Origin of the sequence: Saezia sanguinis, from assembly GCF_003991585.1 — a bacterium.
In the GTDB taxonomy this organism is placed as follows: domain Bacteria; phylum Pseudomonadota; class Gammaproteobacteria; order Burkholderiales; family Burkholderiaceae_C; genus Saezia; species Saezia sanguinis.
In genome coordinates this window covers 1-103,294 of the sequence record NZ_PQSP01000011.1, presented here as the reverse complement: position 1 = coordinate 103,294, position 103,294 = coordinate 1, and the positions used below count along the sequence as shown (strand labels likewise).

88 protein-coding genes, 3 tRNA genes, 2 pseudogenes and 2 riboswitches are annotated in these 103,294 nt (G+C 51.4%); of the genes and pseudogenes, 49 read left to right on the top strand and 44 right to left on the bottom strand.

Annotation, left to right across the window (positions count from 1 at the left end; translation table 11 throughout):
* Window positions 1-501 precede the first annotated feature (501 nt).
* Window positions 502-1,779, top strand: coding sequence for a bifunctional O-acetylhomoserine aminocarboxypropyltransferase/cysteine synthase (locus CUZ56_RS14125; RefSeq protein ID WP_126981055.1), 1,278 nt, complete (start codon window positions 502-504; stop codon window positions 1,777-1,779).
* Between the two features lie 50 nt (window positions 1,780-1,829).
* Here the strand turns inward: CUZ56_RS14125 and gltS are convergent, their stop codons facing one another.
* The 6 genes from gltS to tkt form a co-directional block, all read right to left on the bottom strand.
* Window positions 1,830-3,056: a sodium/glutamate symporter gene (gltS, locus tag CUZ56_RS14120; protein WP_126981054.1), complete on the bottom strand. Its 1,227-nt coding sequence runs from the start codon at window positions 3,054-3,056 to the stop codon at window positions 1,830-1,832.
* 275 nt (window positions 3,057-3,331) lie between these two features.
* Window positions 3,332-4,090 carry an aspartate dehydrogenase domain-containing protein gene (locus CUZ56_RS14115; protein ID WP_126981053.1) on the bottom strand — a complete coding sequence of 253 codons (759 nt, stop codon included), beginning with the start codon at window positions 4,088-4,090 and terminating at the stop codon, window positions 3,332-3,334.
* A gap of 102 nt (window positions 4,091-4,192) precedes the next feature.
* Complete coding sequence (locus CUZ56_RS14110; RefSeq protein ID WP_126981052.1) at window positions 4,193-8,452, bottom strand: DUF2339 domain-containing protein; 4,260 nt, start codon at window positions 8,450-8,452, stop codon at window positions 4,193-4,195.
* Window positions 8,453-8,756: 304 nt separating this feature from the next.
* The gene (locus CUZ56_RS14105; protein WP_126981051.1) at window positions 8,757-9,956 is read right to left on the bottom strand and encodes a hypothetical protein; all 1,200 of its coding nucleotides are present in this window, start codon (window positions 9,954-9,956) and stop codon (window positions 8,757-8,759) included.
* Window positions 9,957-10,073: 117 nt separating this feature from the next.
* Window positions 10,074-11,075, bottom strand: coding sequence for a type I glyceraldehyde-3-phosphate dehydrogenase (gap, locus tag CUZ56_RS14100; protein ID WP_126981050.1), 1,002 nt, complete (start codon window positions 11,073-11,075; stop codon window positions 10,074-10,076).
* A 378-nt stretch (window positions 11,076-11,453) separates the two neighbouring features.
* Complete coding sequence (gene tkt / locus CUZ56_RS14095) at window positions 11,454-13,499, bottom strand: transketolase (protein ID WP_126981049.1); 2,046 nt, start codon at window positions 13,497-13,499, stop codon at window positions 11,454-11,456.
* 110 nt (window positions 13,500-13,609) lie between these two features.
* On the opposite strand from tkt, the gene CUZ56_RS14090 reads away from it, so the two are divergent.
* From CUZ56_RS14090 to CUZ56_RS14070, 5 genes are all read left to right on the top strand, one after another.
* Window positions 13,610-14,332 (top strand): nucleotidyltransferase family protein, encoded by a 723-nt coding sequence (locus CUZ56_RS14090; RefSeq protein WP_126981048.1) that lies wholly within the window; start codon window positions 13,610-13,612, stop codon window positions 14,330-14,332.
* Between the two features lie 93 nt (window positions 14,333-14,425).
* Window positions 14,426-15,124, top strand: a complete 699-nt coding sequence (locus tag CUZ56_RS14085) for a hypothetical protein (RefSeq protein ID WP_126981047.1) — start codon at window positions 14,426-14,428, stop codon at window positions 15,122-15,124.
* 55 nt (window positions 15,125-15,179) lie between these two features.
* Window positions 15,180-15,938: a DUF7716 domain-containing protein gene (locus tag CUZ56_RS14080; protein ID WP_126981046.1), complete on the top strand. Its 759-nt coding sequence runs from the start codon at window positions 15,180-15,182 to the stop codon at window positions 15,936-15,938.
* Window positions 15,939-15,953: 15 nt separating this feature from the next.
* A complete protein-coding gene (locus CUZ56_RS14075; RefSeq protein ID WP_126981045.1) occupies window positions 15,954-17,351 on the top strand; it encodes an aminopeptidase P N-terminal domain-containing protein in 1,398 nt (465 codons plus the stop codon).
* 11 nt (window positions 17,352-17,362) lie between these two features.
* Window positions 17,363-17,560: a hypothetical protein gene (locus CUZ56_RS14070; protein ID WP_126981044.1), complete on the top strand. Its 198-nt coding sequence runs from the start codon at window positions 17,363-17,365 to the stop codon at window positions 17,558-17,560.
* Between the two features lie 54 nt (window positions 17,561-17,614).
* On the opposite strand, the gene ubiT is transcribed toward CUZ56_RS14070, so the two are convergent.
* From ubiT to CUZ56_RS14015, 11 genes are all read right to left on the bottom strand, one after another.
* A complete protein-coding gene (gene ubiT / locus CUZ56_RS14065) occupies window positions 17,615-18,049 on the bottom strand; it encodes a ubiquinone anaerobic biosynthesis accessory factor UbiT (RefSeq protein ID WP_126981043.1) in 435 nt (144 codons plus the stop codon).
* Entirely contained in the window at window positions 18,036-18,980 is a 945-nt protein-coding gene (locus tag CUZ56_RS14060) for a U32 family peptidase (RefSeq protein WP_239442548.1), read from the bottom strand. The genes ubiT and CUZ56_RS14060 overlap by 14 nt, the downstream gene beginning before the upstream one ends.
* A 23-nt stretch (window positions 18,981-19,003) precedes the next feature.
* Window positions 19,004-20,578: a substrate-binding domain-containing protein gene (locus tag CUZ56_RS14055; protein ID WP_126981042.1), complete on the bottom strand. Its 1,575-nt coding sequence runs from the start codon at window positions 20,576-20,578 to the stop codon at window positions 19,004-19,006.
* A 59-nt stretch (window positions 20,579-20,637) separates the two neighbouring features.
* On the bottom strand, window positions 20,638-21,654 hold the full coding sequence (gene ubiU, locus CUZ56_RS14050; RefSeq protein ID WP_126981041.1) for a ubiquinone anaerobic biosynthesis protein UbiU: 1,017 nt from the start codon (window positions 21,652-21,654) through the stop codon (window positions 20,638-20,640).
* 303 nt (window positions 21,655-21,957) lie between these two features.
* Window positions 21,958-22,530, bottom strand: a complete 573-nt coding sequence (locus tag CUZ56_RS14045) for a barstar family protein (RefSeq protein WP_126981040.1) — start codon at window positions 22,528-22,530, stop codon at window positions 21,958-21,960.
* A gap of 10 nt (window positions 22,531-22,540) precedes the next feature.
* Window positions 22,541-22,996, bottom strand: coding sequence for a ribonuclease domain-containing protein (locus CUZ56_RS14040; protein ID WP_404948046.1), 456 nt, complete (start codon window positions 22,994-22,996; stop codon window positions 22,541-22,543).
* A 301-nt stretch (window positions 22,997-23,297) separates the two neighbouring features.
* Window positions 23,298-25,604 carry an NADP-dependent malic enzyme gene (locus CUZ56_RS14035; protein WP_126981039.1) on the bottom strand — a complete coding sequence of 769 codons (2,307 nt, stop codon included), beginning with the start codon at window positions 25,602-25,604 and terminating at the stop codon, window positions 23,298-23,300.
* Between the two features lie 371 nt (window positions 25,605-25,975).
* Window positions 25,976-27,160 (bottom strand): FAD-dependent monooxygenase, encoded by a 1,185-nt coding sequence (locus CUZ56_RS14030; RefSeq protein WP_126981038.1) that lies wholly within the window; start codon window positions 27,158-27,160, stop codon window positions 25,976-25,978.
* A 4-nt stretch (window positions 27,161-27,164) separates the two neighbouring features.
* Window positions 27,165-27,989: a 16S rRNA (adenine(1518)-N(6)/adenine(1519)-N(6))-dimethyltransferase RsmA gene (gene rsmA, locus CUZ56_RS14025; protein WP_126981037.1), complete on the bottom strand. Its 825-nt coding sequence runs from the start codon at window positions 27,987-27,989 to the stop codon at window positions 27,165-27,167.
* Between the two features lie 15 nt (window positions 27,990-28,004).
* Window positions 28,005-29,342 carry a peptidylprolyl isomerase gene (locus CUZ56_RS14020; RefSeq protein ID WP_162615368.1) on the bottom strand — a complete coding sequence of 446 codons (1,338 nt, stop codon included), beginning with the start codon at window positions 29,340-29,342 and terminating at the stop codon, window positions 28,005-28,007.
* Entirely contained in the window at window positions 29,335-32,130 is a 2,796-nt protein-coding gene (locus CUZ56_RS14015; protein ID WP_126981035.1) for an LPS-assembly protein LptD, read from the bottom strand. The genes CUZ56_RS14020 and CUZ56_RS14015 overlap by 8 nt, the downstream gene beginning before the upstream one ends.
* Window positions 32,131-32,281: 151 nt before the next feature.
* On the opposite strand from CUZ56_RS14015, the gene CUZ56_RS14010 reads away from it, so the two are divergent.
* From CUZ56_RS14010 to CUZ56_RS14000, 3 genes are all read left to right on the top strand, one after another.
* A complete protein-coding gene (locus CUZ56_RS14010; protein WP_126981034.1) occupies window positions 32,282-33,391 on the top strand; it encodes an aminoglycoside phosphotransferase family protein in 1,110 nt (369 codons plus the stop codon).
* Window positions 33,392-33,414: 23 nt separating this feature from the next.
* The gene (locus tag CUZ56_RS14005; protein WP_126981033.1) at window positions 33,415-34,152 is read left to right on the top strand and encodes a 16S rRNA (uracil(1498)-N(3))-methyltransferase; all 738 of its coding nucleotides are present in this window, start codon (window positions 33,415-33,417) and stop codon (window positions 34,150-34,152) included.
* Between the two features lie 130 nt (window positions 34,153-34,282).
* Window positions 34,283-34,858, top strand: coding sequence for a hypothetical protein (locus CUZ56_RS14000; protein WP_126981032.1), 576 nt, complete (start codon window positions 34,283-34,285; stop codon window positions 34,856-34,858).
* Window positions 34,859-34,897: 39 nt separating this feature from the next.
* Here CUZ56_RS14000 and CUZ56_RS13995 read toward each other — a convergent pair whose 3' ends face one another.
* A complete protein-coding gene (locus CUZ56_RS13995; protein WP_239442546.1) occupies window positions 34,898-36,469 on the bottom strand; it encodes a multicopper oxidase family protein in 1,572 nt (523 codons plus the stop codon).
* A gap of 127 nt (window positions 36,470-36,596) precedes the next feature.
* Window positions 36,597-36,992 carry a hypothetical protein gene (locus CUZ56_RS13990; RefSeq protein WP_126981031.1) on the bottom strand — a complete coding sequence of 132 codons (396 nt, stop codon included), beginning with the start codon at window positions 36,990-36,992 and terminating at the stop codon, window positions 36,597-36,599.
* A gap of 202 nt (window positions 36,993-37,194) precedes the next feature.
* Here CUZ56_RS13990 and CUZ56_RS13985 point away from each other — a divergent pair, with 202 nt between their 5' ends.
* Window positions 37,195-37,530, top strand: a complete 336-nt coding sequence (locus CUZ56_RS13985) for a YegP family protein (RefSeq protein WP_126981030.1) — start codon at window positions 37,195-37,197, stop codon at window positions 37,528-37,530.
* A 64-nt stretch (window positions 37,531-37,594) separates the two neighbouring features.
* Here CUZ56_RS13985 and hldE read toward each other — a convergent pair whose 3' ends face one another.
* Window positions 37,595-39,058, bottom strand: a complete 1,464-nt coding sequence (gene hldE, locus CUZ56_RS13980; protein ID WP_126981029.1) for a bifunctional D-glycero-beta-D-manno-heptose-7-phosphate kinase/D-glycero-beta-D-manno-heptose 1-phosphate adenylyltransferase HldE — start codon at window positions 39,056-39,058, stop codon at window positions 37,595-37,597.
* Window positions 39,059-39,260: 202 nt separating this feature from the next.
* On the opposite strand from hldE, the gene CUZ56_RS13975 reads away from it, so the two are divergent.
* The 6 genes from CUZ56_RS13975 to CUZ56_RS13950 all read left to right on the top strand — a co-directional run bounded on the left by CUZ56_RS13975 (window position 39,261) and on the right by CUZ56_RS13950 (window position 45,312).
* Window positions 39,261-40,298: a glycosyltransferase family 9 protein gene (locus tag CUZ56_RS13975; protein WP_126981028.1), complete on the top strand. Its 1,038-nt coding sequence runs from the start codon at window positions 39,261-39,263 to the stop codon at window positions 40,296-40,298.
* 25 nt (window positions 40,299-40,323) lie between these two features.
* Window positions 40,324-41,307 (top strand): ADP-glyceromanno-heptose 6-epimerase, encoded by a 984-nt coding sequence (gene rfaD, locus CUZ56_RS13970; RefSeq protein ID WP_126981027.1) that lies wholly within the window; start codon window positions 40,324-40,326, stop codon window positions 41,305-41,307.
* A 345-nt stretch (window positions 41,308-41,652) separates the two neighbouring features.
* The gene (locus CUZ56_RS13965) at window positions 41,653-43,809 is read left to right on the top strand and encodes a type IV pili methyl-accepting chemotaxis transducer N-terminal domain-containing protein (RefSeq protein WP_126981026.1); all 2,157 of its coding nucleotides are present in this window, start codon (window positions 41,653-41,655) and stop codon (window positions 43,807-43,809) included.
* An 8-nt stretch (window positions 43,810-43,817) separates the two neighbouring features.
* Window positions 43,818-44,189, top strand: a complete 372-nt coding sequence (locus tag CUZ56_RS13960) for a response regulator transcription factor (RefSeq protein ID WP_126981025.1) — start codon at window positions 43,818-43,820, stop codon at window positions 44,187-44,189.
* Between the two features lie 13 nt (window positions 44,190-44,202).
* Window positions 44,203-44,673, top strand: coding sequence for a chemotaxis protein CheX (locus CUZ56_RS13955; RefSeq protein ID WP_126981024.1), 471 nt, complete (start codon window positions 44,203-44,205; stop codon window positions 44,671-44,673).
* A 273-nt stretch (window positions 44,674-44,946) separates the two neighbouring features.
* Window positions 44,947-45,312: a monooxygenase gene (locus CUZ56_RS13950; protein ID WP_239442544.1), complete on the top strand. Its 366-nt coding sequence runs from the start codon at window positions 44,947-44,949 to the stop codon at window positions 45,310-45,312.
* A gap of 69 nt (window positions 45,313-45,381) precedes the next feature.
* Here the strand turns inward: CUZ56_RS13950 and fabA are convergent, their stop codons facing one another.
* From fabA to dnaA, 4 genes are all read right to left on the bottom strand, one after another.
* Window positions 45,382-45,897: a 3-hydroxyacyl-[acyl-carrier-protein] dehydratase FabA gene (fabA, locus tag CUZ56_RS13945; protein ID WP_126981023.1), complete on the bottom strand. Its 516-nt coding sequence runs from the start codon at window positions 45,895-45,897 to the stop codon at window positions 45,382-45,384.
* Window positions 45,898-45,997: 100 nt separating this feature from the next.
* Window positions 45,998-48,526: a DNA topoisomerase (ATP-hydrolyzing) subunit B gene (gene gyrB, locus CUZ56_RS13940; RefSeq protein WP_126981022.1), complete on the bottom strand. Its 2,529-nt coding sequence runs from the start codon at window positions 48,524-48,526 to the stop codon at window positions 45,998-46,000.
* A gap of 119 nt (window positions 48,527-48,645) precedes the next feature.
* Window positions 48,646-49,755: a DNA polymerase III subunit beta gene (gene dnaN / locus CUZ56_RS13935; protein WP_126981021.1), complete on the bottom strand. Its 1,110-nt coding sequence runs from the start codon at window positions 49,753-49,755 to the stop codon at window positions 48,646-48,648.
* A gap of 343 nt (window positions 49,756-50,098) precedes the next feature.
* The gene (gene dnaA / locus CUZ56_RS13930) at window positions 50,099-51,535 is read right to left on the bottom strand and encodes a chromosomal replication initiator protein DnaA (RefSeq protein WP_126981020.1); all 1,437 of its coding nucleotides are present in this window, start codon (window positions 51,533-51,535) and stop codon (window positions 50,099-50,101) included.
* A gap of 408 nt (window positions 51,536-51,943) precedes the next feature.
* Between dnaA and rpmH the strand changes: the two genes are divergently transcribed.
* The 9 genes from rpmH (at window position 51,944) to CUZ56_RS13885 (ending at window position 59,290) form a co-directional block, all read left to right on the top strand.
* Window positions 51,944-52,078, top strand: a complete 135-nt coding sequence (gene rpmH / locus CUZ56_RS13925; RefSeq protein ID WP_126981019.1) for a 50S ribosomal protein L34 — start codon at window positions 51,944-51,946, stop codon at window positions 52,076-52,078.
* A gap of 43 nt (window positions 52,079-52,121) precedes the next feature.
* A complete protein-coding gene (gene rnpA, locus CUZ56_RS13920) occupies window positions 52,122-52,610 on the top strand; it encodes a ribonuclease P protein component (protein ID WP_126981018.1) in 489 nt (162 codons plus the stop codon).
* Window positions 52,607-52,948 carry a membrane protein insertion efficiency factor YidD gene (gene yidD, locus CUZ56_RS13915; RefSeq protein WP_126981059.1) on the top strand — a complete coding sequence of 114 codons (342 nt, stop codon included), beginning with the start codon at window positions 52,607-52,609 and terminating at the stop codon, window positions 52,946-52,948. Before rnpA ends, yidD begins: the two co-directional genes overlap by 4 nt.
* Window positions 52,941-54,620, top strand: a complete 1,680-nt coding sequence (gene yidC, locus CUZ56_RS13910) for a membrane protein insertase YidC (RefSeq protein ID WP_126981017.1) — start codon at window positions 52,941-52,943, stop codon at window positions 54,618-54,620. The genes yidD and yidC overlap by 8 nt, the downstream gene beginning before the upstream one ends.
* A gap of 140 nt (window positions 54,621-54,760) precedes the next feature.
* The gene (gene mnmE / locus CUZ56_RS13905; protein ID WP_126981016.1) at window positions 54,761-56,179 is read left to right on the top strand and encodes a tRNA uridine-5-carboxymethylaminomethyl(34) synthesis GTPase MnmE; all 1,419 of its coding nucleotides are present in this window, start codon (window positions 54,761-54,763) and stop codon (window positions 56,177-56,179) included.
* Between the two features lie 52 nt (window positions 56,180-56,231).
* Window positions 56,232-57,221 carry a KpsF/GutQ family sugar-phosphate isomerase gene (locus tag CUZ56_RS13900; RefSeq protein ID WP_126981015.1) on the top strand — a complete coding sequence of 330 codons (990 nt, stop codon included), beginning with the start codon at window positions 56,232-56,234 and terminating at the stop codon, window positions 57,219-57,221.
* Between the two features lie 36 nt (window positions 57,222-57,257).
* Window positions 57,258-57,839 carry a KdsC family phosphatase gene (locus tag CUZ56_RS13895; RefSeq protein WP_126981014.1) on the top strand — a complete coding sequence of 194 codons (582 nt, stop codon included), beginning with the start codon at window positions 57,258-57,260 and terminating at the stop codon, window positions 57,837-57,839.
* Window positions 57,840-57,848: 9 nt separating this feature from the next.
* Window positions 57,849-58,502, top strand: a complete 654-nt coding sequence (gene lptC / locus CUZ56_RS13890) for an LPS export ABC transporter periplasmic protein LptC (RefSeq protein WP_126981013.1) — start codon at window positions 57,849-57,851, stop codon at window positions 58,500-58,502.
* Window positions 58,499-59,290 (top strand): SDR family oxidoreductase, encoded by a 792-nt coding sequence (locus CUZ56_RS13885; RefSeq protein ID WP_126981012.1) that lies wholly within the window; start codon window positions 58,499-58,501, stop codon window positions 59,288-59,290. Before lptC ends, CUZ56_RS13885 begins: the two co-directional genes overlap by 4 nt.
* A gap of 68 nt (window positions 59,291-59,358) precedes the next feature.
* On the opposite strand, the pseudogene CUZ56_RS13880 reads toward CUZ56_RS13885, so the two are convergent.
* A pseudogene (locus CUZ56_RS13880) lies at window positions 59,359-59,709 on the bottom strand (RNA recognition motif domain-containing protein); the annotation flags it as partial.
* Window positions 59,710-59,971: 262 nt separating this feature from the next.
* Window positions 59,972-60,047: riboswitch (SAM riboswitch) on the top strand.
* 53 nt (window positions 60,048-60,100) lie between these two features.
* Here CUZ56_RS13880 and metX point away from each other — a divergent pair.
* The 6 genes from metX (at window position 60,101) to CUZ56_RS13850 (ending at window position 66,756) form a co-directional block, all read left to right on the top strand.
* Entirely contained in the window at window positions 60,101-61,237 is a 1,137-nt protein-coding gene (metX, locus tag CUZ56_RS13875) for a homoserine O-succinyltransferase MetX (RefSeq protein ID WP_126981010.1), read from the top strand.
* Entirely contained in the window at window positions 61,234-61,815 is a 582-nt protein-coding gene (gene metW / locus CUZ56_RS13870; protein ID WP_126981009.1) for a methionine biosynthesis protein MetW, read from the top strand. The genes metX and metW overlap by 4 nt, the downstream gene beginning before the upstream one ends.
* Before the next feature lie 394 nt (window positions 61,816-62,209).
* A complete protein-coding gene (gene mnmG, locus CUZ56_RS13865; protein WP_126981008.1) occupies window positions 62,210-64,198 on the top strand; it encodes a tRNA uridine-5-carboxymethylaminomethyl(34) synthesis enzyme MnmG in 1,989 nt (662 codons plus the stop codon).
* 17 nt (window positions 64,199-64,215) lie between these two features.
* Window positions 64,216-64,890, top strand: coding sequence for a 16S rRNA (guanine(527)-N(7))-methyltransferase RsmG (gene rsmG, locus CUZ56_RS13860; RefSeq protein WP_126981007.1), 675 nt, complete (start codon window positions 64,216-64,218; stop codon window positions 64,888-64,890).
* Window positions 64,891-65,010: 120 nt separating this feature from the next.
* Window positions 65,011-65,799 carry a ParA family protein gene (locus CUZ56_RS13855; protein WP_126981006.1) on the top strand — a complete coding sequence of 263 codons (789 nt, stop codon included), beginning with the start codon at window positions 65,011-65,013 and terminating at the stop codon, window positions 65,797-65,799.
* 63 nt (window positions 65,800-65,862) lie between these two features.
* Complete coding sequence (locus CUZ56_RS13850; protein ID WP_126981005.1) at window positions 65,863-66,756, top strand: ParB/RepB/Spo0J family partition protein; 894 nt, start codon at window positions 65,863-65,865, stop codon at window positions 66,754-66,756.
* Between the two features lie 40 nt (window positions 66,757-66,796).
* Here CUZ56_RS13850 and crcB read toward each other — a convergent pair whose 3' ends face one another.
* From crcB to gatC, 11 genes are all read right to left on the bottom strand, one after another.
* A complete protein-coding gene (gene crcB / locus CUZ56_RS13845; protein WP_126981004.1) occupies window positions 66,797-67,180 on the bottom strand; it encodes a fluoride efflux transporter CrcB in 384 nt (127 codons plus the stop codon).
* Between the two features lie 207 nt (window positions 67,181-67,387).
* A riboswitch (Fluoride riboswitch) is annotated at window positions 67,388-67,457 on the bottom strand.
* Between the two features lie 25 nt (window positions 67,458-67,482).
* A complete protein-coding gene (locus CUZ56_RS13840; protein WP_126981003.1) occupies window positions 67,483-68,079 on the bottom strand; it encodes a UbiX family flavin prenyltransferase in 597 nt (198 codons plus the stop codon).
* 67 nt (window positions 68,080-68,146) lie between these two features.
* Window positions 68,147-68,374, bottom strand: coding sequence for a YgdI/YgdR family lipoprotein (locus CUZ56_RS13835; protein ID WP_204250915.1), 228 nt, complete (start codon window positions 68,372-68,374; stop codon window positions 68,147-68,149).
* Window positions 68,375-68,424: 50 nt separating this feature from the next.
* Complete coding sequence (locus CUZ56_RS13830; protein ID WP_126981002.1) at window positions 68,425-68,655, bottom strand: YgdI/YgdR family lipoprotein; 231 nt, start codon at window positions 68,653-68,655, stop codon at window positions 68,425-68,427.
* 115 nt (window positions 68,656-68,770) lie between these two features.
* Window positions 68,771-70,129, bottom strand: a complete 1,359-nt coding sequence (locus tag CUZ56_RS13825; protein WP_404948045.1) for an FAD-binding oxidoreductase — start codon at window positions 70,127-70,129, stop codon at window positions 68,771-68,773.
* A gap of 210 nt (window positions 70,130-70,339) precedes the next feature.
* Complete coding sequence (locus CUZ56_RS13820; protein ID WP_162615367.1) at window positions 70,340-70,816, bottom strand: GyrI-like domain-containing protein; 477 nt, start codon at window positions 70,814-70,816, stop codon at window positions 70,340-70,342.
* Between the two features lie 199 nt (window positions 70,817-71,015).
* Complete coding sequence (locus CUZ56_RS13815) at window positions 71,016-72,179, bottom strand: 3-deoxy-7-phosphoheptulonate synthase (protein WP_126980999.1); 1,164 nt, start codon at window positions 72,177-72,179, stop codon at window positions 71,016-71,018.
* A 344-nt stretch (window positions 72,180-72,523) separates the two neighbouring features.
* Complete coding sequence (locus CUZ56_RS13810; RefSeq protein WP_126980998.1) at window positions 72,524-74,461, bottom strand: ATP-binding cassette domain-containing protein; 1,938 nt, start codon at window positions 74,459-74,461, stop codon at window positions 72,524-72,526.
* Between the two features lie 148 nt (window positions 74,462-74,609).
* The gene (gene gatB, locus CUZ56_RS13805) at window positions 74,610-76,061 is read right to left on the bottom strand and encodes an Asp-tRNA(Asn)/Glu-tRNA(Gln) amidotransferase subunit GatB (RefSeq protein ID WP_126980997.1); all 1,452 of its coding nucleotides are present in this window, start codon (window positions 76,059-76,061) and stop codon (window positions 74,610-74,612) included.
* Window positions 76,062-76,111: 50 nt separating this feature from the next.
* Window positions 76,112-77,608 (bottom strand): Asp-tRNA(Asn)/Glu-tRNA(Gln) amidotransferase subunit GatA, encoded by a 1,497-nt coding sequence (gene gatA / locus CUZ56_RS13800; RefSeq protein WP_126980996.1) that lies wholly within the window; start codon window positions 77,606-77,608, stop codon window positions 76,112-76,114.
* Between the two features lie 59 nt (window positions 77,609-77,667).
* Window positions 77,668-77,979, bottom strand: a complete 312-nt coding sequence (gatC, locus tag CUZ56_RS13795) for an Asp-tRNA(Asn)/Glu-tRNA(Gln) amidotransferase subunit GatC (RefSeq protein ID WP_126980995.1) — start codon at window positions 77,977-77,979, stop codon at window positions 77,668-77,670.
* A gap of 221 nt (window positions 77,980-78,200) precedes the next feature.
* On the opposite strand from gatC, the gene CUZ56_RS13790 reads away from it, so the two are divergent.
* From CUZ56_RS13790 to rodA, 5 genes are all read left to right on the top strand, one after another.
* Entirely contained in the window at window positions 78,201-79,235 is a 1,035-nt protein-coding gene (locus CUZ56_RS13790; protein ID WP_126980994.1) for a rod shape-determining protein, read from the top strand.
* A gap of 162 nt (window positions 79,236-79,397) precedes the next feature.
* Window positions 79,398-80,369 (top strand): rod shape-determining protein MreC, encoded by a 972-nt coding sequence (gene mreC, locus CUZ56_RS13785; RefSeq protein ID WP_126980993.1) that lies wholly within the window; start codon window positions 79,398-79,400, stop codon window positions 80,367-80,369.
* A complete protein-coding gene (mreD, locus tag CUZ56_RS13780) occupies window positions 80,359-80,871 on the top strand; it encodes a rod shape-determining protein MreD (protein WP_126980992.1) in 513 nt (170 codons plus the stop codon). The genes mreC and mreD overlap by 11 nt, the downstream gene beginning before the upstream one ends.
* A 53-nt stretch (window positions 80,872-80,924) precedes the next feature.
* The gene (gene mrdA, locus CUZ56_RS13775; RefSeq protein WP_204250914.1) at window positions 80,925-83,018 is read left to right on the top strand and encodes a penicillin-binding protein 2; all 2,094 of its coding nucleotides are present in this window, start codon (window positions 80,925-80,927) and stop codon (window positions 83,016-83,018) included.
* The gene (gene rodA, locus CUZ56_RS13770; protein WP_126980991.1) at window positions 83,015-84,184 is read left to right on the top strand and encodes a rod shape-determining protein RodA; all 1,170 of its coding nucleotides are present in this window, start codon (window positions 83,015-83,017) and stop codon (window positions 84,182-84,184) included. The genes mrdA and rodA overlap by 4 nt, the downstream gene beginning before the upstream one ends.
* 12 nt (window positions 84,185-84,196) lie before the next feature.
* On the opposite strand, the gene pip is transcribed toward rodA, so the two are convergent.
* Window positions 84,197-85,156: a prolyl aminopeptidase gene (gene pip / locus CUZ56_RS13765; protein WP_126980990.1), complete on the bottom strand. Its 960-nt coding sequence runs from the start codon at window positions 85,154-85,156 to the stop codon at window positions 84,197-84,199.
* Between the two features lie 133 nt (window positions 85,157-85,289).
* Between pip and CUZ56_RS13760 the strand changes: the two genes are divergently transcribed.
* The 3 genes from CUZ56_RS13760 (at window position 85,290) to gph (ending at window position 87,591) form a co-directional block, all read left to right on the top strand.
* Window positions 85,290-85,883, top strand: coding sequence for a hypothetical protein (locus CUZ56_RS13760; RefSeq protein WP_126980989.1), 594 nt, complete (start codon window positions 85,290-85,292; stop codon window positions 85,881-85,883).
* 190 nt (window positions 85,884-86,073) lie between these two features.
* Window positions 86,074-86,766 carry a ribulose-phosphate 3-epimerase gene (rpe, locus tag CUZ56_RS13755; protein WP_126980988.1) on the top strand — a complete coding sequence of 231 codons (693 nt, stop codon included), beginning with the start codon at window positions 86,074-86,076 and terminating at the stop codon, window positions 86,764-86,766.
* Window positions 86,767-86,886: 120 nt separating this feature from the next.
* On the top strand, window positions 86,887-87,591 hold the full coding sequence (gph, locus tag CUZ56_RS13750) for a phosphoglycolate phosphatase (protein WP_126980987.1): 705 nt from the start codon (window positions 86,887-86,889) through the stop codon (window positions 87,589-87,591).
* A gap of 52 nt (window positions 87,592-87,643) precedes the next feature.
* On the opposite strand, the gene CUZ56_RS13745 is transcribed toward gph, so the two are convergent.
* From CUZ56_RS13745 to CUZ56_RS13735, 3 genes are all read right to left on the bottom strand, one after another.
* A complete protein-coding gene (locus CUZ56_RS13745) occupies window positions 87,644-88,681 on the bottom strand; it encodes a phospholipase A (protein ID WP_162615365.1) in 1,038 nt (345 codons plus the stop codon).
* Window positions 88,682-88,839: 158 nt separating this feature from the next.
* The gene (locus tag CUZ56_RS13740; protein WP_126980985.1) at window positions 88,840-89,334 is read right to left on the bottom strand and encodes a hypothetical protein; all 495 of its coding nucleotides are present in this window, start codon (window positions 89,332-89,334) and stop codon (window positions 88,840-88,842) included.
* Window positions 89,331-91,373 carry an ATP-dependent helicase gene (locus CUZ56_RS13735; protein WP_126980984.1) on the bottom strand — a complete coding sequence of 681 codons (2,043 nt, stop codon included), beginning with the start codon at window positions 91,371-91,373 and terminating at the stop codon, window positions 89,331-89,333. Before CUZ56_RS13735 ends, CUZ56_RS13740 begins: the two co-directional genes overlap by 4 nt.
* Before the next feature lie 256 nt (window positions 91,374-91,629).
* On the opposite strand from CUZ56_RS13735, the gene trpE reads away from it, so the two are divergent.
* From trpE to CUZ56_RS13705, 6 genes are all read left to right on the top strand, one after another.
* Window positions 91,630-93,132, top strand: coding sequence for an anthranilate synthase component I (gene trpE, locus CUZ56_RS13730; protein ID WP_126980983.1), 1,503 nt, complete (start codon window positions 91,630-91,632; stop codon window positions 93,130-93,132).
* A gap of 485 nt (window positions 93,133-93,617) precedes the next feature.
* Complete coding sequence (locus CUZ56_RS13725; RefSeq protein WP_162615364.1) at window positions 93,618-95,324, top strand: FecR domain-containing protein; 1,707 nt, start codon at window positions 93,618-93,620, stop codon at window positions 95,322-95,324.
* 567 nt (window positions 95,325-95,891) lie between these two features.
* A complete protein-coding gene (locus CUZ56_RS13720) occupies window positions 95,892-96,494 on the top strand; it encodes an anthranilate synthase component II (RefSeq protein WP_126980981.1) in 603 nt (200 codons plus the stop codon).
* Window positions 96,495-96,496: 2 nt separating this feature from the next.
* Window positions 96,497-97,540, top strand: coding sequence for an anthranilate phosphoribosyltransferase (gene trpD / locus CUZ56_RS13715; RefSeq protein ID WP_126980980.1), 1,044 nt, complete (start codon window positions 96,497-96,499; stop codon window positions 97,538-97,540).
* A 24-nt stretch (window positions 97,541-97,564) separates the two neighbouring features.
* Window positions 97,565-98,389, top strand: coding sequence for an indole-3-glycerol phosphate synthase TrpC (trpC, locus tag CUZ56_RS13710; RefSeq protein ID WP_126980979.1), 825 nt, complete (start codon window positions 97,565-97,567; stop codon window positions 98,387-98,389).
* Between the two features lie 81 nt (window positions 98,390-98,470).
* A complete protein-coding gene (locus CUZ56_RS13705; RefSeq protein WP_126981056.1) occupies window positions 98,471-99,196 on the top strand; it encodes a uracil-DNA glycosylase in 726 nt (241 codons plus the stop codon).
* Window positions 99,197-99,285: 89 nt separating this feature from the next.
* On the opposite strand, the gene lpoB is transcribed toward CUZ56_RS13705, so the two are convergent.
* From lpoB to CUZ56_RS13685, 4 genes are all read right to left on the bottom strand, one after another.
* A complete protein-coding gene (gene lpoB, locus CUZ56_RS13700; RefSeq protein WP_126980978.1) occupies window positions 99,286-99,906 on the bottom strand; it encodes a penicillin-binding protein activator LpoB in 621 nt (206 codons plus the stop codon).
* 25 nt (window positions 99,907-99,931) lie between these two features.
* On the bottom strand, window positions 99,932-100,303 hold the full coding sequence (locus tag CUZ56_RS13695) for a YcfL family protein (RefSeq protein WP_162615363.1): 372 nt from the start codon (window positions 100,301-100,303) through the stop codon (window positions 99,932-99,934).
* Window positions 100,304-100,344: 41 nt separating this feature from the next.
* Window positions 100,345-101,664 carry a COG3014 family protein gene (locus CUZ56_RS13690; RefSeq protein ID WP_126980976.1) on the bottom strand — a complete coding sequence of 440 codons (1,320 nt, stop codon included), beginning with the start codon at window positions 101,662-101,664 and terminating at the stop codon, window positions 100,345-100,347.
* Between the two features lie 493 nt (window positions 101,665-102,157).
* Window positions 102,158-102,544, bottom strand: a complete 387-nt coding sequence (locus CUZ56_RS13685; RefSeq protein WP_162615361.1) for a YcfL family protein — start codon at window positions 102,542-102,544, stop codon at window positions 102,158-102,160.
* Between the two features lie 203 nt (window positions 102,545-102,747).
* Here CUZ56_RS13685 and CUZ56_RS13680 point away from each other — a divergent pair.
* The 4 genes and pseudogenes from CUZ56_RS13680 to CUZ56_RS13665 all read left to right on the top strand — a co-directional run.
* Window positions 102,748-102,831: transfer RNA gene (locus tag CUZ56_RS13680), tRNA-Tyr, on the top strand.
* 68 nt (window positions 102,832-102,899) lie between these two features.
* A tRNA-Gly gene (locus CUZ56_RS13675) sits at window positions 102,900-102,973 on the top strand.
* A gap of 116 nt (window positions 102,974-103,089) precedes the next feature.
* Window positions 103,090-103,164: transfer RNA gene (locus CUZ56_RS13670), tRNA-Thr, on the top strand.
* A 53-nt stretch (window positions 103,165-103,217) separates the two neighbouring features.
* A pseudogene (locus tag CUZ56_RS13665) lies at window positions 103,218-103,294 on the top strand (GTP-binding protein); the annotation flags it as partial.

Genomic DNA, 103,294 nt, shown 5'->3' with positions numbered 1-103,294 from the left:
CTTTTCATCAGGGAGCCTTCCTCTCATCATGCTTTGCAGCTGCGCTGTAATTCAGCGAAGACATGAACTATAGCACCCTTCATTCATCATTGTCAAGCGAGTCATAAATTCACACTAAATAATTTAGCCGCATAGATCCCATCGTTCGATTTTGTAGATGCCCGCATCACATCCACCGCCTCTATGCTCACGCAATGCTTTCAACCTGTTGCGCCTCGCCATGCCACTCTTTAATCTGCCATGTCCATATAAAATACGGCACTTTGATAGCTTTCGTTTAAGGGCGCTTATAAACGGACAACTTTTTGTACCGTTGCTTTTATCTTCAAGGTCATCTTTTTGTTCCAGACTATTTCTTTTTGTGCTATTTTCTCTCTGTTGATATGGATACCCTCCGTTGTAGCGCTTTTTGAATCCGCGTAATGACCGTACTTATGACCCTCAATACACGTTGATCTCTTTAGAACGACTTTCCTTTACAGAAAAAATCAAAGGCAACCAATGAAACCAGAAACTCTCGCCGTCCACGCCGGCTATAAACCTGAGCCAACAACACATGCTGTTGCAGTTCCTATCTACCAGACCACATCTTATGCATTTGACAGCACGCAGCATGGTGCAGATCTGTTTGATCTGAAAGTCCCTGGCAATATTTACACGCGCATTACCAACCCGACAAACGCTGTTCTGGAAGAACGCGTCGCGGCGCTGGAAGGCGGCATCGCCGGGCTTGCCGTTGCATCCGGCATGGCAGCAATTACCTATGCCATTCAAACCATTGCCCGCGCTGGCGACAACATTGTCTCTATTGCCCGTTTGTATGGGGGCACATACAACCTGCTGGCTCACAACCTGCCTCAGTTTGGCGTTACAACGCATTTTGCCCCTCATGATGATCTGGCTGCGTTGGAAAAAATGATTGATGCACGCACCAAAGCCATTTTTTGTGAAAGTGTGGGCAATCCGGCGGGAAATCTGGTCGATATTGCTGCATTGGCAGATATCGCCCACAGACATGGTATTCCGCTGATCGTAGATAACACGGTTCCATCGCCTACTTTGTGCAGACCTTTTGAACACGGTGCCGACATCGTGATCCATGCTTTAACCAAATATATCGGCGGCCATGGTTCAAGCCTGGGGGGTATGGTGATTGACTCAGGAAAATTCCCGTGGTCAAAATACCCCGACCGGTATCCGATGCTGAATGAACCTGATCCTTCTTACCATGGCGTCATTTATACCAAAGAATTTGGTGCTGCCGCATTTGTTGCACGTTGCCGTGTGATTCCGTTGCGCAACATGGGCGCGGCTTTATCGCCTTTTAATGCTTTCCTGATTTTGCAGGGCGTTGAAACGCTTGCTTTGCGTATGCAAAAGCACTGTGAAAATGCTTTGAAAGTTGCACAATATCTGGAAAAACATCCGCAGGTCAGCTGGGTTAATTTTGCCGGCTTACCAAACCATCCCGAATACGCCCTTGCGCAAAAGTATATGGATGGCGGCATTCCTTCTTCCATCCTGTCTTTTGGCATCAAGGGCGGCAAAGAAGCCGGTGCAAAATTCATCGATGCACTCAAGCTGCTGATCCGTCTGGTCAATATCGGCGATACCCGTTCACTGGCCTGCCATCCGGCAACAACCACACACCGCCAGTTAAATGAACAGGAGCTGAAAAAGGCAGGGGTCAGCCAGGATCTGATCCGCTTGTCTATCGGCATTGAACATATTGACGACATTCTGGCCGACTTGGAGCAGGCGCTGGCGGCTGCAAAATAAAGATAAAAAGAGCCTGATTCCTCAGGCTCTTTTTTATTTCACTGCAGCAATCAGGCCCCGAATATGGGCAGCATCAAATACAGTTTGATGACAATGGCATTCACAATATCAATGAAAAACGCCCCCACCAGTGGCACCACAATAAAAGCAATATGGGACGGGCCAAACCGTTCTGTCACGGCCTGCATATTGGCAATTGCCGTAGGCGTTGCCCCCAGCCCAAAGCCGCAATGCCCGGCAGCTAAAACAGCAGCATCGTAGTTGCGGCCCATGACCCGGAACGTCACAAAACCCGCATAAAGCGCCATGATCAACGTCTGCACCGACAGAATAACGACCATGGGAATTGCCAGTGATGCCAGTTCCCAAAGCTTCAGACTCATCAACGCCATCGCCAGAAAGAGTGATAAGCAGACATTGCCCAAAATAGATACCGATCGCTCCACAATCTGAAAATTGCTGACGCGCGGCAAAATATTGCAAATAACAACACCGACAAACAGCACACAGACGAAAGTCGGTAATTCAAAAGCCGTTCCTTTCAATGCCAGAGCAATATACTGACCTGCGCTCAAGCAAATGGCCAGCATGGCAATGGTTTCAATCAACGCAGCCGAATTGATGGAGCGTTTGATCTGGGGCTTTTCAAAACCTGTGGTGTTTTCCGGGTTGTCTTTTTCGTTGTCAGGGTTCTCTGGATGCTCTGCAATTTTATTTCTCTTAATCAAAAATCGCGCTACCGGTCCGCCAATAATGCCGCCCAACACCAACCCGAACGTGGCGCAGGCCATCGCAACTTCCAGCGCATTTTGAAAGCCGTATTTTGTTGCAAATGTTTCGCTCCATGCCGCCCCCGTGCCATGCCCACCGGACAGCGTGATCGAGCCAGCAAGCAGCCCCATGAGCGGGTCAATTCCTAACACTGTGGCCAGCCCAACGCCTACCGCATTCTGAATCAGCAACAGTCCGACCACCACCACCAGAAAAACCGCGATCATTCTGCCGCCGGCTTTCAGTTGAATGATATTTGCATTCAGACCAACGCTGGCAAAAAACAATAACATCAGCGGATCTTTGAGAGACATATCAAACGTGACCTGCCAGTCAAATGCCTGCTTGATAATTAAAAGCAAAACCGCAACCAGCAACCCTCCGGCAACCGGCCCGGGAATGGTATAGCGGTTCAGCACCGGTACCTTGTTCACCATATACTGCCCGATCAGCAGCACCAGGCTCGTAATGACAAGTGTGTTGTAAATATCAATAGAAAAAACCAAACTTTTCCCCTTCTTATAGTTATACAGCCGCTCCCGCAGATCACGGCTTCAGTCCATTGCATCACCGCATCTCAATACAGCAGCATCTTTTAACTGAAACACAAACGGCTACAGATCATTCAAAAAGGGCATATTATAAATTTCGTATGCCGATCTACCCATGTCTTTGTCACAATCCATGAAAATGAAAAGCAAAATATCAAATGCAGCCATTGTTTGCACAAGAAAAAAGCAAACGCCATGGGTTTGCTTTCTGGATTTTCTGAAACGCCATCTCAGATCAGCGTGATTCCCTGACTGAATAGAATGCGCTTCACCGAAGAATAAGCAGATACCGGCGTATACGCGCCGGTAACGCCTCCGGTGGAAACGCTGAGTACCTCTATTTTAAACTGGCAGCCATCCGCTTTGATCTCTATCGTATGCATATTCCCCGGCGCCTGAGGGTCTGAAACAATGCGGGAGGTTGTCCTGTCAAACCCAAGGCCAGCCAATGCCGCCCCGGCGTGTACATTGACATTGCGCGGGTACAGCTTGCAGGCCTCACGCGTTGCACCTTCAAACACGACGGTTCTACTGGTGTCTGTACGCCCCAGGCTTTTAGGTGATTTTGTGGTGGTAATCGTTACTTCCTGCAACACTTTTTGACCATCCACAATGCCGTCATAACCCAGAACCGCCCCATGCGGAACATAAAGCTTGCGACCGGTTTTCTGGCAAAGCTCCTGAATACTTTTTAGAAAACTTTCATCTGCAAATGCAGTAGAAGAAAATACCGCCATGTCGGCATACTTCAAAACAACCGGCGCCAGCGCTGTCACGGCCTGTGATGTTGCAGCCTCAATCACCAGATCCACGCCCTGTTTGCACTTCTCTTCAACCTCTTTTTCAGAAGTGACGACCAGCCCGGCACAGTCGCCCTCCTTTATTTTTGTCTTCTTATATATGAAGACAAATTCCACACCATCTTTTTTCAGGTTGTCATAAATATACTTGCCAATGGTGCCAAAACCAATGAGGCCTACTTTTTTCATCCAGATCTCTTTCTGCAGATTATTAAAAACCCATGCAGAATTTTATAGAGATTCGCACTGCTCCTAAATGCTTAGACAGGGATACCATCGCTGCAATTCTGGCTATTGCTCCTTATCGTTTTGCAAAACCTCGCGTGGTGGTGCAGGTGCCAAATACCCCACCACAACGCACAGCAGGCCATATGCAATGAATGAGGTAATGCCCAATACATTGCCCAGGTTCTGTCGGTCAACCAGAATAAGTTTGGCCAGCACCACCCCCATCAGTATGGCGCCAACCCACCACAACTCACGCAGGCCACGGCGCGAGCCACGTATCCACGCCAACACACCCAAAACACTCCACACCACACTCAAACCCGTTTGTGCCAGGGTGCTGTGCATCAGCGCGCCATCCCACGGTATGCCGCCCCAGTGGTGCACACCACGCAGCACCATGGTGCTGGCAAGCGCAAAAAGCATGGCAGAATACATCAAAACCTGGGTTGTACCTGAAAACCGTTGTGCCGATTTGTCCGTACGCAGCCAGAAGATCAGCATCCCTGCAAAACACAACTGCATAGCATCCAGCGGATTGAGCACCGGCAACCATATAAACGGTTCGGTTTGTGCAGGCAGGAACAAAGCATACAGCCACCACAACACCCCGACATAAAACAACGCGCCCTGTAAAACCCGGCGACTCGCATCAAACGCCACCCCTAAAGGTAGCCGTACATGTTCCCATAACCATAAAGTTGCACCAGCCAGCAGCAACCAAGGCAAGACAATGGCTGCATGCTGCCACCCTGCCCCCAGCCCTAAAGAAACGCTCCACCACTGCATGACCAGCCCCAGAACCAGCATCCAAACCGGCCACCAAATCAACTGTGCTGCTTTTGCCGGCCATTGGATACTTTCTTGACGCAAACACAATAAAGCACGCCAGCCGAAAATGCCGTAACACAGCCAGCCCAGCCAACCACCATCTGCAAACGGATAGCCGCCTCCACTGCTTTGCAACAGTGCCAATGGCACGGCCAGCCCGATGCCTGCCATCGTGGTAACCCCCAGCAACAGTGCCGGGCGGACACGGTGCACCTCTGCCGCCAACCACCCTGTCAAAGCAACCAGCACCAGCACAAAGCTGAGCACATAGGGTCCAGGAACCAGGCGATCTATCTGATACAGCCCGGCAACCATCCAGCACAGCATACCCCACACATAAAACATGATGCCGGCCTGCCGCTCACGCACATCCTTATTTTCTGCACAAGTGTGATAACACCATGCGCTGCCCAGCCCAGCGAATGCCAGTAACAGCATATTGATAAATACCGGCGTCAAAATGGCGTCGCTGGGCTCAATCGGTTTCAACAGGCTCAAACCAAATGCAATTGCCGCCAGCAGTTGCAAGCCAATACCTGCATTCTGCAATAGCATCTGTTTTTTATACACGCCCCGCCAGACCATCACGCCACCCAGCACGCTCCACACCATGCTCAAGTAAATTTGAGCCTGCTGGTAGGCAAAAATCTCCTCACTCCAAGGAACTCCGGCCCAATGATGCACTGCGCGCAACGTCATCACGCTAGTCAGCAGAAAACCGGCCACAGCAAAAAGCATATTCTGCTGTAGCGGCAACAGCCACGTTTGGGTATTCTGTTTTTTCAGCCAATACCATAACAACCCAACAAACAGCAGTTGCAACAATTCGATTGGATTAAGAACAGGCAGCCAGATGAACGGCGTGCTGTCGGCAGGTTGCATCAGAACAAACAGCCACCATAAACCCGCTGCAGCAAACAGCAAGCCCTGCAATTGATCCCGGCACGCATCAAACCGCACGCCCAGAGGCTGCCTGACAATGCCCCAGAACCACAATGTCAGCACAATCAGCGTCACCCATGGCAGAATCTGAACCGCCCAGACCCAGTCTGCGGCAACGGCAGACTGAACGCCCCACCATTTCAATGCAAGCGTCAGCATCAATGCCCAGGTAGGCCACCAAAGCAACTGCACTTTCTCTACCAGTTGAGTTTCATCCTGGCGCAAACAATAAATACTGCGCCCGGCCAATACAGCATAAACGGCCCATGCCAGCCAGCCGTAACCGGTTAAAGGCGTTCCATATGTGTGCGTTTGCATCAGGCAGAACACCACCACCAGAACAAACCCGGCCATTGTCGTTACCGGCAGCAACAGCATTTTGCATTTTCGCCTTGCTTCTGCCGCCAGCCACGCGGTCAACACCGCAAACATCAAACCAGCGTGTAACGACTGCGTAACATCGACAACATACTTAATCTGCCACCAGCCAGCGATACACCACCATAACAGCCCCCAGAGATATAACAGTAAAGTTTTATCACGGCTGTACTTATCTTTCTCACCCAAACGGCCGCATGCATTGGCCCAATAAACCCAGGTGCAAAACAGCCCGGCAGCCGCAAGCATCAGCAAGGTCACAAAAGTCGGGTTTATGACCGCCAGCCCGGCGGCATTCTGCATGAAATAACTTTCCATGCTGTAAACCAAAGTTCCCGCAGCCAGCACCTGCAACGCCAGCCCGCTGTATTGTGTTATCTGGCGTGCCTGCCGTATGCCCCACCATACCAAAGCTGCGCCTTCCAGTGCATAAATGCAACTGGTCTGCTGCGCGGAAAACGCCAGCGGCACAGCCAAAGTCATGAACCCTGCGGCCAGTGCGATATAAGCCGGAACCAGTTCTTTAAATGCTTTGCCAGAAGCAAGAAACCTTGCCAGCACCGCATACAACACACCCAGCCCAAAAGCATTTGCCGCCAGCACATAGCGGGGAAAATCCTGCAGCAGTACAGACTGCAAAGAAAATGCCACCAAGGGTGTACCAAACACCAGCGCAGCATCGACCATATCGCGTTTATTGCCCACAAAACTGCGCGCATAAAGTATCGGTATCACCAAATAGAATGCAAAGAACAGCAGCAAAAACGGCTCTGTTGAGGCAAATTTTTCTGGTGCATATTGCAATGCTCCCCAGAAAGTACCGATACCAAAAGTAAACGCAAACCCGAGCAGATTCAGCATACGCCAGGAACGCCACCAGGCCATGCCGAAAATACCTGCATTCAAAATGGCATAGTACGAAAACAAGGCCACATGGTTATTGCTGCCGGTAGATAACCAGATAGGAGACAGGAAGCCTGCCAGTATGGCAAACACGGCCAGAATGCGGGCATCCTGCATGACTGCCAGCAAGCCGGTACCGACAACCAATGCCGTAGTCAGACCAAAGGCCAGCGAGGCCGGTAAAAACCCATAGAGCTTAAATGCCGCAAACACCGTCAACAGCAAAATACCAATCGCGCCGCCCTGCAGACTGAGCGAGAAAGTCCGCTGCCGTTCGCGCTGGCGCCATGCAAACCCAAGCGCGCCCAGCGCCAAGCCGGCAATACCCAGCAGCCGGAACTCCATCGGGAAGCTGAGCCAGCCCTGATCCGTCACATACTTCAGTAAAGCCGCCACACCGGCAAACAATACCAGCACACCAATTTTGACCGGCACATTGCCGGTTGTGAACCATTCCACCAGTTTGTTAACCGCTTTTGCTCCTAAAGAAGGCTTTTCTTTTGCCCTATCACGGGCAACAGGTGGCTGTGGATAGGGTCTTTCCTCCTGATTTTCAGGCAGATCTTGCATCCAGATACCTGCAGGAGCCTCCTGCACAACCTGTTCAGGCAACGCTTGTTTTTCTCCAGCCAGGTCTGGGCTTTCACCCACATCGGATCGCCCGGTATCCATTTGCGCGGCAGAAACCGGGGCAGCAAACGCCGGGGACAAAGGCAGGTCATTGCCTGTAGCCATATCCTCTGGAGACACGGCCACATTTTCGGACTCTGTGTTTATCGGTTGAATGACAAATGACGCTGTCTCCGGTTTGAGCTCAGCCATGCTGGCTGGCGACAATGCTTCTTTCGCCGTGTCTTGGGCAGCATTTTCAGCAGGTACGGTCCAGTGTATGCCCTCTGGCCACTCAACAGAACCTGCAAAAGGCTCTGCCCGCAGGGGCGTTAACGTCTGGTCTTGGCGCTCTTCTGGTGTTATTGCATCTGTAAGTGGCGATGCAGCATGCACCACATCAACAGAAACACCTGTCGTATCGAACCGCTCCACCGCATCCTGCTCTTTTTGCTCTTTCTGTTTTTCCTGTGCCGTTTGCGCTTCTTCAGTCCACCGTGCCCGCTCATGCACCAAGGATGCTATCGCCGTCTGCAAAGACTCAATATCTGCCTCCAGCTTCTGTACACGGTATTTCAAATTGGAGACACTGACAATACTGATAATGGCCAGAACAGGGGGCACCAGCACAACCAGTACGGCAATAAAAATCAGTGTTTCCATAATTTGGATGCTCCTTGAACAACGCTGTCTGTGCTTTTTCTATTTTTCCGTTTTTATCCCAATGCAATCAGTTCTGCGTCGCTTTTTTGCAGTTGCTTATAAAACAATACTTTCAGTACCGGCAGATCATACCATTGACAAACCGGTTTTCTGTTTTTTCTTTTCATGTATGCTTTGACAATACCCCCAATAAAAACGCCTGCAATCAGCAGGCGCTATATGCATGACATTCAATGTCATTTTCCATGATCATCTGACAACACATTGTGCGCTGCCAGAATACGCTGGGTTTGATCTTTTACAGTCATTCCTCAAAATCCTGTGGCGCGCCATAAACAATACGTAAACCCCACTTGATGGCCTGCGATATGAGGAAAAGAATAAAAACGGTGATAGAAGATACCAACAACAGGATCAGAAAAAAGTCCCATACATGCCTTGCCTTGCTGATAGCCACTCCCAATGACATAAGAAAAATAAGCACCACAACAAAAATACGCATCCACATGATACGAATAGTGTCTACCAGTAATTTTTTACACATCCACCCCACAGCCACCAGAAAAATAGCCAGCAGAAGCCATCTCACCGCGTCATTCGCGGGCATCAAATATTTGAACAAATCCGAAAGCGCATTAAACGCAAAGCCGACCAGAGAAAGAATGATAAAAATTAATGCATAACTCAAAAACAGTTTATCCGGCCTTACCCGCTGCATATTTTTTGGCAAGCAGTTATCTGTAAATGCATAAATAAGAACCGCCATGACAAGCAGTGTAATTACATACCCGCCGAAAAATATCAAAAACAGCATTCCTGGTGCTATGGGATTTCTGCTGTACATACCTATAAATACAATCAGTGCAAGCGTATAGATTGCAACAACAAGCGCTGTTCCAGCACTATAAAACAACACAAAAGACCATTTGGTCACTTGGCTGGCACGCCTTCTCTCATCCTCAGAAGGATAAAGGTTAGCAACGCTGCCACGCAATTTTGTCATGAGCGAAAACGAACACCACCAGACGCCATATGCAACAGCCAGAAAAAGCAAAGGATAAACCACCCCGATCAATCCCGCCCCAGTCATTGATCCGCTTCTCTCTGCAGACGCCACCCAATATACAGGATTAAAAAACGGTATGTACATCAGAACGTAGTTCACTGCGAACATCAATATATAAGAAACAAACGCCACAAATAAAGTCCAGCCCCAATCAGCAGCGCGGGAAAGCCGATTTAAGCCATAACTTTCCATCCAAGGCAAAAACTGACAGAAGAGAAACAATATTAAAATCAGTATTACAAATATGATGAAAACCCAGCCCGACCCAACCCCGGGTACCGAGAAAAAACCCCCACCTTGTCCCGAAAGAAATATATGTACTCCCGCAAAAAACAAGTAGAAAAAAGCAGCAACACCTGTTAATTTGATGAGGTCCCTAATAGGAGGGATTTGATCCGTTTGTTCTGTTTGATAATGATCTTGTATATTGGTATTCATTTTGTCTCGGCTATTCAACATTATTAAAATTAGTGAGCATTGTAAGTGACATTTTGATAATCAAAAAAATAAAAAGCGCCTGCTTACCGCAGGCGCTTTGCATGGTAAAACCAAGAATTATTTTTTCATCATGACACGGGCCATTTCCAGGCATTTGCATGAATAACCCCATTCATTGTCATACCAGGCAACCACCTTGATAAAGGTATCGTCCAGCGCAATACCGGCTCCGGCATCAAATACCGAGGTATTCTCTTCACCGCGAAAATCAGTGGACACCACTTTTTCTTCGGTATAGCCGAGAACTCCCTTGAGCTTGCCTTCGCTTTGCGCTTTCATTTCTGCGCAGATTTCTGCATAAGTTGCAGGCTTTTCAAGCTCTACGGTCAGGTCAACTGCCGACACATCCGATGTCGGCACCCGCATGGACATACCCGTGAGTTTTTTATTCAAGGCCGGAATCACCTTACCCACTGCTTTGGCTGCACCTGTACTGGAAGGAATGATATTTTCCAGAATACCGCGTCCGCCGCGCCAGTCCTTTTTCGATGCGCCGTCCACGGTGTTTTGTGTGGCGGTGGCCGCATGTATGGTCGTCATCAGCCCGCGCTTGATACCCCATTTGTCATTCAGCACCTTGGCAACAGGTGCCAGACAGTTGGTGGTGCAACTGGCATTGGAAATAATCGTTTCGCCGTTATAGACACCATCATTGACGCCATATACAAACATGGGCGTATCATCTTTGGAGGGGCCGGTCATCAATACCTTCTTGGCGCCCACATCCAGATGTTTCTGCGCGCCTTCCTTGGTCAGGAAAACACCGGTGGCTTCAATCACCACATCCACGCCATATTTACCCCAGTCCAGTTTGGACGGGTCGCGCTCCATGCTCAAATGGATGCGTTTTCCATCCACCAGAAGCGTATTGCCATCTACCTGCACATCGTGATTAAAACGCCCATGCACTGAATCACGCTGCAGCAGATACGCCGTGTAGTCAGGGTCTGTTGTTCCATTGATGGCGACAACCTCCATATCCGGAAATTGTTCAATTGCTGCGCGTACAACCAGTTTACCAATGCGTCCAAAACCATTAATGCCAAGTTTGATTGTCATGTCCGTTCCTCAAAACTCAAAATAATCTGACTCTGTCAAAGAGAACCTACCCTCTGAAACCGGCGTCCGCACGGCCCATGGCGATGTTTCGCGTTGGTGCCTGCTGTCTGCGGATGCTCCCGGCCACTGGCTGGCCGCATATTCGTTGGCCCCTATTATATGAAAGATATGAAAGCCGATTCAGCCAGGTGCCCATGATGACACCTCGCAACATCATATTTTCGGCAAAAATTCTCATCATTCCAGAAAATACCCACGGTTCACCAGCCAAATACGTTGGCCTGTCAATACCATGTTTTTGTCGCCTGCATACAAAAAAGCCTCTGAAATGTATTTCAGAGGCTTCATGTCATGTTTTATCTCAAAATCAAGATACCATCACAAGCGCTTTGAAGCAATGGCCACACACACCGTATCGGCTACGTTTTCCGGTGTAAAGCCGAAATGCTCGAACAGCTCTGGCGCCGGCGCAGACTCACCGAATGTATCCATGCCGACAACCGCCGCACAACCATATTTCCACCAGAATGCACTGACTCCGGCTTCCACCGCAATGCGTGGCACATTCGGCGGTAGTACCGCTGCCTGATACTCCCGCTTCTGCCGATCAAACACGGTTGTCGAGGGCATAGACACCACACGCACCGCAATTTTGTCTTTGGCCAGTAACGCCTGGGCATGCAAAGCCAACTGTACCTCGGAGCCTGTGGCGATGAGAACCGCCTGCGGTGCCTTGTTCAGTCCGACCTCGGAGGGCTCTGCCAGCACATATGCACCTTTGGCAACAAAATCCGGTGTCATCTTGGGCAGGAAAGGCAACCCCTGGCGCGAAAGCAGCAGCGCTGTCGGGCGGTCTTTGTTTTCAAGCGCCTGCGCCCAGGCCACTGCCGTTTCTTCTGTGTCTGCCGGGCGCCAGACATCCAGATTGGGAATCAGGCGCAGGCTGGCCGCATGTTCAACCGGCTGGTGCGTCGGGCCATCTTCCCCTAACCCAATAGAGTCATGGGTGAACACATGCACCACGCGCCGCTTCATCAAAGCAGCCATGCGTACCGCATTGCGCGAATAATCACTGAACGTCAGGAATGTACCGCCGTAGGGAATAAACCCGCCGTGCAGCGCAACCCCGTTCATGATGGCAGCCATGCCAAACTCACGCACACCATAATTGATGTGATAGCCTGCCTGTGCTTCTTCCAATTTGACGGCATTGCCCCGCTCGTCTACACGCAATGCAGCCTGCACCTTGGTTTGCGTCAGGTTGGAGCTGGTCAGATCAGCCGAACCGCCCAGCAGTTCAGACAGCTCAGGCGTCAGTGCTTCCAGCACCATCTGGCTGGCCTTGCGGGTAGCAACCGTTTCAGCCTTTTCCGTCACCTGCCGGATAAACGCACCCACCACTTTTTGGAAATTCGCCGGCAAATCACCCTGAACCCGCCGCCAGAATTCAGACGCTTCATGCGGATAGGTTTTTGCATACGCTGAAAACGTTTCATCCCACTGCGCTTCCGCTGCCATGCCCGTGGCTTTGGCATCCCATGCATCACGCACCTCATCTGGGATCACAAATGGCTCGGCACTCCAGCCTAAAGCCTCACGCGTCAAAACAATCTCTTCCGCGCCCAAGGGTTCGCCATGTGCTTTGGCCGTGCCGGCACGGTTGGGCGAGCCCTGTCCAATACTGGTTTTGCAGATAATCAGCGTGGGTTTATCTGCACTGCGCTTGGCCTGTGCAATCGCCGCACTGACATCCTTTGCATCATGCCCGTCCACATGGTCAATCACATTCCACTGGTAAGCTTCAAACCGCTTGGCAACATCATCCACAAACCACGGCGCAATCTGGCCGTCAATCGAAATACCGTTGCTGTCGTACAGTGCAATCAGCTTATTCAGCTTCCATGCCCCCGCCAGTGCACACGCCTCATGGCTGATGCCCTCCATCAGGCAGCCATCACCCAGAAATACATAGGTATGGTGATCCACAATCGTATGGTCGGGTTTGTTAAACTCTGCGGCCAGCAGTTTCTCGGCCAGTGCCATCCCCACCGCATTGCTGATACCCTGCCCCAATGGTCCGGTTGTCGTTTCCACTCCGGGGGTCACATCCACTTCCGGATGCCCCGGTGTTTTGCTGCCAAACTGGCGGAAATTCTTCAGCTCTTTCATTGGCAGGTTGTAACCGGTCAGGTTCAACAGCGCATACAGCAACATCGACGCATGCCCGTTGGAAAGCACAAAACGGTCCCGGTTCGGCCATTTCGGATTCGCCGGATTATGAACCAGGTGCTCACGCCATAAAGCCACGGCCATGTCTGCCATGCCCATTGGTGCACCGGGGTGACCTGATTTCGCTTTTTGAACCGCGTCCATTGCCAACACGCGTACAGCGTTGGCTAGTGTAGAAAGAGAAGGGGTTGTCATAAAATTTCCGGTAAGAAGAACAGAGTAAGCATAGAATTTTACCCGGGCTCAGGCTAATTTCACAGTGAACCGGCAGATGGGCCTTTACCATACTCAAATCTACAACAACCATGACCCAATTGTCCAAACCTCCAGTTACCGCCATGATTTTGGCCGCAGGGCGTGGCGAGCGCATGCGCCCACTGTCAGACCACACCCCCAAGCCTTTGCTGAAGATACACGGCAAGCCCATGATCGTCTGGCATCTGGAAAAACTGGCCCAATCCGGCATCAAAGAAGTGGTTATCAATACCGCCTGGCTGGAAGAACAGTTTCCCGACCAGCTAGGCGACGGTTCACAATGGGGGCTGCAGATTCACTATTCCATGGAAAACCGCGACCACGGGCATGCATTGGGCACCGCTGGCGGTATTGTCAAAGCGCTCCCATTGCTGGGAAACGCTTTCTGGCTGATTTCCGGCGACATCTACGCGCCTGATTTTGACTTTACCCCCCAGACCGTCAACCAGTTTTTAAACAGCAACCTGCTGGCACACCTCTGGGTCATCCCTAACCCGCCATATCACCCGCAGGGCGATTTCGGCATCAGCGCAGATGGTTTTGGCCTGGCTGGTCAACCCGGGCCCGATGGCAAGCTGTGGACATATGCCAGCATAGCATTAATGCGCCCAGAGCTGTTTGCCGGACTGCCCGCATCGCCCCAGACCAGTTTCATCAAACCGCTGTTACAAGGTATGCAGGAACAACGCATAACGGTAGAATCCTACATGGGGCGTTTTGAAAATGTCGGCACACCACAGCAGCTTCAACAGCTTAATCAGCCAGGCGATTGATCTGGCCTGGTTTCCAACTTGTGAGTGAATGGTTTTGCAGTCAGATCATTCATTGCCCCAAATCTTTATTTCTTTCATTTTTACGCCATAACCATGACAGAAGCCTTCTCCTCTGCGTATATTCCGGTACGCGTCTGGTCCGTAGTACATACGTTCTTTGCCCCTATTTATTATTTTGTATGCATTCCTGCTGCTCTCATTATGTCGTTCATATTTATCGCCATCTCAGGAATGAACACGCTGACACTCGCGACCACGGCCCTGATGATTGGCACCGTTGTTGTCATCTGGTTTTTATTCAAGAAAGTCCCCGCCAGCGTAGACAGCCTTGTCATTAAGCCAGACGGCCTTCTGTTTTCCAAGCGAGGTTTTGTTTCTTTTGCTGAAATGGATACGATCAATCCTTTGCCCTCCGGCATTTTTCAATTTACCAGCCGAAATAAACTGCTGCGCCAAAACATTGAAGTGGACACAGAGCAGCAAACCAGTTTAAACCCTGTGGATGCACTTGTTCTGATCATGCTTGCCATTGACCGCTGGAAACAACAGCATCCCGAAGCGGCAAATTTAAAAAAACAGGGATTTTATGAATCTTGGGGAGCCAGGTTATTAGGCGTTGGTTTTCTGCTTGTTGGTTTTTCCTGCATTGGTTTTTTAATTTACACTTGTTTTTTTGATAGCTTGCGAGACCTTCCAGTCAAAGGATTAATGATCATGGCATTTGGCGCGTTCATGTTCACAAGTGGGGGCGTTATCCTGGTAACCGGCAAGGGGCGGAATTACAGCTCTTAATTACCCCAAACCCATTTCATCAAACTGCTGTGACAAGACATGCAATCATTCTGAGATGAATGCCACACAACTGATTACATCGCCTTACTACAAGCGCATCAAAGCGCGGATAAAGAGAGAAACACCTCTCACACTTTCCTCCACCGCAGCCTCACCGGAGCAGATAACGGCCAAAATAGGCGGATTCCAGTTGTCCGCAACAGAAATTGAAAAGCTGTTTGATCAGCACGCAGACACACTGCTGCTTTTTATTCATAAAAAGCACGCCATACAAAATCTGCCTTCACGTGAGTTAACTGATATTGACATCATTGAGGCTGCTGTCGAATTTTATTATCTGCACCATCGGCCTGATGAACTGCTCTCCATTTTGCGAAAAAATTCAACCCAGCATCTGGCTGCATATTACAAAAAACTCAAAACCATATACGCAGAAATCTTAAGCGCGCCTTTTACCACACCAGCCCCTCAAACCGCGTATGCTTTATCTGCGCTGGTTCACTTTGCTGTGCGGCAAAGCAGTTGTGATTTTTTTGATCAGTACAGTCTTTACATTCAACAGGATGAAGAAACCGGTCAGAGCCCCCAGACACCATGTTACCTGGACAACGGCCCGGATATCGATTGTGACGATGAAATGATATTCCCCGACTTTGTCCGGCAGAACCAACTGTGCTTATATACCAGTGGAAATTTGTTTTATGATGTGATTCAAAACCTGTCGCTTCAACACCCGGACTTTTCCGATGCCGACGCTGTTGACGCACTGGATTACTATCTGAAAAATGATACTTTCAAAGATTTTGGACCATAACGTTTTGATACATATATGACAACTACAACAATATCACACACCGTTTACCAACAACGCCGCATCCGGGTCGCCCAATGGCTGAAAGCACATGGCGGCGGTATTGCCGTGCTGCCTACAGCCCCCGAAGCCTCCCGTAACCGTGACAATGATTACAGCTACCGCCCTGACAGTTACTTTTACTACCTGAGCGGCTTTACCGAGCCAGGCGCCTGGCTGATCATTGACGATACCGGCCACAGCACACTTTTTTGCCGCGCTAAAAACCCGGATCAGGAAGTCTGGACCGGCTACCGTCTGGGGCCGGATGCCGCACCTGAAGCACTGGCGGTTGACACCGCTTATCCGGTAGAAGAGCTTGATCAACAAATACCGCAATTACTCGCCAATCAGCCTGCTGTATGGTTTCCGTTTGCGACACATACGGGACTGGAAGCACAAATCACCAACTGGCTGAAAGACGTGCGCGCGCTTGTACGCACCGGCGTATCGTGCCCGCAGGCTCAATATGATTTGTGTGCCGTGCTGGATGAAATGCGCCTGATCAAAGATGCTCATGAAATCGAACTGATGCGCCGCGCCGGTGAAATCAGTGCGCTGGGCCACATGCGTGCCATGCAGAAATGTGCCCAGATGATGCGCGCAGGCGAAGATGTTCGCGAATACCATCTGGAAGCGGAATTGCTGCATGAATTCTGCCGACATGGCGCGCAGGATGTTGCATTCAACTCCATTGTGGCTGGCGGCGCTAATGCCTGCATTCTGCATTACCGTGCTGGTAAGGCCGCTATCCATTCCGGCGACCTGGTACTGATTGACGCTGGCGGAGAATATGGCTGTTATGCAGGGGATATTTCCCGCACCTTCCCAGCCAACGGACGTTTCAGCGGCCCACAGCGCACCCTGTATGATCTGGTGCAGGCCGCGCAAGAGGCTGCTATTGCAGTGACCGCTCCGGGTGCTACATTCAACGATCCGCATGATACTGCCCTACGGACACTCTCGCAAGGCATGCTGGACTTGGGTTTGCTGAAAAAAGATACATATGGCAGCGTGGACGATGTCATCGAACAGCGTGCCTACTTCCGCTTTTACATGCACCGCACCAGCCACTGGCTGGGTATGGATGTGCACGACTGCGGCAGCTATGTTGAACCAGAGACGGAGCCTACTGCTCATCACGATGCAAAAACAGGAAAAACCACTCACATCAGGCCCAGTCGAATTCTGCGCCCTGGCATGGCACTGACCATGGAGCCGGGCATTTATGTACAGGCTGCCGATGATATTCCGGCGGAATTTCACAACATCGGCATTCGCATTGAAGATGATGCGCTGGTCACCGAAAACGGCTGTGAACTCTTAACGCGCAAGGCACCCGTTAAAGCAGATGAAATTGAAGCGTTGATGCGTTAGCATTGCCAACGATGAGTGAGGATGCACAATTCATTATTCTGATGGGCGTCTTGCCTGCGGTTTTAACTGCTCTGACCCTCTGGGCAGCCATCAAAAAAAGGCCATCCAAAACCTGGATAGCCCTTTTTGCTATTGTCGCCCTCTTGTCTTTATGCAGCATCGCGTTGTTGGCTTATATGCATGCTCTGGGCAGTGAATGGAGATATTAATACCACCATCATTGAAAAGGCATGGGAAGCATTACAAACTCCCGCAATCCCCGCTCAATGGTTCATGATGTAAGACAGTGGCGTGCTAGACCAGTCAACACTGTCAAACAGGTTTTTCACCACCAACCCCAGTTCGGTATCACCCTCAATCATCAGTCTGCGGTTAAAAAACAGTGTGTCAGGGTCTTCTTCGCGCAGCAGAATTTTGATGAAATCGGCTGTGTTGGCCGCAAAACGCAAGTCTGGCGTTTGTGCAGACCGGCTCAGCGTGAATTTTTCCTCTGTTGCCGTAAAACGGATCGTCAGCCCGGCATCCAGCACATCAATTTGATAATGCTTGCCTGCCAGCAGACTCATATCGGCCGGCAACACACCTTTTTTCAGCATGCGGTTCAGCGTAAAAACCAGCGCCAGCTCCGGCGGCATGGCAGGCAATATACGGCCCAACTTGCCGACAAACGAAGGTAAAGTAAATTCAGGTATTTGCATGAGCAGATTCTCCTAATGCGGCAACACCTGCCGCACCTCTCCAATAACCATCCACCAGCGCACCCTGCGCCAGTTCCTGCAGTTGTTCTGTGGCCTGTTTCGGCGTTAATTTGCCATGCAGTTGATCATAATGCAACCTGACAATTTCCGCCATATGTTGTAACTGCGGCGACAGGCGCAGCATTTTCACCCCCATACCAGTCAGTTCCTGCTGGTGGCTCAGCAGGGCCTGGCAACCGGAGGACATGGTCTGTGTGCCATTGATTGTTAAGAATGGCTGCCCCTCCCGGGTATTGAGCACCAGTGCATCAGGGTGTTCCTGACACTTGAACTCGCACAGGTCTTTCCTCAGGTTGTAGTGTCTGGCGGTAAAGCAGCGTGCCGAATACGCCAGCGGCATCAGACCCCAGCCATATACCTCGCAGTCAACTTCCGGCCGGTTCTGGATGATCGTTGCCAGCTTTTTCGCCGATACCTCCACCGGAGGTACCCAACGCACAGCACCCAGCGACTGGAACAACTGCAGCGTCTCTTCGTTATAAATGTTCAGCGTTTGCCCGGCCACAAACGGCAGGCCATGCTCGCGCGCCAGCTTCACTGCGCCCAGGTCGTTGGCTTCCAGCTTGAAAGTGCCCTGCTCCACCAGTTTACGCAACCGGCGCAGATCAATTTCGCTTTCCAGCAGCACCTGCGATGACAGCACAATTTCTTTGCCCGTCTGTGACAGATCCTTCGCCAAATCGATCCAGTCTTCCACACGGATTTCATACCGCCTGGCGCAAACCACCTCGCCCAGATAAATGGCATCCAGCGGCAGTGTCGCCATTTCTTCATAAAACTTCAGCACCTGCGCTTTCGGCCAGAAAAACAGCAAAGGCCCAAGCGAAAGTTGGAGTGGTTGATGCTCTGATTGCGTATCCATCGTGTTCATGATTTCACTCATTTTTAATATCACTATTCGTGGGAAACCGGTACGTAGCCTACATCATGTACCAGTTGCTGGCCCTGCTCACTTAAAAACCAGTCCATCAGCTTTTGTGTATTTTCAGAAACTGGCCGTGCCGTCACCATGTAAACATCCACTGTAAACGGGTAGTTACCATTGCGGATGTTTTCCACGGTTGGTTCAATACCGTCAATAGCCAACAGGCGGATTTCATCGCTGGTATTCATGCGCGTTGAGTAATAGCGAAACGAGTATCCCAGCGCGTTCTCTGCATTGCGGTACTCGGCCACGCCCTCAATCATGCCGCCCATGCCTTCAAAAACGGCTTCTTTCAAAGGGGCACGCAATGGCACGCCTTCCATCACATGATTGACCATGGTACTCTGGCTGCCAGAGCCTTCCGCCCGCTGAAATGCCAGAATACGCGCGCCTTGCCCGCCAACCTCCCGCCAGTTATTAATCCGGCCTGAATAAATATCCCGTATCTGCTGCACCGCCAGTGTTTTTACCGGATTTTGCTGGTTGACCAGAAAAACAAATGCTTCTTTGGCAATTGGTGTCATCTGAAGCGTCAGTCCCTGTGCTTGTGCTGCTTCTATCTGTTTTTGCGATGGTGCAGCCACAAAAATCAAATCCACTTCGCTATCAATCAGCCGCTGATAGGCGTTTGGCGTGCGGCTGCTTTGCACCAGTTGGTCCAGTTGTTTCTGTTCTTCCACATTTTGAGGCTTTTGGTATATGCTGTGAACAGCAGAAGCATAAATCGGAAACACCGCTGTCGCACCATCCAGCCGGGGAAAATCGCTGCTGATACTCAGTGTGCTTACCCCTCGCAGTACAACTGCCGGCATGTCACTCAATGCAGGGTTGGTATTTCGACGCCAAGCGTAATTTTGCTGCTCACCGATCTGCTCAGAAACTCTTGTGTACGCGCGCTCCACAGGTGAAAGCATTCGCTGACTGCGGTCATAATACTGCCACACTGCAAACGCCAGCAGCCCCGCACAGATCAATACAGTTATAACCAGAATTTTGCTGCTTACCGGTTTAAAAAACCCTCTGCGCCAGCTTTTGGCAGCAAAGCCCAGTATAAAAAAAGTGTAGGTGGCAACCGGAATCCATAAAATAACCCAGCCTGAACTTGCACTCGCACTGAAAGATAGGCTTATCGATGTCAAGGCAAAAGCAATCAGCCCAACTCCCAGCCATAAAACAGCGCCCGATGAAATTTTACCCAAGGCAAAAACAATGGCATATACGGCAACGGTATACACAATGGGCGCTATCAAGGCTCCATAATGAAACTGCCAGTTGGCAGGCTGCGTTTTTTGAGATTTATAACGCCAGCCCAATACAAAGGCCATCACGGCCCCTACCAGCAGCATCCAAGGCTCCAAATAGTAGCCGTTGTTCAGCAGCTTTAGGCCAGATGCATCAAATACGACGCCCAATGCCAGCCCCATGAGAAAAGCAACCCATTGCACCAGCACAGGCATCAGCAACAGAACGGTAAAGAACGAACCCCAGGCAAAACGCCGTGGTTTATGGGGAGGTTGTGGTTCAAGCTCGTAGGTTTCTGGCATGTGGCTTATGGGTCATTCTGTGCAGTTTGATAACGTCGCCCACCGACTGATAAATGAATTTATTTCCACGGCCGGCTGTAAGCCCCCAACGTGGCCTGCTGTCCTTCGGAAACCTTGGCTAAAGACTGTTGCCACAGCGGTGAAACCGTAAACTGATCGGGATTTTTAACCACCGCATCAATCGCCTGCCTTAACACCTGCGTGACCTGTGCCGTATACACCGGGCTGCGCTGGCGGCCTTCCACCTTGATCGCCGACACGCCGATACGTACCAGCTCCGGCAGCAATTCAATCACGTTCAGGCTGGTCGGTTCCTCCAGCGCGTAATAGGTTTCTCCCTGCACATCAAAGCGACCTTTGCACAGCGTGGGGTAACCTGCGGGTTCATTCTTGCCGAACTGGTCAATCAAAATGTCATTCAACCGCACATTCATGGTTTGCGGTTTTTGTTCCCAGCGCACAAACTTGGCCGGAGAACAGGCCCCCACCGTGTTGGGAGACTCTCCCGTCGCGTAGCTTGACAGGATACAACGCCCTTCCACCATCACACACAGGCTGCCAAAGCCGAACACCTCCACCTGAACATCGGTATGCTCAATGACCTGGCGCACCTGGTCAATCGTCAACACCCGCGGCAAAATCACCCGCTGGATGTTGAACAGCTCCCGCGCCAGATTAATCGCTTCGTAATTGGTGGCAGAGCCCTGTACCGACAGATGCAAACGCAGATCAGGGTAGCGTTCACTGGCATATTTCAACAGCCCCATATCAGCCAGAATGACCGCATCCACACCCAGACCGGCAGCCGTATCCACAGCCTGATACCATTTATGCACTTCTCCTGCCTGGGCATAGGTGTTAATGGCCATCAGAACTTTGCGGCCGCGCTGATGCGCATAGCTGATACCGTCCTGCGCGGCTTTCAGGTCAAAATTCAGCCCGGCAAAATTGCGCGCATTGGTCATGTCCTTCAGGCCCATGTAGACCGCATCTGCACCATGGTCAACCGCTGTTTTCAATGCGGGCAGATTGCCCGCAGGACATACCAGTTCAGGAGCTTTTACATCATGTGACATTCGCTTCACCTTAACTCAGTTAACACCTTGTCTGTACAGATACTTTCACGACAGAAAAGCACCGAGCATCTGTCAAACGATAACTGCCCCATGTCGGACCGGTTTTCGCCCATCTGCGTCTGCGACATTTTTGTGCCGCTGAATTGACAACCGTATGTTCCATGCCTGTTTACCACTGCGGCATGCCGTCAGTGGCGTGCGTCTCCATTGTGATACTTTGTATCTTTTGTGCAATCGAAAATCATGTCAGAAATCGGCTCACCACTTTTTGCGCCATATCAAGCCCTGACAAAATGCATATGGTTAAGCTGCCTGCTTAAAAAGATGGGTATCAAAAACACTGCGCATGAATAACAGGTTTTTGGCCATGCGCATTTGCGGTTTACGCCCCCGGCGTTTATTCAGCCCGGCATCTGCTGCTTCGTGGTTATCTGCCTGTGGTACAGAAATGTCGGCCTCTAGCTCTTGCCGTGCAGCGACAGCAAATGTATAAAACACCCGGAACGGCACGCGCCGTTTGGCCCAGTAGTCAGCCATGTCGCGAAAAATATCCAGCAGCCGCTCACGCGCTTCTGCGCCAAATTTCAACGCGCTAGGAATATGGTCCAGCACCACCACAAATCCTTTTTGGGGGCCACTTTGGCGCAAAACCTCTGTCATGCAATGATGCAGGTGTTCATGGTTTTTGGCTTTGGCCAAAGGCAGGCGAAACCCGCGGGCAATCATCCGGAAAACCTGTGTACGACTGCGTGCCAGGCCCAGATCTGCATATAAAAAATGGTGAGCCAGTTTCATGGCCTCATTTTTCAGGGCCTGTGGCTGAAACGCTCGAATCGACTGAACAACGTTGGTATCGGTAGTTTGCAGCATGGTCATGTCTTCTTGATTATGGTACGGGAGGAATTTCGACTATCCGTCGAAAACTGTTGTAATGATCGGCAGAGTAATAACATACCTGAGGGGCTGTTTTCACATTTCCCCCACAGACAATCCGTCTGACACCCCGATGGCTGATCCCTGGTGTCTTTACGGTATATTCACGGTAATATCCACGCGCCTGTGCCGGCAGATGCCCTTCATAATTACCAAATACCGTGCCATCTTGCTGATAATCAAACGGCCCCCCACGCAAAATCAGCGTATAAGTATGTTGCGCCTGTGCAGGAAGACTTGAATAGACGATATCTCGAGCCGTTTCCTGCGGAGCAGACTGCATGGCATCTGTTTGTGCCTGGGTAGGAAAACTCCCGCGTGCCAAGCTATCGACCGGTACAAGCAATATACCTGCTGCCAGCCAAAGGACTGCCATGAATGGGCGGACAACACGCGCAAAGAAGTTCATTTGAATGATTTTTCAGCAATCTCTTGACGATGCTTAAGCGTAGCTGAGCCTATGGTAAATATCAAGATGTTGCGCCTCGTTGTAGTCAGCTATTATTTTGATGAAAATTTACAGCTTTTAATGCTTAAACAAGCATTTTTCAATGCAGATTGCACCAATTAGATCAATTCCCTCCTTTGTGAGAGAATCGGATCACACGTCAACAAGCAGGTAATGCACCAGTAAAAAAGGAGTTTGGGAAACCAAACTCCTTCTCCTCTTAATTCCCATGTTATGGGCAATAAAGCGCTCTTTTGACCAGCTATGCAGACTCCGCATTCGCTTTGACTGCCGTATAAGCCGTCATGTTGACAATGCGCCGCACCGTGCTGGTCGGCGTCAGAATGCTGACCGGCTGATTCGCGCCTAACAGGATTGGCCCGATGGCAATACCCTGGCCAGCGGTGGTTTTCAGCAGGTTGTATGCGATATTGGCCGCATCGATATTGGGCATTACCAGCAGGTTAGCTGGCCCGGTCAATGTGGAGCGGGGCATTTGCTCCGCACGCAAGACCGCATCCAAGGCGGCATCGCCATGCATCTCGCCATCTACTTCCAGATCTGGCGCACGTTGACGCAACAAAGCCAGCGTTTGGCGCATTTTGAGTGCAGAAGGCTGATCACTGCCGCCAAAATTGGAATGTGACAGCAAAGCCACCTTGGGAATCAGCCCGAACCGCTGCAATTCTGTTGCTGCCAGCAGCGTAACTTCTGCCAGTTCTTCAGCCGAAGGGTCGTAATTGACATGCGTATCCACCAGAAACACCTGTTTGCCAGGCAAAACAAGCGCGTTCATGGCCGCATAGACTTTTGAACCCACACTGCGCCCAATTACCTGGTCAATGTAATGCAGGTGCGTTCCATACTGCCCCCAAGTTCCGCAGATCAGGCCATCGGCTTCTCCCTTGGCAAGCATCATGGCCCCGATCAGCGTCAGGCGCCGCCGCATTTCAATTTTTGCCGTTGCCGCTGTAATACCCCGGCGTTCCGTCATACGGTGATATGTTTGCCAGAAATCACGGTACCGATCGTCAAAATCGGTGTTGACCACATCAAAATCAACCCCTTCTTTGAGGCGCAGCCCAAAACGCTCAATCCGCTTGGCAATCACCGCCGGGCGTCCGACCAAAATCGGATGCGCCAGCTTTTCATCAATAACCACCTGAACGGCGCGCAAAATACGTTCTTCCTCACCTTCGGCATACACAATCCGCTTTTTGGTGCAACTGCGCGCCACCGCGAAAATCGGCTTCATGAATGAACCCGACTGATACACAAACTGCTGCAGTTTTTCCACATAGGCGTCCATATCCGCAACAGGACGGGATGCCACGCCGGAATCCCTGGCGGCCTGGGCCACTGCAGGGGCAATTTTCATCATCAGCCGGCTGTCAAACGGTTTGGGAATCAGATATTCCGGGCCAAAGCTCAGTGTCGTTCCAGCATACGCCTTGGCAACAGATTCGTCCTGCTCGGCGCGAGCCAGTTCTGCAATGGCATTGACCGCAGCCACCTCCATCTCATCGGTAATGGTTGTTGCGCCCGAATCCAGCGCACCCCGGAAGATGTAAGGAAAACACAGCACGTTATTCACCTGGTTCGGATAATCCGTGCGACCCGTTGCCAGAATGGCGTCCGGGCGCACCGCTTTGGCTTCTTCCGGCAGAATCTCAGGCGTTGGATTCGCCAGTGCAAAGATAATGGGCCGCTCCGCCATGGTTTGCACCATTTCGGGTTTCAGCACGCCACCTGCAGACAGTCCAAGAAACACATCCGCCCCCTGGATCGCTTCTGTCAAAGTGCGCTGATCCGTCTTCTGGGCAAAAAATGCCTTGTCCTCGTCCATCTGCTCCTGACGGCCTTCATAAACGAGCCCGACAATATCGGTGGCCCAAATGTTTTCCCGCGGCAAACCAATTTTGACCAGCAGTTTCAAACACGCCAGAGCAGCAGCTCCTGCGCCTGAAGTCACCAGCTTTACCTGCTTGATGTCTTTACCGGCAACCTGCAACCCATTCAAAATGCCGGCAGCGACAACAATGGCCGTGCCATGCTGGTCATCATGGAATACAGGAATCTTCATCCGATCGCGCAGTTTACGCTCAATGTAAAAACATTCCGGTGCTTTGATATCTTCCAGATTGATACCACCAAATGTCGGCTCCAGCGAGGCGATGATTTCCACCAGCTTATCAGGATCGAGCTCATTGATTTCAATATCAAACACATCAATACCGGCAAATTTTTTAAACAGAACGCCCTTGCCTTCCATAACCGGCTTACCTGCCAGTGCACCGATGTTACCCAGCCCCAAAACGGCCGTGCCATTGGTCACCACTCCGACCAGATTGCCCCGGGCGGTATAACGAAAAGAGGTTTCCGGCTCTTTGACGATCTCTTCACAGGCCACCGCAACACCGGGCGAATATGCCAAAGACAAATCATGCTGGTTACTCAGTTGCTTTGTCGGCGTGACAGAAATTTTTCCCGGGGTTGGAAACTCGTGGTATTCAAGCGCTGCGGTGCGCAGCTTTTGCTTTTTGTCCTGCTGGTCGCTGGTTGGTGCCATTACAAAAATCCTCTAAGACGATCTGATACATTTACCTACCGCCTCAATCCAGCAATCAGACAGGTTCCAGATGAATATACGCAGCCTGTCTGCAAGACAGACCACACGAAACACTGGCTACCGTATCGCTCTTGTGCAATGGTTCTTGAGGAGGCTTTAAATTGGTATTTCTATGCCAAGCTATATACTAATTCAACTTGAGCTAAACGTACAGAGGGCAAGTTATTATTGAAATGTTTCTTCACGGACATTGTGCTGCGCAAAAATTTTTAATGGCCGCCCTCGCTTCATTTTTGCCTGCACAAATTTGGTCGGACGGTTTATCGGCGCGTTTGCAATAGCATCATGAACGCAGCTATGCCGATCTGATCTTACCGCCAGCCAAACATCATCCGCCTGGCTAACAGACGGCGCAACGGTGATATTTTTTGCATCGCACCTAATCCGAGATTGCGCAATTCCGGCAACAACGGTACATCCCAGGTAAAGCCACGGGCCAGCAGCTCGGTTACACCCATCACACCCCAGCGATCGGGCAGCCGGCTGAATGCGGCCCTTTTCAGCGCCTGATCGATATTTTCATGCCGGGCCAATTGCTCCACCAGCACATAGGCATCACGCAGCCCGAGATTCAGGCCTTGCCCGGCAACCGGGTGCAGCGTCTGCGCCGCGTTACCAATGCGCACCGTGCGCCCATGCACCAGTGTTCTTTCAGCATTCAGCCCCAGTGCAAATGACTTCAGGTCTGAAACTGCGGTCAACCGGCCAGCCTCTGGCGGGAACATGGTATTGAGCACGGCCAGACGTTGCGTCTGTGTCAGGGTTGCAACCTCGTCATGATCTGACGGCTGGCACCAGACCAGTGCGGCCTCATGCATCCCGATAGGCAGCAAAGCAGCCGGCCCATTGGCCGTGAAACGCTCAAATGCCATGCCGTTTAGCGGCTGCTCCAGCGTAACAGTGCCAATCCATCCATTCTGGTGGTAATCGCTGACCACCGGCTTTTTCACCTGCTCGGAAAATATGCCCCCTTCCGCCACGATCACCAGGTCATAGTTTTTCAGCACTTGCGCATCCACTTCGACCTGACCATCCGGAAGCGTGCGAATATCTTTGACCTTATGACCAAAGCAGGCATGAAAACGCTGAGGGTGGTTGTGCACCATTTCCAGCCAGCGCTGTTGCAGCGGCCCCAGCACGTTACCATACGAGATGACGGCACCCAGCATGGGTGCCTGCATTTCCTGCGCCGAGATCTGTACCGTGGCAGGAGGAATCAAAGAGGGCTGCTGCTGGGAAATATTGACTGTCAGAATCGGCTGTGCCTTGGCCGCAGACCAGGTCTGCAGGCGTTGTAACAGTTGGATGCTGCCCAATGACAGTGCAAGCGTTCTGGGGTCTTCATGCACATTATGGTCTGCCTGGCGGGCATCGTATGTTGTGATGTGTGCATTGGGCAACTGCGCTGCGGCCAACAATGCCAACGAGAGTCCTACCGGGCCGGCACCAATAATCGCAATCGAAACAGAAGATGAGTCCGGATGATCCACGTGCATAAAGTCAAGCCTCCACTTCGTTGAGTTTACCACTGCCGGCAGGCCTGAGCGCCTGAGCCAAAGCAATGTATTCCGTCACCGGCACCTCTTCCGCACGGCGCTGCACATCAAATTCGCCACCAAAATCCCGCTCCTGCAGCCAGCGCCCCAACGTATGGCGCAATAACTTACGCCTCTGGCTGAACGCCACCTGTACCAGTTCGCTCAAAAGGGCCTGATCCAGTTGCACAGGCTGCGCCAACGGCACCATTCGGACAATGGCAGACACCACTTTGGGCGGTGGATCAAACGCTTCAGGAGGGACATCAAACAAGGACTCCACCTCATAACGCCATTGCAACATCACCGACAGGCGGCCGTATTGATGCGTGCAAGGCTCGGCAGCCATGCGGTCAACCACCTCTTTTTGCAGCATGAAATGCTGGTCTTCAATATCTGCCGCGTAATCCAGCAAATGAAAGAGTATCGGCGTTGAAATGTTATAGGGCAAATTGCCGACAACCCGCAACCGCTTTGAAGCATCGCCATTGATACCTGCATCCTGCCGCAACTGGCTGAAGTCCACGGTCAGCACATCCGCTGCAATCACGTTCAGTTGGTTGTGGGCCCGCAACCGCTCAACCAGATCACGATCCAGTTCAATCACGGTTAAACGGCCCAGTCTTTCCACCAGCGGTTGGGTCAGCGCTGCCAGACCGGGGCCAATTTCTACCATCAACTGTCCTGCCCGAGGACTGATTTCCGACACAATACGGTCAATGACGCTGTTATCGGTCAGAAAATGCTGCCCGAAACGCTTGCGCGCAATGTGTTTGCTACGGCCTCCCATGGCAAAACAGGCAGCTTATTGCGGTGGATTACGCATTTCAATGTATGCGCTTGACTGGATATCACGAACCCACTGGTCCATCGCCTGTTCCACTTTGCGCTGGTGGATGCTTTCGCGGGCCACCTCACGCTGCTGCTGAGGCGTCAGTTGTGATTCGCGCCGCTCCAGCACCTGAATCAAATGCACACCAAAACGGGTTGCCACCGGATCAGATATTTCGCCCGGTTTAAGCTGATTCATGACCCGCTCAAATTCCGGTACAAACATCCCCGGAACCACCCAGCCCAGATCACCCCCGTCTTTCGCACTCGCGTCCTGAGACTGCTCCTGCGCCAGCATTTCAAAAGTGGCCTGCCCTGTTTCGATCTGATGCTTATCAGCCAGTAGTTTATTGATTGCATCCTGCTCTGTTTGCTGCTCGGTAATATTCAGCAGAATATGACGTACCCGGGTTTGGGTCACCACCATGTCTGACTGCTCACGCTCCAGCACTTTGATGATATGGAACCCGGCGCCTGAGCGTACCGGTGGTGCAACGGCGCCAGCCCGCAAACCGGTAACCGCCTGGATAAACAGGTCTGGATAACGAGAAGCAGGCCTGGCGCCCATCACGCCCCGGGTTGCAGACGCAGCCGGATCATCAGAATTGGCCTGTGCCAGCGCAAAAAAATCGGCACCGGCAGCTTGCGCTTTGGTATAAATATCCTGTGCTTTGGCTTCCAGCGCTTTTTCCTGTGCAGGTGTGGCATTCTCCGGCACCGCAATCAGAATCTGTGCCAGATTGATCTGCTGCTGCCCTGGGTCGGTCTGCCCCGAAAACTGCGCCAAATAGGCTTCCACTTCGGCATTACTGACGGTAACGGTCGGGTCCAGCGTCCTTTCCCGCAATTGTGAAATCAGCAGTTGTTGCCCGATATCACGTTCCATGGTTGAAAAAGGAATGCCTTGTTCACTCAATACTTTTTGCAGTTCAACCACAGACATACCGTTGTTACGGGCAATGGTTGCAATGGCCTGCTGTACGGTCTGGGGGTCTACCCGCAAACCATGTTCATGTGCCCGCTGCGCCAGGGCGCTCTGAGAAATCAACTGCTGCAGTGCCATCTGGCGCAACTGCTCCGCCGGTGGTTGCTGCTGTCCGGCATACTGCTGCCGCAAAGACAACACATGTGCCCTGACCTGCGAGTTGGTAATGGGCTCATGCTGAACAATGGCCACAATAAAGTCTGCAAGCTGCGGCTCTGCCGCTGCCGATGCCGGTGCTGCCCCGGCATTCTGCTGCGCATGTGCACTCAGAGACATTCCCAAAGCACACAGCAGTGCGCTGATCAGTACATAAAATCGTTTACTCATATAAATAAAAACCGTTCGGTCTGCTAACCCGTTCATTTCGAATCGTTTCATAGTGATTGATATTATCCTGCAGCGTCTTCAACGGATTCACCCCGACCCGTGACAACCCCGTAAATTCTAATTGGAATGACAACCTGGTGTTCACTTCCGTACGCCCGGTTGAAATCCGCTCGGCCGCAACACGCGCAATCCAGCAGCAGCTCTGGTATTCAAATCCTAAAATCCCATCAACCAGTTTACTGTCGCGCAAACTGTAGTTGATTCGTCCTACCGTATACCAGCGCCCGCCGGAACTGCTGGGCTCCGGCAACCTGGAGCCAAACCATGGCGAACCAATAGGCCATTGCCAGCTGAAATCCACCTGCTCGCTGAAGCCATGCATCATCCGGTAACCGAAATTCATCACCCGGTACTGCCCCGGTTTCCAGCGCGCCATCAGCAAACTGCGCTGCGACCTGTTTTCATCTGTATCGTATTGTACCAGCGCATCAAACCGCCAGTTGTGGACCAGTTCGGTACTGGCGCTGAGCAAGACATCACTGTAACGGCTGGTAATGGGCTCATCATCCAGCGTGACCCGCTGATTTGCAAACCGCAGCCGCTGTGCGAGGTTCAGGCTGAGTGCCTCAACGCCGGTTTGCGGATTCTGCCAGCGCGTTCCCACACCCACCGTCATCATATTCACGTCTGCAATCCGGTCATAGCCTGAATAGGGGTTATCCAGATACAGCGTTGCCAGATTGTAGTCATAGGACCCGGTATCATAAAGCGGCAGCATGCTTTGATCCCGATACGGCGTATAGGTGTAAAGCGCCCGCGGTTCCAGCGTCTGCACATATTCGGTACCGAATAAATTCGCTTTGCGCTCAAAAATCAACCCCGTGTCCAGACTGAATGTCGGTAAAGTAATGGAGCGGTTCCGTGTTGTCCGGTCGGAAGTCAGCAGCGGGTTGTCTGCCATGCTTTCCAAAACAATATCCGCATCAAAATCATAATACCGGGTCAGCATCTGCACTTTGGGCACAACAAACCAGCCCGGATGGCGTATCGGATAGCTTGCTGATAGTTGCAGCAGACTGCGGACACTGTTCTCATTCGATTCGTCAGAAAGCCGGTCTGACTCAAACTTGGTGATATCCCCCATGACAGACAGGTCAAATCCGTATTGATCTGTCAGCCCATAATTCATACGCATCTGGGTACGGTCAAACGGCGGGGTGATATAGGAATCCAGATCCTGCAGCACCTGCCAGCGCTGCACACGCACCAGTGTGGAAACACCCCCGTTATTCGATCTCAAGATACCTTCACTGTTGAGCAAACGCGTCGAAAGTGAGCCTGACGGTGCTCTGGGAAAATCGCGCCAGTAATTGTCGTCAGAAGCCCTGTTGAGATCCAACTGCAGGTCTGTTGTGCCCAACAAACTCATATTGCGCGTCAGTATCTGCCTGTGCTGCCATGAATAGCCCCAGCGGTTGCGCGGCGTTGTCAGCAGCCCAGCCAGAAACTGCGGATCCCGCTCCATCCATTGGGTAAACTGGTCCGGACTGATTGATACCCCGTCGCTTCGCAGGCGGTCATTGGGTAAAAACAGCCCGGTGAATGTTCCTGCGTAGTTGGGCTCCAGATACCGGAATTCCGTATTCAGCCCCACCCCACGTTTACTCATGACAAAAGGCGTCAGCGTTGCATCATAGTTAGGCGCAATATTCCAGTAATACGGCTGCTCATAGGTAAACCCGTTATCACTGTCGATGTCAAACGTGGGAACCAGCCAGCCGGAGCGACGCTTATCCGACAGCGGAAAACTCATCCAGGGTGTTGCCAGAATGGGCACTCCCATGAACCGCATGACTGCATTGCGGGCCACACCCTCGTCTTTTTCAAAGTCCAGCTCCACCGAGTCGGCAGTCATGACCCAGTCATATTCACCGTCGGCTTTCGCATCACACAGGGTATATGTGGCATCATGCAAAGTCATCTGGTCTTTGCCAGTGAATTCAATCTGGCTGGACTGCCCATGCGCACCTGTTAACCTGACCTGATAGGTCGCTTCGTCAAAATGGCCCTGGTACGTTGGAATATGCAGTTCTGCACGTGTTCCCCGGAACACATTCCCGTTATGGTTAATGCGAACATCCTGACATGCCGTTGCAACCTCTGTTTGCCGGTTATATGTCAGCTCCTCCCCTTGCACCACCGTCATGTCACGAATCAACTGGCCTCTTCCGGTCACTGTCACCAGTCCATCTGCATGACCGTCAATGTGTTCACCAGACACATATACCGGCGGCGAATCCGGATCGGCTCCAGGAGGCGGTGGGGGCACTTTCGCCGCCTCCAGCCCAGGAATAGCTTCTTCCACAGCGGGCTTTGTCACCGCATTGGTCCGTGTTTGATGGCCCTGCGCCGTAACCACCAAGGGCGCAGCATGGTTTTTCGGCTGCTCTTCATGCGCCTCGTCATCCGTCAACTGCTGCCGTTGCTGCCCGCTCTGCTGCTCTGTCACCGCCACCTTGGAAGGCGTCGCCTGGGCCAAATTGCCGGATGCACTCAAAGCCGCTGGCGTATAGTCCGGGCTGACCTGGGCAACATAAATCTGCGGAACAATGTCGATCGGCTCCTGAACCGCAACCGCCACTTTAGAAGCATTGGGGCTTAGCGGCTGTGCCTGCGCCTGGTTTGCAAAAAACACGCCTGTTGCAAATAACATCATCAATGCGGGCGTTGCATAACGGTATTTGCTGCTATAGCGCCAGAATGGCAAACATGCGTGTTTTGGAATCATGCTGTGAAATCAAAGCCTGTCAAAAGGGTTTCCAGGGTTGTAAAAACACCGACAAAAGGTCCATTATAAAAAAGTTGCCCGCATTCGCACGGGCCATCCTGTTATTTCAAACCGTTGTAAGGATCTTGTTTGTAAAATAGCCTATTATTTCATGGACTCTCAATTTATTCCTGTGTCTGATCATAACCCGATTTCCGAGATTTCCTGGGCAGATCCCCAACGTGCTCAGGTTTTTAAGCAGTGGCTTGCCCCTTTGGCCGGCCAATTTGGTATAGAGCCACAAAGTTTACGCCCGGCATCGGTAGATGCCAGCTTCAGGCGCTACTTTCGCCTGTCTTCCAGCTTACCCGAAAACCCGACGCTGATTGTGATGGATGCCCCGCCCCAGCAGGAAGACTGCCGCCCCTTTGTGCGCGTTGACCAGTTGATGAAAGCTGCGGGGTTGCGTGTTCCCGATATTTTGGACTGGGATGAAGCCAACGGTTTTATGCTGTTGAGCGACCTGGGCAACCAGACGGTACTGGAAACCGTGAATGCCGGCACCCCGAACATGGCGCAGGCACACCCGTTGTTAACTCAGGCATGCGATATCCTGGTCCGCTGGCAGCTTGCCAGCCAGCCCGGCACATTACCCGTTTTTGATGAAACACTTCTGCGCCGGGACCTGAACCTGTTTCCCGAATGGTATGTGGCCCAGTACCGTCAAATGTCGCTCACCCCGGAGCAGCAAAAAGTGCTTGCGCACAGTTTTGACCTGATTATCCAGCGTAACCTGGCCAGTGCATCGGTCTACATGCACCGTGATTACATGCCGCGCAACTTGATGGTCGGTGGTACTTTGCCCAATGGGCAGACGACTGAGCTGGGCGTGCTGGATTTTCAGGATGCGGTTTACGGCCCGATTTCTTATGACATTGCATCGCTGATGCGTGATGCCTTTCATTCCTGGGAAGAGGAGTTTGTGTTGGATATCACCATCCGTTACTGGGAAATGGCACGTAAGGCCGGTTTACCTGTGCCGGCGGATTTTTCTGAATTTTGGGTTGCAGTGGAATGGATGGGCCTGCAGCGGCACCTGAAAATTCTGGGTATTTTTGCCCGCCTGACACTGCGCGACGGCAAACCCAAATATCTGGCCGACACGCCCCGGTTTATCAACTATGTCCGCGCCACGTGCGCCCGCTATCGGGAACTGGCCCCCTTATTAAAACTGGTTGACCAGATCGAAAGCATTACGCCCCAGTTTGGTTACACGTTTTAAATCAAAGCCCGTTTATTAAAGCCATGATCAGTCCCCCTGCCCCATCTGCACCCCGTCTATATGCCGACATGTCGCTGGAATCAGGCCTTTGTGTCCCGCTGCCGGCCATGGCGGCCCGCCACGTGCAGGTATTGCGCATGCAACCCGGACAAACGGTCTCGCTGTTCAATGGCCGTGGCGGACAATGGCGCGCCAGCATCACCCAGATGGGCCGCCAGCAGGTTGAAGTATTACTCCAGGAGCATACCCCCATCGAACGGGAAGCCCAGGTACAAGTCACCCTGCTGGTAGGCATTCCCGCCAATGAACGCATGGATTTTCTGGTGGAAAAAGCCACCGAACTGGGCGTTGCAGCCATTTATCCGCTGCTGTTCGAGCGCTCGGTCATTAAACTCAATGCCGAACGCAGCAGCAAAAAAGTCGCCCACTGGCAGGCCGTTGCTGTTGCTGCCTGCGAGCAATGCGGCCGCAACCGGATTCCGCTGATTCACTCCGTTACCACCTTGCCGCAATTATTACAAACACAGATTTCCGATCTGCCTTCGGACAGGCGTATGCTGAGTTTGCTCAATGCAGCCGCGTGGACGGCTTCGCCAGCAAATACCGCAGTATGTATTCTCAGCGGGCCTGAAGGTGGTCTGACCCCCCAGGAAGAACAGCAACTGGTTTCTCTGGCACAGTTTCAGCCGTACAGCCTGGGGCCACGCACATTGCGCGCGGATACCGCCCCGCTGGCTGCGCTGAGCACACTTGTGATCTGAACTGCCGGATACATTATCTGTTTTACAGGCATTGTGTTTTTCGTCGCCCTGATTTAACAGAACATAAAAAAATATCGCATACAATGTTTTATATCCCTCATGAATCTTTCCTCTAAACAGAATTAACCGTATGAAAAAAATCTTTGTTATTTTGAGCCTGGTCTTTATATGCGGATCTGCCTGGGCCCAGCCTGCTGCCTACGAATCTCCGGAGCAGATGCCCATACTTGAGATCAGCAAGATTCAAATCAATGGTGTGCTGCCTGTTTCGGGCGCAAACAAGCAGGCCCTCATTGATGCATTTGGAATGCCTGATGCGGTTCAACCCATTGAGGCTGATGCCGACTGCGGGCTTCCGACAGATGACAACATGGACCCGGCTCAGGCCCAATACTATGTTTATGGCAAAACACAATTCATTGTTGATGCGGATGGCAACGTTACACTTTATAGACTGGACCTGAGTTCCGGCCGGTTTTTCCTGGAAACGTCGGACCAGCAGGTTTTCAACCAGCAGACCGACTGGAGCCAGATGCAGGCACTTTACCCGTCCATCGGCGTTTTCCAGACGCGCGATCATGGTCCTCTCGGCTGGGCTGCCGGGTTCAGGGTTTCACCCTGTATCGGCTGCGACGGCTCCGTCTTTTTATTCGGCTTTGACCAGGAACAAAAACTGGTGCAGTTTCTATACTGGGGTACCTGTTAAAAAAAAGGCGTCCATGCGACGCCTTTTTAACCTGAATGCTCAGACTACACGCAATGTGCCCATCATGCCCAGATCTTCATGCTCCAGAATGTGGCAATGGTACATGCGCTCCCCCGGCAGGTGTTGCATGGTTTTAAGCTGCACGGTTTCTCCGGCACGTACGTTCACCGTATCACGCCACGCCAGAAAAGGTTCCGCAGTTTCTTCCTGCCCCTTCATTTGGCGCGCGATCACCTGAAACTGTGTGCCATGCACATGGAACGGGTGGTCCATGTCGCTGCTGTTCGTGACTTTCCACAGCTCCACCGTATCCCGCTGCATTTCAAAGTCGATACGCTGCGGATCATACAAACGGCCATTGATCAGAAAATCCATACCCTGCATACGTCCATCAGGCGTCAGCCCGGCATGCATGCGCCTCATGTCCATTTTTTCGGAAAACTCAAAGGTACGCGTGACCTGCGCCGGCCCCAACGCGCTTATGCTGCGTAATGCCGTGGGCAAGGCATATGATTTGTCATAAGGCATCACATGAACCTGCGCCAGAACGATACGCTGCTCCGCTGGTGCATGCATACTGCCCATTGACATCTTGCCCCGCTCATAAGGTTCTGCAGCCAATACAACGTCTGCCATCTTTGCGAATGCTGCCGGCGTGACAACCAGCTCTGCCCGCTCGCCCGGTGCCAGTAACAATTCAGACACCGTTTGCGGCGTTTGCAACAAACCGCCATCTGTACCCACCAGTGTTAACGGCACATTCCCCAGGGACAAACGCAAATACCGCGCACTGCACATGTTCCACAGCCGCCAGCGTTGCGGCTCAGCCAATTCAATCACAGGCTGGCGCTGCCCATTGACCAGGGCAAATTGCCCTTCACGGCCATTCATCCAGTCCATCATGTCATTGGGAACAATTTGTCCGTCGCCACCCAATTTCAGATCAGAAATAATCAGATGCTGCTCCGGCAAGGATGCCAGAGGGTCATTGCCGGAACGTACAATCACCGCGCCAGCCAGCCCGCGATACACCTGTTCAGCGGTCATGTGGTGCGGATGAGGATGAAACCAGTAGGTGCCGGCACAGTCTGTTGGCAGCGTGTACTGATAAATTTTTTGTTCTCCTGGCGCAATCAGGTCCATCGGTGCCCCATCCTGATCGGCAGGCACCGGCAGACCGTGCCAGTGAATAGTTGTCGGCTGAGGCAACTGGTTGATAAATTCAATCTCAACCCGGTCCCCCTCGTTCAGTTCAATCAACGGCCCTGGCACATGGTCTTCATAACACCAGAACTGCGTCTGCTGCCCCTGCACCAGCTCCATCGCCTGCGGTTTGGCGACCATGCGCGCCCGGTAAACGCCCGCTTGCCGGCTCATATTGGGCAAGCGCCAAAGCGGGCGCAAGGGCTGGTGTGCGGTAATGGCATCTACAGGAGCCAGTGTTGATGCATGCATCGGCATCTGGTGGTTCGGGTTATTCATCATTGTGTGCCCTCCGTTATGTGCCATTCCCGGCCTCATCTGCGCATATACCCATCCGGGTAGCAGCGCACCAGCGCCCAGCGTTAACTGTTTTTGCAAAAATTGACGGCGTTGTATTTTCTTTAACATGATATTCATTTTTCCCATGGATTGAGTAACCGGTTTATCTGTTTTAAAACCAGTTTGTCAGTAAATATGTTGATGGTGATTCAATGTCGTGGCAATGCAGATCGCTTCTGCATATGCCTGTGACAACTCACCCCATGGGAGGAGGAACCGGCGGAGCGTAATGCTGGCTTTGAAAGCGCTTGTCACGAAGGACAGATACGGTTTCTGGCATTCCGGGCCAGAAATCAAATGCATATGTCGGATTAACCAGGCACATGACACAGACGGCTACGCAGCATGGATGATCGGCTGAAATATGTCCCTGATAGGGTGATTCCGGCTGACAGCCATGTTCCGTTACACAGGGCATTGCTTGCATATTTTGAGCAATCATTACCGTTTCAGTAGCCGCCTTCATTTCAGAAGGCGCAACAAGCCCTTGCCCTGCATATATATTTTGGGCAAGCATCAGAAACGACATCAGGCACAACAACAGATGCCGTACATTTCTTAACCTGAGAAGATATTTACCCATGATGGCCATTTTAACTCTGTCACCATTGTCCCACGGAATGGTTTCAAAAAAGCTGTCGCAACACATGATAACCCTGATTGCATTGGAAGATTCACCTCCCGCAGTCTTTGCACCGATCTTTTACGGTGTATATTGATCAGCAAAAATAAACAGCTGATAGCCATTACATATCAGCCAGAAACCACCCTTAAATTTGATAGGAGAAATGAACATGGCCAGTTACTATGAGATCAGCAAGAATACCAATGGTCAATTCCGCTTTGCATTAAAAGCCCCCAATGGTCAGATCGTTCTCGTCAGCGAACAGTATAAATCCAAAGACTCAGCCAAAAACGGTGTGGCCTCGGTTCAGGCTAATTGCACTCTGGATAAACGCTACGAAAAAAAGGTGGCGAAAAATGGCAACTTTTACTTCAATCTGAAAGCCGCCAACCATCAGGTTATCGGCACCAGTGAAATGTATACGACAGAAACCGCCCGGGATAACGGCATCGCCGCTGTCAAGGCAAACGGCATTGCCACCACCGTCAAAGACATTACCCAGTAAGTTTTCCAAACAACATTGCCGGGCAGAAGTTTCTGGCCGGCAATGTTTTCTTCAGTATCGCCAATCAGCAGGACTGCCTGGCTTTTTCAATCATCTTGGTGGAGCTGCGCCCGGGCACCAGTTCAAACGTCCGCACCTCTCCACCGTGTGCCAGAACATGTTTGGCACCGACTATCTGATCCACCGTGTAATCAGCCCCTTTGATCAGCACATTAGGCGTAAGCGCTTCAATCAATGATTCAGGCGTATCTTCTCCAAACACAACCACCGCATCCACCGACTGCAGCGCTGCCAGCACATAAGCCCGGTCGCCTTCTGAATTAACCGGCCGGCTCGGGCCTTTCAGGCGCCGCACAGAATCATCGCTGTTCAGCCCGACAATCAGCCTGTCACATTGTGCTCTGGCAAACGTCAGCAATGAAACATGCCCCACATGCAGCAAGTCAAAACAGCCATTGGTAAAGCCAACTTTCAGTCCCTGTTGCTGCCATTGCCTGCATAACTGCAACAATTCCGGCAGCGGACCAATCTTGTTGCGTATGCTGTTTTGCGGATCGTGTTTTCTTTCCTGGCGTTTGATCGCTTCCAGCAGCTCAAACATGGATACCGTTGCGGTTCCGGCTTTTTCCACCACAATGCCTGCGGCCATATTGGCCATTTTGGCGGCTTCTTCCAGCGGCAGGCCGGAGCCCAGGCATACAGCCAGTGTGGCCACCACGGTATCGCCTGCGCCCACAACGTCAAAAACCTCATGTGCCGTGGCCCGGATATGCACAGCAGGCAAGCCGGCACGCACCAGCGACATACCCTGCTCTGCCCGGGTCACAAGCAAAGCGCTGGCCTGGCTGATTTGCAGCGCTTTCAGCCCGGCGGCCTGCGCCTGTTCGTCATTGCTTGGGTCAATGCCCGTGGCCTCCATCGTTTCTTTGGTATTGGGTGTGATCACTGTTGCGCCGGCATAGCGCGACAGATCGGATGATTTGGGATCCACGACCACCGGGATGCCCTTTTCCCGTGCTAGTGCAATTGCTTTTCCCAGTACTTTTTTGGTCAAAACACCTTTGGCGTAATCAGAAAGTACCACCACATCATAAAGGGCAACTTCTTTTTCCAGAACTTCCAGCAGTTGCTGCTCCAAAGCGTCTGGCAGCAGGGCCGCGTCTTCCCGGTCGGCACGCAAAAGCTGCTGCCCTTGTGAAACATAGCGGATTTTTTCTGTTGTCGGGCGCTGTTCTGTCACCACAAACCGGGTCTGCACACCATCATCACGGGCCAGTGTCACTTCCAGATCATGCCCGGTCGTATCCTTGCCAATAACTCCCGTTACGGTTGCCTGCGCCCCCAGCGCAGCAATGTTGCGTGCCACGTTGGCAACGCCGCCGGCGATATTTTCCGTGCGGGTCACCCGTGCAACCGGAACCGGGCCTTCTGGAGAAATGCGGGAAACATTGCTGTGCAAATAACGATCCAGCATCACATCACCAATACACAATACCCGTACCTGTTTGATTTGTTCTATTTCCAGCATATATAAAGGCCGCTCTCTCAGCGCCAATGAAGTGTGAATCCCATGTATCATACTTGAAGATACACACGCTTTGTCTGCATGGTCATTTGACCGATTAAAATAATGCTGCAGTCAAGGTTGGCATACCTGACTGGCTACCGTGTGTTGTACCCACTTTTATTTAAAGACGGGGAACTCCCGTCACTGACTTGATTTAATTTATATGACCTCACAGCAAACCGCTGAGCATACATCAGACCAGCGCCCCAAAACCGTCGTGCTGCACCAGCAAACCGGGATTGGCGACCTCATCTGGCACATTCCCTATATTCGTGCGGTCGCCAAGACCAGCCGGAATGATCAGGTCGCTCTGGTTGCCGCACCGACAACCCTGGCCAGGCAGATCATGGCGCCCGAAACCTGCGTGAGTGAGTATATTGATTACTACCATCTGCCACGCACACTGGACAAGAATAATTCGCGTAAGAACCGTCTGGGCCGCATGAAAAATATTGTGAATACCCTCAAAGGACATGAGTTTGACCGCATCGTGCTGTTTTCCGGCCGGGCCAGCCGGGGGCTGATTGCTTGTTGGGCCGGAATTCCACAGCGCCTGGGTTATGGCTACCGCTGGACCCAGCGCATTTTTCTGAATCAGCCTCCTTATATAGAGCGTTTTGCGGGCAAATCCAACCCTGTATACCACGACGCTACCGCGTTCTGTATTGCCCACGGTTTTTGTGACGCGCCCATCATCCCGAAAATGACCATTCCGCAGGAACTGGAAGCAAAAATGGCCCGCCGTCTGGCACACTTGCCTAGGCCGCTTTACACGCTGGCAATTGGCTCATCGGAAGACTTTAAACAATGGGGGGTGGAAAACTACACCCGTCTGGCCCAGGCGCTCGTGGCCCGTGGCTTTGGTGTGCTGCTGTTGGGCGGTAAAATGGACCACGAAATGGCTACCGCCATCCAGCAGCAGATTCCTGCGGCGCACCAGCACCAGGTCGAAATCGTTACCGATACGCCGATTCTGGAAAGCTCTGCCGCGGTAAAATGCACCGATGCCTGTATTGGCAACGATACCGGGCTGTGTCAGATTGCCGCTGCCTGCGACTGCCTGTGCTATATTATCATGGGGCCTCGCCCGACCCTGGACCATGACCCGATACAGCACTACGTGGTATCAGACCGTCTTTTTAACATCACGGTTGATCAGGTCATGGGACAGCTGGCACAAACGCCCGCGCCCGGTTTTTAAATATTTTTACCGAACGGATACTTCCATGATTATCGTTACTGGTGCTGCCGGATTCATCGGATCAAACATTGTCGCAGAACTGCAGGATGCCGGAAGAGGTCCTATCGCTGTTATCGACTGGTTTGGCGAAGAAAACAAGTGGCGCAATCTGGTTAAAAGAAACATTGCCGCCTTTGTTGCACCGGAGCAGACCCTTTCATTTCTGGATAACAACGCAACCAAGATCGAATCCATCATTCACATGGGCGCCATTACGGCAACCACGGAAAAAAATGTTGATTTGCTGGTCGAGCGCAACATCAACTACTCTGTGATGTTGTGGGACTGGTGTACCCAGCATAAAGTCCCGTTCATTTATGCTTCTTCTGCCGCAACTTATGGCGCACTGGAAAGCCTGCTGAAAGATGACGACTCTATTGAAGCGCTGAGCAAATTGCGGCCGTTGAACCCTTATGGCTGGAGCAAAAATGCGACCGACCTTATTTTTGCCCAGCGCATTGCGGATGGAAAAACCCCTCCGCAATGGGTCGGGCTGAAATTTTTTAACGTCTATGGCCCGAACGAATACCATAAAGGCGATATGCGCAGCGTGATCACCAAGTTTTATGATGACATCCAGACCTGGGGTGCAGTCAAACTTTTCAAATCGGATCGCCCGGATATCGAAGACGGCCAGCAAAAACGCGATTTTGTCTATGTCAAAGATTGTTCCCAGGCCGTACTCTGGTTTGTGGACCATCCTGCTGTCAGCGGCATTTTTAACATGGGGACCGGTAATGCCCGCTCATTCATCGATCTGGTCAAAGCCATGGAAAAGACCATTGGCAAACCGGTCGAAATCTCTTTTAAGGATATGCCCGAAGAGCTGAAAAGCCGCTACCAGTACTATACAGAAGCCGATATGGGCAAGGCCCGTTCCGCCGGGCTAAACGTCAGTTTCCGCTCATTGGAAGCCGGTATCACCGATTACATTGAGAACTATTTATCCAATCCGGACAGCTATCGCTAGCCGTTTCAAATAGCTCTGCCATATCCATGCAAGCCACTTTGCGTTGGAGCGCGAGGTGGCTGTTTTTTATTGCCGTATTCTTCAAATTTCTACTGTTCAATCTACCTCTGCATAACGGCACACGGCCTGTTTAGGCTTTATTGTTTTAAAACTTGATCTAACTCCTGAAATCTCCATTTTTGTGCACTGATACGCGCATTTACGATTGATAAAAATCAAGCATTTGCCAATATAAAAGTCATATATTGACAAAAAATCCCGGTTCTTTAGAAATATTTCAATGCTTTTACCAAGGTGGCACCTTATTTGGGTTTTAAAAAGGTTCTGCCAGAAAGAGTAAGTAATATGGCTGAGCAATCCACTTCCTCCACCCGGAAAATCTCAGGAAAGAACCGAAAAGGATCGATTCTCTCTGGTCGCTACCGGACCATTATCATTGCCATTGCCTGTTTTCTGCTGTTTGATTTAGGGGTTCTGATCCTTAACTTCTACACATCTTTTCAAATCAAGGAAGATGCTTTGGGAATCAACCTGGCAGGACGGCAACGAATGCTCAGCCAGCGCACGATCAAAGCATTGCTGATCGTCAGCGGAGAACCGCAAACCTCTTCTCAACGCAACTTGGTTGAGCTTAAAGAAGCCACCTCCATGTTCGACACGACCTTGCAGGCGTTTCAGTCTGGAGGAATCGTCACTGGAGGTGATGGCCAAGCCACGTATTTGAAGGCCGTTCAAGACTCGCAGACTTTAAGTGTTTTGCAAAAAGCCTCAGAAATCTGGGCGCCTTACTATCGCCTGTTGCAGCCTGTACTTGAAAACACGGCCACACCAGAGCAAGAACAACAGGTCATGACATATGCCCTGGAACATAACACCCAGTTGCTGCACCTGATGAACGAGCTGACAACCGCGCTGGAGTTGCAGGCGGAAAACCGGGCATCTTTCTTACGCATGGTGCAAACTGTCGGGATTATCCTCGCTCTGCTTAACTTTGCTTTTATTTTATATAAATTCATTCACCAGTTACGCAGGTCTGACGATGCCATCGAAATCGTAAACGCGGAAAACCGCGAGATTCTCAATACAGTGCAGGAAGGGCTTTTCCTCGTAACGCCTTCTTGCCGGATCGGGTCGCAAATCTCGGCCTCTGCCAGTACCTTGTTCGGGCAAAAAATCAATCCCGGTGACGATTTTTTTGAGATATTGGCCCCCCGTGTTTCTACCAAAGTTCTGCACGATGCGCAGGAATATCTCAAATTATTGCTCTCTCCCCATATCAAAGATCATCTGGTGCGAAGCATCAACCCGCTGTCTGAAGTTGAAGTGCAGGTCACCAATAGACTTCAGATTCAGAAAAGCCATTACCTCGCATTCAGCTTCAGCCGTGTGATGGATAAAAAAAGCGAAGAAGTGCAACACCTGCTTGTAACCATCCAGGACATCACCCACCAAATGGAGCTCGAGGCCAAGTTGCGTGATGAACGGTACCGTTCACAAAAAGAATTCTCCATGTTGCTTAAAGCCATGGAAGCAGACCCTGTTGAGTTGCGTTCATTCATAGAGCAAACGGAAAAAAGCCTGTTATATGTGAATGACCTGTTACGCGAAACATCGGATTCAAAAACGCAAACCAAACTTGCTGCAACCCTGGATGAAATCGCCCGAATCATTCACGCGATTAAAGGAAATGCCTCTGCCCTGAATCTGGACAGCGTTTGTGAATTGGCCCATACATTTGAATCCGAGCTGAAAGAAATCAAAGACATTGTTCACGAGAACAAACCGATTGGAGAGTCTTTGCTTGCACTGCCAATTCCGCTTGGCAACCTGTTAAGTATCATTTCCACATTAAAAACACTTTTCTTAGACGCTGCCGCTACCAGCACTAACACCGACAGTGAGCAAGAACCCTCCCCCCGCATACACTCCCCGCTGGCAATCAATCCTCTTGACAACAAGATGCTCACCCGTCTTGTGAACAACGCATCTGAAGATCACAACAAAAATGCGCAACTCAACATTGCATGCGACGACGGCTGGGATTGCATACCGATGGATACCGCCCGGCTGGTGCGTGAAATCGTGATACAACTGGTTCGCAATGCCATTGTCCATGGCCTGGAAACACCGGAAGAGCGCGCGGCAGGACAAAAGCCCGAAGCGGGCAACATTGACATTCGTCTCAAGCGCGTTAATTCAAACGGATGGTCTTTAAGTGTGCGCGACGATGGTACCGGCTTACAAATTGACCGCATCCGCCAAAAGCTGTTAAAGCTTGGCTGGTTCAACCAGAAAGAACTGGATGGCATGTCCAATAAGGAAATTGCCTTGCAAATATTTAGACCGGATTTTTCCACGGCCAAAAATATCACAATGCATGCTGGCCGTGGTTCCGGGCTTGATCTGGTCGTTAACAATATCAATCAATTGAACAAACCACATTTGAATGTATCTTCTCGCCCCGGTTTATATACCGAATTTGCCCTCACATTTTCCGTTTGAGAAGCTTTATGCGTTTAATGATCGTTGATGACTCCAATACCATCCGAAGCCGGATTTTACGCATTGTGCGTAAATACAAGGATTCCAACATTGAGATCGTCGGACTTGCTCCTGACGGGCAGCAGGCTTTGCAGATTGCCCGCAAAGCGTTTCCCGATGTTGTGACCATGGATCTCACCATGCCACAAATGGATGGCATTGAAGCCATTTCCAGACTGATCCAGCTTAATCCTGACATTAAAATTCTGGTGGTCAGCGCGCTTGATGATAAAGCCACCGCGATTGTTGCACTGCGACTGGGGGCCTGCGGTTTTTTACCCAAACCTTTCACAGATGAAGAATTGATGCTTGCACTTCTGGATGTTTCCGAAGTAACCTGAAGGATGGATCTGTATGATTCTTAATTCATTAAACGAAGAAGAACTCAAGTTCTTTGTGGATTCCGTGCGGAATTTTTTCAAAAAAACGGTACAGAGTGAACCCGAAATTACTTCCGCATTTTTAGGTACCGTTGATATTGAGGGTTATGAGTTCAATGGCATTGTCACGCTTTCGGGCAGCTACGATGGACAGATCATCGTCTCCATGCCTAAACAGATGCTGCGTGAAATCTTGCTTCTGCAACAAGAAGTCAACCTTGATGACAACAATTTACTGGACATTGTCGGAGAAATTGCAAACACATTTGCCGGCAACGCCCGTAAAAAACTGTCGCATGGAGATGCGCTAACCGTCTCTGTTCCAATCAAACTGCAAGGCACCAATAAAACAAAAGCCCGTGTTCGCAAACACCCTTATATGATTGTATTGTCCTGGAACAAGTATCCGGCTCTTGTTTGCGTTGATATTGAAAAGAATGTCTAAACGCTTATCCGGATTTTGAATAAAAGCACATCTATTGGCCACGCCAGGCAGAATTTTTATATATAACGCCTACCTTGCTTTTTGAGGTCTGTTTGCCGCAGGCATGGTTTATGGGCAAACCCGTATTACAGGCCGATTCTCTGAAAATTAAAATCACCACAGACACCCTCATCATATACCAGCCATGGGTGCTTAGCGTCAGGTGCAGGTAGCTGCTCTCATTTTAAACATCGTTAATTTTTTAAACTCCGCACTTTCTCTAAAGTGCCGGTAATGCCGGCTTTTTTTACGGCACAGTACAATACTCTCTTTTACTTTTTTGACCCGTTTTCAATTATGATTTTATTGCAAATTAATTTTCATTTGCCCGCAGAAATGATGGGTGAAGCGCTTGTTCAGAGCGCCAGAGCATTAGCGGAAAGCATTAACCACGAGCCTGGATTTATTTCTAAATTCTGGATAGAAAATCAGCAGACAGAAGAAAGTGGTGGTATTTACCTGTTCCAGGATGAAGCAACAGCACAGCAATATGCACAGATGCATGTTGAACGCGTAAAAGCCATGGGTGCAACAGAGATTGAGTGCAAGTACTTTAATGTCAATATGCCGTTGTCAAAAATCAATCATGCCGTGCCATAAGGCTAAAGCATAAAAAACGGCGCCTGCATTTTTGCACAAGCGCCGTTATGTATCGCGGTGTTCTGATAATTAAAAATTATCCGTCGATGTAAACAGCCCGACACGCAGTCCTTCTGCCGTGTAAATTTCTTTTCCATCCACGCTCATGGTGCCATCGGCAATGGCCAGTGCCAGTGAACGGTTCATGACCCGTTTCAGATGGATGTGATAGGTTACTTTTTTCGCTGTCGGAAGTACCTGGCCTGTAAATTTGACTTCCCCTACACCGAGTGCTCTTCCGCGGCCTAAATGTCCGCTCCATGCCAGATAAAAACCAACCAACTGCCACAAGGCATCCAGCCCCAGACACCCCGGCATGACCGGATCATCGATGAAGTGGCATTGAAAAAACCATTGCTCGGGTTTGATATCGAGCTCGGCCACAATTTCACCTTTGCCATACTTTCCGCCGGTATCTGTAATGGAAACGATTCTGTCCATCATCAGCATATTGGGAGCCGGCAGCCTGGCATAATCTTCACCGAATAATTTTCCTTGCCCACACCTGATCAATTCTTCATAGGTGTAACTGTTCTTTTTGGACATGCCAACTCCTAACCTGATTTTGTAAGTTAAATATAAAAATTATTGATATGAATCTGTTTACTTTGTAATGTTGTGCTTGAATCACAATTGGATACAGAAATCAGGCATCCAGATTGGTCACCTTTAACGCATTATTTTCAATGAATGCCCTGCGTGGTTCGACATCATCACCCATCAGCATGGTAAATACTTTGTCCGCTTCGATGGCATCTTCAATTTCTACCTGCAGTAAACGGCGATCTTCCGGATCCATGGTGGTTTCCCACAACTGTTCGGCGTTCATTTCGCCCAGCCCTTTGTAGCGCTGACGTGATACGGCACTTTCTGCCTGTTGCAGCAACCATTGCATGGCCTGGGCAAATGTCGTCACTTTCTGCCGCTTTTGCTTTTCACCCTCACCCCGGCGCACTTCTGCGCCTTCTCTGATCAGTCCACGGAAGACCTGGGCCATTTCTTTCAAAAATGCGTAGTCGTGGCTGTGAACGAAATCAGCAGAGATGACACTGGTTTGTATATTGCCGTGATGTGGGCGTTTGATGGCCAGTTGCAAATGGCTTGTTCTTGGATCAACAATCACCTCAACCTGTGCTTCGTGTAAAACGCTGCTCAACTCCTGGGCGGAGTTTTGTGCTTCTTCTTGTGTTGAAAGTTTAATTTCAACGCCGTGCGCAATACTTCTTAACGCCTCAACGTCCATCCAGTTTGCAAGGCGGTTAATGATCCGTTCTGTCAGAACATACTGGCGTGCCAGTTCAGCCAGCGCTTCGTCTTTCAAAATCTGGGTATTGTTGGCATCCGTAGCAACTTCTGCTCCATCCAACGCAACCTTCAGCATGAAAGCGTCCAGTTCCGTATCGTCTTTCAGATACCGTTCGCTCTTTCCTACTTTGACTTTATACAAAGGAGGCTGAGCAATGTAGATGTGACCGCGTTCTACCAGTTCGGGCATCTGACGATAAAAGAATGTCAGCAGCAATGTCCGGATGTGGGCGCCATCAACGTCTGCGTCAGTCATGATGATGATACGGTGGTAACGCAATTTGTCCGGATTGAAATCGTCCGTTCCGGTATTGCGTCCAATGCCGGTTCCCAAAGCGGTAATCAGCATCAATATCGCATCGCTGGACAAAAGTTTTTCATAACGTGCTTTTTCAACGTTGAGAATCTTGCCGCGCAGTGGCAAGATAGCCTGGAATTTACGGTCCCGCCCTTGTTTGGCAGATCCTCCGGCAGAGTCTCCCTCAACGATATAAATCTCGCATAAGGCAGGATCTTTTTCCTGACAGTCAGCCAGTTTTCCAGGTAAGCCCAAACCATCCAGAACGCCTTTACGACGTGTCATTTCACGTGCCTTGCGCGCTGCTTCACGGGCTCGGGCCGCCTCGATAATTTTTCCGCAAATCAGCTTGGCATCATTGGGGTTTTCCAGCAAATAGTCCATCAGCCCCTTGGACACAACGTCTTCCACCGGCCCGCGCACTTCACTTGAAACAAGCTTATCTTTTGTTTGGCTGTTGAATTTCGGTTCCGGCAACTTGACAGAAAGTACACAGCAAAGCCCCTCGCGCATATCATCGCCAGTGACTTCCACTTTGGCCTTTTTGGCAAATTCATTGTCTTCAATGTATTTGTTGATGACACGCGTCATGGCTGCACGAAGCCCTGTCAGATGGGTACCACCATCACGCTGTGGAATATTGTTGGTAAAACACAAGACAGATTCCGAATAGCTGTCATTCCACTGCATGGCCACTTCGGTTGTGATTTCCGTTCCGATGTCACTGGCCCTTGAACCCAGTACGTGCAGAATATGCGGATGCAAAACCGATTTACCCTGATTGGCAAATTCGACAAACCCTTTGACACCTCCCGGATAAGAGAAGATTTCTTCCCGACCTGTGCGCCGGTCAATCAACTGGATTTTTAATCCGTTATTCAGAAACGACAGTTCACGAAAACGCCGGGCCAGAATATCAAAACTGAAATCCGTTATATTGGAAAAAATCTCATCATCCGGCAAAAACTGAACTTCGGTTCCTCGGCCTTCAGTCGGGCCAATGACTTTCATTGGCGAAATTTCAATGCCATCTACATTTTCGATCAGACGGTCTTTTAAATGACCACGCTCAAAATCCAACTGGTATTCTTTTCCGTCACGGCGTACAGTTAATCGCAATGCCTTGGACAAAGCATTAACGCAGCTCACACCCACACCGTGCAAACCACCTGACACTTTATAGCTGTTCTGGTTGAATTTACCGCCGGCATGAAGTTCCGTCAGCGCGATTTCAGAAGCAGAACGTTTGGGCTCATGCTTATCGTCCATTTTGACCGCTGTAGGAATACCGCGCCCATTATCAGACACCGAGATAGAACCATCCTGATTGATGACGACTTCAATATGGTCACAAAATCCGGCAAGTGCCTCATCAACCGAATTGTCAACAACTTCAAACAGCAGATGATGCAGCCCCGTTCCATCAGACACATCACCGATGTACATTCCTGGACGCTTACGCACAGCTTCCAGCGGTTCCAGCATCTGGATATTGCCTGCGCCGTAATCTTCTTCTGCCTGATGATCCTTTGGGTTATAAGGATCATGAGCCTGCTGATCTGCACTGTTCATTGAATTTCTTTCATTTAAATCATTTGCCCAACAGGCAAAGAGCACCATCGCAGATTTTTCATCTGCTCCGGTGCTGAAAACTACCTATCTCTGCTAAATGCACAACACGGACAATGCATTTAAATTCTCATGGGCATGACAACATAGATGAAGCTGTCATCCCCAGGAACCGTGAGTAATGCAGAGCTGTTGGCATCTGCAAAAGAGATATTGACCTGTTCCTGGCTCATATTGGAAAGCACATCAATCAGGTAACTGACATTAAAGCCGATATCCACGGTGTTACCACTGTAGTCAATATCCAGCTCTTCAACCGCTTCTTCCTGCTCGGCATTATTGGCTGCAATGCGTAAGGTACCACTTTCAAAGGTTAAACGTACGCCTTTGAATTTGTCACTGGTCATGATGGCCACGCGCTGCAGGCTGTTGAGTAAAAGCACCCTGTCAATGCTGACAACGCTGGAATATCCTTGAGGAATCACACGGGTGTAATCGGGGAATTTCCCGTCAACCAGTTTGGTAACAAATTCAAGCGAACCAAAAGTAAAGCGGGCCTGATTGGATGCAAACTGGATCTCAATCAAACCATCACCGTCATTGTTCAGCAACCGCTGCAGTTCAAGCACGGTTTTACGGGGCAGAATCACCTGCTGGTGCGGGATTTCAATATCAAGCTCTACCTTGTCCAGCGCAAGGCGGTGGCCATCGGTAGCAACCAGTGTCAGCGTTTTACCCTGCACCACAAACAAAATGCCATTCAGATAATAACGGATGTCATTGACAGCCATTGCGAAATGGACTCGGCTGAATAGATTTTTCAGCGTCTTTTGCGGAATGGCAAACTGAGGGCTGAAATCGTTGGCTTTTTGAACCAGCGGAAAATCTTCTGCCGGAAGTGTCTGCAAAGTGAAACGGCTTTTCCCGCTTTTCAGCAGTAATCTTCCCTCTGCTGATTCCAGTGTCACTATTTGATCAGCAGGCATGGAACGCAGGATATCGATGACCTTGCGCGCAGCAACGGTCGTTGCATATTGTCCCGGATCACCACCCAGGTCGGCAGTCGTCTGGATCTGAATTTCCAGATCGCTGGTGGTCAACCGAATTTCTTCATTGACTTTGTTGAACATGACGTTCGCAAGAATAGGAAGTGTGTTGCGTCTTTCAACGATGCCAGCAACAGACTGTAAGGCAGCGAGCACTTTTTCCTGCGTGTTCTTTAATACAATCATATTAACCTCTTAAATACTGTTTGTAGTAGTAGCATTTCCAGATAAATGTTGATAAGCCTAATTTTTATTTAAATTTCAATTAGTTAATGGCAGTCAAAGTCTGTTGACAATGAATGGTTGAACAGCGGATAAATAATGAACAAGTTTGAATTATCTGCCTGAGCTGTGAACAACTGTGATCTTATGCCAGAAAGATGCACAGAGTTTTCCACAAACAGGGTATTGTCCCATTTTCTAAGGATTTGTACCAGTGGTTGCCTGTATAAATTTACAGCTACTGTTTCAGTCTGTTGTAAGAGGTTTTGTCCGGTTGTCATTGGGTATGTTTCATGAAATAGATGGATCAGCCTTTGAGGGTCTGTTCCAGCACGTGTAATTGTTTGTTGAGCTCAGATTGTTGTTGCCGTTCCGAGGTGATTTTTCTGACGGCATGCAGTACGGTTGTATGGTCTCTGCCGCCGAAGAGCTCGCCGATTTCAGGCAGGCTCTTTTGTGTCAGTTCTTTGGCCAGGTACATGGCAATCTGGCGTGGTTTAGCGATGGAAGCCGGACGTTTCTTTGAATACATGTCGGCAACTTTGATTTTGTAAAAGTCAGCCACGGTTTTTTGGATGTTTTCAACAGAAATCTGTCTGTTTTGGATAGATAACAGGTCTTTCAATGCGTCACGGGCCAGTTGTATCGAAATTTCTTTCTGGTTGAAGCGGGAATAAGCCAAGACTTTCCGCAAAGCGCCTTCCAGCTCCCGGACATTGGAGCGTACATTTTTGGCAATAAAGAAAGCAACATCTTCATTGAGCTGGGCGTTTTCAGTCTGGGCTTTTTTCAGCAGAATGGCAACCCGCATTTCCAGTTCAGGCGGTTCAAGTGCAACCGTGAGACCTGAGTCAAAGCGCGAAGTCAGGCGTTCATCAATATTGCTCATGCCTTTGGGATAGGTATCACTGGTAAGGATGATGTGCGCTTTTTTGGTCAGTAGCGCTTCAAAGGCATTAAAGAATTCTTCCTGTGTTCTTTCTTTGCCTGAAAAAAACTGGACATCATCAATCAGCAGCAGATCCAGGCTGTGGTAACGGGCTTTAAACTCGTCAAAAGTGCGGCGTTGGTAGGATTTGACAACATCGCTGACAAACTGCTCTGCATGGATGTACAACACCTGTGCATTGGGATTGTCGGAGACCATCTGGTTACCGACTGCATGCATCAAATGTGTTTTTCCCAGCCCGACACCGCCATAAACAAAGAGCGGGTTGTACAGCACACCAGGTTCATGGGCAACATGCAGTGCTGCTGCACGTGCCATCTGGTTGGCGCGCCCGGGTACTAGGTTTTCAAAGGTCAGGTTAGGATTCAGATGAGAAAAATGGCGCAGGTGCTCTGCCGTTGCTTTTGGTGCCTGCTGTGTCTGACTGGCAGGATTAATTTCTGCCGGGACGGCTATTTTTTGTAATCCACTGGACTGGTTCATTTGCTGGCGCTGAATGCCCTGTGGCCGCTGGCGCTGAGCTAGGGTAACTTCCAAACGGACCGGCTGACCGCAAAGCTCTTGCAAAATGTCTTCAATGTGCGTTGTGTACTGGGAGCGAACCCAGTCCAGTTGAAACCGGTTGGCAACAGTCAGCGTTGCATGTGACAGATCTTCCGCAACGACAGCAGGCGCCAAAGGTTTAAGCCATGTATTAAATTGTTGTTCTGGTATGCGAGCGACCAGTTGTGCCATGCAGGCTTGCCAGAGAGTGTCTTTCATGACTGTGGATATTTCCCCAATATAGACGGTCATTATAGTCGGCTGAGTCTTTTTTAAGAAAACTTATCCACAGTTTCTTAAGTGGTCATTTCAAATGACTGCTTACAGGGTATCGCCGTACTATATTGACTAAAAAGAAAAAATTTGCTGTAATAAAGGGTTCTGCATTTTGTGAAAATAGGATTCAGCTTGCTTTCGTTTATAAGGTGAGCGGAGAAAAGCCGTTTTGGCAGTATTGTGGGTGATTTGATACGGATTGAAATAACCCATAACGGCACAGTATGCCTGTATGTGAAACAGCTGCAAAGCTGAACGACAGTACAGGGATATGGATGCTTAAAACGTTTTCAAATGGGCTGGTGAATTTTTCATCAATTTGTTCGCGGTTAAAAAATCAGATGTTTAACTATTTGATTTTTAAGTATTTATCAGGTAAAAATCATGAAACGTACCTATCAACCTTCTAAAACACGTCGTGCGCGTACGCATGGATTCTTGGTTCGTATGAAAACACGCGGTGGACGCGCTGTTATCCGTGCACGCCGAGCCAAGGGCCGTAAACGCCTGGCAGTGTAACGGTATTTATTCCAACTGCTTACGGTAAGAAAGCGGTTGCTGAATGACCTCCGCGCCTCAAGTTCAGGTGAAAGTTGCCAGGCTGCAAACACATGCTCAATTTGAAGCGGTGTTGCAGCAATCAGTCAGTATCAGCAATTTTTATTTTGTATTGCACTATGGGGCCAGCAAGTTATCTACAGAGCCGCAGCAGGAAAAGCTTCAGTCTGTGGATAATTTGTTTTTTCAGGGCTCCAGATTGGGATTGATTATTCCCAAGCGGTGGGCAAAACGCGCTGTTACACGCTCTTTGGTGAAAAGACAGTGTCGGGCGCAATTTGCGCTCGCGGCAGCAGATCTGCCTGCGGGAGACTGGATTATCCGGTTACGCCGTTCGCTGGACTCAGGCCAATGGAACAGCGCTTCATCACCTGCATTGAAGCAGCATGTCAGGCAGGAAATTCAGCATCTATTGGCACAGGCGCAGCAGCGTTGGTCTAAGGAACATTCGTATCCATCTGAACAGGTCCTGATTAAAGGAGTGTCCTGCTGATGAAGTGGCTGTTAATGACCTTGATAAAAGGCTATCGTTTACTTCTAAGCCCGTGGCTGGGGGCCAGTTGTCGGTTTGAGCCGACTTGTTCTCAATACGGGTTGCAGGCACTGGAAAAACATGGGGCCGCGAAAGGTTCTTTGCTGATAACCAACCGGTTGCTGCGTTGCCATCCCTGGTGCCAGGGTGGGTGTGACCCGGTCCCTGATACGTTGAATCTGGATCCTGGCGGTTTATTTACACGACTGTTAACACCGTCTTCTTCACAACGCATAAAATCAGCAGCTACGTCAACAGCTGAAACTGACTCTTCTCATATAAAGGTTCCACATGAATGATCTGCGTCGTACCCTGCTATGGGTCATTTTTGTTTTTTCGCTGATTTTATTGTGGGACCAATGGCAGGTTTATAACGGCAGGCCGAAAACTTTTTTCCCGGGTGGGTCGACGACAACAGAGCAACAAGCGGCAAATAATGGTTCCGCTGCTCAAAATGCAGATCAGGATGTGCCGACCGCTTCCGGTGTTCAACCGGCAGGATCTGATAATGTCGCCATGCCTGTTGCAGGACAGGACAGTTCTGCTGAAAAAGTGGTTGTTACCACGGATGTTTACCGCTTAACTTTTGATACGGCCGGCGCCAGAATAACAGATTTAAGTCTGTTGAGGTTTGCTGATCAGGAGGATAAAGAGCAACCGTTCCGGCTGTTAAGCCCCGCATACGCTTATGAAGCGCAGACAGGTATTATCAATGCCGGTGGCGGCGAAGCATTTCCAACACACAATACGCTGATGCATCTGGTGGCGGGGCCGCTGGAAATGGCCGAGGGACAAAATACGCTGACGGTGAGGTTCCAGTCGGATGCGGTCAATGGTGTGCAGGTTGTTAAAACGTTTGAATTCACGCGCGATAGCTATGTTATCAATATGCGAACAGAGGTAGTTAATACAGGTGCCGTGCCGGTGACGCCGGAACTGTATCTGCAACTGGTTCGCAACAGCGATGCCCTGCCAGGTGGCTCCATGTTCTGGCATACATTCACAGGCCCGGCATACTATACGCAGGATGACAAATACAATAAAGTGGCATTTTCTGACATTGTCGAAGGCAAGAAGCCGTTGAATGCCCAGACCGATAATGGCTGGGTCGGTATGGTGCAGCATTATTTTGTCACGGCCTGGCTGCTGCCTGAAGGAACGCTGCGGACTTATTACACACGCTCCCTGGGTAATAACCGGGTTGCAATCGGTATGATTGCGCCATTGAAGACGTTGGCCCCAGGTGAAAGCCTGACCTCGGAAGCCAAACTTTACACCGGGCCGCAAAATGAAACCGTGCTGGAAAAACTGGCACCGGGGCTGGATCTGGTTAAAGACTACGGTATGTTCAAGATTTTCTCCAAGCCGCTGTTCTGGCTGCTGAACATGCTGCACAGTCTTTTGAATAACTGGGGCTGGGCGATTGTGGCGCTGGTGGTGCTGATCAAAGCGGCATTCTTCTGGCTGAATGCAAGTGCGTATCGCAGCATGGCCAAGATGAAGGCAGTTGCGCCGCGCGTACAGGAAATGCGGGAACGTTATAAGGATAAACCGCAGCAGATGCAGCAGGAAATGATGCGTATTTACCGGGAGGAAAAAATCAATCCTCTGGGCGGGTGTCTGCCGATTCTGGTGCAGATTCCGGTATTTATCGCGCTGTATTGGGTTCTGCTGTCCTCGGTGGAAATGCGCAATGCGCCGTGGATTGGCTGGATTACAGATTTGTCGGTAAAAGACCCGTACTATATTCTGCCGATCATCATGACAGCTTCCACGTTGTTCCAGACCTGGCTGAATCCGACGCCGCCTGACCCGATGCAGGCCAAGATGATGTGGATCATGCCGATGGTGTTCTCTGTCATGTTCTTCATGTTCCCGTCCGGGCTGGTGCTGTACTGGGTGACAAACAATATTCTGTCGATTGCACAGCAGTGGTTTATCAATAAGCGTCTGGGTGTGACACGGAAATAGGACGTTTATAGCCGTTATCCCGATAACCGCCCGCTTTCTGTATGCAACAGAACGGGCGGTTTTGTTTTAGATTGTGGGCGGGTTAACACGCCTTAGGTAAAACATGCCGAATTGGAAGTTTGTTTTGTTAGGTTGAACTGATGCTTAACGACCGGAAAGATCCTATTATTGCCATTGCAACAGCGCCAGGAAGAGGCGCTGTGGGCATTGTGCGCCTTTCGGGTCCGGATTTGAAGGCATTTATGAATGCTTTCTTGGGGGTACAACTTCCTGCACGCGTTGCAACGCTGCTGCCGTTTAACGCAGCGAATGGCGATCCGATTGATCAAGGATTGGCTATTTACTTTCCAGCACCCCATTCCTATACGGGGGAGGATGTGCTGGAGCTGCAGGCCCATGGCGGCCCGGTTGTTTTACAACTGCTACAGCAGCGCTGTTTGGAGCTTGCTGCATCGGTAACGTCGGAAGGACAGCACGTTTTACCCCAATTGCGACTGGCCAGGCCGGGCGAGTTTACTGAACGGGCTTTTTTAAATGACAAGCTGGATCTGGTACAGGCAGAAGCGGTTTCCGATTTGATTAATGCCACGACGGAAATGGCGGCGCGCTCTGCCAGCCGTTCTATAGAAGGTGTATTCTCCCGCGGGATTCAGACCTTGCTGGAAGCATTGATTGCCCTGCGCATGCTGGTGGAAGCCACATTGGATTTTCCTGAAGAGGATATTGACTTTTTACAGCGGGATGACGCTGCGGGTCAGACGGCGCGCATTCTGTCTGAGTTGGAAAACCTGTTGAAAAACGCCAAGCAGGGGGCCTTGCTCAGAGAGGGAATGGTTGTTGTGATTGCCGGGCAGCCGAACGCGGGCAAAAGCTCTTTGCTGAATGCCATTTCCGGTGTGGATGTTGCCATTGTGACGCCGGTGGCCGGAACCACGCGCGATAAGGTGACTCAAACCATACAGATTAACGGTGTGCCGATTCATGTGATTGACACGGCCGGTTTGCGCGAAACACAGGATGAAGTTGAGCGAATCGGCGTAGACCGTGCCTGGCAGGAAATTGCACGTGCTGATGCCGTCATTTTTCTTCACGATGCCTCGCGTACCGCAGATGCGGCATATGCAGCATTAGAGAAGGAACTGCATCAACAAATTGCGAAATTGGTAGGCACCCAGGTAACCATGCTGGAGGTTTACAATAAATGTGATCTGACAGATATCCATGATCTGGCATTGCCTTTATCGGGCGCAGAAATTTCAATTTCAGCAAAAACAGGCGCCGGGCTGGATACATTGCGGCAGAAATTGTTACAGATTGCCGGTTGGCAGGCCGTGCCTGACGGCGTTTTCATGGCCCGCGAACGGCATGTGCAGGCATTGCGGCAGACGAAGGAACATGTTGTACAGGCACAGGCGCTGTTAAACAGCGAAATCAAAGAACTGGAGCTGATTGCAGAAGAGTTGAGGCTGGCACAACAGGCGTTAGGAGAAATCACCGGGGCATTCAGTGCCGACGATCTGTTGGGGGTGATTTTTAGCCAGTTCTGCATTGGCAAATGAAATGGATACAAATCACAGACAGTTTTAATGCAGTAGCAGAGAGAAGGTTGAAATGATTCACATTGACCATGATCGCATTTTGTCATGTGCACGCGAAACGGTGCAGATTGAAGAAGACGCGGTAAGCCACTTGAAAGCACAACTGGGAGAGTCGTTTGTAGATGCGGTACGTTTGATTTTGAATTCTAAGGGCCATGTTGTTGTTTCGGGCATGGGTAAAAGCGGCCATGTCGGGCGCAAAATTGCCGCCACTCTGGCGTCAACGGGAGTTCCTTCATTGTTTGTACATCCGGCAGAAGCCAGCCATGGCGATCTGGGAATGATTACGGCGCAGGATGTGGTCCTGGGGATTTCCAATTCTGGGGAAAGCGAGGAGCTTACGGCCATTCTGCCGGTGATTAAGCGCTTGGGCGCTTCTTTGATTGCAATGACCGGGAATGTGCATTCGACTCTGGCCAGATTTGCCGATGTGGTGATTGATGCCAGCGTCAAGAAGGAAGCTTGTCCTTTGAATCTGGCACCGACTGCCAGCACTACAGTCCAGATGGTTTTGGGCGATGCGCTGGCCATGGCATTATTGGATGCGCATGGATTCAAGGCAGAGGACTTTGCGCGCTCACATCCCGGGGGCGCATTGGGGCGCAGGTTATTGACCCATGTGCGCGATGTAATGCGCCCGATGGAGGAAACACCGATTGTATTTCCTCAGGCAGGCTTCTCAGAAGTCATGCTGCAGATGACCAAAAAGGGCCTGGGGATGACCGCGATAACAGACGAGCAGCACCATGTTCAGGGGATCTTTACCGACGGTGACTTGCGCCGGCTGCTGGAAAAGCTGAATTCAACAGAACATCTGAGTAACTTGAAGGCAAGTGATATCATGACAGCAAATCCGCAGACGGTGGCTGAAGACGCACTGGCGGTACAGGCCGCCGAACTGATGGAAAAGCGTGCCATCTCGCAGGTGCTGGTGGTCAACCCACAGGGGCAACTGGTTGGTGTGGTGAATACCCACGATCTGATGCGCGCCAAAGTCATTTAAATGGGCGTACGCGCCCGGTAACCAGAAAGTTAATATATGCCTACCAGCCAATATCCGGTGTTGCAGTTTGACCCAGAGGTTTTATTACAGGCCCAGGGCCAGAGCGAACAAGGTATTCGTGCGGCATTGCTGGATGTGGATGGCGTTTTCACGGATGGCGGCATCTATTTTTCCGAAACCGGTGAAACGCTCAAGGTTTTTCATACCCTGGATGGGTTCGGATTGAAAATGCTGCAGCAAGCAGGAATCGAACCGGTTGTCATTACAGGAAGAGACACCACGGCATTGCGCCTGCGGCTGGCTAACCTGGGGGTTGTGCATGCGTATTATGGCGTTGAAGATAAACTGCAAGTGGCGCAGCAGGTCATGAAAGAGCTGGACTTGAACTGGGGCCAGATTGCCGCAATTGGCGATGACTGGCCTGATCTGCCTTTGCTAACACGTGCGGCATTTGCGGCGGCGCCACTGAATGCGCATGCGGAAGTGAAAGCAATGGTGCATTATGTGACGCAGGTGGCCGGAGGCCATGGCGCGTTGCGTGAGTTTTGCGATGTTTTGTTATTGGCGGGTGGTTGTTACGATCGTTTTTATCGACAATGGGTAAAGCCGGAAGTGTAAGGCGGGATCATGCGTAAGACGGTTTTTTTTGTGCTTGACTGGATGCTGACTTATGTGCCTGTTATTGTGATGGCACTGCTTGCAGCAGCGACCTGGTGGCTGGTGGAGATTACACCGGCTGCGCCAGAAGTGGTTGAAGCGGTTGAGGCCAGGCAGGAGCCGGATTACATTGTGGATGAATTCATGGCGGAACGTTTTGATGCCAGCGGCGCGTTGCGCTCCTGGATGACGGGCGATCAAGTCAGGCGTTATCCGGCAGCCAATCGCATTGCCGTTGATCAAGTCAACATGATGACCACAGAAATCGGCACGGACGAGCAACAGGCACAGCCGGTGCTGGGCACACCCGGGCTGGAGTTTTACCGGACGACGGCAATTGCAGACAAGGGGTTTCTTTTAAATAACAATGAAATCATTGAACTGCGCGATAACGCCTATGTGACCCGGCAGCCATTGGACGCCCAGGGGGATGCTGAAAAGGTTGAATTCCGGGGCGATGAACTGAGAATTCTGGTCAGTGAAGACCGCATGGTTTCCAATAAGCCGGTCGATATTACGCAGGATGGAACACGTTTCATTGCAGACCGGATGATTTATCATAACGCTGCCAATACGCTGGAGATGCTGGGGGATGTGCGTGGTGTGGTGGTGAACCGGCCATGAGTCAAGAAATTGTTTTTATTACCGGTGCATCCAGCGGCATCGGCCAGGCATTGGCACACGGCTATGTGCAAGCAGGCTGGCACGTTGTCATGGTGGCCAGGCGGGTTACCGAGTTGCAGCAATGGTGTGAAACGCAGCAACTCAACCCGGCGTCTTACACCATTTATGCAGCCGATGTCACGGACATTGGCGCGATTACCCTTGCAGGCCAGCGTTGTATTGAGGAAAAAGGTCTTCCGGACGTTGTGATCGCCGCGGCGGGTATCAGTATCGGTATTGATACGGCAGAACCGGAGGATATTGAAGTGATGCGCCGCGTGTATGAAACGAATAACATCGGGATGATGGCAACGTTTCAGCCATTTATCCATCTGATGAAGCAACGCGCCAGCGGCAAGCTGGTGGGTATTGCCAGTGTGGCAGGCATTCGGGGGCTGGCCGGCCATGGGGCCTATTGCTCAAGCAAGGCGGCCGTTATCAGTTATTGTGAAAGCTTACGGCTTGAAATGCGCGAAGCCACGGGCAAACATGGTGTGCGTGTGCTGACGGTATTGCCAGGCTATGTGGCAACGCCGCTGACGAAGCATAACCGCTATGCAATGCCCTTTTTGCTTTCTGCACAGGAATTTGCGCGCAGAGCCATGCGTGCAATTGAGCGCAATAAGTCATATGCCGTAATTCCCTGGCAGATGGGCATTGTGGCCAAAGTCATGCGGCTGATGCCAAACTGGCTGTTTGACCGCTTGTTCATTGGGCGCGAGCGCAAGCAGCGCCAGAGTAAACAATAAAAAAAGCCATCAATGCAGATGGCTTTTCTTTTTAAAGCGGTCAGGCTTTCAATGAGGGATTAATAAAAACCACCTTCACGACCACCGCCGTTGCCACGGCCACCAAAGCCGCCGCTACCGCCACGGCCACCGCCGCCGAAACCACCACGGCCACCGCCTGCAGGACGTGGCTCACGCGGACGGGCTTCGTTCACAACCAGGTTGCGACCATTAACTGGACGACCATTCAGACCATTGATGGCGGCCTGTGCTTCGCTGTCATTGCTCATTTCGACAAAGCCGAAACCTTTGGAACGACCGGAATCGCGGTCCATCATGACTTTGGCAGAAGAAACGGTGCCAAATTCAGCAAACGCTTGTTGCAGGTCTTCGTCACGCATAGAGTAGGTCAGATTGCCTACATATAATTTGTTACCCATTTGAGAAACACTCCAGGAACTAAAAAAGAAATAGATAAAGCGATGGTGTTCCTAAAGAAATCAATAACTCACTCAGGCAACAATCCGATCACGCCCTCATTATCAGTCAGAATCTTTTCTTGTGGGGAACTTTTTTTAACACCTATACGCGGTTTTTAACACCTATACGCGGTTAAGTGCCAATAATCAAGGGTTTTCCAGTGGAATCACGGGTTTTTTGTGAAATAATGACTGGACGTAAGGGTAAAAAGTGTGTCATAATTACAACTTAAGCGCTGATTTGTTCCGGCTTGCGGGCGCTTTATAAATCCGGCTAAAGTGGGCACCCGTTGATAAAACCGGTTCTTGCTTGGTCAGGCAGAGCCGGTTTTTTTAATGGGATGAGTTTGTCATGCTTGTTCAACCACAGACTATGCATTTTGCGCAACCGTTGCAGTTGTCTTCCGGTGCGCAGATTCATGACTACCAATTGGTTTATGAAACCTATGGCCAGCTCAATGCACAGCGCAGCAATGCGGTTTTAATCTGCCATGCGTTGAATGCATCGCACCATGTTGCAGGCAGTTATGCCAATGATCCGGATGACCTTGGCTGGTGGGACAACATGGTCGGCCCAGGCAAACCTGTGGATACCGACCGCTTTTTTGTCATCGGTATCAATAATCTGGGGTCGTGTTTTGGCTCTACAGGACCCACGCATCCGAATCCGGATTCTGCTGTGAAGGGCCAGCCGTATGGCGCGGATTTTCCGGTGGTCACCGTAGAGGACTGGGTTGCCGCGCAGGCCCGGCTGCTCGATGCATTGGGCATTGAACAACTGGCGGCGGTCATGGGCGGTAGCCTTGGCGGCATGCAGGTGCTTTCCTGGGCGCTGCAATACCCTGCCCGCATGCGGCACTGTGTGGCGGTGGCGACAGCGCCCAATCTTTCCACAGAAAACATTGCTTTTAATGAGGTGGCGCGGCGTGCCATTATGAGCGACCCGGATTTCCGTGGCGGCAACTATCTGCAGGAAGGCGTTATTCCCCGCAATGGTTTGCGGGTGGCGCGGATGCTGGGGCATATCACGTATTTGAGTGACGATGTTATGCAGCAGAAGTTTGGCCGTGAACGCCGTCCCGAATACCATGGCGATGCGGCCTACAGCTTTGACGTGGAGTTTCAGATAGAGAGTTATCTGAAGCACCAGGCAGACAAGTTCAGTGAATACTTTGATGCCAATACCTACCTTCTGATTACACGGGCGCTGGACTATTTTGACCCGGCAAAGGCGTACAACGGCAGTTTAAGCACTGCGCTGTCCAATGTGTTGGCGCGGTTTCTGGTGATCAGTTTTACGACGGACTGGCGTTTTTCACCGGAGCGCAGCCGGGAGATTGTCAAGGCGTTGCTGGACAATAAACATCCGGTGACCTATGCAGAAATTGACGCTCCGCATGGACATGATGCATTTCTGCTGACAGACCCACGCTACCATCAGGTTGTCAAAGCCTATTTTGATCATATTGCGCAGGAGGTTCAGCCATGACCGGACGCACGACAATGAAGTTACTGGCAGACCTGGTGCCCACGGGAAGCCGGGTGCTGGACCTGGGCTGCGGCAATGGCGAAATGCTGGCTTATTTGCGCGATGAACGGGGCTGTACCGGCTATGGTGTTGAAATTGATGATGCCAACGTGCATGAGTGTGTTCAACGAGGTGTTGATGTCCTGCAGTTGAATCTGGAGGATGGGCTGAAGATCTTTGAAGATCGAAGCTTTGATGTGGTGTTGCAGATCAATACATTGCAGCATATCCGCAACCTGGAAGCCGTGTTGCGGGAAACGGCCCGTGTCGGGCGTCAGGTGGTAGCGAGCTTCCCCAACTTTGCGCATTGGCCCAACCGGTTTTCGGTACTAAAAGGCCGCATGCCGGTGACCCGCACCCTGCCCTATGAATGGTATGACACGCCCAATATCCGTGTGGGGACGTTTGTCGACTTTGAGATTTTGGCAGAGCGCAATGGACTGCATGTGCAGAAAAGCTTCGGGTTGCAAAACGGCAGAGTCATCCACCGTTTTCCCAACCTGCGGGCCTCCTTGGCGGTCTTTTTGCTGAATCAATAAGCAAGGCGATTGTGACCATGGTGTCGCTGTTGGGATACCGCATCTAGGGTTTGTCCCGATGCCATTTAATTACATTTCTCTTATCATGGGTTTAATGCGATGGCCAACTGACAATAGTTGGTTGATTGCAGGAGGCCCGAGGAGAATTAGACAACGAGAAGTTTAAAAATAAACCCCCGAAAAAATAAAAGTGTGATCATGACATTAAACCAGGACAAAATGTTCTGGTTTTTTTTTGCCGGCTTTTTATCGGAATGAAAGAAGCGGCTGCTGCAGGCTGTTGAAAACCATAATTATTTTTCACATATCCCGGCGATACCATCCATACCATTGGCGTCAGAATTAAAATAGCACTTTTGATGAAGAACTTGGCAATTTGCCAAAAAAGGATTTCATGCTGTATCCGGACAAATTTGATGTCATTGTGGTTGGCGGTGGCCATGCCGGCACTGAGGCTGCGCTGGCAGCCGCCCGCATGGGCTGTAAAACCTTGCTGCTGACGCACAATATTGAGACACTGGGACAAATGAGCTGTAACCCGTCGATCGGCGGAATCGGTAAAGGGCATTTGGTGAAAGAGGTTGATGCGCTGGGCGGTGCCATGGCTGCGGCAACCGACGAGGGCGGCATTCAATTCCGTATCCTGAATGGCTCGAAAGGGCCGGCGGTGCGTGCAACACGTGCCCAGGCGGATCGTATTTTATATAAAGCCGCTATTCGCCAGCGGCTGGAAAACCAGCCGAATCTGTGGCTGTTTCAGCAGCCGGTGGTGGATCTGATGCTGGAAAGTGACGGCCAGAACGAACGTGTTTGTGGTGCTGTGACACAGGCCGGCATCCAGTTTGCCGGACGAGCGGTGGTGTTGACAGCGGGTACGTTTCTGGACGGGAAAATTCACATTGGTTTGAATAACTATGCAGGTGGCCGTGCCGGTGATCCACCCGCCTCTACACTGGCTCTCCGGCTGAAAGGGCTGAAACTGCCACAAGGTCGCCTGAAAACAGGAACCCCGCCCCGCATTGATGGGCGCAGCATTGATTTTTCTAAACTGCAGGAACAGCCAGGGGACCTGGACCCGATCCCGGTTTTCAGTTTTCTGGGTAACGCCAACCAGCATCCCCGGCAAATGCCCTGCTGGATCACGCACACCAATGAGCATACCCACGATATTATCCGCTCCGGGTTTGACCGCAGCCCGATGTTTACCGGTGTGATTGAGGGGGTGGGTCCGCGGTATTGTCCAAGCATCGAAGATAAAATCAACCGGTTTGCGGACAAGTCATCGCACCAGATTTTTCTGGAGCCGGAGGGGCTGACAACCCATGAGTATTATCCCAATGGCATATCGACCTCGTTGCCATTTGATATCCAGTATGCATTGGTTCGCAGCATGCCGGGGCTGGAAAATGCATTTATCCTGCGGCCGGGCTATGCGATTGAATATGATTATTATGATCCTAGGTCGCTGAAGCCAAACTTTGAAACGCAGCAGATTTCAGGGCTCTTTTTCGCCGGGCAGATTAATGGCACCACCGGTTACGAAGAGGCGGCAGCACAAGGCTTATTTGCCGGAGCCAATGCCGGCTTATATGTGAAGGGACAGCCTGCCTGGTTGCCCCGCCGTGATGAAGCATATCTGGGGGTGCTGATAGATGACCTTATTACCAAAGGCGTTACAGAACCCTATCGCATGTTTACCAGCCGGGCGGAGTTTCGCTTGCAATTGCGTGAAGACAATGCCGACTTGCGGTTGACTGCTGTGGGCCGGTCTTTGGGCTTGGTGGATGACGAGCGATGGAATGCTTTTTGCCGCAAACGCGATATGATTGACCGCGAACTGGCATATTTGCGCAGTACCTGGATTCGACCTCAGACGGCAGATATGCAACAGGTGGAAAAGGTGCTGGGCAAGCCGATTGAGCACGAGTATGCGCTGGCAGATCTGCTGCGCCGCCCTGGCATATCGCTGGAAAATGTTTTGTCGCTGGCGCCTCAACCTTCTGATGAAACCGAGGAGGCAGTAATTGTTTCACGTGAAACATTGCCACCGGAAGTACGAGAGCAGGTTGAAATTACGATTAAGTATGCCGGGTATATTGACCGGCAGAAAGATGAGGTGGAAAAAGCCGCCGCTTTTGAAACCCTCCCCTTGCCTGCCGATCTGGACTATATGCAAGTGAGCGCATTGTCGATAGAAGTGCGGCAAAAGCTGAACCAGCATAAACCACAGACTTTGGGACAGGCCTCTCGCATTTCAGGCATAACCCCTGCGGCGATTTCGTTGCTGTTGATATACCTGAAGAAGCTGCGGCGTGTGCAGGCAGAGCATCAACGCGAAACATCTGTGCAAACCAATGTGGCTGAGGGTGAAAAGCAGCGATGAAGCAGGATGAATTGACAATGGAACAACTCCACACTTCCTTGCTGCAAGGGCTGGAGCTGTTGGATCTACGGGCATCGGAAACACAGGTTGTGCAACTGCTTGACTATATCAAGCAACTGCACCAGTGGAACCATGTATACAACCTGACCGCAGTTCGTGATGTGCAGGAAATGCTGGTGCAGCATATTTTTGATTGTCTGGCAGTTATTTATCCTCTGCAAAAACAGGTGCCATATACTCCCGGGGCTCATATTCTGGACGTTGGCAGCGGCGCAGGATTGCCTGCGGTTGTGCTGGCAATAATGCTGCCGGAATGGTCTGTTACAGCGGTGGATGCGGTAGCAAAAAAAATGGCATTTGTACAGCAGGCTGCAGGTGTTTTAAAACTGAAAAACTTGCAAGCGAAACATGTGCGTGTTGAACAGTTACAAAGCACTCAGCAGCGCTTTAGTCTGGTGATCTCACGGGCATTTTCTTCTCTGGCAGATTTTATCCAACTCACATCCCCGTTGTTAAGTCCTCAAGGTGTCTGGTGTGCAATGAAAGGCAAAGAGCCGGTGGATGAGATCAGGCAGATCGAGAATAGTGTCAATGTGTTTCACGTGGAACAATTGCACGTACCCCAGATGGGTGCACAACGCTGTCTGGTGTGGATGCGGCCATTTCCTGCTGAGCAGGGAACCACAGAATAATTGAGAGTCAAGGTGACGAATGCTCTGCTCTGCCAAAGGTCTGTGTCATAATCAAGAGCAGATAAAAATAGAGATGCATCTGAGAGTTGAGGGGTAATCCGTTATGAGGAAGCGCATATCATGGCCTGTCGAATTTTTTGTGTAGCCAATCAAAAGGGTGGTGTTGGCAAGACAACCACAGCCGTCAACCTGGCGGCAGGCCTGGCGCAGGTTGGGCAGCGGACACTGTTGATTGACCTGGACCCACAGGGCAATGCAACCACCAGCTCGGGTATCAATAAGCGCGAGCAGACAACCAGCGTTTACGATGTGCTGATTGGTAATGCAAGTATTGTGCAGGCGCGCAGGCGTGCGCCGTTTGACGAACAAAAAGCAGGTTACGATATCGTTGGCGCAAACCGGGAGTTGGCTGGGGCTGAAGTTGAGCTGGTTGAACTGGAGCGGCGCAATCTGCGCCTGAAAGATGCATTGGCAGAAGTAACAGATGCTTATGATTTTGTTATCATTGACTGCCCTCCTTCATTGTCGTTACTGACGCTCAATGGTTTATGCTGTGCACATGGTGTGGTGGTTCCTATGTTGTGTGAATACTTTGCACTTGAGGGACTGACGGACCTGGTCAATACCATTAAACAGATTCATGCCAATCTGAATCCGGGGCTGAAAATCATTGGGTTATTGCGCATCATGTTTGATCCGCGTATGACCTTGCAACAACAGGTCAGCGCGCAACTGAAAGAGCATTTTGGCGATAAGGTGTTTGATGCGGTGATTCCACGCAATGTGCGGCTGGCGGAAGCCCCCAGCTATGGCATGCCTGGCGTGGTGTATGATGCCTCTTCCAAAGGAGCCCAGGCATTTGTTCAGTTTGCTTCTGAAATGGTTGAGCGGGCCAGCCAGTGGAACTGATGAAGCACCTGCACATCATACGAGCTGAGTCGCAGCAAAACACGGATAGAAATAGGAAAAGACATGGCAGCTAAAAAACCAAAAGGCCTCGGAATGGGGTTGGAAGCATTGTTAGGCCCTAAAGTAGAAGAACAGCAGACACATGCTGGCGAAGGGATCCATACCCTGAAAATTGAACAGCTTAAGGTCGGAAAATACCAGCCGCGTACGCAAATGGATGAAGGTGCCCTGTATGAGCTGGCCGAAAGCATCAAGGCGCAAGGCATTATGCAGCCGATTCTGGTGCGTCCGGTAGATGGCAAGAATAAGGCCAATACCGCGTATGAGATCATTGCTGGAGAGCGGCGTACACGTGCGGCTAAGTTGGCCGGGCTAACCGAAGTACCGGTGCTGATTCGTGATGTCAGCGATGAAGCCGCTGCGGCTATGGCACTGATTGAAAACATGCAGCGCGAAGACCTGAATCCGCTGGAAGAAGCGCATGGCCTGCAACGCCTGATCAATGAATTTGGCATGTCACACGAAGCGGCGGCGAAAGCTGTCGGGCGCTCGCGCAGCACCGCATCTAACCTGCTGCGTCTGTTGAACTTGGCCAAACCCGTACAGACCATGCTTATGGCTGGCGATATTGATATGGGGCATGCCCGTGCCCTGCTGGCGCTGGAACGTGCTCAGCAAGTGACTGCCGCGAATGAAATCGCCAGTAAAAAACTGTCTGTGCGGCAGGCAGAGCGGCTGGTGAAGCAGCAGGTACAGCAGCACCATACAGGTAAAGAAAAAACCAAAGTGGAAAAAGACGGCGACCTGAGACGGCTGGAAGAGGAGCTTTCCGATAAGCTGGCGGCCCCTGTAGAAATCCGCCTGAAAAAGCGGACCAAACGCGGCGACCAGGGTGAACTGGTCATCGGGTTTGGCTCGTTGGACGAGCTGGACGGATTGCTGGAAAAGTTAAGATAACTATTTGATTTTATTTAAAATTTCTGATTTTTGGCCTGCATCAGGCGGGCCTGAACAGCATAAAAGTGGCGATGCCTAACAACGTCATTGCAACGGAGCCACCAACATGGGAGGCAATGCCTGCGGCAACCCAACCCCAGCGGGCATGCTGAATCAGTTCAACAATCTCGGCTGAAAATGTTGAAAATGTGGTTAGCCCACCCGTAAAGCCGGTGACGATGAAAAACCGCCATTGCGGGGGCAACGTAGGGTGGCTGGCAAAAAAGGCAATGGCAACACCGATGATGTAGGCGCCAATCAGGTTGGCGATCAAAGTACCCGGCGGCAGTGTTGGAAACAACATATTCAGTGCGTTACCAAGCCCCCAGCGGCATAACGCGCCGATGGCTGCGCCCAGACTGATGACAACAATTGCGATCAGCATGATATCTGTCCCCTTCTCTCCTGAACATTGCAAGTCTGAGAAACAAGTGTTTGAAATAGCACTGCCAGGTGCCATTGTGGGGTATTGTAAGCGTAGGTCGTTTTGTTTTCGCTGAACATCATTATCAGTTACCAAAGTGAAAATTGAACTGACTGATCAGGATACGGCATAGAGAGCAAAGAAAAATGCCTACAGCGTTCCTGAACAGAACCTGTAGGCATCATCAGCCACATGAAAATGCAGCGGTTAAAGGAGGTATGCCATCTCCAGTGCTTCCAGTTTAACGCATACCCGGTAAATTCTCAAGTGGCAAGTTTGCGGGAGCTTAGGCCGCTATCCTCTCCCCAGCGGGAGAGTCCCGGAACGTCCAGATCGAATAGATCCAACGCGCGAGCTACGCTGTATGTCACCATGTCGTCAATGGTCTGGATGTGCTGGTACATGGCCGGCACGGGCGGGTAAATGACTCCCCCCATCTCGGTAACGCATGTCATATTACGCAGGTGCCCTAGGTGCAGCGGGGTTTCACGCACCATCAGCACCAGCCGGCGGCGTTCTTTCAGCACCACATCGGCAGCACGGGTCAGCAGATTGTTGCCTGCGCTGCTGGCAATGCTCGAGAGTGTATGCATGGAACACGGCGCAACCAGCATTCCCATGGTTTTAAATGCGCCACTGGCAATTGCAGCGCCAATATCGTCAATGGGGTACACAATGCTGGCCAGGGCTTCAACCTGGTCTTTTGCCAGCGCCGTTTCATGCGTTCTGGTGATTTGGGCCACCTTAGAAACCACCAGATGTGTTTCGATGCCCATAGGTTTGAGCAGTTCCAGTGCGCGTACACCATATATAAAACCGCTGGCGCCGCTGATTCCGATGATAATTCGTCTGGTTTTCATATTTAAAAGGCGCATGAAGCCTTGGAAAATGGGAGTAGGCTACCCCAAAAGCGATGAAACAACAGCTTCATCTGGATTCAATGGAGCGTATTTCTTCTTTATTTACCCCGGTTTCTTTGCCGTCGGGCTGTGTAAAGTAATAAAAGCCGGTTTCGTTATCCAGTTTTGGGGTGTCTACAGACAGGAGCTCTCGCCCGTCTTTCAGTGTAATCACCGTTGGTGATGAGCATGCTGCAATGGTTGCTGCGCAGATGAGCATCAGCAGGGAAATGAGTTTTTTGTGTGGTTTCATCATATCGGAGTTTAAATAAAAACTGGCGGTCTGTATACCGCCAGTCATAAGGTTTATTCTCGCGATTCAATCTTGATGACTTCATCTTTGTTAACGGTTGTAATGCCGCCGCCTTCAATGCGTTCAAAAGTGTAAAAACCATCATCTTCATTAAATGCGGGTTTATCAACGGTGTAAATCTGGGTGCCGTCTTTCAGCGTAATGACCGATGGTGTGGATGAACAACCGGCGAGGATTCCCAGGCTTGCGGCCAAAAACAATGCGGCAATGGTTTTGAAATTCATACTATTCTCCTTGCGTATATGATAGTAAAGGGTATCGAATTGAGATAGTGCCCTCCTGTAAAAACAATCTCATAGGACCCTTCTTTCTAACATAAACGTCAAACGGCCCGCAACCTTACCAGGTAAACACCTTACCGGGATTCATGATGTTATCCGGATCCAATGCGTGTTTGATGCTGCGCATCATGGCAACAGCGCTTGCTCCCGTTTCTTCAATCAGAAATGCCTGTTTGTGCAAACCCACGCCGTGTTCCCCGCTGCATGTGCCTTCCATGCGAATAGCCCGTTGCACAACATGGTGATTCAACTGCTCGCCAATTTCCAGTTCCTGGGGGTTATTCGGGTCAAGCAGGTAGCACATATGAAAATTGCCGTCTCCCACATGGCCCACCACAAAATAAGGAATGCCTGAAGCATTGGCTTCTGCAATGGTTTCCAGGACACAATCGGCCAGGCGCGAGATCGGCACGCAAACATCTGTTGTAATCGCCCGGCAGCCCGGGCGCAGCTTCAGCCCCGACAAATAGGCGCGGTGGCGTGCTTTCCACAGGCGTGAGCGGTCTTCCGGTTGCTCTGCCCAGTTGAAATGCTGCCCTCCATGTTCTTCGGCAATTTCCGCCATGGTTTGCGCCTGTTCACGTACAGCAGAGGGCGAGCCTGCAAATTCCATCAGCAATAAAGGCGAAAGCTGCAAGTCCAGATGCTCTGCCCGGTTGACGGCTGTAACGGCATTTACATCCATGAACTCGCAGCGGGAAAGCGGGATGCCCATTTGAATGGCTGCAATGGTGGTTCGCACAGCAGCTTCGATGCTGGGAAACGAACAAACCGCTGCCGAAATGGCTTCAGGCAGTGGGTACAGCCGCAGGGTGATTTCGGTGATAACGCCCAATGTGCCTTCCGAGCCGACAAACAGGCGGGTCATATCGTAGCCGGCACTGGATTTTTTGGCCCGGGTTCCTGTATGGATAATGTCGCCGCTGGCCGAGACGACGCTCAGCTTTAATACATTTTCACGCATGGAGCCATAGCGCACAGCGTTGGTGCCGGATGCCCGGGTGGCGGTCATGCCGCCGATAGATGCGTTGGCGCCCGGGTCTATCGGGAAAAACAGGCCGTCGTGCCGCAAAGCCTCATTGAGCTGCTCGCGGGTGACGCCGGGCTGCACGGTGACTGTGAGGTCTTCTGCATTGATATTCAAAATCTGGTTCATCCGGCTGACATCAAGGCTGACGCCGCCTTCCAGCGCCAGCAGGTGCCCTTCCAGCGATGAGCCGGCACCATACGGTATGACCGGGACTTTATGGCGTGCTGCCAGCGACACCACAAATACAACGTCTTCTGTGCTTTCTGCAAAAACGACGACATCCGGCGGATCGATATCAAACACGGATTCGTCCCGCCCATGCTGTTGCCGCACAGAAAGGGCCAGGCTGCAACGCTCGGCAAAGCGGGATTGCAGCTGATCCATCATTTCTGCGGGAATCATGCGGCGTGAAGTTGTTGAAGCAGAGGAAGCTGACGAGTGCATATAAAAATAGATATCAATGAAAAATAAAGATATCTATTGTAAAACGCACGAAATGAATCTGTTTAACAGTGCGGAAACCGCTTTTAAAGCACGCAGTGGCAGATCACCCATTCACAAGCGGTCGGTGTCATCCTGGCATGCTTAAACAAAGAGTTACTCTTTTTTCACGACGGACGCATAGAGCGACAGCGGATCGTGCATCTGCCATCCGCACCGATACAGCTCAAAACTGATGCCTTGCATGTCGAGCGCATAGGTATTTTGAGACTGGGGCCATTGCATAAACAGTGCGGTATAAGCGTCGGAAAGTTTATCCAGTCCAGGAATCTGGCCCCCGACATATAGCCCGGCGGGGATACGTATGGTTTGCATGCCTGCAGGCAGGTTATCTGCGGATTGGACTTCAATAGCGGCCCAGTAAATGAAACGTTGTTCGTCTAGCATGCGTGAGACACCGAACGCATCCGGATTTTGCGGCATGGCCGCAGCGGGAATCTTATTGATGACCTGTGCTTCAAATGACTCCCACAATGCCGAACAGGTCTGCGACGCGTTTTGCATATCTGTTTGTACAGTGATGCCTGCAATGAGTGTTTCAGGCAGTTCGACAACTGAAAATTTGTAATCCATGGTTTCTCCCGAAATGATCAAGTGCATGCATCATAGCTGTATAAATATACAGCAGTCAAAAATAGAGCAAATGTTGACCAACGGTGACAAGTTTTGGGCTTGACGCCGTTTTAATAAGTGTTTTGCCAGCACAAAGAAAAAGCCATTCTGTTTCAAACAGAATGGCTGAATGTGTTGTTCCTGAAAAAATGTATCTGTATCAGGCCGCAGCAGCAACGGAACGGGGCTGCTTACCATGCGCAGCACGGCGGGCACGTACGGCTTCTGCCAGGGTTTCTAATGCCTTGACGGAGTCTTCCCAGCCCAGGCAGGCATCGGTAATGCTTTGACCATAGACCAGTTGTTTGGGATCATCTTTGCCCGGCGTGAATTTTTGAGCGCCTTCTTTCAGGTGCCCTTCAATCATCACGCCGAAAATGTTGTTGGAGCCATTGGTGATCTGCTGCGCAATGTCTTGCGCAACGGTAACCTGTTCAGCGTGCTTTTTATGGCTGTTGGCATGAGAGCAGTCCACCATGACAGAGGGGAACAGGCTTTCGGCAGCCAGGCTCTCGCAGGCCTGGGCCACGCTGGCCGCATCATAGTTGGTGGCACCGCTGCCGCCGCGCAGAATCAGATGGCAGTCCGGGTTTCCGTCGGTGTCAACGATGGCAACCTGCCCGCTCTTGTGTACCGAAAGAAAGTGGTGCGGGTGGTTGGCGGCCTGAATAGCATCTGTAGCAATGCGCACATTGCCGTCGGTGCCGTTTTTGAAGCCCACCGGGGCAGAAAGGCCGGAGGCCAGTTCGCGGTGAATCTGGCTTTCTGTGGTACGGGCGCCAATGGCACCCCAGGAAATCAGGTCGCCAATGTATTGCGGGGAAATCACATCCAGCATTTCGCTGCCGGCCGGGATATTCATGCGATTGATGTCAATGAGGAGCTGGCGTGCAATACGCAAACCCTCGTCAATGCGGTAGCTGCGATCCAGGTAGGGGTCGTTGATCAGCCCTTTCCAGCCGACCGTTGTACGCGGTTTTTCAAAGTAAACACGCATCACAATTTCCAGATCTTCGGAAAGATGGCGGCGCTGCTGTGCCAGCCGTTCTGCGTATTCCAGCGCTGCTTCGGGATCGTGGATTGAGCAGGGGCCAATGATCACCAGCAGGCGGTCGTCCTGGCCGCGCATGACCTGGCGGATGCGCTCACGCGAAGTGGCTACGAGTTGTTCAACAGGGGTGTTGCGGATAGGAAAGAAACGAATCAGATGTTCTGGTGGCGGTAACACGGTAATCTCCCGAATGCGAGCATTGTCAGTCTGGCTGGTACGGTCTGTTGGTGCTCGCCAATAACTCTCTGCAAATTGTTGTTCGTTCTGACTCATTTTTTCCATTCCTCGTAGTAGGGTTTCGCTCAAAATATTTCAGGCCATAAAAAAACCGCCGGGCTTACAGTCCACCGGCGGTTTTGGGAGAGCTTTCTTGCGACTACACGCTTGCCTCTCGTCCACCGGGGACTGAGAACCAAAAGTAACCGTAAAAGAAAACTGCTGAATTCTTGTGCATAGGTTGCAAATATATCATAACTTTTGGAAGTATGCGGCCCTGATTACAAAAGTGTCGCATAAATGTATAAGGTTAAGGGAATGCGATTTGTTTCAGGCAGCTCTGAGAGTGGGCTGCCGCAGCGTTGAATCAGTGACGTATTTCATACCGTGAAGGATAAAAATCAGGCGCTGCGGCTGCCCAGTTCTTCCCAGCGGACCAGGGCGGCCTCCAGCTCGGTTTCTATTTCGCTGTAGCGGGCCTGCAGCACAGCAACGCGCTGAGGTTCTTTCTGGTAGATGTCTGTACCGGCCAATACAGAGCCAATTTCTGCTTGTTCTTTTTCCAGCGTGTCAATAAGGTCTGGCAGTGCATCAAGCTCCCGTTGCTCTTTGTTGCTGAGTTTGCGGCGTGCAGCGGTGCTGCTGGCTGGTGTAGCGGCAGGTATCTCGGCAGCGGGTGGGTGAGGTTGAGGCTTTTGCGGCGACATTTTTGCCTCGTTGGCGACGGCAATGGCGGCAGCACGTTCAGACTGGGTTTTCCAGTCTTCATAACCGCCCTCATATTCACGCCATCTGGCGTTGCCTTCGTAAGCGATGGTGCTGGTGACCACATTGTCCAGGAACTGGCGGTCGTGGCTGACCAGAAAGACGGTGCCCGGATAGTTTTGCAGCAACTCTTCCAGCAGTTCAATGGTGTCGATATCCAGATCATTGGTCGGTTCGTCCAGCACCAGTACATTGGCGGGGCGCGCCAACAGGCGTGCCAGCAGCAGGCGGTTGCGCTCACCGCCAGAAAGAGAACTGACTGGCGAGTTGGCGCGTTGCGGTGAAAATAGGAAGTCCGACAGATAACTCATCACGTGTTTACGCTCTGTGCCGATTTCCACCCATTCGCTGCCTGGGCTGATAAAGTCTGCCAGCGTCGCGTTCAGGTCAAGTTGTTCGCGCAACTGGTCAAAATAGGCGACCGCTATCTGCGTGCCCTGGCGAACCTGGCCGTGATCCGGCTGCAATTCGCCCAAAATGATTTTCAGCAGTGTGGTCTTTCCGGCGCCATTCGGGCCTATCAGCCCGACTTTATCGCCCCGCAGGATGGTGATGCTGAAGTCATCAATAATCTGGCGGCTGCCGAATGCTTTGCTGACGTTTTGCAGTTCGGCAACGATTTTGCCGCTGGTTGCCCCTGTGTCCACGCCCAGCCGGACCTGCCCGAGCATTTCACGACGCTGCTGGCGTTTTTCCCGCAAATGCTCCAGCCGTGTAATGCGGCTGACGCTGCGGGTACGGCGGGCTTCCACACCCTTGCGCACCCAGACCTCTTCCTGCGCCAGCAGTTTATCTGCTTTGGCGTTGATGACGGCTTCATAGGCCAGTTGCTCGGCTTTGGTGCGCTGGTAAGCGGCAAAGTTGCCCGGGTAGCTGGTGAGTTTGCCTCGATCCAGCTCAATGATCCGCGTTGCTACATTGTCCAGAAACACGCGGTCATGGGTAATGAGCACAATGGCCCCGGCAAATGTTTTCAGCAGTTCTTCCAGCCAGGTGATCGAGTCCATATCCAGATGGTTGGTCGGCTCATCCAGCAACAGCACTTCTGGCCTGGAAACCAGCGCACGGGCCAGCGCCACGCGTTTTTTCATGCCGCCCGATAGGCTGTCGACCATGGTTTGCGCAGGCAGGTGCAGACGTTGCAGTGTTTCGTCCACACGCTGTTCCCAGGTCCAGCCGTCAAGCGCTTCAATCTGCGTTTGCAATACATCAAGCTGGTGCGGGTCTGTTTGCGAATTGGCAGCAAGCGTTTCGTAATCTGCGCGCAGTTGTTTGGCTTCGGCAACCCCTTCGCTGACGGCGTCGAAAACACAGATGCCTGACGCAAATACCGGCTCCTGGGGCACATAAATCATCCTGAGCGTGCGTTCATTGCCACTGCCGCCCAGCCACTGGATGGTGCCGTCATCTGGTTTTTCCAGCCCGGCCAGGATTTTCAGCAAAGATGATTTCCCTGCCCCGTTGCGCCCGATCAACCCGACGCGCTCACCTGTTTCCAGTGAAAAATCAGCATGGTCCAATAAAGCGACATGACCGTAAGCCAGTTGCGCGTTTTGCAGTGTGATGAGTGCCATAGGATGTGGTTAATGTGAAAGCTAAAAATAGGAATGGGGCATGGCAGATCACTTTCATTGCGATGATGGCAATTGAAAAGTTTTCTGCCGTAGCATACAACAGCCATACGGTACTGTCATGTATGGCAGGGAAACGGTATGGATAAACTTATCCCAGCTTCTGTTTCAGCAACGCATTGACCTGCGCAGGGTTGGCCCGGCCTTTAGAGGCTTTCATAATCTGCCCCACCAGGGCATTAAACGCCTTGTCCTTACCGGCGCGGTATTCCTCAACCGATTTGGTATTGTTGGCAAGCACTTCATCAATCATCTGTTCCAGTGCGCCGCTGTCATTCATTTGCTTCAGGCCTTTGGCTTCAATGATCTGATCGACATTGTCGCCCTCATTCGTCCACAATGCCTCAAATACCTGCTTGGCAGCATTGTTAGAGATGGTGCCATCAGCAATGCGGGCAATCAAAGCGGCCAGGGTTGCCGCGTTGACAGGTGCTTCATCGATGGTTTTTTCTTCTGAGTTCAGTCGGCGAGAGACCTCGCCCATCAGCCAGTTGGCGACCAGCTTCGGTTGTTTGCAGGCGTTGGCGGCACTTTCAAAGTAATCGGCAAACGCCTTGCTTTGGGTGATGATGGCAGCATCGTATTTTGGCAGGCTGTAGTCTGCGATGAAGCGCTCCGCCATGGCGCCGGGAAGCTCAGGCATGCTCTGGCGCACCCGTTCCACCCATTCCGGCGCAATGACCAGCGGAGGCAGGTCGGGGTCCGGGAAATAGCGGTAGTCCGCAGAGTCTTCCTTGGAGCGCATGGCACGCGTTTCACCTGTGCCCGGATCAAACAACACGGTGCTTTGTTTGATTGTGCCGCCCTCTTCTAGAATATCGATTTGCGCATGGATTTCGTATTCAATGGCTTGTTGCAGGTAGCGAAAGCTGTTGAGGTTTTTGATCTCGCGCCGGGTTCCCAGTGGCTCACCTGGACGGCGTACTGAGACATTGGCATCACAGCGGAATGAGCCTTCCTGCATGTTGCCGTCACATACGCCCAGCCAGGTGACCAGGCCGTGAAGTGTGCGGGCATACTCAACGGCTTCAGCCACACAGCGCATGTCAGGTTCGGTCACGATTTCCAGCAAAGGTGTTCCGGCCCGGTTCAGGTCGATGGCGGTCATGCCGGGAATGGCATCGTGAACGGATTTGCCGGCATCTTCTTCCAGATGGGCACGCACCAGGTGTACGGTTTTTTCCTGGTTTTCCACCATGAAATGGACTTCTCCGCCCTGCACCACCGGGATTTCAAACTGGCTGATCTGATAGCCTTTGGGCAGATCGGGGTAAAAATAGTTTTTGCGCGCAAAAATGGATAATGGCGCAACCGTGGCATTGACCGCCAAGCCGAAAATGATGGCGTATTCAACGGCCTGCCGGTTGGCAACCGGCAGTACGCCGGGCAGTGCCATATCGACCACACAGGCATGGGTGTTCGGTTCTGCGCCGAAAGCAGTGGAGGCGCCGGAAAACATTTTGGAGTTTGTCGCCAGTTGTGCATGGGTTTCCAGGCCGATGACGACTTCCCAACCGCGGACCAGTAAATTCTGCTGTGTCATGGATCACATATCCTTATTCGTATCGTTCGGTTTTTTTTGTGCAGGGTGGATTAAAAACCTTCCGGGTGGCGGGAGTGCCAGTCGGTTGCCTGTTGAAATGCATGTGCAGCATGCAGCAACTGCCCTTCCTGCCAGTAATTTCCGATCAGTTGCAGGCCCACCGGCATGTTGCTCTCGCCAAAGCCGGCAGGCACGCTCATGCCCGGTAATCCGGCCAGGCTGGCTGGTAGTGTGAAAATATCGGTCAGGTAATTGGCGACCGGATCGTCGATGATTTCCCCGCGTTTCCAGGCAATGGTTGGGGCGATGGGGCCGGCGATGATGTCGCACTGGGTAAATGCATTTTGAAAATCCTGCGCAATCAGGCGGCGCAGTTTCTGTGCCTTCAGATAGTAAGCATCATAATAGCCGTGGGAAAGCACATACGTGCCGATCATGATGCGGCGTTTGACTTCCGGGCCGAAACCTTCGCTGCGGCTGCGCTCATACATTTGTTCCAGATTCAGGTTCCCCGGTGCCCGGTGTCCATAACGCACACCGTCAAAGCGGCTCAGGTTTGAGCTGGCTTCTGCCGGGGCAATGATGTAATACACAGGGATGGTCAGCTTGGTCAGCGGCAGCGAAATGTCAACGAGCTGGGCGCCCAGCTTTTCATATTCGGCCAAGGCAGCGCGAATGGTTTGTACAACACCCGGAGCAACCCCTTCGCCAAAAAACTCTTTGGGCAGACCGATGCGCAAGCCTTTGAGTGGTTGTGCTGCCGTGGCGCCTTCGCGTTGCGAATGGATGGCTTTGCTGTAGTCGTCCACAGGGCGGTTGATCGAGGTGGCGTCGTGTTCGTCAAATCCGGCCATGGCCTGTAGTAGCATGGCACAGTCTTCGGCGGAATGTGCCATGGGGCCTGCCTGGTCCAAACTGGAGGCAAATGCGATCATGCCATAACGTGAACAGCGGCCATAAGTGGGTTTGATACCGGTAATGCCGGTGAATGCAGAGGGCTGGCGGATAGAGCCGCCGGTATCGGTGCCTGTGGCTACCGGGGTAAGCCCGGCGGCAACGGCTGCCGCAGAACCGCCGGAAGAGCCTCCGGGGATACGGGCGGTATCCCATGGGTTGGCCACGGGCATATAGGCCGAGTTTTCATTGCTGCCGCCCATGGCAAACTCGTCACAGTTGACTTTGCCTAAGGTGACCATACCGGCCTGGGCGATTTTGGCAACCACGGTGGAATCAAAAGGACTCATATAGCCTTGCAGCATTTTGGAGCCGGCCGTGCTGGGAAAGTCGCGTGTGACAAAAATATCCTTATGCGCAATCGGGATGCCGGTCAGCGGCGTGAAATGCCCCTGGGCACGTTGCGCGTCAGCGTGCTTGGCCTGCTGCATGGAAACCTCTTCATTAACGCAGAGAAATGCACCCAGACTCTCATACGCCTTGATACGCCCAAGCAGTGTTTGAACCAGTTCAACGCTGGAAATCTCGTTTTGGGCCAGCATCTGGCTTAAACGGGATACGCTTTGAAAATGCAATGGAGCAGATGAGCTCATGCGGTCTTCCTTCAATCGGTCTGTATATTCTTTAAAAAGGGAAAAGTCTGGCAGGCGGCCTATTCGATGACTTTGGGCACCAGAAAGAAGCCGTTTTCAGCCGCCGGGGCGTTGCGTTGGGCCAGGTCACGTGTGGCCTCATTGGTGGTTTCGGTGACTTTATCTTCCCGCAGGCGCAGATGGACATCTTGAGCAATGGACAAGGGCGTGTACAATGGCTCAATATCGTTGGTATGCACGGTCTGCATTTGTTCTACCAGCTCAAAAAAACCGTTGAGCTGGGCTAAAAGTTGTTCCTGATTTGCCTGGTCCGGTTCGAGCCGAGCCAGGTGGGCGATCCGCTGGAGATCTTCAATAGTTAAAGCAGCCATGGTTATCAGTAGATTTTTTCTCTAAATAAGACACAATCTATGCAGATTGTGGAAAAATCGGGGAACTTGCCTTAAAAAGCAAGATCACGAATTTGCTACAGCCGTATTATCCCGTTTTTATGGTAAATGAGGCGTTTTGCAGGCCTTTTCAGTATAGGGCAGTGTAAGTTTTTATTGATTGGGGCCGTTGAGTAGGTCAACAGCCCACTAAAGGAATAAACATGTTCGGGTTTCTTCGCAAGTATTTTTCAACCGATATCGCCATCGATTTGGGCACTGCCAATACGCTGATTTATGTGCGTAATAAGGGCATTGTGCTCAATGAGCCGTCTGTTGTGGCGATTCGCCATGATGGCGCCAATGGCAAAAAAACGATCCAGGCCGTAGGGACGCAGGCCAAAGCCATGCTTGGGAAGGTTCCCGGAAATATCGAAGCCATCCGTCCGATGAAGGATGGTGTGATTGCCGATTTTTATGTAACCAAGGAAATGATCAACCGGTTTATCCGGATGGTGCATTCCAGCTCTTTGTTTAAACCCAGCCCGCGCATTGTGGTGTGTGTGCCCTGTGGTGCGACCGAAGTGGAGCGCCGCGCGATTGAAGATGCTGCCGAAGCTGCCGGTGCCGGGGAGGTGCGGGTGTTGCCCGAACCGATGGCCGCTGCCGTGGGCGCAGGCTTGCCGGTGTCTGAAGCATCAGGCTCCATGGTGGTTGATATTGGTGGCGGTACGACCGAAGTTGGCGTGATCAGCCTGGGCGGTATGGTTTACAGCGGCAGCGTGCGTGTCGGTGGCGATAAGTTTGACGAATCCATTATCAATTACATTCGCCGTAATTACGGTATGCTGATTGGTGAGCAGACTGCGGAAGCCATTAAAAAGGAAATCGGCTCGGCGTTTCCGGGCGCAGAGGTGCGGGAAATGGAAGTGAAAGGGCGTAATCTGTCAGAAGGTGTTCCACGTAGCTTTACCATTTCCAGCAATGAAGTGCTGGAAGCACTCACGGATCCGATCAACCAGATTGTCAGTGCCGTGAAAACAGCGCTGGAGCAAACCCCGCCTGAAATTGGTGCTGATATTGCCGAGCGCGGCATGATGCTGACCGGTGGCGGTGCTTTGTTGCGGGATCTGGACCGCCTGCTTTCAGAAGAAACAGGGCTGCCGGTGCTGGTGGCAGAGGATCCGCTGACATGTGTTGTTCGTGGCTGCGGCATTGCGCTTGAACAGCAGATGGATTCCATTTTTTCGAATCAGTAACCTGGAGGCGCTGGCATGCTGTAACAGGCATCAGCGCAAAACAGGATAAGAAGCCTGTCAGAGATAAGCGCCGTTGATATGATGTATTGTTTTTGACGGATACATAAGGCGCTTGATCAGCAGCACATTGACCCCCATTATTGCGGACCGACCGGATTTGACATGCCGCCACGAAGTTCACTGGATCGCACAACAGCGTTATCGTTGTTTAAAGAGGAGCCATCCATTCTCTTGCGTACGGTGGTTTTTTGCCTTTTGGCCGTATGCCTGATGGTGGCTGATACGCGGTTCCAGTTGATGCCGGTGATTCGGCAAGGGGTTTCGGTTGTGATCGGCCCACTGGAGTGGGCGGCTAGGCAGCCTGTGAACTGGTGGTCGGCTGCACACGGCTATTTCAGCGGGCTGGAGCAGGCCCGCACAGAAGAAGAGGCGGCACGTATCAGACTGCAACTGCAATCGTTGCGTGCGGCCCAAGTGGAGAATCTGACGTTGGAAAACGAACGTTTGCGCGCTTTGCTGGAACTGCGCGAACAGGCAGAGATTACAGGCCGTGCTGCAGAAGTGTTGTATGAAGCGCCGGACCCATATGCACAGAAACTGATTGTGGACCGCGGGCTGGTGCAGGGAATCAAAGTGGGCTCTCCGGTACTGGATGATCAGGGAGTGATTGGTCAGGTAACACGGGTGCTGCCGCTGACGTCGGAAGTTACACTGCTGACAAACGAAGGCTTTACCATTGCGGTGACCAATGCGCGTACCGGGGTTTTTGGACTGGCCTACGGTGATCCGTCGATGATTACCAATGCGGGGACCGGCTCATTGGAGTTGCGGTTTATGCCGCTGAATGCCGATGTCCAGCCCGGCGATCTGCTGATCACCAGCGGGATTGATGGTATTTATCCTGTCGGTTTACCGGTGGCGCGGGTAACGCAGGTGGAGCACAATCCGGGGAATTCATTTGCACAGGTCTGGTGTGAGCCACAGGCGCGTATTCACAACACACGGTATGTCATGATTGTTCTGCCTGCAAGCCAGTTGATTGAAGAGTCAGAGCAGTTAGGCAGTACAGAATCTGCTGCGCAAAGTACAGAGGCGCAAGGCCGTACGACAGTGGGAGAAAGCCATGACCGATAATCCTACGCGTCAACAGCTTTTGCTGCCGGTAAAGCCCTGGTTCATTATTTTCAGCATTGTGGTTGCATTGGCAATCAACTTTATACCGCTTGGGCGATTGGCCTGGCGCCCGGATATTTTGGCCGTTGTGCTGGTATTCTGGTGTGTACACCAGCCCAGAAAACTGCGCTTCAGTATTGCGTTCATGCTGGGGCTTTGCATGGACGTGCATCAGGGAGTATTGCTGGGTCAGCATGCCATGGCGTATGTGCTGATCTGCCTGTTTGCGGCAGCTGGCGCACGCCGGGTATCGTGGTTTGATCTGAAAGGGCAAATGCTGCATATGATGCCGCTGTTCTTTTTATTGCATGCCATCGAAATCATGCTGCACTGGATCAAGGGAGACCCTCTCATCGGTTGGACCGTGATCGGCGCACCTTTGATTGAAACGCTGCTGTGGCCGCTTGCCGACTGGATATTGCTTGCGCCGCAACGCCGTGTTCCAAGCAAGGACAGTTTGTAAATGAAGAGCCGCTGCAGTCAATATGGCTGTATGGCAATACTGAGAACATCGCCATGATGGAGAGTGTACGCAACAAATACCAGGAGGAGCGCCATTTTCAGCAGCGCTTGGTGTTTGCTGCGCTGTTTGTGTTTGTGTGCTTTGGTCTGTTGTTTGCGCGTTTTATCTGGCTGCAGGTTTTTCATTATGACCAGTTTTCTGCGCGGGCCGATACCAACCGCATCAAGGTTGTGCCGCTGGTGCCTTCGCGTGGCGCCATCATTGACCGCAATGGTGTGGTGCTGGCGTATAACGCGCCCGTTTACACGGTTGAAATTACGCCATCGAAGGTGTCTGATCTATCGACAACGATTGAGGAGATCCGCACCATCGTGCCGGTTTCTGCACGGGATATCCGGCGTTTCCGGCAAATGCTTGATAACAATAAACGGCTGCGATTTGTCAGCGTGCCGCTGACGTCACATCTGACGCAAGAACAGGTGGCCAATCTGAGTGCACAGCTTTACCGCCTGCCGGGTGTGGAGGTCAATGCCCGCTTTATCCGCGAATACCCTCTCAAAGAAACAGCCAGTCATGTGCTGGGATATATCCACAGCATCAATCAAAGAGATATTGATTTACTTACAGAGCGGGACGAATTTGAAAACTACCGCGGAACCCAGGATATCGGGCGGGAAGGCATTGAAGCGCGGTATGAATCCATCTTGCATGGGACGACCGGGGTGGAAGAGGTTGAAACGACAGCACGCGGGCGACCGGTCAGAAGGTTGCGTGAGGTTTCTGCGCAGCCTGGCCAGACACTCCGGTTAACGCTGGATATCCGTCTGCAGCGTTTGGTGGAGGAATTGTATGGTGAACGCCGGGGAGCATTTGTCGCCATTGACCCGCGCAACGGAGAGGTACTGGCACTGGTCAGCAAACCAACTTACGATCCCAATCAGTTTATTGAAGGGTTTGACCAGCAGGGCTGGGATGCTTTGCAAAATGCACTCAGCCGGCCGTTGGTGAATCGGGCCATTGGAGAAATTTATCCGATTGGCTCCACGTATAAACCGTTTATGGCGCTTGCCGGTTTGCAGACAGGGGCACGCAAACCAGAAGACATCACCATGGACCGCGGTATTTTTGAATTGGGTGGCCGAGTCTGGCGCAGCCCGGCCGGAGAAATCGGCGGGCCGACCAATGTGACGCGTGCCATTATCACATCCAGTAATGTGTATTTTTATACGCTGGCCTATGACATGGGGGTGAATACCATTCACAACTTCATGAAGCCATGGGGGTTTGGGCAGCTGACAGACATTGATCTTAGAGGAGAGGCGCGTGGGATTTTGCCCTCCACAGAGTGGAAGCAGCAGGCATTTCGAACGGCAGAAGACCGCCGTTGGTACGATGGGGAAACGGTTAATCTGGGCATCGGTCAGGGGCATAACCGGTTTACCATGATTCAGTTGGCGACAGCAGTGGCTGCGCTGGCGAATGAGGGTGCAAAACATCGCCCGCATTTGTTCCTTGATGCCAAAGATGTGGCAACCGGCAAAGTCTATTCTTACGCCGATGATCAAGTGGTCCAGATGGACGTCAAACCCGAGTATCTGGATATTGTGCAAAACGCCATGATCGAAGTGCCCCGCAGAGGAACAGCGCGTACGGCATTTACCGGAGCAGCATATGATTCGGGAGGGAAAACCGGGACGGCACAGGCATCTTCTGTGGCGCAGGGCGCCCGGTACAATGCCAGCGAGCTGGCCGAATATAAACGTGACCATGCCCTTTACATTGCATTTGCACCTGCAGAAAACCCAACCATTGCCGTGGCAATTATTGTTGAGAATGCAGGGTTTGGTGCCCGCTCTGCGGTGCCGATTGTCAGGCGTGCGTTAGATTACTATTTGCTGGGCATTTATCCCAGTGCTGAGGATATCAAGGCTGTGCAGCAGGGCTATGCCGGCCCTCCCAGAGGGCAAGGCAGAGCCAGAGCCGATTACGATATTATCCCTGCCGAGCAACTGATACCGTTGAGTGCCGTTGAAGTCAGTGTTCCAGAGGTGAATAACTGGTCCCGACCGTATAAATCTAACGATGATGTGTCACGAAAGGTCATGCCAGCGGGAGCACCTGTGTCGGAAGAAAGGCCACAGCCATGAAAAATCATCGCCTGGCACCGATACCGTTATGGCACTATTTGCGTGGTTGTCTGTTAAACATCGACATTCCCCTGCTGCTGGTTATTTTGTTGTTGGGTTTTGCCGGGATGGTGACGTTGTATTCCGCCTCGGAGGCTTTTCCCGGGCGGTTTGATTCACAGGTGCGTAACTGGGCGCTGGCGCTGGCGCTGGCTTTTATTGCGGCACAGATAAAGCCGCAGTATTTACAGCATCTGGCTTTGCCGCTGTATGTCTTAGGGGTTATCTTATTGCTGGCCGTGGATTTGTTTGGCGAAACGCGCAAAGGTGCAACGCGCTGGCTGAACCTGGGTGTGACCACAATTCAGCCTAGTGAGTTAATGAAAATTGCCATGCCGATGATGCTAGCCTGGTGGTTCCATCAGCGCCAAAGCATTCCCCACTTCATGAATTTTATCGTGGCGCTGTGTTTTCTGGCTCTTCCGGTCGGCCTGATCATGCTGGAGCCGGACCTGGGAACCGCATTACTCGTAGTTGCGGCAGGTGTGGCGGTGATCTTTTTTGCCGGGCTCAGTTGGCGGCTGATCATTCCGTGTATTTTGCTGGTGATTGCCGGGGTTGTATTTCTTGCATTGTATGAAGAGCAAATCTGCCAGCCGGGCGTGGATTGGTTTGTTTTGCACGACTACCAGGTCAGGCGGGTTTGTACACTGCTTAACCCTTATGAAGACCCTCAGGGCGGCGGGTTTCACATTATCCAGTCAACCATTGCCATTGGCTCTGGAGGCGTGATGGGAAAAGGCTTTTTGCAGGGGACCCAGACACACCTGTACTTTCTCCCTGAGGGAACGACCGATTTTATTTTTGCCGTGTATGCAGAAGAGTTCGGATTACTGGGCAATGGATTGCTGCTGTTGGGGTATTTGCTGCTGATCTGGCGTGGGCTGGCAATTGCCGCTCAGGCACCCACACATTTTTCCCGCCTGCTTGCCGGTGGCGTAACACTGATTTTCTTTGCCTGCACATTTGTCAATGTCGGCATGGTCAGCGGCGTGTTACCTGTTGTGGGAGTGCCTTTGCCTTTTATGAGTTACGGCGGTACCGCACTGGTGACATTTGGTTTGGGAGTCGGGGTCCTGATGTCAATTTCTGGCAGCACCAAACGCAAAAAAAGACAATCGGCCTGAATCGCACAGGCATTACTGTATCAGGTTGATAAAACGATCCGTGGCTTCGACCAGTTCATGCGTGATGCCTGGTTCAAACGAGGCATGGCCAGCCATCTGTACAATCCGCAAGTCAGCCTGCGGCCAAGCGCGGTGCAGATCCCAGGCACTGCGGATAGGGCAGACGATATCGTAGCGTCCCTGAACGATGGTGGCAGGAATATGCCGGATTCGATCCACACCGCGTAACAGTTGGTCATCCTGTTCAAAGAAGCCACCGTGCGAAAAATAATGGCATTCGATGCGGGCAAAAGCTTCTGCAAACGCATCTTCTGCGTGTGAGCTGATGCTGGACGGGTCTTGGAACAGGTAGCTGGTCGATCCTTCCCATACCGACCAGGCGCGGGCTGCCTGTAGCCGCACCTGTGCGTCGGTGCTGGTGAGCCGGCGGTAGTAGGCGGCAATCATGTCATGACGTTCCTCTGGCGGAATAGCGGCTTCATAAGCCTCCCATGCGTCGGGATAAATCATATCGGCACCGCTCTGATAAAACCACTGCAACTCCCTTTTTCTCAACATAAAGATGCCGCGCAAAATCAAACCTGAGACATGTGCCGGATGTGTTTGCGCATAAGCCAGTGACAGGGTAGAGCCCCAGGAGCCGCCAAAAACCAGCCAGGTGTCCAATGCAAGATGGGTGCGCAGCTTCTCAATGTCTGCCACCAGGTCCCAGGTGGTGTTTTCGCGTAATTCAGCAAATGGTGTCGAGCGTCCGCAGCCGCGTTGATCAAACAGCACAATGCGGTAATGCTCCGGGTTAAAAAAGCGCCGGCAATTCGGATTGATGCCGCCGCCAGGGCCGCCATGCACAAACAAGACGGGGTAGCCGCGCGGGTTGCCGCATTGTTCGTAATATAAGGTGTGCCGCGGGCTGACTTTCAGCATGCCGCAGTCGTAAGGATCAATGGCTGGGTAAAGCGGACGTAAAGACATGTACAACTCTAAAATAAAAATCAGCAAGAAAATAAAGGGTAAGAGATAACTTTACCGTAAAATCAATGCATACACACGGTGTTTATATACCGCAACGTGTGTTGTCATGAAAACATACGGCTATCGACATGAAATGAAAAGCACAGCATCTGTCGATGGAAAACCGCTTGGGAGGGCAATGGAACAGGCTTTATACATTCAATTGAAACGGGGGCTGCAAAAAAGCATTGTGCTTGCGTTGATGATTGCCTGTGTATGGCCTTTGGGAAAATCAGAAAACGCACAGGCCCAAAATGCATCCGGGTTGCGCATCAGTGCGGCTGATGAACAGGCGATATTGCGCGATGCCAGACTCCGGCGGGTTGGTAACCACTATCTGGCACCAGAATGCGATGATCCGCTCCAGGTCCGGCTGGATGCCGTGGACCTGAATCAGGATGGCAAACCTGAAGTGATTCTGACGGTCAGCGGATCCCCCTGTTTTTCCGGGCTGATGCAGTCGAATGTATCTGTTTATGTGCGCTCTGCTCAAGGACGGTGGCGTGAAGTACTGGGCTTTGTTCCTGCATTCGGTGTGCGGGTACAGTCAACGCGTACAAAAGGCTATGCGGACCTGGCGCTAACGGTGCTGGGAGGTTGTGATCCGGTGTACCGCTGGGCTGGGGCCAGCTATCTGTATGCCACCCAGACGCCTGGTTATGGACAAAATTGCACGCATGCACATTAAGCAAAGAAACATTTCATTACTGATGAATGGGCTGTATTTTTATTCAGCATAGAAAAGCCTTTGAAACCCAAGTCCCATCTTGGGGGAGGATAGCAGTCAAGCGAATATGCTGCTAAAGTGAGAAAAATTACCGTTTTTTGCAAATTTCATCAATCATGTGGCGTTTGCGTATCCGCAGGAAAAGATATTAATGCAGAAATTTCGCATTGCACCCAGTCTGCTGTCGGCAGACTTTGCTATTCTGGGGCAGGAGGTCACCGATGTCATTCAGGCCGGAGCGGACTGGATTCATTTTGATGTCATGGACAACCACTATGTCCCCAATCTGACATTTGGCCCGATGGTCTGTGAGGCGTTGCGGCCTTATGCACAGACATCTCAAGGCAACCCCGTGCCCATCGATGTGCATTTAATGGTTTCGCCCGTAGACAGTCTGATACAGGCTTTTGCGCGGGCGCGGGCCGACATCATCAGTTTTCATCCGGAAGCCAGTCTGCATGTGGACCGGTCATTGCAACTGATCCGGGAAAGCGGGTGTAAGGCCGGGTTGGTGTTTAACCCGGCGGTGCCTTTGGATGTACTGCAATGGGTCATGGATAAAGTGGATCTGGTGCTGATCATGAGCGTGAATCCCGGCTTTGGCGGGCAGGCATTCATTGATGCGATGTTACGGAAAATCGAACAGGCCAGAAAACTGATTGATCAATATGCACAAGCCAGTGGCCGTCATATTGACCTGGAGGTGGACGGCGGCATTAAAGTGGAGAATATTCGCCAGGTGGCAGATGCCGGGGCTGATGCATTTGTGGCCGGAAGCGCGATTTTCGGCCAGCCAGATTATGCGCAGGTGATTGCAGCCATGCGTGCACAATTGATGATCTGAGTCATGGTTACTGCAAAATGGCGGACACAGCCGAACCTGTCTCCATTAAAATGGTTAGATAGGTCACAGAAAGCTTTTTGTCCTTTTGACCAGGCACAGCAAGTATAGAATTACAGAGTTATGACCCAAAATCAGACCTTATTGTTGTCTCGACCGCTGAAAATCCAGGCGATTGTCATTGATCTGGATGGCACCATGGTGGATACACAGGGTGATTTTGTGGTGGCATTGAATGCGATGCTGGATGATTTGCAACTGCCGCATGTGGATGAAGGTTTTGTGTCAGTCACGGTTGGCAAGGGAACCACGAATCTGATTCGTAAAACACTGGAACAGGTCATTCGTGCGCCTGTTGATGATGAACTGCTCAGCCGGGCGACGTTGCGTTATGTGCAGCATTACCGCCATATCAGCGGACGTTTTTCAACGCTTTACCCAGGGGTGATCGAAGGGTTGAAAATACTGCATGAGCAAGGATACGCCCTGGCCTGCCTGACCAATAAGCCCTCTGCGCTGGCAGGGCCACTGATGGTGGAAAAGGGGCTGGCAGATTTTTTCAATTGCGTATTCGGCGGAGATGCATTCATCCGCCAGAAACCGGATCCTTTGCCGTTACAGAGAACCTGTGAGGCATTGGGCAGCTTGCCTGCCCAGACGCTGATGGTCGGGGATTCCATCAATGATGCCAGTGCGGCACGCAGTGCAAAATGCCCTATTGCGCTGGTCCGTTATGGCTATAACCACGGGCACCCGGTTGAAGAAGTTGGTGCCGATCTCTACATTGACCGCCTTACCGATCTGCCAGAGCTGATTACCAAAGTATGAGCCATGTTCTTTGCTCAGCAAAGAACACACGGCATCATAACAACGGATTGCCTTACCATTCCTTCAATGCTAAGCCGAAACCAATAGCGGTGCGGCGGAAGTTGTAATCTGTGATGGTTTCACCATAGCCGTGGAAAACCTGAATGTATCCACGCAGGTTATCTCCCAACCCCCATAGGCTGGACAACGGGAAAAAGTAATCCAGTTGGATAGAACCTTTGTTGTCATGGCGCAGGTTGCTCACCAAGGTGAAGCCTAATGTATGGTCATGAACCGGGCTCCACTCAAAACGGACATCTGCGCGCCCCATATAGTGGGTGATATCGGGGTTGTCGTCTTTGCTGCTGCTTTCTGGAACACGGGCCCAGAAGCGACTATAAACAGACATGGTTTCACTGTCGAGCCCGACTCCCAGATAAACGCGGTTCCAACTGCGTGAAAGTGGGTCACTCTGGCCATTGGATTCATGAATAAGGCCTAAGCCGGCCATGCGCAAGGACCAGGTTCCTGGCAGCTTGTACTGAATGGGAATGACGTACAAAACCTCCGGTTTGTAGCTGGTGGCCCGAAACGGGCGCGATATGCCCGGACTCCATATCTGCCATTGTGAAACCTGGGTGTAGCCAAACCACAAAGAATCATTTGCAGTAATCAGGTTGCGCCCGATTTTGCTTCGTACAGAGAGCTGGAATTTGGCTTCCAGGTGGCGGTAGTCCGTTGCTGTTGTGGACTGGTGCCCGGGTGACGGGCTGCTGGGCTGCCGGTTAACGCGGTCCCCATACTGCCCCAGCAACATATAAGATGTGCCGTAGGGCTGTAGCGAAAACAGTGAGCGTTGCGTATCTTCACGCAGTTCCCATTTACGCTCCATTAAAGAAGGCTTGATCAGGGTATCTTCTTCTGCGCTTTTCTCTGGCGTATTTAATGCGACGGTTGTTTCAGCGGCAGGCTGTATGGACGCTGGAAGCGCGAGATCCCATTGATTGCTTGGGTTCACAATCGCATCAGGTGCTGAGAGGGCTTCTGCGGTTTCTGTGCCTGAAGATGTTGCCAGGCGATCATAGCAGGTCAGGCGCTCACGGTCGGGCAAGCTCGCGCATTGCTGCAATTGCGAGCGAATATAGCTATCTGCTGTGGCATTGTCGTTTGCTGTTGCAGCCCATGTCTGAACTGAAAAGAAAAATGTCGCTAAAAGTAAAAAAAAGCGTGTATTTTTATTGAAAGCCCATTGAAGTATAAAGTGGCGCGTTACCATGACATGTGACGGGTGAGTGTAAGAGTTTTTTGATTGCTGAATTGAGCATCTTGCCACATGCCCTGAAGTTGGGTGAAGCAGTGATTCAAATCAGTTGCACGTGTAGGGAATTTCAGATCCCACAGGCCTGAAATATCGGTGCCGTTTGCTGACTCCTCTATTTCCAACACCCCGCTGAAAGGCTCTCCAGCAATGCGTATAAGGTGTTCAGGCTGATCCAAATAGATGTAATGCCCCTGAACGCGTTGCGCGTCTTCTGCATGCTGTTCAATCTGCACCTGTACAAAAGCCTCCCCTATTCTGCCCTGCCAGGTACCGATATAGGGGATGATGTTGTGCTCATCAAGCGCCGGGCATGTGTCTTCTGCCTGTGCCGTTTGTATAATAATTTGTACGGCAATTCCTGTGCACAAAGCAAGCAGCAGGCTGCAAAACCGTCTGGACCAACCGGGTTGGGAGAAAAGGGGTGCAAGGGAATACTGTTTCATGGCGCGGGATCAGTGTTATTGGCCGCACGCGCAGCAAACTCTGCGCGCAAAGCACGGATTTTAGCAAGCGGATCTTCAAGCTCGGTACTGTCTTTCAATTGCATTTCTGCAATAAAGCGGCTGGGTTTGGTTGCCACCAGGCGCGAGGCTGAACCATGTCCTTGTCGTTTGCGGCGCACATGGCTGACGGTCAGCGTCTGCCGGGCGCGTGTAATGCCCACATACATCAGGCGGCGTTCTTCCTGCAGGCGGTCAGGCGTCATGGTATCCCCATCATCCGGGTTCAGCATGGGTAATGTACCTTCGTTGACACCGACTAAAAGCACATGTGGCCATTCCAGCCCTTTGGATGCGTGCAGCGTCGAAAGCGTGATCAGGTTTTCATCCCCCTGCCCTTCTTTCAAGCTGATGATCAGTGAAATGGTTTGGGCAATTTCCATCAGCGACTGCGGTTCATGAGGCGTATCATTTTCCGATGCTCCGCTGGAACGGGAGGCAAGCCAGTCGCAAAAATCCAGTACATTCTGCCAGCGGGCCTGTGCAACTTTTTCCTGCTCCTGTCCATGATAAAGATGCTGTTCATAATGGATATCCTGGAGCCACTCCTGCAAAAAAGTGCGGCAGTTGGCATACCCTGCAGTATGGCGTGCGCGGTACTCCAGTTGATTGATATAGCGGCCAAACTCATGCAAACCGGCAATGGCTTTTGCACTGAGCACCGATGGCAGCGACGGGGAAAACAGCGCTTCAAACAAACTGATTTTATGTTTGCCGGCAAATGCACCCAGCGCACTCAGGGTCTGGTGGCCGATTCCCCGCTTAGGCGTTGTGACCGCTCGCAGAAATGCCGGGTCATCATGGTTGTTGACAATCAAACGCAACCAGGCACATAGATCGCGAATTTCAGCCCGGTCAAAAAAACTTTGACCCCCTGAAACCTTATACGGCATTTGGTGCCGGCGCAGTACCTGTTCAAATACGCGTGCCTGGTGGTTGGCGCGGTACAGAATGGCAAAGTCTTTCCATTGGCAGCCATACTGTGCCTGCAGGGCCTTGATGCGTGAGATAGTACGTTCGGCTTCATGCTCGTCATGATCGCACTCAACAACGCGGATGGCCTCGCCCTCCCCGAGCTCGCTCCAGAGCTGTTTTTCAAACAGTTTCGGGTTGGTTTGAATGACAGCATTGGCTGCGCGCAAAATGGCAGATGTCGAGCGGTAATTCTGTTCCAGCTTGATCACTTTCAAGCCTTCAAAATCCTGTGGCAGCTGTTTCAGGTTATCCAGGGTTGCGCCCCGCCAGCCATAGATAGACTGGTCATCGTCGCCAACGGCGGTAAAGCGCGCACGTGTACCCACCAGCAGTTTCAGCAGTGCATATTGTGTTGCATTGGTGTCCTGGTATTCGTCAACCAGAATGTGGCGTAATCGGCTTTGCCATTCTTCCCGGGCACTGGCATGCTCTTGCAGTAAACGCAATGGCAGGCCTATCAGGTCATCAAAATCGACCGCCTGATAGGCTGAAAGGCGCTCCTGGTAACGCAGCATGATCAGTGCTGTATTGCGTTCATATTCACTTTCTGCCTGGGCTGCCGCATCTGCTGCGCTCAGGCCGTTATTCTTCCACAGGCTGATCTGCCACTGCCAACTGCGGGCCTGTTTCACATCGGTTGTACTGCCGACGTCCCGCAGAATGCTTAAGACATCATCGGCATCCATGATGGAAAACTGCGGCTTCAGACCCAATAACGCACCGTCTTTGCGCAGCATGCGCACACCCAGGGCGTGAAAGGTGCAGATAACCAGCTCCTTGGCGGCAGATCCGACCAGTTGGCGTGCACGTTCACGCATTTCGGCTGCGGCTTTATTGGTGAATGTGATGGCGGCAATCTGGGCTGGCTCCAGGCCGGCACGGATCAGGCGGGCTATTTTGTAAGTAATGACTCGTGTTTTGCCGGAGCCTGCTCCTGCCAGAACCAGGCAGGGACCACTCAGGTATTCAACAGCTTCAGACTGGGCCAGATTAAGCGTATTCGACATTTAAACTCAAAGGTATCGGCGTGCACATGCAAAAAAACGCACTATCTTATCGAAGCTGGCATAAAAAGGCACGTACTCAATAAAAGGCATCATGCTTTAAGTACCATCTTATCTATGATCTGAATAAATAAGGGACTACGGTGCATGATGGCTTATATTATGCGGCAGAAACAAGGATGCAGACATGATCGATGGAATGATTCAGTTCATCCTATTAGAATGATGGCTGATTAAATCAAACGGATGCCGCACGAACATGACCGAGTTGGAATTCAAGAGTCTGGTTGCCCAGGGATATAACCGCATTGCCTTAGTTGAAGAGGCTTTTGCAGATCTGGATACCCCGCTGTCTTTGTACCTGAAGCTTGCCGCTGTGGAAAATGGCGGCAAAAATTCATTTTTGCTGGAGTCGGTTGTTGGTGGCGAGCGTTTTGGCCGCTATTCATTCATTGGGTTGCCTGCGCATACGATGATCAAAGCCTGTGGGTTTGGCGACAAGGCGCGGGTAGAAGTTCTGGTGGATGGACAGGTGAAGGAAACGCACCAGGGCAACCCGCTAGAGTTCATTGCTGCATATCAGCAGCGGTTTAAGGTGGCCATGGTTGCCGGTATGCCACGGTTTTGCGGAGGTTTGGCAGGCTATTTTGGCTACGATACGGTGCGCTATATCGAACCTAAGCTTGCAGATACCTGCCCGCCTGATACATTGGGCTGTCCGGATATCCTCCTTTTGCAATGTGAAGAACTGGCGGTTATTGATAACCTTTCCGGGAAGCTTTATTTCATCATTTTTGCCAATCCTGAACATCCGGATGCTTTGTCGCGCGCAAAAGACCGCATGAAAGAATTGCGCGAACGGTTGCGCCAGCCGGTACATATTCCCCAAACACCGGTCATTGCGTCAGCACCTGTTCAGCGGGAGTTTGCTAAAGCTGACTATCTTAGTGCCGTATTACAGGCCAAGGAGTTGATTGCCCAGGGCGATATGATGCAGGTTCAGATCGGTCAACGTTTGGCTAAACCGTATGACGCGTCTCCCTTGTCTTTATACCGTGCCTTAAGGTCGCTGAATCCGTCCCCTTATCTTTATTATTACCACTTTGACGACCATCATGTTGTCGGTTCCTCGCCTGAAATTCTGGTCAGGCAGGAATGGACGCCTGACCACCATGAGCGCAAAGTCACCATTCGCCCATTGGCCGGGACCCGTCCCCGCGGGGCAACACCGCAGCAGGATTTTCAGCTCGAGCAGGAACTGGTTGCAGATCCCAAAGAGCGGGCAGAGCATGTGATGCTGATTGATCTGGCCCGCAATGATATTGGCCGCATTGCAAAAACCGGATCCGTCAAAGTCACAGAGTCTTTCGTGGTGGAACGCTATTCCCATGTAATGCACCTGGTCAGCAATGTAGAGGGCATTTTGCTGGATGGCATGGACAATCTGGATGTGCTGAAAGCGACTTTCCCGGCTGGAACGCTCAGCGGTGCCCCGAAAGTTCATGCCATGGAACTGATTGACCGTTTTGAACCGACAAAACGGGGGCTGTATGGTGGTGCCTGCGGCTACCTGAGTTACACGGGAGATATGGATTTAGCGATTGCTATTCGTACAGGTATTATTAAAAATAATACCTTGTATGTGCAGGCTGCTGCGGGAATTGTTGCTGACTCGGTGCCGGAATCAGAGTGGCTGGAAACAGAAAATAAAGCAAAAGCTTTATTAAGAGCGGCTGAATTGGTTGAAAAAGGGTTGCAGTGAAATAGCAAGGATATCTTCGACGGGTTAAAATAGCAGAAATGTTTATAAAAAACTAAATTTCTGTTATACATATTGATAATTGTGCAGCCGTTGATGTTGCGAAGTTGCTTTTTCTGTGTGCAGAGATTTTTTGCGCAAAATCCTTTTTACCGTGCGATATCATACGGCGTTATAATGAAAGTGGATTTTGTTTACTATTTTGCATTAATAAATCAAATAAGACCAATTAATAACATTAAGTTACTGTGAAGTAAAATTCATTTTGTGGGTAGTTGGTAGTGAAAGGCAAAGCGCCAACTGATAAAATAGAGAACACGAATAACATAAAGGTATTCAAGCTTTGCCGGATATCTAGACAAGGCTGTTCATTTTGAAATATCGGCTAACAATGTAAGAGTTGTAAATGTGTAAGATATGAGCAAAATGCATGTTTAAGATAAAGGGTGATGATGGTAAATAGCAGAAAAGATGTCATGAGCGGTTTTTTGCCAAAGACTCTTTTGCAGCGCATGATTGTTGCTGCTGTTTGTGTTTCCTGCATGGGCTTTGCCTGGGCGCAAACGGCAGAAGATGAGGTATGGACATATGTGGTTAAGCCTGGCGATACCCTGTACGATATCTCATTGCAATATATGGAAGATACGGCGGGCTGGATAGATCTGGCACGTGATGCGCAGATTACAGAACCGCGGCATCTGCAGCCGGGCCAGGTTATCCGGGTGCCGATAGACCGATTGCGTCATGAAGGGAAAGAAATTCAGGTGGCGTACCACAGGGGACAGGCCACTGTTTCGCAGGGGAAGCTTGCCGCACAGCCGCTGGTGCGCAACATGATGCTGTCAGAGGGACAGATCATTGAAACCGGTGCCGATGGCTTTGTCAGCATGGTATTGCCGGATGGCTCCCGCCTATTGCTGTCGGCAAACTCTCGCTTAAAAATCGGGCAGTTCCGGTATGTTCCGGATGTGGACAAGGTGCTGGTTGATTTTGTTTTGGAAAAGGGTTATGTGGAGTCTTCCGTTACGCCGCAGCCGGAAAATACACGTTTTCGCGTCAGCACGCCAGTTGCGGTAACAGGTGTGCGCGGTACCCGTTTCGGGGTTGCTGTGTCATCTGATGGAAAACATCAGGTGAACGATGTGATTGAAGGGAAAGTTGCTGTTTCTGCCTCAGATGGCAATGCTGGCAGCCGTACGCCGTCATACGAAATCATGATTCAGGCCGGAGAAGGTGCCGTTGTCCGCTCTGGTGTTACGGCGCCGGATGTCCGTGCGCTGATGCCTGCACCGGATTTAAGCGCATGGCCCCGTTATGTGCATGAGGAATCCTGGCAACCGCCGGTGCTGGTTGCCAGTGCCGCTGCTGCGGGCTACATTGTGCAGGTAACGCCTGAAAATGAACCCAACCATGTGGTATTTGAATCACGTGGCGAGCTTGTACCCATCGGGCCGTTGACCGATGCACGTTATCGCGTCTATGTGCGCTCGCTGGACGCCGATGCTATTCCCGGTGCGGTTGCGCAGCATGATATCGAAATCAAACTGCATCCGGTTCCGCCGCTGGTGCAGTCGCCGGGTAACGATCAGGTTATCCGTTTATCCACTCAGGAACTGGTGTGTACCAATGTGCCGCAGGTGCATGGGTACTTTTTACAGGTGGCGCGCGACAGGCAATTTACTCAGATTGTGGATGAGCAAATCAGCAGAGGAAATTGCCGGTTCAGCTTTACCCCGTCTGAAACAGGTGTTTACTATTGGCGTACCGCATCGCTTGACAATTCGTCCTCTGAGGTAGAAGAGGCCCGCGGGCGTTTCAGCCTGGTCAGCATGTTTGAAGTATCCAAGGCGCTGGATGTGCCCCTGTCTGGAGAAGCGCGATCTGGTGATGGCAAGGGTATTGTGCTGTACTGGGACAATGTCGCACCAGACGCAACATATCGGGTGCAGGTCTCGGATCAGATAGATTTTTCCAATCTGCTTTTCTCTGAAGAAACGCAGGCTACGCAAATACCTTTGGGCATTACTTACAGTTGTAAGGCCTTGTATGTGCGTTTGCAAAGTATTGCGCCTAACGGTGTCGAGTCCGACTTTTCTCAACCCCGGGTTTTGCAGGCCGCACAGACCTGGTGTACCGGGGATGGTGTCATGATTGTTGATGGACAGGGCGAACCCATCGGAATCGGTGCAAATTAACGCCCTGGCAAACAAATCTTTTGAGTTGGCTAACGTGATGATACGGCAGTTTACTGCCGTATCGTTATTGGTAAAAGCGGTATTTCATTTTCCATGAATGTCATTGGCGATAGCGCCCTGCTTGTTCGGTGCAGTCGAGCTTGTTCAGGCTGAATCACATGCGTGTGAGTGAGGCAGATTGCCGGCTACGCGCTGTGCTGAGCATTGTTGCCAGTGTGTTCGGTTTAGCATATACGCAGCGGTTACACATATTTAAAATCATTTACGGCGCTGCCTATTCGGCAAGATGTGCAGATGCCCTCAAATAACCAGGGACTTTACATTGCATGCCAATTATGTGCATAATTGTGCCCATGCTACGTGTAAAACACTTGCCTTCTTTTGACCTTTTCTCTTCTTGGCGTTGGCGTTAAGCCTGCGTCATGTCTTCCTGTTGCCGTTTCCGGCACATCTTTTATCTTTCCGTTGTTTGAATTTGGGCTAAGCCTGTAATCTGCGTTTATGGCAGATATTGATCAGGTCCATTGCGGTTAATCCGCGATGTGCCCCATACAAAAGAGGCATTCTATGTTGTTGATGATCGATAACTATGATTCGTTTACCTATAACCTGGTGCAGTATTTTGGCGAGCTGGGCCAGAATGTGGAAGTGTATCGTAACGATGAGGTGACACTGCACGAGATTGCAGCCAGAAAGCCGGATTATCTGGTGGTATCTCCAGGGCCCTGCTCCCCGGCAGAAGCAGGTATTTCTGTCGCTGCCATCCGGCACTTCATGGGGCAACTGCCTATTTTGGGCGTGTGTCTGGGGCATCAGAGCATTGGTGCTGCGTTGGGCGGCAATATCATCCAGGCCCAAAAGCAGATGCATGGCAAGACAGACGTGATTACAACGGATGAGCAAGGTGTGTTTGCCCGATTGCCCAAACAGTTCACTGTGACACGTTATCACTCATTAGTGATTGAGCGTGCCACACTGCCTGAAGAACTAGCGGTAACAGCTACATCAGAGGATGGTGAAATCATGGGCGTGCGACACCGGTCATTGCCGGCAGACGCGCCGCTGGAAGGGGTGCAATTTCATCCCGAATCTGTTTTGACAGAACATGGTCACGCCATGCTGAAAAATTTTCTGCAAATTCGCAATACATATTCAATTCAAGGAGCTTAAAAATGACGATTACAGCACAGGAAGCGCTGCAGCGAACCATTGAACACCGGGAAATATTTCATGATGAAATGCTGATTCTGATGCGCCAGATCATGCAAGGAGAAATGTCCCCGGTGATGATGGCCGCGCTGATTACCGGGCTGCGGGTCAAAAAAGAATCGGTTGGCGAAATCACTGCAGCTGCCGAAGTCATGCGTGAATTTGCTTTGAAGGTTAAAGTCGAAAACCGTCAGCATCTGGTCGATATCGTGGGTACGGGCGGGGACGGCGCCCAGACTTTCAATATATCCACCTGCTCCATGTTCATTGCGGCGGCAGCAGGCGCCAGAATATGCAAGCATGGTGGACGTGGTGTTTCCAGCAAATCCGGCAGCGCGGATGTCATCGAAACACTGGGCGCACGGCTCGACCTCAAGCCACAGGCCATTGCGCAGTGCATAGAGCAGGTGGGTATCGGATTCATGTATGCGCCCAATCACCATCCGGCCATGAAAAATGTTGCGGCCGTACGCAAGGAAATGGGCGTGCGTACCATGTTTAACATTTTGGGGCCGCTGACCAATCCGGCCGATGCGCCCAATATTGTGCTGGGTGTGTTTCACCCGGATCTGGTAGGGATTCTGTCGCGTGTACTGCAGCGCCTGGGCTCTGAGCATGCCATGGTGGTGTACGGCATGGATGGTATGGATGAGGTCTCTTTGGGCGCTTCAACGATGGTGGGTGAGCTGAAAGATGGTGTGGTGCGTGAGTACAACATTCACCCGGAGGACTTTGGTTTGCCGATGGCAAGCAACCGCTCATTGAAAGTGGCCACAGCACAGGAGTCACGCGAAATGCTGACGGCCATTTTGGCCAACGAGCGTGTGGAAGAACTGACGGTATCTCGCAATATCGTGATTTTTAATGCCGGTGTTGCTTTGTACACGGCCAATGTGGTCAGTGATATTGCACAGGGGATTACGCTGGCGCGTCAGACGCTGGAGAGCGGTAAAGCGTATGAGCAAATGCAGCGGTTTGTTAAAACAACGCAGGCTTTGGCGGCATAATGGCGTTTTCACAGGAGTGGTTGCATGGATGATATTTTGCGCAAAATCATGGCGCACAAGCACGAAGAAGTAGCCCTGGCCAAAGCAACTTGTTCATTGCAGCAGATGCGCGATACCGCACAACAGGCCGGGAAGCCGAGAGACTTTGTTGCCGCATTGCGCCAGCGCATTGAAAACAAACAACCGGCAGTGATTGCCGAAGTAAAAAAGGCAAGCCCCAGCAAAGGTGTGATCCGCCCTGATTTTGATCCGGCGGCCATTGCAGCCAGCTATGCACAACATGGCGCGGCGTGTCTGAGTGTGCTGACCGATCAGGAGTTTTTTCAGGGTTCACCGGAGTATTTGAAACAGGCCCGCGCTGCATGCGACCTGCCCGTGCTGCGCAAAGATTTTCTTTTCGATGTGTATCAGGTGTACCAGGCGCGCGCGATGCAAGCCGATGCGATTTTGCTGATTGTTGCCAGTTTGGATGATGAGCAGCTCCAGGTTTTGGAGAACTGTGCCATGGAGCTGGGAATGGCTGTTTTGGTGGAGGTACATGATGCACAGGAATTGCAGCGTGCATTGAAGCTTAAAACGCCGCTCATTGGCATCAATAACCGCGACTTGCGCAGCTTCAACGTTTCTATTGAAACCACATTGAACCTGTTGCCTCAGGTTCCGGATGACCGCCTGGTGATTACCGAGTCTGGCATACTGAATGCTTCGGATATGTGCCGCATGATGGCTACTGGCGGGGTTTATGGCTTTTTGATTGGTGAGGCATTCATGCGTGAGTCTGATCCAGGGGTTGCGTTGGCAGCGTATCTGCATGAATATCAAGCCAACGTGTTGGGCAGGAATGCATAAAGAGCAAACGGGCATATGGGCAATTTTGTGTGCATATGGCGTCAATCAATAATCGTTTGAATGAAATGGGCAAACGCAGTGATGCTACCGAATAACACCTTGGGGCGACCTTTGCGCGATGTTTTTGACGAAGTTGTCGGGGACTGGCGGGAGGTGACGGAGAATTTTTTGCAGTCCTCTCAAGGGGAAAAACTGGTGCAGTTTGTGGATGCACACGTTAAGGCCGGAGAGATTGTCTACCCGTCAAATCCGTTGCGCGCTTTGGCCTTGACGCCGCTGGAGCAGGTGCGGGCGGTGATTTTGGGGCAGGATCCGTATCATGGCTCTGGTCAGGCCGAAGGCCTGGCGTTCTCTGTACCTGAAGGAGTTAAAATTCCGCCCTCTTTGCGCAATATCTTTAAAGAATTACAGCGGGATCTGCATATTGCACCACCGCAAAGCGGATCGCTGGTACATTGGGCCAAGCAGGGTGTGCTGTTGCTGAACACCACGCTCACAGTGAAAAATGGCCAGGCCGCAAGCCATGCCAAAAAAGGCTGGGAGGTGTTAACCGACGCACTGATTGCAGCAGTGGCGAGGCAACAGCGGCCCGTGGCATTCATGTTGTGGGGCGCTCATGCACAGGCCAAACGGCCATTGATTGAAGATGCGGCAAAAATACCAGGCACACAGCACATTGTGTTGCAGGCCAACCACCCTTCCCCGCTGTCTGCAACCAAACCGCCAGTACCTTTTATCGGATGCGGACATTTCAGTGCAGCCAATGCTTTTTTAGCGCAACACCAGTGCAGCGAAATTGCATGGTAATGGCGCTATAGGTATTTCAGGCAAATGCTGTCCCCTGGAGGTCGGAGTTCCAGGGGCCATGAAACAGTTTACGGACAAACCTGAGTTGTTTAGCGTGAGGATGTTTTACGGATTTCCTGTTCGTCCATCCACTCAATGGTACCCAGTTCGGTATCAATGAGTTTGAGCGTGAACTTGTAATAAACATCCTCAATATCGCGTTCAAACCAGCCGCGCCCACGATCAACCTTGTTGATGCTCGTCAGCTCACCTTCGAGCATATAGCGGGCTCCGATCATGCGGCCAATAGGAGCGCTTTTGTTCGGGTCGTAATAGCCGCTTTCATTCTGGCGGGTCAATTCGTCAACCGCTGCCTGCATCTCTTGGGTGGAGCGCACAAACCTGACCTGACCGGACTGAATCAGTTGCGCCTGAATGCTGTTCATGATGCTGCCCATGTCAATGTACTCGCTGGTTTTGTTGCGCAGCGTTGAAACCGTGATGGTGGGACGGTCATGCATGATGCCCGATGTCAGCAGACTGGAAACCATTTTTTCCGAAATCATCTGCAGATCGGTTGAACCAAAGTTGATGGTGACCACTTCAACCGCTTTAGGGTCGCCATAGCCCACATGGCCGCGCCCGACCACCGGTGAATTATTACTGCCGCAGGCCGTGATCATGGTGGCAGTTGCAACGGCGAGCGCCAGAGTAAAAGAGGGTCTCAACATGAAGTTACTCCTTGAATTCAAATGATTATTCCACATTCAGTTCCAGCCGGTAATCCGATGCATTGGGTGATGGCGCCGAGTCTTTGACAAAGATGCTTTGGTTGCCATAGATCAGCACGGGTTTCCACAATGCATTGCTGCCAATCACGGTGCCTTCACCATCCAGCCAGCGGAAACGATAATATGCGCGTGCATTGGCGCTGTTGGTATTTTTCAGTTCTGCCTGTACCGTAAGAATATCGCCCTGTCGCGAAGCCTGCAGGCTGACTACACGCACGCCTTTATCACCGTGTGTCTGGGGGTAGGCCAGCTTGGGCGTGATTTCATCTTTGGCGCAGCCAACGGCGGTCAATGCTGCAGCGGCAACACAGGCCAGAAGAATTAAGAACCGTTTCATTATCATCTCCTTAGGTTGAGTGTATGACTGTTTCATGATGGTCATGGCGTTGCATCAGAGGATGGCAAGTGGCCATATGTTGCGACTTTGCCAACCAGAACCTGCCGGCGGTTGATCCGAATGGGAACTACGGCATACCGTCCCTGAATATCAATTGTTTGCCCTGTGTGGGTTCCGTTAACAATCAACGGATATTGTCCAGGGGCCAGATAACCACGTCCGATAGCAACTGCTCCCGGCAATGTGCGCCAGATGCGGTCGTCTGCTTTTTCTGTGGCCACAGAAAAAACGGCGCTGAACAGGCCAAGCAGTTCCCCCCCGTATTCATGGGCATAGTACTGTAATGCACCTTTGGAGGCGGCACGTGTCATACCCCGGAAAAGAAGTCCGGGCATTTCATCGTACAACGCGCGGCGGGCCATGGCGTTGAGGTCAACGACGGGTGAGGTCATGAACAGATGACGGCCCAGGCGCACCGTACCCGCTTCAGGAACGGCAGCCGGGCGCACAGTTGGAAAGGCAATCGGTACCAAAATGGTGTGGATATAACCGTCGCTGTCTTCTATTGGCACGGGAATCGTTACTTCAACAGGGACGCGCACCGGCGCATCGCCGGACTCAACGATAAACAGCACATCGGTTTCCTGTGCCTGAGTGCTGTGTGCCAGCTTCAGCCGTGCTTCCAGTCCGCGTAATCCTTCTTCCAGCACAGGGCTGTCTGGCCTGAGTTCTATGGCTTTGCGATACCCAGGGGCGGCAAGGCTGGGCTCATTCAAGGCTTCATAGACAAAGCCTGCCAGATAGTGGCTGAACGCGTTCTGGTAGCTGTTATGCAGCGCCAGCACTTCAGGGGCATGGACGTAATCAACCGGGTAGCCACCCAGCTCTTCATCGGTGAGATCCCAGCCGTTTTTTTGCGCTTCATGCCGTACAGCGGCCAGTTCGGCTGCGCGGAAATTGGCAATTACCTCTTCGCGCTCATGCATGCGCTTAATGTCAACCCGCACAGACTCCCAGTCGTCCATAGCCAGATGGTTTAATGCAATGCGGGTAAGCAGCCAGGTTTTTTCATAGTCCTGCCCCTCATAAGGCTTAAAACGTTCGCTGACGGTGGATGCACCCAGGTAGGCCCACAGCTTGCGCGGGCTCCACATCGCGGTTTGCTCCCATGCCCTGATCTGCTCGTCGGCTTCCATCCATATCTGAGTGCTGGCTTCGTATTGCTGGCTTTCCCTGAGCAGCTCTCCTAATTCCAATTCATAAAGCAGTTCGCTTTGTTCTGCGCTGGAAAGGGCCGATTGCAAATATTTAAGGGCCGCATGTGTGCTGTGGTTGTTACGGGCTGAAATCACGGGAGACATCAAGTCGTTGTGGCTGCGAAGCTGGGTGCAGCCGCAAAGCAATGCCATTGCCAGCAGCAAAAACGCCAATTTACAAAAATATGACTGTTTGGCGGTAAGCGGTTTTACAAGAAAAGAGGTTCTTGTCAGTTGCTGCATGTAAACACAAATATAAGGTGATAACGCCGTGGAAGTATGAATTTGTTTCAACAGCAGTTTACAAAAGAAATGTAAACGAACAATGGTGCAATGTTAAGTTATGTAAATAAGATGCGGCAGTCATTGTGCCACGATGGGATGCATCGGAATGGGTTGGGATGCGTATTTTACGCCGCTGTAAATCCTTTGCAGTGTCTGAAATGGACCGGTCTTTGTTGCTTTGACCAGTACATAAACGGGAGGGTGATGCTTTATAAAGGATGTATGCAGGCGTGCCCGAAATCATCCAGTGCATACGCACGCGTGATGGGGCAAATTTGTCTGGTCCAAAAACATGACCCTTTAAGACGGCATGCTACTCTACATTGATTTCCAGGCGGAAATCTGCCGCATTGGCTGAGGGTGCGGCTTCTCTAACGGTTTGGGACTGGTTGCCCGTTAACAAAATGGGCTTCCATGAACTGCCGCCCCCAAGCTGGGCGCCCTGGCTGTCCAGCCAGCGGAACCGGTAATATACATGGCGGTGGTTGCCGGTCGTATTGCTTAATTGCGCCTGGGCATTCAATCTATTATTGGCAGAAACGCTTTGCAAACCTGAAACGGTCACCCCGTTGGAATTGTTATTCTGAAAACTGACTCTGGATGCCGTGTCATTTCCCGCCGTTGTTTGTGCCTGGATGGTCAATGCAGCCAGGCTGAACGCCAAAACAGCAAGAATCCGGGTAAAAAGTCGGTTATTCATTGTGGGGCCTTCTTGAATATCATTCATTCATTATAGGTTGATCTTAACATTGAAGTTATAGGCGCAGCGCCTGTGGCGCGAGGTAAAGGGGTACAGGTGAGACGCTGATAAGTGTGAAGCAGGCGTTTTGGGCTTTTTCTGGACGAAAAAGAGCTTCACTTGCGTTTTCAGAATGCTTATGATAAAGTTACGAGTTCTATTTTGGAGGGGTGGCCGAGTGGTTAATGGCAGCAGACTGTAAATCTGCCGGGAAACCTACGCTGGTTCGAATCCAGCCCCCTCCACCAGTATTTTGAGTTGAGTTTTGATGGTGTTAATGCCAGCTGGGCAAGTTCAGCCAGTGTAAAAGATGCAGGCGGGTGTAGCTCAATGGTAGAGCCGAAGCCTTCCAAGCTTAAGACGAGGGTTCGATTCCCTTCACCCGCTCCAGCTTTTCGCAAGGCATTTTTGGATTTTGGCTCTGCGGGGTGTGGGGACAAAGTCAAAGGTCAATACTGATTTGAGCGTTCTGGTTTCGATGTTCGAGCGTTCAAATCTGTGTTGATGCCCATGTGGCTCAGTGGTAGAGCACTCCCTTGGTAAGGGAGAGGTCGCGCGTTCGATCCGCGCCATGGGCACCATTTTAAACCGTTGTATCGTTAGCATCGATCAGTCGAATCAGGAGTTCTGACAAATGGCGAAAGGCAAGTTTGAGCGTACGAAGCCCCACGTGAACGTGGGCACGATTGGGCACGTAGACCACGGCAAGAC

Excerpts from the sequence above, each read along its gene's own strand:
- CUZ56_RS14125 (WP_126981055.1), top strand. The coding sequence starts at position 502 with ATGAAACCAGAAACTCTCGCCGTCCACGCCGGCTATAAACCTGAGCCA.
- CUZ56_RS14115 (WP_126981053.1), bottom strand. The coding sequence starts at position 4,090 with ATGAAAAAAGTAGGCCTCATTGGTTTTGGCACCATTGGCAAGTATATT.
- CUZ56_RS14110 (WP_126981052.1), bottom strand. The coding sequence starts at position 8,452 with ATGGAAACACTGATTTTTATTGCCGTACTGGTTGTGCTGGTGCCCCCT.
- CUZ56_RS14105 (WP_126981051.1), bottom strand. The coding sequence starts at position 9,956 with ATGAATACCAATATACAAGATCATTATCAAACAGAACAAACGGATCAA.
- gap (WP_126981050.1), bottom strand. The coding sequence starts at position 11,075 with ATGACAATCAAACTTGGCATTAATGGTTTTGGACGCATTGGTAAACTG.
- tkt (WP_126981049.1), bottom strand. The coding sequence starts at position 13,499 with ATGACAACCCCTTCTCTTTCTACACTAGCCAACGCTGTACGCGTGTTG.
- CUZ56_RS14090 (WP_126981048.1), top strand. The coding sequence starts at position 13,610 with ATGACCCAATTGTCCAAACCTCCAGTTACCGCCATGATTTTGGCCGCA.
- CUZ56_RS14085 (WP_126981047.1), top strand. The coding sequence starts at position 14,426 with ATGACAGAAGCCTTCTCCTCTGCGTATATTCCGGTACGCGTCTGGTCC.
- CUZ56_RS14080 (WP_126981046.1), top strand. The coding sequence starts at position 15,180 with ATGAATGCCACACAACTGATTACATCGCCTTACTACAAGCGCATCAAA.
- CUZ56_RS14075 (WP_126981045.1), top strand. The coding sequence starts at position 15,954 with ATGACAACTACAACAATATCACACACCGTTTACCAACAACGCCGCATC.
- CUZ56_RS14070 (WP_126981044.1), top strand. The coding sequence starts at position 17,363 with ATGAGTGAGGATGCACAATTCATTATTCTGATGGGCGTCTTGCCTGCG.
- ubiT (WP_126981043.1), bottom strand. The coding sequence starts at position 18,049 with ATGCAAATACCTGAATTTACTTTACCTTCGTTTGTCGGCAAGTTGGGC.
- CUZ56_RS14060 (WP_239442548.1), bottom strand. The coding sequence starts at position 18,980 with ATGAACACGATGGATACGCAATCAGAGCATCAACCACTCCAACTTTCG.
- CUZ56_RS14055 (WP_126981042.1), bottom strand. The coding sequence starts at position 20,578 with ATGCCAGAAACCTACGAGCTTGAACCACAACCTCCCCATAAACCACGG.
- ubiU (WP_126981041.1), bottom strand. The coding sequence starts at position 21,654 with ATGTCACATGATGTAAAAGCTCCTGAACTGGTATGTCCTGCGGGCAAT.
- CUZ56_RS14045 (WP_126981040.1), bottom strand. The coding sequence starts at position 22,530 with ATGACCATGCTGCAAACTACCGATACCAACGTTGTTCAGTCGATTCGA.
- CUZ56_RS14040 (WP_404948046.1), bottom strand. The coding sequence starts at position 22,996 with ATGAACTTCTTTGCGCGTGTTGTCCGCCCATTCATGGCAGTCCTTTGG.
- CUZ56_RS14035 (WP_126981039.1), bottom strand. The coding sequence starts at position 25,604 with ATGGCACCAACCAGCGACCAGCAGGACAAAAAGCAAAAGCTGCGCACC.
- CUZ56_RS14030 (WP_126981038.1), bottom strand. The coding sequence starts at position 27,160 with ATGCACGTGGATCATCCGGACTCATCTTCTGTTTCGATTGCGATTATT.
- rsmA (WP_126981037.1), bottom strand. The coding sequence starts at position 27,989 with ATGGGAGGCCGTAGCAAACACATTGCGCGCAAGCGTTTCGGGCAGCAT.
- CUZ56_RS14020 (WP_162615368.1), bottom strand. The coding sequence starts at position 29,342 with ATGAGTAAACGATTTTATGTACTGATCAGCGCACTGCTGTGTGCTTTG.
- CUZ56_RS14015 (WP_126981035.1), bottom strand. The coding sequence starts at position 32,130 with ATGATTCCAAAACACGCATGTTTGCCATTCTGGCGCTATAGCAGCAAA.
- CUZ56_RS14010 (WP_126981034.1), top strand. The coding sequence starts at position 32,282 with ATGGACTCTCAATTTATTCCTGTGTCTGATCATAACCCGATTTCCGAG.
- CUZ56_RS14005 (WP_126981033.1), top strand. The coding sequence starts at position 33,415 with ATGATCAGTCCCCCTGCCCCATCTGCACCCCGTCTATATGCCGACATG.
- CUZ56_RS14000 (WP_126981032.1), top strand. The coding sequence starts at position 34,283 with ATGAAAAAAATCTTTGTTATTTTGAGCCTGGTCTTTATATGCGGATCT.
- CUZ56_RS13995 (WP_239442546.1), bottom strand. The coding sequence starts at position 36,469 with ATGTTAAAGAAAATACAACGCCGTCAATTTTTGCAAAAACAGTTAACG.
- CUZ56_RS13990 (WP_126981031.1), bottom strand. The coding sequence starts at position 36,992 with ATGGCCATCATGGGTAAATATCTTCTCAGGTTAAGAAATGTACGGCAT.
- CUZ56_RS13985 (WP_126981030.1), top strand. The coding sequence starts at position 37,195 with ATGGCCAGTTACTATGAGATCAGCAAGAATACCAATGGTCAATTCCGC.
- hldE (WP_126981029.1), bottom strand. The coding sequence starts at position 39,058 with ATGCTGGAAATAGAACAAATCAAACAGGTACGGGTATTGTGTATTGGT.
- CUZ56_RS13975 (WP_126981028.1), top strand. The coding sequence starts at position 39,261 with ATGACCTCACAGCAAACCGCTGAGCATACATCAGACCAGCGCCCCAAA.
- rfaD (WP_126981027.1), top strand. The coding sequence starts at position 40,324 with ATGATTATCGTTACTGGTGCTGCCGGATTCATCGGATCAAACATTGTC.
- CUZ56_RS13965 (WP_126981026.1), top strand. The coding sequence starts at position 41,653 with ATGGCTGAGCAATCCACTTCCTCCACCCGGAAAATCTCAGGAAAGAAC.
- CUZ56_RS13960 (WP_126981025.1), top strand. The coding sequence starts at position 43,818 with ATGCGTTTAATGATCGTTGATGACTCCAATACCATCCGAAGCCGGATT.
- CUZ56_RS13955 (WP_126981024.1), top strand. The coding sequence starts at position 44,203 with ATGATTCTTAATTCATTAAACGAAGAAGAACTCAAGTTCTTTGTGGAT.
- CUZ56_RS13950 (WP_239442544.1), top strand. The coding sequence starts at position 44,947 with ATGCCGGCTTTTTTTACGGCACAGTACAATACTCTCTTTTACTTTTTT.
- fabA (WP_126981023.1), bottom strand. The coding sequence starts at position 45,897 with ATGTCCAAAAAGAACAGTTACACCTATGAAGAATTGATCAGGTGTGGG.
- gyrB (WP_126981022.1), bottom strand. The coding sequence starts at position 48,526 with ATGAACAGTGCAGATCAGCAGGCTCATGATCCTTATAACCCAAAGGAT.
- dnaN (WP_126981021.1), bottom strand. The coding sequence starts at position 49,755 with ATGATTGTATTAAAGAACACGCAGGAAAAAGTGCTCGCTGCCTTACAG.
- dnaA (WP_126981020.1), bottom strand. The coding sequence starts at position 51,535 with ATGACCGTCTATATTGGGGAAATATCCACAGTCATGAAAGACACTCTC.
- rpmH (WP_126981019.1), top strand. The coding sequence starts at position 51,944 with ATGAAACGTACCTATCAACCTTCTAAAACACGTCGTGCGCGTACGCAT.
- rnpA (WP_126981018.1), top strand. The coding sequence starts at position 52,122 with ATGACCTCCGCGCCTCAAGTTCAGGTGAAAGTTGCCAGGCTGCAAACA.
- yidC (WP_126981017.1), top strand. The coding sequence starts at position 52,941 with ATGAATGATCTGCGTCGTACCCTGCTATGGGTCATTTTTGTTTTTTCG.
- mnmE (WP_126981016.1), top strand. The coding sequence starts at position 54,761 with ATGCTTAACGACCGGAAAGATCCTATTATTGCCATTGCAACAGCGCCA.
- CUZ56_RS13900 (WP_126981015.1), top strand. The coding sequence starts at position 56,232 with ATGATTCACATTGACCATGATCGCATTTTGTCATGTGCACGCGAAACG.
- CUZ56_RS13895 (WP_126981014.1), top strand. The coding sequence starts at position 57,258 with ATGCCTACCAGCCAATATCCGGTGTTGCAGTTTGACCCAGAGGTTTTA.
- lptC (WP_126981013.1), top strand. The coding sequence starts at position 57,849 with ATGCGTAAGACGGTTTTTTTTGTGCTTGACTGGATGCTGACTTATGTG.
- CUZ56_RS13885 (WP_126981012.1), top strand. The coding sequence starts at position 58,499 with ATGAGTCAAGAAATTGTTTTTATTACCGGTGCATCCAGCGGCATCGGC.
- metX (WP_126981010.1), top strand. The coding sequence starts at position 60,101 with ATGCTTGTTCAACCACAGACTATGCATTTTGCGCAACCGTTGCAGTTG.
- metW (WP_126981009.1), top strand. The coding sequence starts at position 61,234 with ATGACCGGACGCACGACAATGAAGTTACTGGCAGACCTGGTGCCCACG.
- mnmG (WP_126981008.1), top strand. The coding sequence starts at position 62,210 with ATGCTGTATCCGGACAAATTTGATGTCATTGTGGTTGGCGGTGGCCAT.
- rsmG (WP_126981007.1), top strand. The coding sequence starts at position 64,216 with ATGGAACAACTCCACACTTCCTTGCTGCAAGGGCTGGAGCTGTTGGAT.
- CUZ56_RS13855 (WP_126981006.1), top strand. The coding sequence starts at position 65,011 with ATGGCCTGTCGAATTTTTTGTGTAGCCAATCAAAAGGGTGGTGTTGGC.
- CUZ56_RS13850 (WP_126981005.1), top strand. The coding sequence starts at position 65,863 with ATGGCAGCTAAAAAACCAAAAGGCCTCGGAATGGGGTTGGAAGCATTG.
- crcB (WP_126981004.1), bottom strand. The coding sequence starts at position 67,180 with ATGCTGATCGCAATTGTTGTCATCAGTCTGGGCGCAGCCATCGGCGCG.
- CUZ56_RS13840 (WP_126981003.1), bottom strand. The coding sequence starts at position 68,079 with ATGAAAACCAGACGAATTATCATCGGAATCAGCGGCGCCAGCGGTTTT.
- CUZ56_RS13835 (WP_204250915.1), bottom strand. The coding sequence starts at position 68,374 with ATGATGAAACCACACAAAAAACTCATTTCCCTGCTGATGCTCATCTGC.
- CUZ56_RS13830 (WP_126981002.1), bottom strand. The coding sequence starts at position 68,655 with ATGAATTTCAAAACCATTGCCGCATTGTTTTTGGCCGCAAGCCTGGGA.
- CUZ56_RS13825 (WP_404948045.1), bottom strand. The coding sequence starts at position 70,129 with ATGATGGATCAGCTGCAATCCCGCTTTGCCGAGCGTTGCAGCCTGGCC.
- CUZ56_RS13820 (WP_162615367.1), bottom strand. The coding sequence starts at position 70,816 with ATGGATTACAAATTTTCAGTTGTCGAACTGCCTGAAACACTCATTGCA.
- CUZ56_RS13815 (WP_126980999.1), bottom strand. The coding sequence starts at position 72,179 with ATGAGTCAGAACGAACAACAATTTGCAGAGAGTTATTGGCGAGCACCA.
- CUZ56_RS13810 (WP_126980998.1), bottom strand. The coding sequence starts at position 74,461 with ATGGCACTCATCACACTGCAAAACGCGCAACTGGCTTACGGTCATGTC.
- gatB (WP_126980997.1), bottom strand. The coding sequence starts at position 76,061 with ATGACACAGCAGAATTTACTGGTCCGCGGTTGGGAAGTCGTCATCGGC.
- gatA (WP_126980996.1), bottom strand. The coding sequence starts at position 77,608 with ATGAGCTCATCTGCTCCATTGCATTTTCAAAGCGTATCCCGTTTAAGC.
- gatC (WP_126980995.1), bottom strand. The coding sequence starts at position 77,979 with ATGGCTGCTTTAACTATTGAAGATCTCCAGCGGATCGCCCACCTGGCT.
- CUZ56_RS13790 (WP_126980994.1), top strand. The coding sequence starts at position 78,201 with ATGTTCGGGTTTCTTCGCAAGTATTTTTCAACCGATATCGCCATCGAT.
- mreC (WP_126980993.1), top strand. The coding sequence starts at position 79,398 with ATGCCGCCACGAAGTTCACTGGATCGCACAACAGCGTTATCGTTGTTT.
- mreD (WP_126980992.1), top strand. The coding sequence starts at position 80,359 with ATGACCGATAATCCTACGCGTCAACAGCTTTTGCTGCCGGTAAAGCCC.
- mrdA (WP_204250914.1), top strand. The coding sequence starts at position 80,925 with ATGATGGAGAGTGTACGCAACAAATACCAGGAGGAGCGCCATTTTCAG.
- rodA (WP_126980991.1), top strand. The coding sequence starts at position 83,015 with ATGAAAAATCATCGCCTGGCACCGATACCGTTATGGCACTATTTGCGT.
- pip (WP_126980990.1), bottom strand. The coding sequence starts at position 85,156 with ATGTCTTTACGTCCGCTTTACCCAGCCATTGATCCTTACGACTGCGGC.
- CUZ56_RS13760 (WP_126980989.1), top strand. The coding sequence starts at position 85,290 with ATGAAAAGCACAGCATCTGTCGATGGAAAACCGCTTGGGAGGGCAATG.
- rpe (WP_126980988.1), top strand. The coding sequence starts at position 86,074 with ATGCAGAAATTTCGCATTGCACCCAGTCTGCTGTCGGCAGACTTTGCT.
- gph (WP_126980987.1), top strand. The coding sequence starts at position 86,887 with ATGACCCAAAATCAGACCTTATTGTTGTCTCGACCGCTGAAAATCCAG.
- CUZ56_RS13740 (WP_126980985.1), bottom strand. The coding sequence starts at position 89,334 with ATGAAACAGTATTCCCTTGCACCCCTTTTCTCCCAACCCGGTTGGTCC.
- CUZ56_RS13735 (WP_126980984.1), bottom strand. The coding sequence starts at position 91,373 with ATGTCGAATACGCTTAATCTGGCCCAGTCTGAAGCTGTTGAATACCTG.
- trpE (WP_126980983.1), top strand. The coding sequence starts at position 91,630 with ATGACCGAGTTGGAATTCAAGAGTCTGGTTGCCCAGGGATATAACCGC.
- CUZ56_RS13720 (WP_126980981.1), top strand. The coding sequence starts at position 95,892 with ATGTTGTTGATGATCGATAACTATGATTCGTTTACCTATAACCTGGTG.
- trpD (WP_126980980.1), top strand. The coding sequence starts at position 96,497 with ATGACGATTACAGCACAGGAAGCGCTGCAGCGAACCATTGAACACCGG.
- trpC (WP_126980979.1), top strand. The coding sequence starts at position 97,565 with ATGGATGATATTTTGCGCAAAATCATGGCGCACAAGCACGAAGAAGTA.
- CUZ56_RS13705 (WP_126981056.1), top strand. The coding sequence starts at position 98,471 with ATGCTACCGAATAACACCTTGGGGCGACCTTTGCGCGATGTTTTTGAC.
- lpoB (WP_126980978.1), bottom strand. The coding sequence starts at position 99,906 with ATGTTGAGACCCTCTTTTACTCTGGCGCTCGCCGTTGCAACTGCCACC.
- CUZ56_RS13695 (WP_162615363.1), bottom strand. The coding sequence starts at position 100,303 with ATGAAACGGTTCTTAATTCTTCTGGCCTGTGTTGCCGCTGCAGCATTG.
- CUZ56_RS13690 (WP_126980976.1), bottom strand. The coding sequence starts at position 101,664 with ATGTCTCCCGTGATTTCAGCCCGTAACAACCACAGCACACATGCGGCC.
- CUZ56_RS13685 (WP_162615361.1), bottom strand. The coding sequence starts at position 102,544 with ATGAATAACCGACTTTTTACCCGGATTCTTGCTGTTTTGGCGTTCAGC.